The 115,343-nt window shown below is 67.6% G+C and carries 98 protein-coding genes, 3 tRNA genes and 1 pseudogene (1 of these 102 running past the window's edge); 41 read left to right on the top strand and 61 right to left on the bottom strand.

Annotated features, from left to right (window positions below; translation table 11 throughout):
- The 5 genes from PGN37_RS12115 to PGN37_RS12095 all read right to left on the bottom strand — a co-directional run.
- Positions 1-136, bottom strand: partial view of a ribose-5-phosphate isomerase gene (locus PGN37_RS12115; RefSeq protein WP_335331269.1) — the beginning only. Its footprint begins 338 nt before the window's first position; only the first 136 of its 474 coding nucleotides appear in the window; it begins with the start codon at positions 134-136; its stop codon lies beyond the left edge, outside the window.
- Positions 137-255: 119 nt separating this feature from the next.
- The gene (locus tag PGN37_RS12110) at positions 256-1,215 is read right to left on the bottom strand and encodes an isopenicillin N synthase family dioxygenase (protein ID WP_335331268.1); all 960 of its coding nucleotides are present in this window, start codon (positions 1,213-1,215) and stop codon (positions 256-258) included.
- Positions 1,212-1,655, bottom strand: a complete 444-nt coding sequence (locus tag PGN37_RS12105; RefSeq protein ID WP_335331267.1) for a nucleoside deaminase — start codon at positions 1,653-1,655, stop codon at positions 1,212-1,214. The genes PGN37_RS12110 and PGN37_RS12105 overlap by 4 nt, the downstream gene beginning before the upstream one ends.
- Positions 1,652-3,037, bottom strand: coding sequence for a purine-cytosine permease family protein (locus tag PGN37_RS12100; protein ID WP_335331266.1), 1,386 nt, complete (start codon positions 3,035-3,037; stop codon positions 1,652-1,654). The genes PGN37_RS12105 and PGN37_RS12100 overlap by 4 nt, the downstream gene beginning before the upstream one ends.
- Positions 3,038-3,106: 69 nt before the next feature.
- A complete protein-coding gene (locus PGN37_RS12095; protein WP_335331265.1) occupies positions 3,107-3,715 on the bottom strand; it encodes a mycothiol-dependent nitroreductase Rv2466c family protein in 609 nt (202 codons plus the stop codon).
- 92 nt (positions 3,716-3,807) lie between these two features.
- Between PGN37_RS12095 and pepN the strand changes: the two genes are divergently transcribed.
- Entirely contained in the window at positions 3,808-6,393 is a 2,586-nt protein-coding gene (pepN, locus tag PGN37_RS12090) for an aminopeptidase N (RefSeq protein WP_335331264.1), read from the top strand.
- Positions 6,394-6,449: 56 nt separating this feature from the next.
- Positions 6,450-6,839: an HNH endonuclease gene (locus tag PGN37_RS12085; protein ID WP_335331263.1), complete on the top strand. Its 390-nt coding sequence runs from the start codon at positions 6,450-6,452 to the stop codon at positions 6,837-6,839.
- An 18-nt stretch (positions 6,840-6,857) separates the two neighbouring features.
- Here the strand turns inward: PGN37_RS12085 and PGN37_RS12080 are convergent, their stop codons facing one another.
- From PGN37_RS12080 to PGN37_RS12070, 3 genes are read right to left on the bottom strand one after another with little or no spacing between them, the layout of a single operon-like run.
- Positions 6,858-7,334, bottom strand: coding sequence for a DUF5130 domain-containing protein (locus PGN37_RS12080; protein ID WP_335331262.1), 477 nt, complete (start codon positions 7,332-7,334; stop codon positions 6,858-6,860).
- Entirely contained in the window at positions 7,321-7,554 is a 234-nt protein-coding gene (ctaJ, locus tag PGN37_RS12075; protein WP_335331261.1) for an aa3-type cytochrome oxidase subunit CtaJ, read from the bottom strand. Before ctaJ ends, PGN37_RS12080 begins: the two co-directional genes overlap by 14 nt.
- A gap of 25 nt (positions 7,555-7,579) precedes the next feature.
- Positions 7,580-8,122, bottom strand: coding sequence for an HNH endonuclease (locus PGN37_RS12070; RefSeq protein WP_442932912.1), 543 nt, complete (start codon positions 8,120-8,122; stop codon positions 7,580-7,582).
- A 284-nt stretch (positions 8,123-8,406) separates the two neighbouring features.
- Here PGN37_RS12070 and PGN37_RS12065 point away from each other — a divergent pair, with 284 nt between their 5' ends.
- Genes PGN37_RS12065 through PGN37_RS12055 form a run of 3 tightly spaced genes read left to right on the top strand, consistent with a single transcriptional unit; the run spans position 8,407 to position 12,650 of the window.
- Entirely contained in the window at positions 8,407-9,588 is a 1,182-nt protein-coding gene (locus tag PGN37_RS12065) for a catalase family protein (protein WP_335331259.1), read from the top strand.
- A gap of 38 nt (positions 9,589-9,626) precedes the next feature.
- Positions 9,627-12,221 carry a helix-turn-helix transcriptional regulator gene (locus tag PGN37_RS12060; protein ID WP_335331258.1) on the top strand — a complete coding sequence of 865 codons (2,595 nt, stop codon included), beginning with the start codon at positions 9,627-9,629 and terminating at the stop codon, positions 12,219-12,221.
- A gap of 39 nt (positions 12,222-12,260) precedes the next feature.
- On the top strand, positions 12,261-12,650 hold the full coding sequence (locus tag PGN37_RS12055; RefSeq protein ID WP_335331257.1) for a globin: 390 nt from the start codon (positions 12,261-12,263) through the stop codon (positions 12,648-12,650).
- A gap of 19 nt (positions 12,651-12,669) precedes the next feature.
- Here the strand turns inward: PGN37_RS12055 and PGN37_RS12050 are convergent, their stop codons facing one another.
- The 9 genes from PGN37_RS12050 to PGN37_RS12010 form a co-directional block, all read right to left on the bottom strand.
- On the bottom strand, positions 12,670-13,311 hold the full coding sequence (locus PGN37_RS12050) for a hypothetical protein (RefSeq protein ID WP_335331256.1): 642 nt from the start codon (positions 13,309-13,311) through the stop codon (positions 12,670-12,672).
- Positions 13,308-13,724 carry an acyl-CoA thioesterase gene (locus PGN37_RS12045; protein ID WP_335331324.1) on the bottom strand — a complete coding sequence of 139 codons (417 nt, stop codon included), beginning with the start codon at positions 13,722-13,724 and terminating at the stop codon, positions 13,308-13,310. The genes PGN37_RS12050 and PGN37_RS12045 overlap by 4 nt, the downstream gene beginning before the upstream one ends.
- A gap of 8 nt (positions 13,725-13,732) precedes the next feature.
- Positions 13,733-18,595: an NAD-glutamate dehydrogenase gene (locus tag PGN37_RS12040; RefSeq protein ID WP_335331255.1), complete on the bottom strand. Its 4,863-nt coding sequence runs from the start codon at positions 18,593-18,595 to the stop codon at positions 13,733-13,735.
- 91 nt (positions 18,596-18,686) lie between these two features.
- Positions 18,687-20,360, bottom strand: coding sequence for an energy-dependent translational throttle protein EttA (gene ettA / locus PGN37_RS12035; protein ID WP_335331254.1), 1,674 nt, complete (start codon positions 20,358-20,360; stop codon positions 18,687-18,689).
- 98 nt (positions 20,361-20,458) lie between these two features.
- Positions 20,459-20,923, bottom strand: a complete 465-nt coding sequence (locus PGN37_RS12030; RefSeq protein WP_335331253.1) for a single-stranded DNA-binding protein — start codon at positions 20,921-20,923, stop codon at positions 20,459-20,461.
- A gap of 162 nt (positions 20,924-21,085) precedes the next feature.
- Positions 21,086-23,110 (bottom strand): cytochrome c oxidase assembly protein, encoded by a 2,025-nt coding sequence (locus tag PGN37_RS12025; RefSeq protein WP_335331252.1) that lies wholly within the window; start codon positions 23,108-23,110, stop codon positions 21,086-21,088.
- 34 nt (positions 23,111-23,144) lie between these two features.
- Positions 23,145-25,493, bottom strand: a complete 2,349-nt coding sequence (locus PGN37_RS12020; protein ID WP_335331251.1) for a glycerol-3-phosphate 1-O-acyltransferase — start codon at positions 25,491-25,493, stop codon at positions 23,145-23,147.
- Positions 25,490-27,088 carry an HAD-IB family hydrolase/lysophospholipid acyltransferase family protein gene (locus tag PGN37_RS12015; protein WP_335331250.1) on the bottom strand — a complete coding sequence of 533 codons (1,599 nt, stop codon included), beginning with the start codon at positions 27,086-27,088 and terminating at the stop codon, positions 25,490-25,492. Before PGN37_RS12015 ends, PGN37_RS12020 begins: the two co-directional genes overlap by 4 nt.
- 17 nt (positions 27,089-27,105) lie before the next feature.
- A complete protein-coding gene (locus tag PGN37_RS12010; protein WP_335331249.1) occupies positions 27,106-28,596 on the bottom strand; it encodes a wax ester/triacylglycerol synthase family O-acyltransferase in 1,491 nt (496 codons plus the stop codon).
- A 75-nt stretch (positions 28,597-28,671) separates the two neighbouring features.
- On the opposite strand from PGN37_RS12010, the gene PGN37_RS12005 reads away from it, so the two are divergent.
- Positions 28,672-28,744, top strand: a tRNA-Arg gene (locus tag PGN37_RS12005).
- A 17-nt stretch (positions 28,745-28,761) separates the two neighbouring features.
- Here the strand turns inward: PGN37_RS12005 and PGN37_RS12000 are convergent.
- Positions 28,762-31,353 carry an alpha/beta hydrolase family protein gene (locus tag PGN37_RS12000; protein ID WP_335331248.1) on the bottom strand — a complete coding sequence of 864 codons (2,592 nt, stop codon included), beginning with the start codon at positions 31,351-31,353 and terminating at the stop codon, positions 28,762-28,764.
- A gap of 369 nt (positions 31,354-31,722) precedes the next feature.
- Between PGN37_RS12000 and PGN37_RS11995 the strand changes: the two genes are divergently transcribed.
- The 6 genes from PGN37_RS11995 to PGN37_RS11970 all read left to right on the top strand — a co-directional run bounded on the left by PGN37_RS11995 (position 31,723) and on the right by PGN37_RS11970 (position 38,132).
- Positions 31,723-33,003: a PE-PPE domain-containing protein gene (locus tag PGN37_RS11995; RefSeq protein WP_335331247.1), complete on the top strand. Its 1,281-nt coding sequence runs from the start codon at positions 31,723-31,725 to the stop codon at positions 33,001-33,003.
- A 5-nt stretch (positions 33,004-33,008) separates the two neighbouring features.
- Positions 33,009-33,605, top strand: coding sequence for a class I SAM-dependent methyltransferase (locus PGN37_RS11990; protein WP_335331246.1), 597 nt, complete (start codon positions 33,009-33,011; stop codon positions 33,603-33,605).
- Between the two features lie 138 nt (positions 33,606-33,743).
- On the top strand, positions 33,744-35,102 hold the full coding sequence (locus PGN37_RS11985; RefSeq protein ID WP_335331245.1) for an HNH endonuclease signature motif containing protein: 1,359 nt from the start codon (positions 33,744-33,746) through the stop codon (positions 35,100-35,102).
- Positions 35,103-35,113: 11 nt separating this feature from the next.
- On the top strand, positions 35,114-35,866 hold the full coding sequence (locus PGN37_RS11980) for an acyl-[acyl-carrier-protein] thioesterase (protein ID WP_335331244.1): 753 nt from the start codon (positions 35,114-35,116) through the stop codon (positions 35,864-35,866).
- 92 nt (positions 35,867-35,958) lie between these two features.
- A complete protein-coding gene (locus tag PGN37_RS11975) occupies positions 35,959-37,176 on the top strand; it encodes a histidine phosphatase family protein (protein ID WP_335331243.1) in 1,218 nt (405 codons plus the stop codon).
- A gap of 107 nt (positions 37,177-37,283) precedes the next feature.
- The gene (locus PGN37_RS11970) at positions 37,284-38,132 is read left to right on the top strand and encodes an IclR family transcriptional regulator (RefSeq protein ID WP_335331242.1); all 849 of its coding nucleotides are present in this window, start codon (positions 37,284-37,286) and stop codon (positions 38,130-38,132) included.
- A 1-nt stretch (position 38,133) separates the two neighbouring features.
- Here the strand turns inward: PGN37_RS11970 and PGN37_RS11965 are convergent, their stop codons facing one another.
- The gene (locus tag PGN37_RS11965) at positions 38,134-39,261 is read right to left on the bottom strand and encodes an acyl-CoA dehydrogenase family protein (protein WP_335331241.1); all 1,128 of its coding nucleotides are present in this window, start codon (positions 39,259-39,261) and stop codon (positions 38,134-38,136) included.
- A gap of 33 nt (positions 39,262-39,294) precedes the next feature.
- Here PGN37_RS11965 and PGN37_RS11960 point away from each other — a divergent pair, with 33 nt between their 5' ends.
- Together PGN37_RS11960 and PGN37_RS11955 are read left to right on the top strand one after the other, a co-directional pair.
- On the top strand, positions 39,295-40,098 hold the full coding sequence (locus PGN37_RS11960) for a hypothetical protein (RefSeq protein WP_335331240.1): 804 nt from the start codon (positions 39,295-39,297) through the stop codon (positions 40,096-40,098).
- Between the two features lie 4 nt (positions 40,099-40,102).
- The gene (locus PGN37_RS11955; RefSeq protein ID WP_335331239.1) at positions 40,103-40,855 is read left to right on the top strand and encodes an enoyl-CoA hydratase; all 753 of its coding nucleotides are present in this window, start codon (positions 40,103-40,105) and stop codon (positions 40,853-40,855) included.
- On the opposite strand, the gene PGN37_RS11950 is transcribed toward PGN37_RS11955, so the two are convergent.
- The 3 genes from PGN37_RS11950 to pdhA are packed head-to-tail and all read right to left on the bottom strand — an operon-like array spanning position 40,852 to position 44,091.
- Positions 40,852-41,994: a dihydrolipoamide acetyltransferase family protein gene (locus PGN37_RS11950; RefSeq protein ID WP_335331238.1), complete on the bottom strand. Its 1,143-nt coding sequence runs from the start codon at positions 41,992-41,994 to the stop codon at positions 40,852-40,854. The genes PGN37_RS11955 and PGN37_RS11950 overlap by 4 nt on opposite strands.
- Positions 41,991-43,010: an alpha-ketoacid dehydrogenase subunit beta gene (locus PGN37_RS11945; RefSeq protein WP_335331237.1), complete on the bottom strand. Its 1,020-nt coding sequence runs from the start codon at positions 43,008-43,010 to the stop codon at positions 41,991-41,993. The genes PGN37_RS11950 and PGN37_RS11945 overlap by 4 nt, the downstream gene beginning before the upstream one ends.
- A gap of 1 nt (position 43,011) precedes the next feature.
- A complete protein-coding gene (gene pdhA, locus PGN37_RS11940) occupies positions 43,012-44,091 on the bottom strand; it encodes a pyruvate dehydrogenase (acetyl-transferring) E1 component subunit alpha (protein ID WP_335331236.1) in 1,080 nt (359 codons plus the stop codon).
- Between the two features lie 316 nt (positions 44,092-44,407).
- Here pdhA and PGN37_RS11930 point away from each other — a divergent pair, with 316 nt between their 5' ends.
- Positions 44,408-44,797 (top strand): hypothetical protein, encoded by a 390-nt coding sequence (locus PGN37_RS11930; RefSeq protein ID WP_335331235.1) that lies wholly within the window; start codon positions 44,408-44,410, stop codon positions 44,795-44,797.
- Here the strand turns inward: PGN37_RS11930 and PGN37_RS11925 are convergent.
- From PGN37_RS11925 to PGN37_RS11905, 5 genes are read right to left on the bottom strand one after another with little or no spacing between them, the layout of a single operon-like run.
- Complete coding sequence (locus PGN37_RS11925) at positions 44,782-45,630, bottom strand: HpcH/HpaI aldolase/citrate lyase family protein (RefSeq protein WP_335331234.1); 849 nt, start codon at positions 45,628-45,630, stop codon at positions 44,782-44,784. The genes PGN37_RS11930 and PGN37_RS11925 overlap by 16 nt on opposite strands.
- On the bottom strand, positions 45,627-46,109 hold the full coding sequence (locus tag PGN37_RS11920) for a MaoC family dehydratase (RefSeq protein ID WP_335331233.1): 483 nt from the start codon (positions 46,107-46,109) through the stop codon (positions 45,627-45,629). Before PGN37_RS11920 ends, PGN37_RS11925 begins: the two co-directional genes overlap by 4 nt.
- Positions 46,106-47,266, bottom strand: coding sequence for an acyl-CoA dehydrogenase family protein (locus PGN37_RS11915; protein ID WP_335331232.1), 1,161 nt, complete (start codon positions 47,264-47,266; stop codon positions 46,106-46,108). The genes PGN37_RS11920 and PGN37_RS11915 overlap by 4 nt, the downstream gene beginning before the upstream one ends.
- A complete protein-coding gene (locus PGN37_RS11910; RefSeq protein ID WP_442932911.1) occupies positions 47,263-49,245 on the bottom strand; it encodes an ATP-binding protein in 1,983 nt (660 codons plus the stop codon). Before PGN37_RS11910 ends, PGN37_RS11915 begins: the two co-directional genes overlap by 4 nt.
- 2 nt (positions 49,246-49,247) lie before the next feature.
- Complete coding sequence (locus tag PGN37_RS11905) at positions 49,248-50,798, bottom strand: carboxyl transferase domain-containing protein (RefSeq protein WP_335331230.1); 1,551 nt, start codon at positions 50,796-50,798, stop codon at positions 49,248-49,250.
- A gap of 97 nt (positions 50,799-50,895) precedes the next feature.
- On the opposite strand from PGN37_RS11905, the gene PGN37_RS11900 reads away from it, so the two are divergent.
- A complete protein-coding gene (locus PGN37_RS11900; RefSeq protein WP_335331229.1) occupies positions 50,896-51,507 on the top strand; it encodes an SACE_7040 family transcriptional regulator in 612 nt (203 codons plus the stop codon).
- A gap of 12 nt (positions 51,508-51,519) precedes the next feature.
- Here the strand turns inward: PGN37_RS11900 and PGN37_RS11895 are convergent, their stop codons facing one another.
- From PGN37_RS11895 to PGN37_RS11885, 3 genes are all read right to left on the bottom strand, one after another.
- The gene (locus tag PGN37_RS11895; protein ID WP_335331228.1) at positions 51,520-51,675 is read right to left on the bottom strand and encodes a DUF6131 family protein; all 156 of its coding nucleotides are present in this window, start codon (positions 51,673-51,675) and stop codon (positions 51,520-51,522) included.
- A gap of 32 nt (positions 51,676-51,707) precedes the next feature.
- Positions 51,708-51,911, bottom strand: a complete 204-nt coding sequence (locus tag PGN37_RS11890; protein ID WP_335331227.1) for a hypothetical protein — start codon at positions 51,909-51,911, stop codon at positions 51,708-51,710.
- An 88-nt stretch (positions 51,912-51,999) separates the two neighbouring features.
- Positions 52,000-53,826 (bottom strand): alpha/beta hydrolase family protein, encoded by a 1,827-nt coding sequence (locus tag PGN37_RS11885; RefSeq protein ID WP_335331323.1) that lies wholly within the window; start codon positions 53,824-53,826, stop codon positions 52,000-52,002.
- Positions 53,827-53,949: 123 nt separating this feature from the next.
- Between PGN37_RS11885 and PGN37_RS11880 the strand changes: the two genes are divergently transcribed.
- Positions 53,950-54,738: an MmpS family transport accessory protein gene (locus tag PGN37_RS11880; protein ID WP_335331226.1), complete on the top strand. Its 789-nt coding sequence runs from the start codon at positions 53,950-53,952 to the stop codon at positions 54,736-54,738.
- Here PGN37_RS11880 and PGN37_RS11875 read toward each other — a convergent pair.
- Complete coding sequence (locus tag PGN37_RS11875; RefSeq protein ID WP_335331225.1) at positions 54,735-56,054, bottom strand: MFS transporter; 1,320 nt, start codon at positions 56,052-56,054, stop codon at positions 54,735-54,737. The two genes, PGN37_RS11880 and PGN37_RS11875, sit on opposite strands and share 4 nt — an antisense overlap.
- Positions 56,055-56,080: 26 nt before the next feature.
- Between PGN37_RS11875 and cmrA the strand changes: the two genes are divergently transcribed.
- Positions 56,081-56,887: a mycolate reductase gene (gene cmrA / locus PGN37_RS11870; protein ID WP_335331224.1), complete on the top strand. Its 807-nt coding sequence runs from the start codon at positions 56,081-56,083 to the stop codon at positions 56,885-56,887.
- 26 nt (positions 56,888-56,913) lie between these two features.
- Here the strand turns inward: cmrA and PGN37_RS11865 are convergent, their stop codons facing one another.
- The gene (locus PGN37_RS11865) at positions 56,914-58,521 is read right to left on the bottom strand and encodes a helicase HerA-like domain-containing protein (RefSeq protein ID WP_335331223.1); all 1,608 of its coding nucleotides are present in this window, start codon (positions 58,519-58,521) and stop codon (positions 56,914-56,916) included.
- A 42-nt stretch (positions 58,522-58,563) separates the two neighbouring features.
- Here PGN37_RS11865 and orn point away from each other — a divergent pair, with 42 nt between their 5' ends.
- From orn to PGN37_RS11850, 3 genes are all read left to right on the top strand, one after another.
- Positions 58,564-59,199, top strand: coding sequence for an oligoribonuclease (gene orn / locus PGN37_RS11860; RefSeq protein WP_335331222.1), 636 nt, complete (start codon positions 58,564-58,566; stop codon positions 59,197-59,199).
- 28 nt (positions 59,200-59,227) lie between these two features.
- A tRNA-His gene (locus PGN37_RS11855) sits at positions 59,228-59,303 on the top strand.
- Between the two features lie 129 nt (positions 59,304-59,432).
- Positions 59,433-59,705 carry a hypothetical protein gene (locus PGN37_RS11850; RefSeq protein ID WP_335331221.1) on the top strand — a complete coding sequence of 91 codons (273 nt, stop codon included), beginning with the start codon at positions 59,433-59,435 and terminating at the stop codon, positions 59,703-59,705.
- Between the two features lie 59 nt (positions 59,706-59,764).
- On the opposite strand, the gene PGN37_RS11845 is transcribed toward PGN37_RS11850, so the two are convergent.
- On the bottom strand, positions 59,765-60,985 hold the full coding sequence (locus tag PGN37_RS11845; protein ID WP_335331220.1) for a L,D-transpeptidase: 1,221 nt from the start codon (positions 60,983-60,985) through the stop codon (positions 59,765-59,767).
- 191 nt (positions 60,986-61,176) lie between these two features.
- On the opposite strand from PGN37_RS11845, the gene PGN37_RS11840 reads away from it, so the two are divergent.
- Positions 61,177-61,252 (top strand) — tRNA-Lys (locus PGN37_RS11840).
- Positions 61,253-61,306: 54 nt separating this feature from the next.
- Here the strand turns inward: PGN37_RS11840 and speB are convergent.
- From speB to PGN37_RS11825, 3 genes are read right to left on the bottom strand one after another with little or no spacing between them, the layout of a single operon-like run.
- Entirely contained in the window at positions 61,307-62,326 is a 1,020-nt protein-coding gene (gene speB, locus PGN37_RS11835) for an agmatinase (RefSeq protein ID WP_335331219.1), read from the bottom strand.
- Position 62,327: 1 nt separating this feature from the next.
- Entirely contained in the window at positions 62,328-63,107 is a 780-nt protein-coding gene (locus PGN37_RS11830) for an MBL fold metallo-hydrolase (protein WP_335331218.1), read from the bottom strand.
- Positions 63,104-64,567: a purine-cytosine permease family protein gene (locus tag PGN37_RS11825; protein ID WP_335331217.1), complete on the bottom strand. Its 1,464-nt coding sequence runs from the start codon at positions 64,565-64,567 to the stop codon at positions 63,104-63,106. The genes PGN37_RS11830 and PGN37_RS11825 overlap by 4 nt, the downstream gene beginning before the upstream one ends.
- A gap of 67 nt (positions 64,568-64,634) precedes the next feature.
- On the opposite strand from PGN37_RS11825, the gene PGN37_RS11820 reads away from it, so the two are divergent.
- The gene (locus tag PGN37_RS11820; protein ID WP_335331216.1) at positions 64,635-65,273 is read left to right on the top strand and encodes a TetR/AcrR family transcriptional regulator; all 639 of its coding nucleotides are present in this window, start codon (positions 64,635-64,637) and stop codon (positions 65,271-65,273) included.
- Between the two features lie 5 nt (positions 65,274-65,278).
- Here PGN37_RS11820 and PGN37_RS11815 read toward each other — a convergent pair whose 3' ends face one another.
- From PGN37_RS11815 to PGN37_RS11790, 6 genes are all read right to left on the bottom strand, one after another.
- Complete coding sequence (locus PGN37_RS11815; RefSeq protein WP_335331215.1) at positions 65,279-66,676, bottom strand: aspartate ammonia-lyase; 1,398 nt, start codon at positions 66,674-66,676, stop codon at positions 65,279-65,281.
- Entirely contained in the window at positions 66,673-67,842 is a 1,170-nt protein-coding gene (locus PGN37_RS11810; RefSeq protein ID WP_335331214.1) for a M20 family metallopeptidase, read from the bottom strand. The genes PGN37_RS11815 and PGN37_RS11810 overlap by 4 nt, the downstream gene beginning before the upstream one ends.
- Entirely contained in the window at positions 67,839-68,507 is a 669-nt protein-coding gene (locus tag PGN37_RS11805; RefSeq protein ID WP_335331213.1) for a DUF1028 domain-containing protein, read from the bottom strand. Before PGN37_RS11805 ends, PGN37_RS11810 begins: the two co-directional genes overlap by 4 nt.
- Positions 68,504-68,947: a RidA family protein gene (locus tag PGN37_RS11800; RefSeq protein ID WP_335331212.1), complete on the bottom strand. Its 444-nt coding sequence runs from the start codon at positions 68,945-68,947 to the stop codon at positions 68,504-68,506. The genes PGN37_RS11805 and PGN37_RS11800 overlap by 4 nt, the downstream gene beginning before the upstream one ends.
- A gap of 25 nt (positions 68,948-68,972) precedes the next feature.
- A complete protein-coding gene (locus tag PGN37_RS11795) occupies positions 68,973-70,235 on the bottom strand; it encodes a flavin-containing monooxygenase (RefSeq protein WP_335331322.1) in 1,263 nt (420 codons plus the stop codon).
- A 109-nt stretch (positions 70,236-70,344) separates the two neighbouring features.
- Complete coding sequence (locus PGN37_RS11790) at positions 70,345-71,256, bottom strand: LysR family transcriptional regulator (protein WP_335331211.1); 912 nt, start codon at positions 71,254-71,256, stop codon at positions 70,345-70,347.
- 210 nt (positions 71,257-71,466) lie between these two features.
- Between PGN37_RS11790 and PGN37_RS11785 the strand changes: the two genes are divergently transcribed.
- From PGN37_RS11785 to PGN37_RS11770, 4 genes are all read left to right on the top strand, one after another.
- Complete coding sequence (locus PGN37_RS11785; protein WP_335331210.1) at positions 71,467-72,885, top strand: APC family permease; 1,419 nt, start codon at positions 71,467-71,469, stop codon at positions 72,883-72,885.
- Positions 72,886-72,949: 64 nt separating this feature from the next.
- Positions 72,950-75,061: an oxidoreductase gene (locus PGN37_RS11780; RefSeq protein ID WP_335331209.1), complete on the top strand. Its 2,112-nt coding sequence runs from the start codon at positions 72,950-72,952 to the stop codon at positions 75,059-75,061.
- Positions 75,062-75,074: 13 nt separating this feature from the next.
- Positions 75,075-75,455 (top strand): cupin domain-containing protein, encoded by a 381-nt coding sequence (locus tag PGN37_RS11775; RefSeq protein WP_335331208.1) that lies wholly within the window; start codon positions 75,075-75,077, stop codon positions 75,453-75,455.
- Positions 75,456-75,482: 27 nt separating this feature from the next.
- Positions 75,483-76,973, top strand: a complete 1,491-nt coding sequence (locus PGN37_RS11770) for an aldehyde dehydrogenase (RefSeq protein ID WP_442932914.1) — start codon at positions 75,483-75,485, stop codon at positions 76,971-76,973.
- A 90-nt stretch (positions 76,974-77,063) separates the two neighbouring features.
- Here PGN37_RS11770 and htpG read toward each other — a convergent pair whose 3' ends face one another.
- Both htpG and PGN37_RS11760 read right to left on the bottom strand, forming a co-directional pair.
- Complete coding sequence (gene htpG / locus PGN37_RS11765; protein WP_335331206.1) at positions 77,064-79,013, bottom strand: molecular chaperone HtpG; 1,950 nt, start codon at positions 79,011-79,013, stop codon at positions 77,064-77,066.
- Between the two features lie 46 nt (positions 79,014-79,059).
- Positions 79,060-79,443: a hypothetical protein gene (locus PGN37_RS11760; RefSeq protein WP_335331205.1), complete on the bottom strand. Its 384-nt coding sequence runs from the start codon at positions 79,441-79,443 to the stop codon at positions 79,060-79,062.
- Between the two features lie 345 nt (positions 79,444-79,788).
- On the opposite strand from PGN37_RS11760, the gene PGN37_RS11755 reads away from it, so the two are divergent.
- On the top strand, positions 79,789-79,959 hold the full coding sequence (locus PGN37_RS11755) for a hypothetical protein (RefSeq protein WP_335331204.1): 171 nt from the start codon (positions 79,789-79,791) through the stop codon (positions 79,957-79,959).
- Between the two features lie 32 nt (positions 79,960-79,991).
- On the opposite strand, the gene PGN37_RS11750 is transcribed toward PGN37_RS11755, so the two are convergent.
- The gene (locus PGN37_RS11750) at positions 79,992-80,216 is read right to left on the bottom strand and encodes a DUF3618 domain-containing protein (RefSeq protein WP_335331203.1); all 225 of its coding nucleotides are present in this window, start codon (positions 80,214-80,216) and stop codon (positions 79,992-79,994) included.
- Between the two features lie 110 nt (positions 80,217-80,326).
- Here PGN37_RS11750 and bcp point away from each other — a divergent pair, with 110 nt between their 5' ends.
- Positions 80,327-80,800: a thioredoxin-dependent thiol peroxidase gene (bcp, locus tag PGN37_RS11745; protein ID WP_335331202.1), complete on the top strand. Its 474-nt coding sequence runs from the start codon at positions 80,327-80,329 to the stop codon at positions 80,798-80,800.
- Here bcp and PGN37_RS11740 read toward each other — a convergent pair.
- From PGN37_RS11740 to PGN37_RS11725, 4 genes are all read right to left on the bottom strand, one after another.
- Entirely contained in the window at positions 80,777-82,123 is a 1,347-nt protein-coding gene (locus PGN37_RS11740; protein WP_335331201.1) for a dipeptidase, read from the bottom strand. The genes bcp and PGN37_RS11740 overlap by 24 nt on opposite strands.
- Before the next feature lie 90 nt (positions 82,124-82,213).
- A complete protein-coding gene (acpS, locus tag PGN37_RS11735) occupies positions 82,214-82,606 on the bottom strand; it encodes a holo-ACP synthase AcpS (RefSeq protein ID WP_110797910.1) in 393 nt (130 codons plus the stop codon).
- Between the two features lie 22 nt (positions 82,607-82,628).
- Positions 82,629-91,919 (bottom strand): fatty acid synthase subunit beta domain-containing protein, encoded by a 9,291-nt coding sequence (locus PGN37_RS11730; RefSeq protein ID WP_335331321.1) that lies wholly within the window; start codon positions 91,917-91,919, stop codon positions 82,629-82,631.
- A gap of 552 nt (positions 91,920-92,471) precedes the next feature.
- A complete protein-coding gene (locus PGN37_RS11725) occupies positions 92,472-93,203 on the bottom strand; it encodes a MerR family transcriptional regulator (protein WP_335331200.1) in 732 nt (243 codons plus the stop codon).
- A 353-nt stretch (positions 93,204-93,556) separates the two neighbouring features.
- Between PGN37_RS11725 and PGN37_RS11720 the strand changes: the two genes are divergently transcribed.
- Positions 93,557-94,813: an MFS transporter gene (locus PGN37_RS11720; protein ID WP_335331199.1), complete on the top strand. Its 1,257-nt coding sequence runs from the start codon at positions 93,557-93,559 to the stop codon at positions 94,811-94,813.
- Here PGN37_RS11720 and PGN37_RS11715 read toward each other — a convergent pair.
- Positions 94,803-96,020, bottom strand: coding sequence for a low temperature requirement protein A (locus tag PGN37_RS11715; protein ID WP_335331320.1), 1,218 nt, complete (start codon positions 96,018-96,020; stop codon positions 94,803-94,805). The genes PGN37_RS11720 and PGN37_RS11715 overlap by 11 nt on opposite strands.
- Before the next feature lie 104 nt (positions 96,021-96,124).
- Here PGN37_RS11715 and PGN37_RS11710 point away from each other — a divergent pair, with 104 nt between their 5' ends.
- On the top strand, positions 96,125-96,841 hold the full coding sequence (locus PGN37_RS11710) for an IspD/TarI family cytidylyltransferase (protein ID WP_335331198.1): 717 nt from the start codon (positions 96,125-96,127) through the stop codon (positions 96,839-96,841).
- On the opposite strand, the gene PGN37_RS11705 is transcribed toward PGN37_RS11710, so the two are convergent.
- Positions 96,807-97,484, bottom strand: a complete 678-nt coding sequence (locus PGN37_RS11705; RefSeq protein WP_335331197.1) for an IspD/TarI family cytidylyltransferase — start codon at positions 97,482-97,484, stop codon at positions 96,807-96,809. The genes PGN37_RS11710 and PGN37_RS11705 overlap by 35 nt on opposite strands.
- A 108-nt stretch (positions 97,485-97,592) precedes the next feature.
- Here PGN37_RS11705 and PGN37_RS11700 point away from each other — a divergent pair, with 108 nt between their 5' ends.
- A complete protein-coding gene (locus PGN37_RS11700; protein WP_335331196.1) occupies positions 97,593-98,891 on the top strand; it encodes an acyl-CoA dehydrogenase family protein in 1,299 nt (432 codons plus the stop codon).
- 4 nt (positions 98,892-98,895) lie between these two features.
- Here the strand turns inward: PGN37_RS11700 and PGN37_RS11695 are convergent, their stop codons facing one another.
- From PGN37_RS11695 to PGN37_RS11680, 4 genes are all read right to left on the bottom strand, one after another.
- Complete coding sequence (locus PGN37_RS11695; protein WP_335331195.1) at positions 98,896-100,041, bottom strand: thiolase family protein; 1,146 nt, start codon at positions 100,039-100,041, stop codon at positions 98,896-98,898.
- A gap of 95 nt (positions 100,042-100,136) precedes the next feature.
- Positions 100,137-100,544, bottom strand: a complete 408-nt coding sequence (locus tag PGN37_RS11690; protein WP_335331194.1) for a Zn-ribbon domain-containing OB-fold protein — start codon at positions 100,542-100,544, stop codon at positions 100,137-100,139.
- Between the two features lie 5 nt (positions 100,545-100,549).
- Positions 100,550-101,758: a thiolase family protein gene (locus PGN37_RS11685; RefSeq protein ID WP_335331193.1), complete on the bottom strand. Its 1,209-nt coding sequence runs from the start codon at positions 101,756-101,758 to the stop codon at positions 100,550-100,552.
- Positions 101,759-101,773: 15 nt separating this feature from the next.
- On the bottom strand, positions 101,774-104,023 hold the full coding sequence (locus PGN37_RS11680) for an acyl-CoA dehydrogenase (RefSeq protein WP_335331192.1): 2,250 nt from the start codon (positions 104,021-104,023) through the stop codon (positions 101,774-101,776).
- Between the two features lie 120 nt (positions 104,024-104,143).
- Here PGN37_RS11680 and PGN37_RS11675 point away from each other — a divergent pair, with 120 nt between their 5' ends.
- Positions 104,144-104,719: a TetR/AcrR family transcriptional regulator gene (locus PGN37_RS11675; protein ID WP_335331191.1), complete on the top strand. Its 576-nt coding sequence runs from the start codon at positions 104,144-104,146 to the stop codon at positions 104,717-104,719.
- Between the two features lie 34 nt (positions 104,720-104,753).
- Here PGN37_RS11675 and PGN37_RS11670 read toward each other — a convergent pair whose 3' ends face one another.
- A complete protein-coding gene (locus tag PGN37_RS11670) occupies positions 104,754-105,404 on the bottom strand; it encodes a TetR/AcrR family transcriptional regulator (RefSeq protein ID WP_335331190.1) in 651 nt (216 codons plus the stop codon).
- A gap of 121 nt (positions 105,405-105,525) precedes the next feature.
- Here PGN37_RS11670 and PGN37_RS11665 point away from each other — a divergent pair, with 121 nt between their 5' ends.
- Complete coding sequence (locus PGN37_RS11665) at positions 105,526-105,798, top strand: WhiB family transcriptional regulator (protein ID WP_335331189.1); 273 nt, start codon at positions 105,526-105,528, stop codon at positions 105,796-105,798.
- 6 nt (positions 105,799-105,804) lie between these two features.
- Here the strand turns inward: PGN37_RS11665 and PGN37_RS11660 are convergent, their stop codons facing one another.
- Entirely contained in the window at positions 105,805-106,692 is an 888-nt protein-coding gene (locus tag PGN37_RS11660; protein WP_335331188.1) for an alpha/beta fold hydrolase, read from the bottom strand.
- Between the two features lie 167 nt (positions 106,693-106,859).
- On the opposite strand from PGN37_RS11660, the gene PGN37_RS11655 reads away from it, so the two are divergent.
- Complete coding sequence (locus PGN37_RS11655) at positions 106,860-107,102, top strand: hypothetical protein (protein WP_335331187.1); 243 nt, start codon at positions 106,860-106,862, stop codon at positions 107,100-107,102.
- A gap of 3 nt (positions 107,103-107,105) precedes the next feature.
- On the opposite strand, the gene PGN37_RS11650 is transcribed toward PGN37_RS11655, so the two are convergent.
- A complete protein-coding gene (locus PGN37_RS11650) occupies positions 107,106-108,578 on the bottom strand; it encodes a helix-turn-helix domain-containing protein (RefSeq protein WP_335331186.1) in 1,473 nt (490 codons plus the stop codon).
- Between the two features lie 159 nt (positions 108,579-108,737).
- Between PGN37_RS11650 and PGN37_RS11645 the strand changes: the two genes are divergently transcribed.
- The 5 genes and pseudogenes from PGN37_RS11645 (at position 108,738) to PGN37_RS11630 (ending at position 111,939) form a co-directional block, all read left to right on the top strand.
- Positions 108,738-109,775, top strand: coding sequence for an amidohydrolase family protein (locus PGN37_RS11645; RefSeq protein ID WP_335331185.1), 1,038 nt, complete (start codon positions 108,738-108,740; stop codon positions 109,773-109,775).
- Positions 109,772-110,500, top strand: a complete 729-nt coding sequence (locus tag PGN37_RS11640; RefSeq protein ID WP_335331184.1) for a metal-sulfur cluster assembly factor — start codon at positions 109,772-109,774, stop codon at positions 110,498-110,500. The genes PGN37_RS11645 and PGN37_RS11640 overlap by 4 nt, the downstream gene beginning before the upstream one ends.
- Before the next feature lies 1 nt (position 110,501).
- Positions 110,502-110,864: pseudogene (locus tag PGN37_RS27305) on the top strand (alcohol dehydrogenase catalytic domain-containing protein); the annotation flags it as partial.
- Positions 110,865-110,909: 45 nt separating this feature from the next.
- Positions 110,910-111,602, top strand: coding sequence for a zinc-binding dehydrogenase (locus PGN37_RS27300; protein WP_442932913.1), 693 nt, complete (start codon positions 110,910-110,912; stop codon positions 111,600-111,602).
- A 13-nt stretch (positions 111,603-111,615) separates the two neighbouring features.
- On the top strand, positions 111,616-111,939 hold the full coding sequence (locus PGN37_RS11630) for a putative quinol monooxygenase (protein ID WP_335331183.1): 324 nt from the start codon (positions 111,616-111,618) through the stop codon (positions 111,937-111,939).
- A 29-nt stretch (positions 111,940-111,968) separates the two neighbouring features.
- Here PGN37_RS11630 and PGN37_RS11625 read toward each other — a convergent pair whose 3' ends face one another.
- From PGN37_RS11625 to PGN37_RS11615, 3 genes are all read right to left on the bottom strand, one after another.
- Positions 111,969-112,883 carry a TIGR03564 family F420-dependent LLM class oxidoreductase gene (locus tag PGN37_RS11625; RefSeq protein ID WP_335331182.1) on the bottom strand — a complete coding sequence of 305 codons (915 nt, stop codon included), beginning with the start codon at positions 112,881-112,883 and terminating at the stop codon, positions 111,969-111,971.
- Between the two features lie 93 nt (positions 112,884-112,976).
- Positions 112,977-113,447, bottom strand: coding sequence for a GAF and ANTAR domain-containing protein (locus PGN37_RS11620; protein WP_335331318.1), 471 nt, complete (start codon positions 113,445-113,447; stop codon positions 112,977-112,979).
- Positions 113,448-113,472: 25 nt separating this feature from the next.
- Positions 113,473-113,664: a hypothetical protein gene (locus PGN37_RS11615; protein ID WP_335331325.1), complete on the bottom strand. Its 192-nt coding sequence runs from the start codon at positions 113,662-113,664 to the stop codon at positions 113,473-113,475.
- 165 nt (positions 113,665-113,829) lie between these two features.
- Here PGN37_RS11615 and PGN37_RS11610 point away from each other — a divergent pair, with 165 nt between their 5' ends.
- On the top strand, positions 113,830-115,209 hold the full coding sequence (locus PGN37_RS11610) for a mycothione reductase (protein WP_335331181.1): 1,380 nt from the start codon (positions 113,830-113,832) through the stop codon (positions 115,207-115,209).
- Positions 115,210-115,343: the final 134 nt, after the last annotated feature.

Here is a 115,343-nt window from a genome sequence, read left to right as displayed (position 1 = left end):
AGGCCGGGTAGTCGTCCTCGGCGTCGTAGCTGAAGGCGCCGCAGTCGACGGGCTCGTGACCGGCCGCGCTCAGATGCTCGATGACGGCCTGCTTGAGCTCGTATCCGGCATGGTCGGCTCCGAGATAGACACGCATGGCCGATACCCTACTTCCTCCCGACTCGACCCCGCCCAAACGTCGGGTTGGGCGGGAAAAGGGGGTGATTTCGCGCCCAAATGTCGGGTTGGGCGTAGTCGGGTTGGGCGTAGTGGGGGTCAGCCGATGGTGATGGCGTCGAGGCGTTCCTTGATGAAGTCCGACGTCGTCACCGGCGTCAGGCCCGCCTCCCTGCCGACGGGCGGCGTGAGCGGGGTGACGACGGCGTCGTGGTTGGCCTCGTAGAAGTAGATGAGCGACACCAGATCCTCTTCGGGAGCGTGCGGCTGCGGCGGCAGCACCCGGTGTCGGCCCGACGGCCACCGCCGGCCGCTCCAGTACTCGAGCAGATCACCGATGTTGACGGTCAGCGCCGCCGGGTCATAGGGCGCGTCCTCCCAGCCGCCCTCCTCGCTGAACACCTGCAGGCCGCCGGCTCCGGGCTCGCGGTCGAGGATCGTCACGGTGCCGAAATCGGTGTGTGGGCCGATGCGGAACTGTCCCGGCTCGGGATCACCGACGACGCTGACCGGCGGGTAGTGGTTGATGTTCATCGTCCACGTCGGCATACTCGCCATCTCGGCAAAGGGGTTGAGCGGCAATCCGAGTGCGTGCGCGAACAACGCCAGCAGGTCGTCGGCGACGCGGCGCATCTGGGCGGTGTACTCGTCGACCAGCCGCTGCAGCGCAGGCACCTCGGACGGCCACACGTTGGGCGCGAACCAGATTCGATCGACCTCGGGATCGCCGGTGGCGGTCTCGGCGCCCAGGCTGAAACTCTCCTTCAGATCGGGCGGGGTCTCGGTGCCCTCGGCGTAGCCGTTGGCTTCGGCCCCCGGACCGATCCACCCGTGCCCGCCGACGGGCACCGCATAGCCACTCTTGACCGGCGCAGGCAACGCGAAGAATTCCCGGGCAGCGGCCCGCACGTCGGCGGCCAACGCCGGGTCGACCCCGTGTCCGGTCACCAGGATGAAGCCCGCGCGCTGAAGACCGTCGTCCACCTCGGCGGCCACCGCGTCGGCATCCGCTCCGCCCTGCCGCCACCGCGAAAGGTCGATGCTGGCAATCACACTCATTCTCCGATGTCCTCCGCCCACAGTTCTGGATGCGCCGCGATGAAGTCCGTCATCATCGACACACACCGCTCGTCCTCGAGCACGGTCACAGCCACGCCGTGCTCGGCCAGCCAGTCGTGCCCACCGGTGAAGGTCGAGCTCTCCCCGATGACGACGGCGCCGATGTTGAATTGCCGCACCAGCCCGCTGCAGTACCAGCACGGCGACAGCGTGGTCACCATGGTCGTCGATGAGTATCCGCGCTGGCGGCCCGCATTACGGAACGCGTCGGTCTCGGCGTGGATCGACGGGTCGTCACGTTGCACCCGCTGGTTGTGGCCGCTGCCGAGCAGTGTCCCGTCGGCGGCGAACAACGCGGCCCCGATCGGGATCCCGCCTTCTGCCAGACCTTTTCGCGCCTCCTCGACGGCTACCTCGAGCATGTCCTGGACAGATGTCATTGCTTGGTGATCGCTTGTCGACACAGCACCAAGTATGCGGCCCCGGCCAGCACGAAACCGACGAAGAACGTGATGTCGCCGAGCTGGGGCATCGCTGCCGCCACCACACCGATCAACTTCTCCTGATTGGCGAACAGCACCACCGACACCACCAGGCCGATCACGAATGCTGCGAGGCCTCCCCAGTTCGCGTACGAGCGGTCATAGAGCAGATGTGCCACCGGACGCCCGCGACGCAGGTACTGATCGGCGAACACCACGCCGAGCCAGGGCCCCACCCAATACGCGATGATCAGCAGGAACGCCTCATAACTGTGCGCGGCGTCGGGCAACGCCCACCACGCGACGAGGAATCCCGCGACGCCGAAGAACACCGTCACCAGGGCACGGGCGACATGGGCGGGCAGCGTGATGCCGGTCGAGACGAACGCCATCGCCCCGGAGTACACGTTGATCGCATTGGCCGCGATCGCCCCGACGGCGATGGCCAACAGCGTTGCCTTGGCCAACGGTGACGCCAGCTCGGCGGTGAACGACCCGGTCGGGTCGGCCAGGGACGCCTCCCCCGTCGTCACCGATGCGGCGCCCACCACTTCCAGGACCACGCAAGCGGTGAAAAGCCCTGCGGCGGCGAAAAACCCGGTGCGCGGCCCGGACACCGTCGCCGGCAGGTACCGGGTGAAGTCCGCGGCGTACGGCGTCCACCCGGCCGCGTAACCGAACGACGTGCCCACGGTGAGCAGGAAGCCCCCCAGCCCGCCGACCCCGTCGGCGGCCGGTGCGGCGTTGCCGATGTCGGCGTGGACGAAGATCGCCACCGAGGCCGCGAGGAACACGATGGCGAGCACCGGGAACGAGTACCGCTCGAAGGCCTGAACCAGGTTGTGCCCGAAGAACGCGAGCGCGGTCTGGGCCGCCACGATGATCACCAGCCCGAGCAGCGGGCCGATGCCGAACAGTGTGGACAGCGCGAACGCACCGCTGACGCTGTTGGTGGCGAACCAGCCGACACCGGCGGTGACCGACATCAGCACCGACGGCACCGCGTTGCCCTTGAAGCCGAACGCCAACCGGCCCAACACCATCTGGGGGACGCCGTGCATCGGTCCGCGCGCCGACAGGAAGTAGTGCGCGACAGCGCCGAGGCCGGTGCCGATGACGATGCCGGCAACCGCCTGCCAGAACGTCATCCCGAACGCGAGCACCGCGAGCATGCCGACGAAGATCGTCGCGAACTCCAAGTTCGGCGATGTCCACGTCCAGAACAGTTGGCTCGGCTTGCCGTGCCGATCCGCCTCGGCGATGTATTCGGTGCCGCCCGGTTCGACGGCGACCACGCGGTCCCGGTAGGAGCCGTCGGTGGTGGGTTCGGTGACAGTCACCGATCCACCCTGAGGGCGCCCCTGTCACCGCGCAACCGGACGCAACGCGCCCGAAACATTCGGCCCCCGTCAGTCGAACGACGGCGACTCGGTGCGGGAGCGCTTGAGCTCCCAGAAGTGCGGGTAGGACGCGAACGTCACCGAGGCGTCCCACAGCTTTCCGGCCTCGTCGCCGCGCGGGATCTTCGACAGCACCGGCCCGAAGAAGGCCACGCCGTTGACGTGGATGGTCGGCGTGCCGACATCGTCGCCGACCGCGTCCATTCCCTCGTGGTGACTCTTGCGCAGCGCCTCATCGTGGGCATCGGAGTCGGCGGCCTCGGCCAGTTCAGCCGGCAGCCCCACCTCGGCGAGCGACTCGTTGATCACCTGCGCGAAGTCCTTGTTGTCCTGATTGTGAATCCGCGTGCCCATCGCCGTGTACAGCGGCCCCAGCACGTCGGCGCCGTGCGCCTGCTCGGCCGCGATAGCGACGCGCACCGGCCCCCACGCCTTCTTCATCATCTCCTGGTACTCCTCGGGCAGATCCCTGCCCTCGTTGAGCACCGCGAGACTCATCACGTGGAAGTTGACGTCGATGTCGCGGACCTTCTCCACTTCGAGAATCCAGCGCGAGGTGATCCAGCACCACGGGCAGAGCGGGTCGAACCAGAAATCGGCGCGGGACTTCTCGGCCATGGGGTCTCCTCCTCGAGTCGATGACAGACGTCGCTTGCGTCAACCACCGACGCCCGTCCTGTCTTCCCGGCTTGAGACTAGTGTTGACGAGCGTGGCCCTTCCTAATCTGACGCGCGACCAAGCTGCCGAACGCGCCGCCCTGATCACCGTCGACAGCTATCACGTCGCCCTCGATCTGACCGACGGCGAGGGCTCGCCGAGCGAGAAGACGTTCCGCTCGGTGACGACCCTCGAATTCGACGCCACCGCCGGTGCCGACACCTACCTCGATCTCGCCGCGGACTCGATCCGCAGCGCAACGCTCAACGGCACCGACATCGACGTGTCCGGCTACGACGAGTCGACGGGCATCCCTCTCACGGGCCTCGCCGAACACAACGTCGTCGTCGTCGACGCGGACTGCCGCTACTCCAACACCGGCGAGGGACTGCACCGCTTCGTCGACCCGGTCGACAACGAGGTCTACCTGTACTCGCAGTTCGAGACCGCCGATGCCAAGCGGATGTTCGCCTGCTTCGACCAGCCCGACCTGAAGGCCGCCTTCGACATCACCGTCACCGCGCCCGGGCACTGGGAGGTGATCTCGAACGGGGCGACCGTCGACGTGACTTGGGACGGCAAGGCCAAGAACCACACGTTCAAGGCCACCCCCCGGATGAGCACCTACCTGGTGGCGCTGATCGCCGGGCCGTACGCCCGCTGGGACGACGTCTACAGCGATGACCACGGCGACATCCCGCTGGGCATCTTCTGCCGCAAATCGCTGGAAGAGTACATGGACGCGGAGCGTCTGTTCACCGAGACCAAGCAGGGATTCGGCTTCTACCACAACAACTTCGGCGTCCCGTACGCCTTCGGCAAGTACGACCAGCTGTTCGTGCCGGAGTTCAATGCCGGTGCGATGGAGAACGCCGGTGCGGTGACGTTCCTCGAGGACTATGTGTTCCGGTCCAAGGTGACCCGCTACTCCTACGAGCGCCGCGCCGAGACCGTTCTGCACGAGATGGCCCACATGTGGTTCGGCGACCTGGTCACCATGCAGTGGTGGGATGACCTGTGGCTCAACGAGTCGTTCGCGACGTTCGCCTCGGTGCTGTGCCAGGCCGAGGCCACCGAGTACGACCAGGCGTGGACGACGTTCGCGAACGTGGAGAAGTCGTGGGCGTATCGACAGGACCAGCTGCCGTCGACGCATCCGGTGGCCGCGGACATCCCCGACCTGCACGCCGTCGAGGTGAACTTCGACGGCATCACCTACGCCAAGGGCGCCAGTGTGCTCAAGCAGCTGGTGGCCTACGTCGGTCTCGAGTCGTTTCTCGCGGGGCTGCGCGACTATTTCCGCGACCACGCCTACGGCAATGCGACATTCAGCGATCTGCTGGGCGCGCTGGAGAAGTCGTCGGGCCGTGACCTGTCCGGCTGGGGGCGCCAGTGGCTCAAGACGACCGGATTGAACACGCTGCGGCCCGATTTCGACGTCGACGCCGACGGCGCCTTCACCCGGTTCGCGATCGAACAGGGCGGCGCCAAGCCGGGCGCCGATGAGACGCGGGTGCATCGCCTCGCGGTGGGCATCTACGACGACGACACATCGGGCAAGTTGGTGCGGGTGCACCGCGAGGAGCTCGACGTCGACGGGCCGACGACCGAGGTGCCCGGCCTGACCGGGGTGAAGCGCGGCAAGCTGATCCTGGTCAACGACGACGACTTCACCTACTGCTCGCTGCGACTGGACCCCGACTCCTTGCAGACGGTGCTGGGCCGGATCGCCGACATCGCAGAACCGCTCCCCCGCACCCTGGCGTGGTCCGCGGCGTGGGAAATGACCCGCGACGCGGAGTTGCGCGCCCGTGACTTCGTGGCGCTGGTGATGAGCGGTTTGCACGCCGAATCGGAAGTCGGTGTGGCGCAACGGCTTGTACTGCAGGCGCAGACCGCGCTGGGGTCCTATGCGGACCCGCAGTGGGCCGCGGAGAACGGGTGGCCCGCATTCGGCGACACGCTGCTGGACCTGGCCCGCGACTCGGCGCCCGGCTCGGATCACCAGTTGGCGTTCGTCAACGCGCTGTGCACCTCGGTGCTCTCGCCCAACCACGTCGCAGTGCTCGAGACGCTGCTGGACAACGAGCCGGCTGCGGTGAACCTCGAAGGCCTCGTGGTGGACACGGATCTGCGGTGGCGGGTGGTGACGGCGCTGGCACGCGCCGGCGTGCTCGACGCCGACGGCACCGAGTCCCCGCTGATCGACGCCGAGGCGGCGAACGATCCGACCGCGGCGGGCCGGCGTCAGGCCGCGGCCGCAGCGGCGGCGCGCCCGCAGGCGGCGGTCAAGGAGGCGGCGTGGCAGCAGGTCGTGGAGGACGACACGCTGGCCAACATCACCGCGCGCGCGATCATCGGCGGTTTCGCCCAACCCGGGCAGGGTGAGGTGCTGGCGCCGTTCCGGGACCGCTACTTCGACGCGATCTCGGGCGTGTGGGAGCGGCGGTCCAGCGAGGTGGCCCAGACCGTGGTCGTCGGCCTGTACCCGTCGTGGGACATCAGCGCCGATGCGCTCGAGGCGGCCGATGAGTTCCTGTCCGATTCCGAGGTGCCACCAGCGCTGCGCCGGCTCGTGCTCGAAGGCCGCGCCGGGGTGGAGCGGTCGCTGCGCGCCCGCGAGTTCGACGCGGGCTAGCGACACGCCGCTCACGGACGAGAGTTCGCGCACGCTCGCGCGCATACGCTCACGCGGTGGCGGTCAACAGTCGGAGGGCGCGGGCGGCGCGCCGGCGCAAACGCCGCGTCGCGGCCGTCGTCAACGACCTCACCGCCGCGCAGTGGACGGCGATCAAGGCGGCCTGGAGCGGGTGCGCGTACTGCGGGACGACGACCGGAACGATGCAGCGCGACTGCGTGATGGCCATCTCGCGCGGCGGGCGGTACACCGTGGACAACGTGGTTCCGGCCTGCGGGCCGTGCAATGCCAGCAAGTGCAACGACGAGGTCACCGGCTGGCTGCGCCGCAAGCGGCTCGACGAGCGGCTCTTCCTGGAACGCTACGTGCGGATTCGCTCGGAGTTGATGTCCGCGAACGCCAAAAGTGCACTCACGGTAGTCGCTGACGCGGGTCAGCTACCGTGAGCACACTTTCGCCGACGATCAGCGCGGGGACACGCCCGCCGACAGCACGCGGATGCCGCTGATCAACCCGTCGATCAGGTTGCCCTCGCGGAACGACGCGGCTGCCGCGGAGACACCCAGCGGTGCGGCCTCTTCGATGCCCCGGCCCTTGACCTTCGAGCCGTACACCACCTCGATGGCGCGCTGGTTCGGCGAGACGGCGAGCAGCACCGCATTGTCCGGGGTCGGCACCCGGCCCAGGATCGCCCGCGCCGACGCCGCGGTGTCCTCGCCGAGATCGCCGACGTAGACGGCGAAGCGCGCCTTGGCCGCGCGCGACCCGAACTTCAACGCATTGTCGAGAACCACCAGGTCCCGCGTCGGGAACGGGTAGTGCACCGACAGCTCGCCGGGCTCGGTGACGCCGGAGACGCGTCCGCTCGCGGTGACGACCGAGCCGTACGGCAGTTCGGCCAGGTCGAGAGCTCCCGCCCGGGTGATCTCACCAGTTGCCACTTGCGCCGCCTCCGATCGTCACGTGCGCACCATGGCCGCCGTGGCCGTGATCCGCGGGTTCGTCCGCCGCCCACAGGATGGGCTCATGGGTCCACGTCTCCGCGAGGTTGTACGTCGCGGGGTGCGGCCCCTTCTTGCGGTAGATCAACAACGCCAGAATGCCGGCCAGGGCCAGCGGAATCAGCAGGAAGCTCGCGTGCAGAAGAGCTGTGTTGGTCACGGCCAAACCGTAACGCACGTCCCGGTCAGGCCGCGCCCTCACCCAGGTATCTGACCCATGCCGGGTCGAGTTCTTTGACACTGGACAGCAGCCGCCAGTGCTGACCCTTCGGCGGCATCGGCGCGGACCGCAGCGTCCAGCCCAGCTCGCTCAGCAGCCGATCGGCCTTGCGGTGGTTACACGGCGAGCACGCGGCGACGCAGTTCTCCCACGAGTGCCCGCCCCCGCGGCTGCGCGGGATGACGTGGTCGACGGTGTCGGCCTTGGCTCCGCAGTACACGCACCGGAACCGATCGCGGTGCATCAACGCGGCCCGGGTCATCGGCACCCGCGCCCGGTACGGCACCCGCACATAGGTACGGAGGCGGATCACCGACGGCACGACGATCGTGCGGCTCGCCGAATGGATGACCGGCCCGAGTGGATCGTCGTGCACCACGTCGGCCTTGCCGCACATCAGCATGACCACTGCTCGCCGCATCGGCAGCGCCGTCAACGGCTCGAACGTCGAATTGAGGAGGAGCACCCGTCGGCGTCCCCAGATCGAGGGCTCCGGCATCACCGGCATCACGAGCGCGTCGCCACTCGCGGTGAGGCTGTGTAGAGCGCGCGCGGGGGTGCTCGCTGTCGACCCGGTCGAGCTCGTCGCGGTCCGGTGGTGCCGGTGGCCGCGACCATTTCTGCGCTGCACCATACGTCCTCCGCTCGACAGTCCACCACGGATCACTGCGGATCGCACGACAATTCTGGTCGTGTTCGCTGGTCAGTCCGGTGAACTTCTCGTGACCGCTCGCTGATTGCAGGTAGCGCGTTACTCATGCCGGTCGGTCGCCGTGCCTTCAGACTGTGCCCATGACTGACGGGGGACCCCACACCTACCTGCGCTACGAGCCCGCCATGGCCGCGTTCCCGCCCGGCGAGGATGCACTGATCTCCGACCTGGTCGCCGATCTGCACCGCAACAACCAGTTCCAGTACGCGAAGAGCCGCTGGTTCGCGAAGTACCGGCGGCACGGCCGACCGCACGCGGTTCGCGACGCGCACGCCAAGAGTTGTGCCGTGCTGTCCGGGCACCTGACCGTCCACCCCGACCTGGACGCCACCCTGCGACAGGGCATGTTCACCATGCCGGGTGCCACGTTCGACGTGATCGCCCGGATCTCGCAGACCTCAGGCGCCATCCGCTCCGATCAGGTGCGCGGCGTGCGCGGCCTCGGCCTGAAGATCCTCGGGGTGACGGGCACGAGCGGGGAGCGTGCCGATGCCCGATTCCCCGACACGAACCAGGACTTCGTCTTCGTCACCGAGCCGGCGTTCCTGTTCCGTGACGCCGCCGACTACGCGAAGGCAGGCATGCGGACCGCGAGAGCGCTGACCGTATTGCCCGATCCCGGGATGCTGGCGATCAACCGGGTGCTGCGGGCGGCCCGGCGCATCGTGGCGAGCACCGGCCGGGACCTGCCCGCCAAGTTGCGGGTGTTCGCCGAACCCAACCATCACCCACTGCGGCAGGCGTTCTACACCGCCGCACCGGTGCGGTTCGGTGACTTCGTGGCAAAGGTGCGGGTGGCGCCGACGCCGTCCACCGTTGCCGGCGCTGTTCCGGCGACGATCGACGACGGTCAGTACGACGCCGCGTCCCGCGCGGTCGCCTCGTACTTCGCGAGCAAACCGGCCGAATACGAGGTGGCGGTTCAACTGTGCACCGATGAGCTGCGGATGCCCCTCGAAGATGCCACGGTGGAGTGGCCCGAGGCCGTGTCGCCGTACCTCCCCGTCGCGACGATCCGGTTCCCCGAGCAAAGGGGATACGACGAGGCCCTGCGCGATTTCGCCGACGACGCGCTGGCCTTCAACTCGTGGCGCGGTATCGCCGAACACCGCCCGCTGGGGTCGATCAACCGCTTGAAGCTGCGCGTGTACGAGGCGTCGAGCGAATACCGGCATGCGAAGAACGGCGTGCCCCACCTCGAGCCGAGCGACCTGTCGGCGTTCCCCGGCTCTGGTCCCGGCCGGCTAACCGACCGTCATTAGCGAGAACTGGCGGTCTCTGCGCACTACACTCACGAAATATGCCGCGTGGTTGGCAACTGCTCGACCGTCCTGCGGAGTTCGACGCGGTGCGGTCCGCCCTGACGGGCACCGAGTCGTACGGGGCTGTGCTCGTCGGCGATGCCGGCGTCGGGAAGACGACCCTCGCCCGAATGGTGACGGAATCGGTGCGCTCAGAGGTGCACTGGGTGGCCTCGACGAAGTCGTCGCGCAGCATTCCGCTCGGGGTCTTCGCTCATCTGGTCGGCGGGAGTACGTCCCGCGACGCGACGGCGCTTCTCGCCTGCGCGCGCGAATCGCTTGTCGCGCAGGGCAACAGCATCGTGGGCGTCGACGACGCCCATCTGCTCGACGAGCTGTCCGCCACGCTGCTGCATCAGCTCGCCGTCGACCAGTCCGGCCGGATCCTGGCCACCGTGCGCAGTGGAGAACCGGTGCCCGACGCGGTGACCTCGCTGTGGAAGGACGGTTACCTCCGCCGCATCGAGTTGCAGCCGTTCACAAAGACCCAGAGCATCAAGCTGGTCGAATCGGTGATCGGTGGGCGCCTCGAAGGGTTGTCGGCCGACCTGATGTGGCAATCGTCGGGCGGGAATGCCCTGTTCCTGCGCCATTTGGTCGAGGGGTCCATCGACGCCGGGACGCTGCGCAGAGTGGACGACGTATGGCAGCTCCGCGGTCCGACAGCCGTGCCGTCAGGTCTGGTGGCGCTGCTGGAGACGCGGCTGGAGAGTGCCGGCGACGCCGTCATGACTGCGCTGAAGCTGCTCGCGCTGTGCGAACCGCTGGACGCCGATGCGCTCACCGAGCTCGTCGGTGACGACGCGGTCGACGAGGCCGAGATGCGCGGGCTGATCCGGTTCACCGAGGACGGCCCCACCCTGAACGCCCGCTTCAGCCACCCGCTCGTCGGCGACGTCGTACGCACCAAGATCGGCCGGGCCGCCGAGCGTCGCCTCAAGGGCCAGGTGGTGCAGATCCTGCGACGCCGCGAACTCTCCACCGCCGCGAGCCGGATCCGGATGGCGAACCTGTCGATCGACAGCGATCAGACCGTCGACGTCGACCTGCTGACTGCGGCCGCCAAGGACGCGATCTTCCTCTCCAATCTGCCTCTCGGAGAACGGTTGGCGCGCACTGCATTCGAACGAACCGGCAGCCTGTCATCCGGCGCGCTGCTGTCCCGGGCGCTGCTGTGGCAGGGCATGCCCGCGGACGCCGACGCGATACTCGCCCAGTTCACCCCGAACGATCTCGACGAGGTGCAGCTGGTGCAGTGGGGCGTGCCGCGGGTGTCGACGCTGTTCTGGTCGATGGGCGAGGTCGCCAAGGCGCACGAGGTGCTGGCACTGGTGCGCGAGCGGGTGCGGATTCCGCTCCTGGGGCTGATCCTGCGCGCGACTGCGGCCGCGATGGCAGTGCACGAGAACAGGATTTCCGAGGGCATCGACGAGGCGCTTGCTGTGCTCGCCGACCCGCAGGCGCCCGAGCAGGCTGTCGAATTCGCCGCCTTCGCCGCGGGGTTGGCGATGCCCGTCGCGGGACGAGGCGACGAGTTCGAGCCGATCGCGGCGCGCTGCCGCGCCGATCAGAAGCCCACCGACGGCATGATCCGCGTGATGGTCCGCTACTGCGACGTGCTGGCGCTGACTCACATGGGTCAGTTCGAGACGGCCGCCGAACGCGCACTGCGCTATGCGGATTTCTCGTCGGTCGGCCAGTTCCTCGCCTGGGCGATCGCCAAGATCATGGCCGGCGTGGTGGCGACCGCACGCGGAGACTTCCCCGAGGTGGTGTCCTCCATCGAACAGGCCTTGGCCGCGCTGTCCGCCGAGAGTCCCCTGCCGTGGCAGCTGCCCGGCCGGCTGCTGCTGGCCCGTGCCTACGCCGCGCTCGGCCGTGTCGGCGAGGCCGAGCGCGTCCTCACCGACGCCGCCGAGCACTCCGGCCCGTCGATGGCGCTGCACGAACCGCAGCGGCTGATCTCGCGGTCCTGGTACGCCGCGGCAAAGGGCATGGAACGCAATGCCGTCGAATTGGCCAGGGCCGCCGCGGACAACGCGCGGCGATCCGGCCAGTTCGCGCTCGAAGCCGAGGCGCTGCACCACGCCACCCGATTCGGGGACCGCACCACGGCCGAGCGTCTCGCCGAACTCGAGCAACGCGTGCACGGGACCATCGTGCCGTTGTTCGCCCGTCACGCCGCGGCCGTCGCTGCAGGAGATGCCACCGGGTTGGATGCCGTCAGCGCCGAGTTCGAGCGGGCGGGCCTGATGCTCTCGGCGGCCGACGCCGCCGCGCAAGCCGCCCCGTTGCACGACGCGGCCGGGGATCGCCGGCGCACCACCGAGTCGGGCGCCGCCGCGTTGCGTCTGGCCGAGGCGTGCGGCGGCGCGTCGACGCCCGCCATCAAGACCGCGGCCCGTCCCCTGCCGTTGACACCGCGCGAGCGCGAGATCGCCGAGCTGGTGTCGGCGGGGCTGTCCAACCGGGAGGTGGCCGAGGCGCTGACGCTGTCGGTGCGCACCGTCGAGGGACACGTCTACCGCGCGTGCTTCAAGCTCGACGTCGCCGACCGCGACGAACTGGCCCGATTGATCCGGAAGAAGTCCTGACCGTCGGCCGCCCCCGGGCATGGCCCACAATGGGCGGTGATGGATCAACAATCGTTCTACGACGCGGTCGGCGGTCACGACACGTTCCACCGGATAGTGTCACGGTTCTACGAGCAGGTGCGCGACGACGAGATCCTGCGCCCGCTCTACCCCGACGACGAGCTCGAGGCGGCCGAGGAGCGGTTACTGCTGTTCCTCGAGCAGTACTGGGGAGGTCCGCGCACCTATTCCGAGCAGCGCGGCCATCCGCGGCTGCGGATGCGGCATGCCCCGTTCCGGATCGGCTATCTCGAGCGTGATGCCTGGTTGCGCTGCATGCACACCGCTGTCGCCGAGATCGACTCACAGACCCTCGACGACGAGCATCGCGGCGAACTGATCGCCTACCTGGAGATGGCCGCCCAGTCGATGGTGAACTCCCCCTTCTGACCCTTTTCCCGGCGAAACGTCAGTGCAGGACCACAGCGGGGTCGCCGCGCCGGCGGTACACCGTGCCGAAGCGGGCATCGATGCGCAGCCACGTCGCCGTCGTGCGCACCCGCACCACCTCGTCGTCACCCGGGTGGTCGGGGACGAAACCCATCGCGCTCAATGCGAACACGCACCGCATCGGGATGCCGACCCGCTGATCATCGGCAGCGACCTCGACGACGTCCTGGTCCAGTAGCGACGTCGGCGGACCGTGCGCACCGGCGTGCTCGCGGGCCAGCGCCGAGCCGCGCTGGACCAGCGCGAACACTTCGCGCGCGGGTACGTCGTCCAGGTGCACGAACCCCGTGTCCGGCGGCAGGCCACCCCGCCACGCCGAGTCCATCGCGAACCCGGGATCGACATACCCGTCGGGAGTCATCGCCGCGAGCCCGGCCAGTAACGCGTCGGCCGCGGCCGACAGATCGGCGGGCCGCAACCGGCCCCCGACTGTCCGGCTGGCCAGCACGTCGAATCCGGTGGCCACCCAGGCCGACACCAGCCCGCCGGGGCGTTCCCGCAAACGCACCACCGCGGCCTCGTCCACGCCGCGGGCACGTTCGGTGAACGCCGCGAGGTCGTCTCGGTGCGTTGGGTCGAGCCAGAGACCGCGTTCGCTCATCGGGCCCAGTGCTGCAGGTACTCCCGCTGCGCAGCCGAGAGTCGTTGCAGCCGTTGCTCTTCGATGTGCACAGCGGCCAGCTGGGTCTCAGCGATGACGGCGGGTCTGGAATCGGGAGCCGCACCCACCGAGCGCACCTCGTAGCCGACCGTGAAATCGACCGACCGCACCCGGGTGGTCCACATCGTCACCTGCAGCGGCGAGTCGATCAGCCGCAGCTGCGCCTTGTACGCGATCTTCACGTCGGCGATGAGCAGGCCGATGGTGGTGATGTCCGCCTCGAACGGCTCCCGCAGGAACGGGATTCGCGCCTCTTCGAGGATCGTCACCATCGTCGCGTGGTTGATGTGCTGGTACATGTCGATGTCCGACCATCGCACGTGCACCGGCGCCGTGAAGCCCTGCTGTGTCACCTCTCTCGTCACCCCGACGTTCCCGTTCCGCTCGTCCTGGTCATGCTGCGAATCTGGCGGGCCGCCACCGACAACGTCGCGAGATCGTGCTCACCGCTTTCGTACAACTCGGTCAGGGTGCGCCGCGCGCGGGTGACCCGGTTGCTGTTGGTCATCTCCCACTCGGCGATCTTCTCCTCGCCGTTCTCGTCGGGCTCTCCGACCGCGAGGACGTCGAAACTCAGCGCGCGTAACGAGCCGTAGATGTCGTCGCGAATCGCCAACCGCGCCAACGAATGCCAGCGATCGTCGCGGGACAGCCGCGACACCGCGGTGAGCAGCCCGTCGGTGCCGAGGTGATCCATCAGGGCGAAGTAGGTGTCCGCCACCTCCGCCGGATCGCGGTCGACGATGTCGGCGATGTCGATGACGTCGAGCAGGCTGAACTGATACAGCCCGGTGGCCACCTGGAAGCCCAGCTCCTCGGACACTCCCTGCCCGCTGAACTCCCCCGCCTCTTTCATCACGATCGCCCGGTCGTCGCCACGCAGCCACTCCGACATCCGCGGCGTCAACGCCGCCACCTTGTCGGCGAATCGGTTGATCTCGGCACCCACCGCCAGCGGCTGGGGGCGGTAGTTGAGCAGCCAGCGCGCGGCGCGGTCGATCAGCCGGCGAAGGTCCAGCGTCATCCGATCCGTCACGGCCACCGACACGCCGTCCACCCCGGCGGCACGGATGCGTCGCCACACCTCGCCGACACCGAAGATCGCGTCGACGGCCACGAAGCTGCGCACCGCGTCGACCGACGACACCCCGACGTCCTCGGCGACGCGATAGGCGAACGAGATACCCGCGGTGTCGACGACGTCGTTGATCAGCATGGTGGCCACGATCTCGCGGCGCAGCTGATGCGAGCGGATCTCGGTGGCGAACCGATCCCGCAGCGTCGTCGGGAAATACGACGGCAACCGCGAGGCGAACACTTCCTGGTCGGGCAGGTCACCGGCGAGCAGATCGTCTTTGAGCGCAAGTTTGACGTGCGCCATGAGTGTGGCCAATTCCGGTGACGTGAGACCGATTCCGGCTTCGGTGCGCCGCCGGATCTCCTTCTCCGACGGCCAGGCTTCCAGCTCGCGGTTCAAGCCGCGCTCGTCGACGAAGTCCTTGATCATCCGTGCGTGCACCGACAGCATGCTGGCGGCGTTCGCGCGGCTGGTCCCCATCAGATCGTTCTGACTCTCGTTGTCCGCGAGGACGAGTCGGCCCACCTCGTCGGTCATTGACAGCAGCAGGTCTGTGCGGTCCTCCGCGGTGACCATGCCGGCGGTGACCAGCGAATCGATGAGGATCTTGATGTTGACCTCGTGATCAGAGCAATCGACACCCGCCGAGTTGTCCAGCGCGTCGGTGTTGATCCGACCGCCGACGAGGTCGAACTCGATGCGGCCCAGCGACGTCACACCCAAGTTGCCGCCCTCGCCGATCACCTTGGCGCGCACCTGGTTTCCGTTCACCCGGACCGCGTCGTTGGCCCGGTCGCCCACATCGGACTCGCTCTCGGCCTTGACGTAGGTACCGATGCCGCCGTTGAACAGAAGATCGGCCGGCGCCTTGAGGATCGCCCGCATCAGGGCTGGCGGCGTGAGCTCGGTGACGCCGTCGTCGATGCCCAGCGCCGTGCGCGCTTCTGCACTGATGGGGATTGACTTCTGCTCGCGGCTGTAGACACCGCCGCCCGCACTGATCAGCGAGGTGTCATAGTCCTCCCACGACGAGCGCGGCAGCTCGAACAGACGCTTGCGCTCCTGCCACGACCGGGCGGCGTCGGGGTCGGGGTCGATGAAGATGTGCCGGTGATCGAATGCGGCGAGCAGCCGGATGTGCTCGGAGAGCAGCATGCCGTTGCCGAACACGTCACCGCTCATGTCGCCCACCCCGACGACGGTGAAATCCTCACTCTGGGTGTCGATTCCCATTTCGCGGAAGTGACGCTTCACCGACTCCCAGGCACCCTTGGCGGTGATGCCCATCGCCTTGTGGTCGTAGCCGACCGAGCCGCCCGAGGCGAACGCGTCGCCCAACCAGAATCCGTAGGACTTCGCGACATCGTTGGCGATGTCGGAGAACGTCGCGGTGCCCTTGTCGGCGGCGACGACGAGGTAGGCGTCGTCACCGTCGCGGCGAACCACTCCGTCGGGGGTGACGATCGCGCCCGAGGACTTGTCGACGTTGTCGGTCAGGTCGAGCAGACCTGCGATGAACAGCCGGTAGCAGGCCACGCCCTCTTCCCGGGTGGCGTCGCGATCGACCGCGGCATCCCCGGTGGGCGCCGGTGGCCGCTTGACCACGAAACCGCCCTTCGCCCCGACAGGCACGATCACGGCGTTCTTCACCGCCTGCGCCTTGACCAGGCCGAGGATCTCGGTGCGGAAATCCTCCCGGCGATCCGACCAGCGCAACCCGCCGCGGGCGACGAACCCGAATCGCAGGTGTACACCCTCGACCCGCGGTGAGTACACGAAGATCTCGAACTTCGGCCGCGGCAACGGCAATTCGTCGATCAACTCGGGATTCATCTTCAGCGACAACACGTTGCGTTCACGCGCCGAACCCGCGCGGGTGACGAAATAGTTCGTGCGTAGTGTCGCCTGGATCATCGAGGCGAACGCTCGCAGCACCCGGTCGGTGTCGAGGCTGACCAGCGCGTCGATGTCCGCGGCCACCGCAGCGGCCGCGGCCTGGGCGTCACGGCGGACGTCGGTCTGCCCTTCCTCGGCCGGGCAGAAGAGGGCTTCGAACAGCTCGACCAGCGAGCGCGCGGTGCCCGCGTTGTTGTTCAGAGTGTCCTCGATATGGGACTGGCTGTACGAGAAGCCGGCCTGCTTCAGGTATTTCGCGTAGGCCCGCAACACCGTCACCTGCTGCCACGTCAGGCCGGCCCGCAGCACGAGCTCGTTGAACCGGTCGATCTCGCAGTTGCCGTGCCAGATCGCGGTGACGGCATCGGCGAAGCGCTGCGCCGTCGCATCCCGTTCCGGGCCCGGGCCGGACATCGGGATGCCGTGGTGCGGCGACACCTTGAACTGGTAGATCCACACCGGCAGACCGTCGGGCCGCGTGACCGTGAACGGCCGCTCCTCGAGCACCGTCACACCCATCGACTGCAGCATCGGCAGCAAGCGGCTCAACGACGCCGACTGGCCCCCGAGGTACCAGATCAGATTCGAGATGCCGTCGACGGCAGTGTTCTCGGTGTCGTCAAGCACGAGCTTGACCGAGTTGTCCTGCAGTTGCTCGATGATCTCGATATCGGTCAGAGCGTGCAGCGGGTTGACTGCCTGCTTGTAGACCTCCGGGAACGCTGCGGCGTAGTGCTCGGCGATGCCCTGGTCGATCGACGCCGTCCGAACCGCGCCGAGCATCCGGTCGGCCCAGGTGCGCGCGGCCTCGGTGAGCAGATCCTGGATGCGCGACTCGTTCCCGTCGGAGACGTCGACATCCTGGACTCGCGAACCTTCGGGCAGCCGAACCGTGAAATGCACCAGCGCCCAGGGTGATTCGCTCACCCGCGCGGCGTAGTCGATGCTGATGCCGCCCAGTTCGCGGACCAGGATGTCCTGCATCTCCAGGCGCACCGCGGTGGTGTAGCGGTCACGCGGCAGATACACCAGGCACGACACGAAGTGGGCCAGCGGATCGGCCCGCATGAACAGCAGCGTGCGCCGACGCGAGCCGAGGTCGACGACGGCCATCGCCATGTCGAGGAGGTCGCGCGACGACAACGCGAACAGTTCCGAACGCGGGATGGTCTGGATGATGTCGAGCAGCAGCTGCCCTGGGTGGCTGGGGTCGCGGTGGGCCATTGCGAGCGCGTCGTTGACCCGACGCGAGATCAACGGGATCTCGAGCACGTTGGCATTCATCGCGGCGACGGTGAACAGTCCGACGAAACGGTGCTCGATCGCCGCGACGTCGGAGCTGCCGTCCTCAGCCTGCTCACGCACCACGACGATCTGGGGGTAGGCGCCGTACCGGAGAAAGCTCGGGATGGTCGCCTGCGCCAACGCCAGCAGCTCGTCCTTGTTGGTCAGCTGAGGCAAGACGTCTTGGCGTAGCCGCAGCACCCCGAGACGGCTGGCGGCATCGACGGTGGCGTGCCCGTCACGCACGGGGCAGCGCTGATAGCCCAGCAGGACGAAGTGCCCGTCGGCGAGCCAGCGCAGCAGCGCGGCGACGTCCTTGCGGTCGGTGCTGGGGAAGCGCCGACCGGTGTCGCTGTCGAGTTCGGCGGCCAGGCCGCGCAGCGTCGCACCCATGCTCTGCGAATCCAGTGCGACCTGGCGGGCGTCGGCGAGCACGCGGGGCAGAAGTCGTTCGGCTTCGGCGAGCGCGCGCCGGTCGACGGCGCTGGAGAGTTGCACGTGCACCCAGGTCTCATCGACACCGTCACCGAATGTCGCTTCCGAGGCCGGCACGATGTCGAGGAGTTCGCCGCCTGCGCCGCGGCGCACCCGGAAGACCGGGTTCATGATCGCCTTGTAGGCGACCCCGACGCGGTGAAGCAGCACGGTCACCGAATCCATCAGCATCGTCGCGCTGTCGGTGATGACTTGAAGCGCCGGACCGAATCCGCCGGGTTCGTCGGCGCCGTAGACGGCGACCAGCGTGGCTCCGGCGGAGCGCTGGCGGCCTAGCCGGTACTGCGCCTCCACCATCGCCGACATGCCGTCCGACGGGCTTCGCAACGGGCCGGTGACGGCCCCCTCCGAGCCGGGCGCGCCGCCGTGGGGCCCCCGATAGGTCTGCAGGTACGCGGGGATCAGTCGATCGATCGCCTCAGGGGTCAGGTCTTTCTCAGTTGCCCCGATCGCACCGGGATTCAACGACATCCGCCGCTCCTCCAGTCACATGCTGCGGACCGGCCGCCGTTGGCTGCGACCGGCCGCACGAGCGACCGGTCACGTGGTCCGCAGAACGAGACTATCCTCGCGTGAGCTTGCGGTGGGTGACCCTGTGCGGACGCGCTGCATCCGCACCGAGACGCTCCACCTTGTTCTCCTCGTAACCGCCGAAGTTGCCCTCGAACCAGAACCATTTGGCCTCGTTGTCGGTGTCGCCCTCCCACGCCAGGATGTGCGTGCAGGTGCGGTCCAGGAACCAGCGATCGTGGGAGATGACCACGGCGCAGCCCGGGAACTGCTGGAGCGCGTTTTCCAGCGAGCTCAGCGTTTCCACGTCGAGGTCGTTGGTGGGCTCGTCGAGCAGGATCAGGTTGCCGCCCTCTTTGAGGGTCAGCGCCAGATTCAACCGGTTGCGTTCACCACCGGAGAGCACGCCCGCGGGCTTCTGCTGGTCCGGGCCCTTGAAACCGAACGCCGACACATACGCCCGCGACGGGATCTCGTTCTGCCCGACCTCGATGTAGTCCAGGCCGTCGGAAACCACCTCCCAGACGTTCTTCTTCGGGTCGATGCCGGCGCGGCTCTGGTCGACGTAGCTCAGCTTGACGGTCTCACCGACCTTGACGGTCCCGCTGTCGGGCTGCTCGAGCCCGACGATGGTTTTGAACAGCGTCGTCTTACCGACGCCGTTGGGCCCGATCACACCGACGATGCCGTTGCGCGGCAGGGTGAACGACAGATCCTTGATCAGCTGCCTGCCATCGAAGCCTTTGTCGAGATGTTCGACCTCTACGACCACATTGCCCAGGCGAGGACCGGTGGGGATCTGGATCTCCTCGAAGTCGAGCTTGCGGGTCTTCTCGGCCTCGGCGACCATCTCCTCGTATCGGCCCAGACGCGCCTTGCTCTTGGCCTGCCGGGCCTTGGCGCCCGAACGCACCCACTCCAGCTCGTCTTTGAGCCGCTTCTGCAGCTTGGCGTCCTTGCGGCCCTGAACGGCGATGCGCTCGGCCTTCTTCTCCAGGTACGTCGAGTAGTTGCCCTCGTACGGGTACGCACGGCCGCGGTCGAGTTCGAGGATCCACTCGGCGACGTTGTCCAGGAAGTACCGGTCGTGGGTGACGGCGAGGATGGCGCCCTTGTATTCGGCGAGGTGCTGCTCGAGCCACAGCACACTCTCGGCGTCGAGGTGGTTGGTCGGCTCGTCGAGCAGCAGTAGGTCGGGCTTGGACAGCAGCAGCTTGCACAGCGCGACGCGACGCTTCTCACCACCGGAGAGGTGGGTCACCGGCTCGTCGGCGGGCGGGCAACGCAGCGCGTCCATCGCCTGCTCGAGCTGGCTGTCGATGTCCCATGCGTCCGCGGCGTCGAGCTCCTCCTGGAGCCTGCCCATCTCGTCCATGAGCTCGTCGGTGTAGTCGGTCGCCATCAGCTCGGCGACCTCGTTGTACCGGTTGAGCTTGCCCTTGATCGCAACGCCCTCTTCGACGTTCTCGCGCACGGTCTTGGTCTCGTCGAGCTGGGGCTCCTGCATCAGGATGCCGACGGTGGCGCCCGGCGCCAGGAACGCGTCGCCGTTGTTGGGCTGGTCCAAGCCGGCCATGATCCGCAAGACGCTCGACTTACCGGCCCCGTTCGGGCCGACGACGCCGATCTTCGCGCCCGGAAGGAAATTCAGGGTGACGTCGTCAAGGATGACCTTGTCGCCGTGCGCCTTGCGGACCTTCCGCATCGTGTAGATGAATTCGGCCATGCCTCTGATATCGCCTTTCTCGGGTCTTCGCGATCTGCGAGAGTCCGGGACCATCCTAGGCGCGGCCATGATGCCGGGTGACGGTGGCGGCGTCCGCGCTATGCGGTGAGCGCCAATCCGTCACCTCCGTCGACGCTCGCGTCCGTGGACGGCCCGATCTCGGTGTCGGAACTGCTCTCGGAGCCTGCGTCGGCGGGCTGCTCGGAATGGCGACGCTTGTCGATGCGGGCGATGCACCGCGCCAGATCCGGCCCCACCGATGTGGCTCTGATCTCCAGCGACGACCGTCGGTTGCCGTCGCGGTCTTCGTATTCGCTGGTGTACACGTTGCCAACAACGATCACCGCGTCACCCTTCCCGAGCCCTGCGCCGACGCCGGTGACCAGACGCCCCCAGCAGTTGACCGTCGCGTAGAGCGAGTTCCCCGGCTCCCACGTGCCGTCGCCGGTACGCCGACGGGAGTTGCTCGCGACGCGGAATTTGAACAGCTCCTGGTCGCCGACCCAACGACGCTCAGGATTGGTGACGATGGTGCCGACGACGGTGATCGGTGTTTCGAACATGGCGGTTCTCTTTCTCTCAAAGCTGCGGCACGGGCACAGCGCCCGCGCCGTCGATGACACCGCCATTGACCGCCACCGCACCGACACGGCGGCCGTCCGAGCGCCGCGGGCACGACAACTCTGTGGATGAAACGAGCTCTGGGGACAGATCCGGCCCGAGGGTCAGCTGTCGGCGCGGTCGCGGCGAGCCAGCTCGGCCAGCATCGCGTTGTAGGCCGCCAGGTCCGCGTCGTCGTCGCGGTCGGCCGCGCGGTCGAGCCTGCGGGCGGTCCTGTCGTCGCTACGCCGCCACTGCACGAACAGCGCGATCAACACCACCACGAGCGGAACCTCACCGGCCGCCCAGGCGATGGCCCCGCCCAGACGCTGGTCGGCGAGCAGATCGCTGTGCCATGGCAGGGCCAGGGAACGGTAGAAGTCGCCGCCGACCGCGGTGTTGGTCCCCATCAGCACGACGCCGAAGAACGCGTGCAGCGGAAGCGAGGCGAACACCATCGCGAGCTTGGCGATCGGCGGTAGCGGCCGCGGTGTCGGATCGACGCCGATCACGACCCAATAGAACAGATAGCCGCTGAGCAGAAAGTGGATGTTCATCGCCAGATGCGCGGCGTGACTGCCGACCACGGCGTCGAAGATGCCGCCGAAGTACAGCCCGTAGAACCCGACGATGAACAGACCGGTCGCCACGAACGGGTTGGTCAGCAGGCGGGACACCCGCGAATGCAGGGCCGCCAGCAACCACTCCCGAGGTCCCGGCGGCGCGTCCCGTCCCGCGGTCGGCAACGCCCGCAGCGCCATCGTGATCGGGGCGCCGAGCACGAACAGGATCGGCACCAGCATGGACAGCAGCATGTGCGCGATCATGTGCATGCTGAACATCGCCGGCATGTAGCGGCCGAGGCCGGACGATGTCGTGAACAGCAGCAGCAGGCAGCCCAGCAGCCACGCCACCACACGGCCCGCGGGCCACGCGTCGCCGCGTCGGCGCAACCGCCGGTACCCGGCCAGATAGACCGCGGCGAGGATCAGCGCTGCGGTGCCGAAGACCAGATCGAACCGCCAGTCGAACAGCAGCCGGGCCACGGTCGGCGGGCCAGCCAGGTCGTAGCCGATCTCCACCTCCGGGATGGACAAATTCGTGTCGACGGGAGGCGGCGGAGGGGTGCGTCCGAGGGCGACGGCTATTCCGAACGTCAGCCCGAAGACCACCGCTTCGATCAACGCCAGCCGGATCAGTGCGCCGCGCGCCGGGGGGTCCGAGGCCAGCGCGACGATCCCGCGGCGACGCTGCTGCCAACCGAGGACGCCGAGGACGACGAGCGCGGTCAGTTTGGCGAGCAGCAGCCAGCCGTAGCGCGTGTGGATCAGGTCCCCGGGCGTCACCCGCACCAGCGCGTTGATGACGCCGCTGAGCGCCATCGCGACGAAACACCACAGCGCCACCGCCGAGAAGCGCCGCGCCGCCAGATGGTCGTTTCGACCGGATCCGCCGCGCAGCGCGTGCGCCAGGAGCGCCAGCAGCCCGCCGGCCCACACCGCGCCGGCGATCAGGTGCACCAGAAGGCTGTTGGTCGCGATGTCGTGCGACCCGCCGGAGGAGGAGTGTCCGGTCAGCGCCAGCGGCAGCAGGGTGGCCAATGAACCGGCGAACAGCACCGGTGTCCACGACCAGCGCAGCACCGGAATGCTGACCACGGTCACCACGGCGGCCAACAGCGCGGTCCACCGCCATGCGCCGGCGATGTCGATCAGGTCGGCGACCGACCAGATGTCGGCCGGGCTCAGCCGCGTCATCAGCGGCTGACCGCTGATGTCGGACACGGTCAGCGGCACCATCAGGACGGCGCACACCGTCCAGATGCCTGTTGCAGCGGTCCCGACGCGCAGCGCGCGGTAGCCGTCGACGTCGAGGACCCCGGTGGACTGCGGCGGCACCAGGAATGCTGCGAACAGGAACGACCCGATCGCGATGACCGCGGCGATCTCGCCGGCCGCCTTGACGAACGGCAACCCGTAGGTGGTGACGGGACCCGGGTCAGGTAGGCCCGTCGCAGTCAGTGCCTCGGCGAGCGATAGCGCCGACAACGCCGCAGCGGTCAGGCCCGCCAGGATCGCGACGCCGTAGAGCAGCGGCCACACCGAGGCGCGACGCACCCGGACGGGCGCGGCGGAGCCGGTGACAGTCATGCATCCAGCGTATGACCTGCCTGCACGTGACCCGTCACACCGCCCGCTCACGCAGCTGGCGGCGGCTGCGTTCCCTCGCTACGAACTGCTTGCGGGCGAAGCGGTCGACGGTGTTCATGTCGGCCAGGATGCCGCGCAGCTCGTTGCGGAAGGCTCTGCGCCGCTCCTCGAGGTCGGCAGCGGGTTCGAGCAGGTGTTTGTCGGCGGCAACCTGACGCGCGGTGGTGAACAACAGCGCCGACACCGACTCGTTGCTCTGCACCCGACCCTGAGCCAGGTACTGCTCCCCCAGCCCCAACGCCTTGGCGGTGAGGTCCTTCTCGGAGATGTCGGCAGGCGCGTCGAGCAAGGCGTCGGCGACGATCTGGTACGCCTCGAAGAACGGTCGGAGCAACGGACCCGCGATCGTCGGTTTCTTGGCGCGCAGCAGCGCGTCGATACGGTCTCCCCCGGCGGCGACGTCGCTCTCCCAGTCGTCGTGCCACGACATCTCTTCGGCGACGTGCGCGCGGAACGCCGCGGAGTCGGCGAAGTAGAAGTCGAACTTCAACACATCACGCAGGCGCATCACCTGTTCCCAGAACGCCTCGACCCGGTCACCCTCGCTGCGCCCGGCATAAGCCAACGCGAGTTCGACCAGAGACGTCTCGAGGAACGCGTCGATCAACGAGTTGCGGTAGAACGCGGCTTCGAGCTCGTCCTGCGGCGCGATGTGCCAGACCGTCTCCCGGCCGCCGTCCACGCGGGTCACCGGGTGCCCGCCCGAGAGTGCGTCCAGGGCGGCCCGCACGCCGTCGGGAGTGCGTAACCGCAACGCGCTGTTGGTCATCGGGGTCTGCTTGCGTTCGAGATAGTCCAGCGAATCCTGCAGGGTGTGGTGCAACTGGTCGAGGGTGAGCGCGACGCCCCGAGTCGACAGAAGGAGCGCCGAGACCAGCGCGGTCGCGTTGACCGGGGTCACCTGCACGATGCGCCAGGCGACTTCGAAGGCCATCTTCTGCAGGGCAAGGCGTTTGGCTGCCTCGTCGGTGGTCATCGGGCCGTGCGGCTCGCCGAGGTACTCGCGCATGGACACCGCACGCGGGAACCGCACGTAGATCTTCCCGTAGTTCCGTTCACCTTGCGCGCGAATGTAATTGACCAGCCACGACAGACCCTCGGGTGTCTTCTCCCCGCCCCGCGCATACGACGCGTACTCGGCGGTCTCGTGCAGTTGGTCGAAGCTGATCGACACGGGCTGTAGCAGGATGTCGTCGCTGCGGCCGTCGAGGTAGGCATCGGCCACGTAGGCGAGGAGACCGAGCTTGGGCGGCAACATCTTTCCGGTGCGCGACCGGGTGCCCTCGATCGCCCAGGCCAGGTTGAACCGCTTCTCGACGATGTAGCCGACGAACTGACGCAGGACGTACTTGTACAACGGGTCGTCGAGTTTGCGCCGCAGGAAGATCACGCCGGAGCGGCGCATCAGCGGACCCATCGCACCGAACGACAGGTTGATTCCCGCGAACGTGTGCACCGGCGGAAGTCGGTTCTCCTGCATCGCGACGGGCACGATCGCGCCGTCGAGGTAGGACCGGTGCGAGAAGAGCAGGACGGCCGGATGCGCTTCGAGCGCTTGGCGCATCACCTCGACCTCGGTGCGGTCGTAGTCGATGTTCGGGTCGAAGCCGCGACTGAAGATGGCCCGGCCCAGAGACGGGATCAGGTCGACGGAGAACCTGCTCCATCCGGTGCCCAACTCGTCGAGCATCTCGCCGGCCTTTTCGACGGTGGCGCCGGGGATCTCCTCGAGACCCTGCCGGAACCGGGCCGACGACAGCACTTCCGGCTTGATCAGGCGGGGCGACTTGTACTCCGGACCCAGCAGCCGCAGCTCTACCCGCTCGATGGCCAGGGTTGCCCGCCTCAGCACGAACCGAGCGAATTCCCTGGGGTTTTCGGCGGTGGTGTTGTCACTCCAGCTCTGGTGCAGTTCGGAAACCTTGGCCGGTTCGCCGGCGACGACGCGCGCACGCGACGGGTCCCGCTTGAGGATGCTGCGCTGCAACACCTTTGGTGGGCAGTACGTGTCCCGACCCGAGAGCAAGGACACCACTTTCGAGCGCGTCGGCAAGCCGCCGGGTACCCAGAACACCCGCACCGGCACGACTGAACGGTGCTCGTCGGCTTCGAGCATCTCCACCAACCGGGCGAGCACACCGGGCGGCGGATCGTCGTCGGCGGGGAGCTTGAGGACTTCGATCTTGCTCTCGGGGTGCGCACTTCGCTGCTCGTCCAACCAGTCGGCGAGCATCTCCTCCTCTGCGGGCGAGGACACCGATGCGAGGACGAGGGTGTCGTCGACGGCGGTGAATGCGGTGATGTCGTCGGCGCGGACTTTCACGGCCGGCCCTTGGCCGTGGGGGACTTCTTCGCGGGTTGCGCTTTCGCCGGGGCCTTCTTGGCCGCTGCTTTCTTCGCCGGGGCTTTCTTGGCTGCCGCCTTCTTCGCCGGGGCCTTCTTCGCCGGCTTCTGCTGACGCCGGTACAGCTCGGGCTCCGGCAGTTCGTCGTGCGGCCAGTCCTTAAGGGTGTCGAGGTAGAGCTGGCGCACTTCGGCGATGCGGTCCTCTAGATTGTCGTGGGTCCAGCCGTCCACCGAAATAGGCGGGTAGACAACGACATCCACGGTGCCCGGGTTGAAGGTGCTGGAGTCGCGAGCCGCGATCACCTCGGCGTTGCGTATCACGATCGGCACGATCGGGATGCCCACCGACATCGCGATGCGGAACGGCCCCTTCTTGAATTCACCCACCTCGAAGGTGTCCAACCGGGTGCCCTCGGGGGCGATCAGGATGGACACACCCTTGCGGGCGAGTTCCTCGACCTTCTTGAGACCTTCGACGGCCTTCTGCGGATCGTCGCGATCGATGAACGCGGCGTCCATGATCCGGCCCATCGTTCCGACGATCGGGTCGTTCTCGAGCTCCTTCTTGCCCACCGAGGTGAAGTTGTCGCTCACGAGCCGGCCGGCGATCATCGGATCGGCCTGGTTGCGGTGGTTGAAGATGAACACCGCGGGCCGCTCAGCCGTCAGGTTCTCCTCACCGAGCACGTTGAGGTTGATGCCGACCGCCGTCATCAGCGTCCGGCTGAAGACCGAGGTGAAGAAGTTGACGCCGGTGCGCCGGTTGCGGGTCGCCAATCCGACGCCCAGCGCACCCCAGGCCACCGGCACCATCGACGCGATGCCGGCCGCGGTGCGCAGTTGCGCGACGGGGTTGGCGCCGCTTCGGCTGCTGAACCGCAGTATGGGCCAGCCGCGCTTGGCGGCGACCGCGGCCATCTTGCCCGCCGGGTTGGTGGGCCGGGGGTTGCCGACGAGGTACATCAGCGCGACGTCCTCGTCGCCGTCGGCGTAGAAGTAGCTCTTCGACAGGTCGACGCCGTTGGCGGTGGCGAACTCTTGCACGGCACGGGCTTTGCCTGGGCCCCAGATGATCGGTCGCTCGACTTCGCCGGTGATCAACCCGTTCTCGTCGGTCTCGAACTTGTTGCTGAGAATGTTGTCGATGCCGAGGAACCGGGCGACGGGCTCCACCTGGACGGTGAGCGCGGACGAACTGAGCACCACGGTGTGGCCGCGCGCCATGTGGGCGCGCACAAGCTGCCGCATCTCGGGATAGACGCGGCCGACGATCTTCTGGGCGAACAGCCGCTCGGCCAGTTCGTCGATGTCCTCAACCGAATTGCCGCGCAGCATCCGGGCGCCCTTGCCGATCAGGTCCTCGAACTCCGAGCGACCCAGCTGATGGTTGAGACCGGCCTGCACCATGCCGATGAATTCGCCCACCGACATCTGCCGCCGCCGCAATCGGTCCTGGGTCATCACCACGCCGGTGAACCCGGCGACCAGGGTGCCGTCGAGGTCGAAGAACGCGCCGACCTCGGGCCCTTCCGGGGATGCTTCGATCTCGGCGACCGAACCCGGGAGGCGCATCTGGGGATTGTCAGGGCTCACTGTGCGGCACTTCCCTTCGTCGAGGCGGTCTGGGACAAGCGTGACGGAGACTCGGCGGTGAACGTCGCCGGGTGGGCACGTCCGTCGCCGCCGAGTGCGAGAACTTCATCGAAGCCTGCCAGCAGACATCGCGCCAGCAGCGCTGGGTCGGTGACTGCGGCGCGGTCGTAGCGCGCGGTGACCGTGCAGTAGCCGGAGCGAGAGATCAGCACGACCATCATCGCGACGCCGGGAAGCGGGCCGAGTCCGTACTGCCGCAGGACCTGGGCACCGGCGATGAACGTCTCGCCCGCGTAGACCGGCACGTTGCTGGCCTGGACGTCGGAGTTCACGATCGAGCCGGCCATCGACTCCAGCACGCTGTCGGGCAGCAAAGACACGACGGGTGCGATCGCACCGACCATGTCGAGCGCGCGCTCGTCGCGCTTGCGCGTCATCTGCGTCCTGATGTTGCGGATGCGCACCGCAGGATCGGTGAGCCCTATCGGTGCGGCGAGGTTGACCCCGGCGAACCGGTTCCCGCCTGCCGGGTCGGCCTCCGAGCGCAGGTTCACCGGGACGGCCATCGGCAGCGTGTCGACAGGCACACCTTTGGCGTGGTGGTAGAGGCGCAGCGCGCCACAGAGCCCGGCGAGGTACGCATCGTTGATGGAACCGCCGGCGGCCTTGGCGGCGCGGTGGAGGTCGCCGAACTCGATGTCGATCGCGTCGCTTCGGCTGGACAGCGAGCGCCGGCGCAGCAGCGGTGACGGGTCGGCGACCGGGCCGATCACCCGGGCGCCGGACATCGCGTAGTCGATCACGCTGCCCAGCCGTGACACCGGGTCACGCACCACGTGCCCGACCGCCTGCGCTGCCCCGAACAGCGCGTCACGCATCCCGCCGGCAATGGTGCTGGGCAGGCGATTGAGGCCCTGGCGCATGAGGTCGTTCGGCGACAGGTCGGCGGGGATCGGCAGCGGCGGAACCGGTTGCTTCGGCGGGTGACGTTCCAGGTCGTAGAGGTTCGCGAACATCTCGACACCGCCCACCCCGTCGGTGACGGCGTGGCTGAGGTGCACCATCAAGGCGGCCTGGCCGTCGTGGACCCCTTCGACCAGCGTGGCCGTCCACAGCGGGCGAGAGATGTCCAGCGGTGACTGCGCGGCCACCTCGGCCAGATCCATCACCTGCCGGAAGCTGCCCGGCTCGGGTACGCGGACCCTGCGGAGGTGAAAATCGAGGTTGAAGTCCGGGTCCACGACCCAGCGCGGCGCCGCGGTCGGCAGCGTCGGGATCACGACCTTCTGCCGCAGCCGCAGCACTTTGCGGGAGGCGGTGTCGAAGCGGGCGCGAAAGGTGTTCCAGTCGGGAGTGGTGTCGAGCAGTTCGACGGTCAGGATGCCGGAGCGGGTCCGCGGGTTGGCCTCGCCGCGGTGCAGGATCTGGTCGAGGGGGCTGAGCTCTTCCGGGAGTCCAGCCGCGTCCAGGTCCGGCGCGTTAGGCATGGCCACCACGCTAGTCGGCTGCCCTGTGACGCGGAGCGGCTTTAGGTGCTGCTCGCGATACACTCCTCGGGCGTTGCCTCCGTAGCTCAGTGGATAGAGCAACCGCCTTCTAAGCGGTTGGTCGCAGGTTCGATCCCTGCCGGGGGCGCTTTCTCTCGTTCGCCGCTACACCGTGACGACGTTCGGCCCCTGGTTCACGCCGGCCGACGTGGTGGGCAGGGTCACCTCCACGCTGTCGATGTGCACGAAGCCGAACTGTGTGAGGTTCAGGAACGGCGTTGCCGTGGTGAAGATCTGCAGCTCCAGGTCGCTGTCGGACGTCATCGTGTAGGCGATGTCCTCGAGATCGATCTCGGCCACCTGGTCGCGACCGTTGAGCGTGACCGGCACCGGCGAGACGATGTTGCCGACGACGAGCCCCGTGCTCTTGTCGACGACCTGGGCGTAGATGTGGCGACTGCTGCCCAGACCGCTGTAGTTGATCACCACGTGTGGCGCACCGACGACATTCGCCTCCTCCCCCTCCCCGGGATTGGTCAGCGGGATCGTGACCGCGTTCGTCGCGACGGACCCAGCGCCCAACCCGTAGGGCAGAGGGATCTCGGGCTGCGGGCCCGATCCTCCGATGAACGGGATGATCGGCAGCGTCTTGCCGGTGTTCCAGATCGTCGCGGGCACCTTGCTCTCGACGTCGTAGAAGTTGCTCGCCGTGGGCCGCGTCGCCGATGCCCAGCGGTCGCCGTTCTGGTCGGTCCACTCGAACGCGTACGGATCGGCGGGGATGGGCAGGTCCTTGACGTAGCGCTGCATCCACACGGCGGTCTGGGTCAGGAACCACACCTCGTCGGCGTCGCCGTTGCCCTGTCCGGGCAGGCAGGTTCCGTGGCCGCCGCAGTACCAGATCAGCTTCACGTCCGGGTTGTTCGCCATGTAGCCCATGTTGAGGATCGACTGCTGCAGCGGGAACAGCACGTCGACGGTGCCCTGGATGATCAGGGTCGGGATCTTGATGTTGCGCACTGTCTGTCCCGGGCCGCTGTTCTGCAGCAGCTGGATCTGGCTGGGCGTCAGGATGCCCAGTGAGGCGCCGGTGAGGATGCCGCCGTAAATCTGCGGATTGATCCGCGCCCCGGTCTCGATCAGCCCGAGCAGCAGCAGCCCGGCGTACGAGGTGCGGAAGGCGCTGTGAGGGTACAGCGAATCGGGAAGGGTGTTCCACGCCCAGCCGGGCGCGATGGCGTCGACCCGGTCATCGCTTGCGGCAGTGACGAATTGGATGCCACCGCCGTAGGAGACACCGACCATGCCCATGGTGGGATCGCCGGCCTTGTCGAGCTGGACGCCGCTCTGCGTGGCCACCCAGCTGATCAGCTCGGAGACGTCCTGACCCTCGTACTGCGGGCTGTCGAGTTCCAGCAGACCGCCGGAGGCGAATTCGCCGCGGGGGTCCCACGTGACGACGTTGTAGCCCAAGGAGCGGAACGTCGAGACGAAGGGGTCGGCCGGATCGGTCGCGCCCGGCTGCGCCAGCCCTGGTCCGTTGAAGATGGTCTCGTACCCGGGCTTCCCGAGGTCCGGCGAGCCGGCCAGCGCCGGGAAGAAGTTGGTGCTGATCTTGGTGCCGTCCCATGACGTCACGAATGTGGTGAAGGCGATCGGCGCACCCGCCCGCAGCGCGGTGATGTCGACCGAGATGTCCTGCAGCTCAGCGGTACCGAGCAGACCGGAGAAGACCCCAGCCTGCTGCAGCCGCTGGACGACCGGCGTGATGAGACTCGAGCCGATGATGGGCAGACCGGTGATCGCGGTGGTGAACTTCGTGTTCTGGGCGACGAGCACCGAGAAGGTCTCGGTGCCGCTGGGACCGTTGGTGGCGTTCTCGTCGGCGTAGGGCAGGAAGCGGAACGCCCCGGTCGTCGCGTCCAGCGTGAGCTTGCCGCCGTTGCTCGGGCGATCGATGACGGTGTAGGTCGAGCCGTCGGCGGTGGTGCACGTCGCGCCCACGACGCAGCCGCCGATGACGCCTTGGACGACACCGACGGAGTAGGGATCGATGGCCGCGAGCGCGGACTCTCGGCGTGCGCCGGCAAGCAGCACCAGATCCGACAGCGACCCACCGACCGGCACAGATCCGTTGCCCGACGACGCCGGGCTGAATGCTCGGTCGAGCGCGGACAACAGGCCGGATACGACGGTGCGCGCCGGGGCCTGCTCAGTGGGCGGCGTCCACAGCGTGGTCTGCACCCGGGGTTCGTCGGCCTGCTGGCGGCCTGCGACCGCGCGGGGGGTCTGAAGCCAAGACAGGACGCGGGGCTGCTCGGCGGCGGGCTCGGGGTCGGCGGCGGGCGTCGCGACCTCGTCGGCAGACGATGACGAATCCTGCTGCTGCACAACGGTTTCGTTCCGCTTCTGACGCTTGCTCGGGCCGCCCGCGGGGGACTCGTCAGCGTCGTCGGCGCGTTCGGCCCGGGCATCGGCACGCTTCTGACGTTCTTCGGCCACCCGGTCGGCGATGCCTTTGACCGTGTCGGACAGCGACGTGCGCTCGGTGCTCCGATGCTTACCCAGCGGCCGCTTGTCGAGGGTGACGGTGTCGCCGCGAGCGGAGTCCGTCTGGGCGGACTGCGACGACGGTGGTGAGCTCGACGCCTCGGTGTCGTCGGCGTACGCAATCCCTTGCCCGGTGATGATCGCGGTCCCCACTCCGAGGGCGATCGCAAGACCACCGACGCGACCGACGTAGCTAGCAGCACTCATGACCAAACCTCCGCCGCACTTTCGGAAACGGGGCAGACACTACGCCGACAGCCACATGATCAAAGCGAAATCAGCCACCGATTTGTGAAGGCGTCAATTGTCCGAGCCTGACAGTTTTCCGCCTCCGCCACAACGCTATTGACATCGCCCCTGACCGGCGGTGCGCGCGGCGCCGCGTGACCAGCGAACTCCGTTCGGCAGATGACGGCGCCGACACCCGCGAGACCAATGCCCGAACATGTCCCTGACGAGTGTTCTCCGGCAAACACGGGCGATGCGGTGTGGGATACGGTGACCTCTGAACGTTCCGTAGGGGGAATGGGGAGAATGAAGAGATCTCGCACGAGCGGCCGGATCAGAGCCGGTGCCATGACCAGTGCCGCAGTCGGCGTCGTGGCAACAATCGGAGGCGTCGCTGCCGTCGCCCCCCAGGCCCTCCCAGCGCTACCGGTCGACCTGACCGCGCTCATCGTGGTCGGCAGCTCGACCCACCCCGATGGCAGCGGCAACGAGGATTTCTTCGGCGGCCTCTTCAACCAGGCGCCTTACAACCCCGGCGGCCAGCCAGGGCCCGATCTGGTCGGTGTGCCGTTCGGCGGGGGTCCGAAAGCCATCGACGCCGCGCTGGCGGCCCACTCCGGTGAAGAGAACGCGGTGCTGGCATCTGGCTGGGGTGCAGCCAACGCCAGCCTGGTGCTGACCCGGCAGGACCGCAACGACGATCCGACGCTGCCGTCCACCGTCTACGTCCTCGACAACAACGTGTCCCGACCCGACGGAGGTTTCGGTACGCGGTACCCGTGGTTCTCGCTGATCGGGGTGAACCCGTTCCCGTCGCCCACCGACACGGCAGCCAAGGCCGTCGTCGACATCGCCTATCAGTACAACTACAACTCGAATGCCCCGGCGGACCTGTTCAACCTCGTCGCGCACATCAACTCGCTGGTCGCCTACCTCTACGGTTACCGGGAGCAGGACCAGATCGACCTGCCGGTCGACAACGAGGGTCGGCCGACCGTCTCGTGCGGCGGCGCGAACACCTGCGCGGTGCTGGCCAGCGGTGCCGAGGCGGTGCCGTGCGCTGACGCACGGTGCGACACTCCTGACGGCGACCGGGTGGTCGCCTACGTGACGACGCGCGGCAACACGACCTACGTCACCTACACCACCGAAGAGCTGCCGTTGGCGCGGCTGATTCGCGACGTGGTGCCCTTCGGGAACGTGATCGCCGATGTCAGCGAACCGTTGTTGAAGGTCATCGTGGATTCGGCGTACTACGACAACAATCCGATCCCATCCGACCCGAGCCGCTACCGCCCGGCCCGTCTGATGCCGACGGTCGGCGAGTTGGCCGACACCGTGTCCAAGGTGCCGGGAGCCATCCGAGACGGCCTGAAAGCCCTGTCGGACAAGGACTCTGACGAGGCCGAGGTCGATGTCCAGGCCGATGTCGAGGTCGAGACTCCGGACAAGGCGGACAAGACGACCGCTGCGGAGACGCGCCGTGAACGTCGACTGGAGCGGATTCGAACCCGGGCCGCCGCGCGTGAGGACGCCGCCGAACACTCGAAAGCTGATGAGCCGAAGCAGGATTCGAAGACCTCTGCTGACTCGCGGGACGCTTCGGATGGAGACGGCACCGCGGATTGAGGCGGATGACCGAGTACTGGAACCACAACACCGCCTATCACCCGTGGCTACTGGGGTTCGCCCACGGCCGTGACGTCCTCGACGTGGGGTGTGGTGACGGTCTGCTCGCCGAGCGTCTGGCTCCCGTCGCACGATCGGTTGTCGGTATCGATCCCGACCCCGAGGCAATTCGACGGGCGCGCGCGAGGCTGGCGCACATCGACGGGGTGTCGATCGTCCAGGGCTCATTCGCCGACTGTGCATCGGCGGGCGCCCGCTACGACCTGATCACGTTCGTGGCAAGCCTGCATCATCTGGACCTGCGTCCCGCTCTGGCAGCCGCCCGCGACATGCTGCGACCCGGCGGTCAGCTCGCCGTGGTCGGACTGAGCGCGAACACCACCGTGACCGACTGGCTGTGGTCGGCGCTGTACCTGCCGGCCGTGCGTGTGGGGTCGCGGTGGCACCGCGAGACGCGCGACATCGGGGTGACCGTCGCGAGTCCCCGCGAGAATCTGGCCGAGATCCGGCGCATCGCCGCCGAGGTGTTGCCGGGCGTACAGATCCGCCGCGCGCTGTACTACCGCTATCTGATGCAGTGGGAGAAGCCCCGCGACGACTGACCGAACATGACGATGACAGTCACGCTGACGGTACTGATTCGCAGACCGCCGCAACCCCTTTGAACTCATTCGCACCGTGGGTCCGTTCAGCCACAGCGAGGGTCGTTCTTGTCTCACGTTCGAACTAGTGTTCGATATATGGATGTGGTGGCGGACGCGGTCGAGGTGATGCGGGGTCAGTTGGCGATCCTGCGCGACGCCTCCGACTCCCTGTCGCATCGCGAGCTGGTGGCGCTGATGGCCGAGGTCACGGCGTTCGTCCGGTCCGTCCCGGCATTGGAGCATCAGATCCTGAACCGGCTGACCACCGAGACGGAGCCGCGGCGGCTCGGGGAAGCGTCGTGGAAGAAGGTACTGACCACCACCTTGCGGGTCTCGGATAAAGAGGCGAAACGCCGCCTGGCCGATGCTGCGGCGTTGGGTCCGCGGCAAGCCCTGACCGGGGAGCCGTTGGCGCCGGTGTGGGAAGCGACCGCCGCGGCGCAGGCTTCTGGGGCGTTGGATGCCGACCACGTTGCGGTCATCGCGAAATTCCATGATGGGTTGCCGGTGTGGGTCGATGTCGACACCCGCGCCGCCGCCGACCGCCAACTCGCGTCACTGGGCGCGGGACTGACGCCGGAAGATCTGAAGAAAGCCGCGGATCGGTTGGCGGCGATGATCGACCAGGACGGTCCCGAACCCACCGACGCCGACCACGCCCGCCGCCGCGGCATCCAGCTCGGTGAGCAGCAGGCCGACGGGATGAGCCGACTGACCGGGTGGCTCACCCCTGAAGCCCGAGCCAGCTATGAGGCCATCCAAGCCAAGCTGGCGGCACCGGGGATGTGCAATCCCGACGACGAAAAGCCCTGTGTCGAGGGCGAACCCGCCCCCGAGCAAGCGCGATCTGATTCCCGGAGTGTGGCGCAGCGCAACCATGATGCGTGGCTGGCGGTCGGGCGGATGGCGTTGAGCTCGGGTGAGTTGGGCTCTCACAACGGGTTACCTGTGACGGTGATCGTGTCGACGACGCTGCAGGAGTTGGAGACGGGTGCGGGGGTGGCGGTCACCGGCGGCGGCAGCCTGTTGCCGATGGCTGATCTGATCCGGATGGCCGCCCATGCTCACCACTACTTGGCGGTGTTCGACCGCCACACCAATGAGCCGCTGTATCTGGGCCGCAGCAAGCGCCTCGCGAGCCCGGCGCAGCGGATCATGCTGCACTCTGTAGCCCGCGGCTGCACCGGTCCCGGCTGCACGGTGCCCGGCTACTGGACCCAGGTCCACCACATCGACGCCTGGAAGACCGGCGGCGCCACCGACATCACCAACCTCACCCTCGCCTGCGGGCCCGACAATCGGATGGTCGAACAGACCGGCTGGACCACCCGCATCAACAGCAAGGGCCAGGTCGAGTGGCTGCCGCCGCCCGATCTCGATACCGGCCTGCGCCGCACGAACGGCTACCACCACCCCGAACGCCACCTCCTGCCCGAAGACGACCACGGACCGTAGGCTGGCCGGCGATGAGCAACGAAGACGTCGACCGTCGGTTGAGCCCGCTGCCCGACACCGGATACGTCTACCGGACGGAGTGGCGGGTGGCGACGGGCGATGTGGGTGACGACCTCAACCTGCGCCTGGACGGGGTGGCCCGCTACATCCAGGAGGTGGGCGCGGAGAACCTCGTCGACGCCGGCGAAGCGGAAGAGCACCCGCACTGGCTCGTCCAGCGCACCGTCATCGACGTGATCGAGCCGATCGCGTTTCCCAACGAGGTGACCTTCAGCAGGTGGTGTTCGGCGCTGTCGCTGCGGTGGTGCACCATGCGGGTGGATCTCGTCGGCAGCGACGGCGGCCGCATCGAGACCGAGGGTTTCTGGATCGCGATGAACGCCAAGACCCTGACCCCGCAACGCGCCACCGACACCCTGCTCGAGAAGTTCGGCACCACGACCACCGAGCATCGCCTCAAGTGGCGGCCGTGGCTGAAGAACCCGGACACGATCGAGAACACGGCGCCATTTGCCTTGCGCCGCACCGATATCGACCTCTTCGAGCATGTCACCAACACCGCCTACTGGCATGCGATCCACGAGGTGATGGCCCTGGCACCCGAGGTGTGTTCAGCGCCGTACCGGGCGGTCATCGAATACCGGAAACCGATCAAGTACGGCGAAGAGGTCACCATCGGCTGGACTCGCGACGGCGACGACGTCCACATCGCGATGACCGTCGACGACGATGTTCGCGCCGCGGCTCTGTTGCGGAGCCTCTGACGCAGTCTCGGTGAGTGAGACACGACCTTGTCCCGGGTCAACCCGCCGTTCACCGTGGTCCTGACCTTGACCAACGGCGGGAGGAACCCTTCATGACACAGGCGTCTGTCTCGGACGCGTCCCACGGGCAGCGAGGCGCCCTATGGCGCCTGCTCGGAGTCGCACTGGCCGTCACCGGCTTGCTGATCGGCGCGGCCGTGCCGGCCGCCGCAGCCGAATTGATGAGAGTGACCTTCATCCGGCACGGTGAGTCGGCGGGCAACGCGTCCGGCAACATCGACACCTCGACGCCCGGGCCGGTGCTCACCGCCAAAGGGCAGCAGCAAGCCGAGGCCGTCGCGGCTCTGCTCGCCGACAACAACTACGACGGCATCTATGCCTCGACGATGGTGCGGACACAACTCACCGCGGCACCCATGTCGCAGGATCTGCGGCTGCCCATCCAGGTTCTGCCCGGCCTGCAGGAGATCGAGGCGGGTGTGTTCGAAGGAACCCCGGAGAGCCAGGCGTCCAGCGGCTACGGCCTCTACCCGCTGGCGTGGGCCGTCCAGGGCAATCGCAATCTACGCATCCCCGGTTCGATCGACGGCAACGAATTCGACGCTCGGGTCGACCAGGCGCTCGCGACGATCTACGACAACGGCGACCGCAACCCGGTGGTCTTCTCCCACGGCGGCGCCATCATGTTCTGGACGATGATGAACGCCCAGAACCTCACGGCCGCACAGAAGATCGATCTCCTCAGAACCGCACCTCTGGGCAATGCCCAGTACGTGATCGTCGAAGGCAACGCCGACGACGGCTGGACCCTGGTCAACTGGAACGGCAAGCTGTTCGCCCCGGAGCCGACATTCGTCGCTGAGGTACAGCGCCAGAGGCGGACGCTGAACCGGCAACTCGCGAGCAGCACCCAGGAGTTCGTCGACTCGTTCGCCTCCCGCGACCTGGCCACCATCGCGACGGCGTTCAACGAGAGCATCACCGACGCGAAGTTCTCGGTCTCCAAGTACCGCCGCGCAGTCCGGGCCGAGATCATCGACCGCATCGGCGCCAAGAACCAGCCGGCACCGGCCGTGCTGCCCGCCGATGACAGCAGTGGCGCCGCGACAACCCGGGTCGCCAGTACCGAGGTGACCGAAGCGAGCGAGACGTCCGACGACTCGGCCACGCGGGCACCGAAACGCAACCGCGTGAAGAAGTCCGACGTCGCGGAGAAGTTCGACACGAGGAAGCCGTTCGGCAAGCGCCGCGGCGCTGCCGGGAACGGCGACGCCGACAGGGGCTCGGACACCCACGACGCGGCGGCCTGAACCGGCCAAGAGGAGACCCCGATCAGCCCCTCCGCCGACAGGTGGAGGGGCTGATTCGCGTGCCGATTTGATGCCGCGAGCGTGCGCCCGCCGCTACGGTGGCACAGGTGGGGCAGGCAGACGTCGAGGAGGCCGGCGCATCCTCGTCGATGGTGGCCCGGGTTTCCCTGATACTCAACGCCTTCGACCACGCAGGTACTCTGCTGCGGCTCGATCAGATCACGTCCCGGACCGGACTCCCCCGCTCGTCGACACACCGCATCCTGACCCAACTGCTCGCGACCGGACTGGTGCAGCACCGAGCCGATGGTTATCGCCTTGCCGCAGCGGGGTTACCGACCTCCGGCGATCACCAGCAGCTGCGCCGCGTCGCATCGCCCGTCCTGGAACGGCTGCAAAGCGACACCATGCTGGTCGTGCACCTCGGCGTACTCGTCGACGCCGAGGTCTCGTGCCTCGACAAGATCTCGGGCGGCAGCGGGATCGCTGTCCCGATCGGTGTCGGCGGCCGCACTCCCGCGCACGCCAGTGCACTGGGCAAGGCCACGCTGGCGATGATGGCCGCCGAGAACATCGATTCGGTCCTCGGGCCTTCGCTCCGCAAGATCACCCCGGCCACGATCGGTGACCTGCCCACCCTTCATCAGGAATTGGCCCGAATCCGGGCCCGGCACGGGCTCGCCTACGACGACCAGGAACTCGTGGTGGGTCTGGCCAGCATCGCCGCGGCGATTCGCACACCGGCCGGTGAGATCGCCGGCATTTCTCTGACCGGGCCGGCCCCCGCAGAACGACTGAAGAGAATGGCGCCGTTCCTGACCCGCGCGGCTCGCGGGATCTCCGACCGGCTGGGCGACGCGGTCACCCCGAGCGGTGTTCAGGCAGACCTGGCGGCTGTCACCGACGACATGCTGTCACGGGTGTTGCGGACGCTGTCCTCGGACGACTGGGTGTGAATCACCAGATCAGGTCATCGATACTGAGCCCCAACGCGCATCGACCGGCCACGGACAGCACCTGGTCGACGTTGCTCGACACATGCTTGCGCGCGGTCTGCACGTCGCGCCAGAGGCGTTCGATGAGCCGCTCGTCGTGGCCCGCGTCCTGCGAAACGGCCCGCACGGCACGGATCGCCCGTTCACATGCCATCACCTGATCTCGTCGGGTTCGCAATACCAGGGCGGTGTCAGGGTGTCCCCCATCGTCGACGCAGCACACGAGATCGCCCACATTGCGCTCGATCTGGAGCAGCGACAGCTCGATGTCCGTCGCCGACATGGCGATCGAATTCAGTGCTGCACGGCCCTCGGCCCCGCCCACACTCTGCACCGCACGCTGAGCCGCACCCAACAGCGGCATCGTTCCGGCCAGCGTGAACACCGTGGGTTGCGGGAGCCGATCCAACGCCGTCGCCGACACCTCACGGTCGAGGTCCAGCCAGCTGAACGCGCGATGATCCGGCACGAAGGCACCCGCGACAACGACATCGTCCGCACCGATCCCTCTCAGACCCAAGCCTTTCCACGTGGGTTCGACGACGTAGTCGGTGCTCGGCACCAGTACGGCCATGAAGTCCTGGGCAGCACCGTCGGCCCCGACGCGCAGTGCTGCGACGCTCAGCCAGGAGGCGTGTCGGGCGCCGGTGCATCTCGACCACCGACCGGACAGCCAGAACCCACCGTCTCGACGATGCAGCCGCCCCGTCGGGGCGTAGGACGAGCAGAGCAGGGCCCGCGGCTCCGCTCCCCAGATCTCGTCGAGGACGCGCGGGTCGCGTACCGACAGTCCCCAGCTGTTCACTCCGAGCCATCCGGCCAGCCAGCCCGTCGATGTGCACGCGGCCGAAAGCTCCCGCGTCGCTGACAGATACGCCTCGAGATCGGCGTCGACACCGTCGACGGGCTGCGACTGGAGAAGTGCGAAATAGCCCGCGTCGTGCAGCGCATCGATCACGCCCGGGTCCACCGCGCCGTTCCGGTCGACATCGCCTGCAGAAGCCGCGATGTCAGGAAGAAGGGTCCGCACCGAATCGAGGACAGATCGGGCAGACGGACTCGACGTCACCGTTGTCCGTGCCACGATCATGCTTAGCACGTCCCGTCGGCGAGAAAGGTTGGTATGACCGGTCCGGACATGCCGCTTCGCGAATTCGTCTCCCGCACCCACGAACTCGCCATCGCAGACAGCTCGCGCGCGTGGCTGGAAGCGATGTTCGACGCCGGCGCGGTCGAGGCCTCCGCTGCGGCCGGCGAGTGGTCGAACACGACCCTGGTCGCGGGAGCTCACCACGGCGAGGGTGAGCTCTCCGGCGGTCGCCTGACCGGACGGTGGAGCTCGGTCGTCGGAGCCCGCTACGCGGACTGGCTCGTACTGCCAGCCCGACACAGTGCGGGGTGTCGAGTCCTTATCCCCCGCGACAGAGTGACCGTCGACGCCAGGGACGGGGGCGCCGGGCTGGCTGACGCGGCCGCATCCGACGTCGCTGTCGACGCCGGCCACATCCTTGCCACCACACACGACGGGTCGGTCCTCGCCGCCACCGGAGCGGCCGCCGCCGTGGCCGGATCGGCCCGGGGACTCCTGCGCCGGCACGTCGAGCAATTGCGCAGCCACCTCGCGGCCTACCACGGCGGCACGACGGCGGATTCCGAGGCAGCTTCGGTGGCTCGGGCCGCGTCGGACATCGACGCCGCCGAGCTCCAGCTCACCGAGTCAGCTCCCGCACAGGCGGCTCTCGAGCCCACGGTGTGGGTGTGCCGGCAAGTCGTCGCACGAGCGCGGTCGGCTGCCGACCTCTTGCTCGAACACAGCAGACACGCGCTCGACGCGGACGACCCCGTGACGCGGCGGTGGTGCGATGTGGACGCCGGTGCTCGACTGGCCGTTCGCATGTTCGACGATCTGACGGCCTCGCTACGCTGAGCCGATGTCCGATCTGGTACTGACCGAGGTCACCGACCGCGTCGCCCTCATCACGGTCAATGATCCCGACCGCCGCAACGCGGTCACCGCCGAGAGTTCGGCGGCGTTGCGCACCGCGGTGGAGTCCGCCGAGGCCGACCCCGGGGTACACGCGGTGATCGTGACCGGTGCGGGCAAGGCGTTCTGCGCGGGTGCGGATCTGACCGCACTGGGCAAGGCCACCGAAGACGGGCTCCGGGTCATCTACGACGGGTTTCTCGCCGTCGCGGAATGCAGTCTGCCGACCATCGCCGCGGTGAACGGACCCGCCGTCGGGGCCGGCCTCAACCTCGCGCTGGCCGCCGACGTGCGCATCGCCGGCACGTCGGCGATGTTCGATCCTCGGTTCCAGAAACTGGGCATCCACCCCGGTGGCGGAGCGACGTTCATGCTGCAACGCGCGATCGGGCCCCAGGCCGCCAGGGCCGCGCTCCTCTTCGGCATGCGCTTTGACGCCGAGGCGGCCGTGCGGCAGGGGCTGGCACTCGAGGTCTCCGACGATCCCGTCGCCGCCGCACGCGCCCGGGCTGCCGGCCCGGCGTCAGCGCCGCGCGACGTCGTTCTCGCGACCAAGGCGTCGATGCGCGCGACGTTCAACCCTGGCATCACCGATATGCATCAGCACCACATGGCCGTCGACGTCGAGATAGGTCCCCAGGCACGCTCGATCGAGTCCCCCGAATTCGCCGAGCGACTGGCCGCTGCGAAACGCCGCTAGAGATCGAGCAGCGCCGACGCCGGCGACTCGATCAGCGCCCGTAGCTCGCCGAGGAACGCGCCGACCTGAGCCCCGTCGGCAACTCGATGATCGAATGCGCACGTCAATCGCATCGTCGGCCGAGCCACCACCTCGCCGTCGACCACCACTGCGCGCGGCCGCAGCGATCCGACGCCGAGGATCGCGGCTTCGGGATGGCTGATCACCGGCACGCCGTCGTCGAGCCCCAGCGCCCCGAAGTTCGACACGGTGAACGTCGACCCCTGCATCTGCGCCGGCGCGAGCCTGCCCTCACGGGCCGCCGCGACGAGCCGCCCGATCTCATCGCCGAGCTGGCGGGTGGTTCGGGTCTGGGCGTCTTTGACCACCGGAACCAGTAACCCGCGCGGCGCTGCCACCCCGACGCCGAGGTGAACCGCTGAATGGGCGTGGATGCGTGGCCCGTCGACGGTGTCCAGCCAGGTGGCGTTGAGCTCGGGATGGCTGGCGAGCGCCGCCACGGTGAACCGCAGCACCAGCACGAAAGGGGTCACCGATGTCGCGCCGACAGACCGGCAGTGGTCCCGTAGCCGCAGCAGCTCGGTCCCGTCGACATCCACCGAGGCGTGCGCGTCGGGAATCTCGCTGCGCGACTGCGCCATTCGTCGTGCCGTCGCCAGCCGCACACCCGTCACCGGCGTATCGGTCGCCGGGCCGGCCGCGGCGAGCACATCGGCACGCGTGACGATGCCGTCGGGCCCGGAGCCGTCGACGCGACCCAGGTCGACGTCGAGGTCGGCGGCCAGCTTGCGCACCGGCGGCTTGGCGCGGGCCCGGCGGCGGCTACCGTCGAGCGCGTCGTCGGCGCCGTAACCGACCAGCACCGGCGTACGCGCCGGCGCATCTCCGGCGGGCTGGCCCGTGTCGACGCGGACCAGCAGGGAGCCGACCCGCAGCGTCTCTCCTTCGGCGCCACCGAGTTCGGCGATCCGCCCGGCGAACGGACTGGGGATCTCGACTTCGGCCTTGTTGGTCTCGACGGTGCACAGCGTCTGGTTCAGCGTCACCTCTTCGCCGACGGCGACGGCCCAGCCGGTGATCGTGGCGTCCTCCAACCCTTCGCCGAGGTCGGGCACGAGGAAGTCCCGTGTTGCATTCATGGCCGGCTCATCGCGTCGTCGACACAGTCCAGCAGCCGGTCGACGCCTGGCAACCACAATCGCTCCAACCGGGCGGGCGGGTACGGCGTGTCGAATCCGGTGGCGCGCAGCACCGGCGCTTCCAGCTCGTAGAAGCATTCCTCCTGGATGCGGGCCGCCAGTTCGGCACCGAAACCCAGTGTGCGCGAGCCCTCGTGCATCACCACGGCGCGTCCGGTCCTGCGCACTGACGCTGTCACCGTGTCCATGTCCACCGGGTTCACTGTGCGCAGGTCGATGACTTCGAGGCTGGCATCCGATGTCTCGGCTGCCGTCAGTGCCGTCGCGACCAGCGAGCCGTACGTGATTACGGTGACGTCCTCACCGGGTCGCCGGATCGCTGCACGCCCCAACGGTTCGGCCGGGTTGCGGGTGTCGACGGGTTCCCTGGCCCAGTAGCGACGTTTGGGTTCGAGGAAGATCACCGGATCACGCTCGGCGATCGCGTATCTCAACAGCCAGTAGGCATCCGACGGAGTGGACGGGATCGCGACCTTGAGCCCCGCCGTGTGCAGCCAGTAGGTCTCGGTGGACTCCGAATGATGCTCCACCGCACCGATTCCGCCGAACGACGGGATGCGGATGGTCACGGGCATGTCGATATCGCCACGGGTGCGCATGCGGTATTTCGCGAGATGGCTGACGATCTGGTCGAAGGCAGGCGCCGCGAACCCGTCGAACTGGATCTCCGGCACCGGCACGAAGCCGCGGATCGCCATCCCGATCGCGATGCCGACGATCGCGGACTCAGCGAGCGGGGTGTCGAAACACCGTCCGTCACCGAACTTCTGGGCCAACCCGTCGGTCACGCGGAAGACACCACCCAGCGTGGCGACGTCCTCGCCGAAGACCAGCACCCTGTCGTCGGCGACCATCGCATCCGAGAGCGCCCTGTTGATGGCCTGCGCCATCGACAAGGTCTCCACCTCGGGCACGTCGTCGTCGAACCCGAAGGGCCGCTCGATCAGTTGCGTCATGTCAGGCCTCCTCGAGAGTGTCGGCAGCCAGTTCGGCGAGCAACGCATCCCGCTGGCGGGCCAGATCGGGCGTGATGCGGTGGTAGACGGTGTCGAACACTTCCCGGATGTCGGCGTCGGGCTCACCGAGCACGGCCTCCCGCAGCTCAGTGCGCAGCCGGTCCGCACGATGTGTGACTCGATCGTCCAACCGCTGCGACCACAGGCCCTCGCCCTCGAGGTAGGTGCGGTACCGGGCGATGGGATCACGTGCGCGCCAGCGGTCGACCTCGTCGGAGTCGCGGTAGCGAGTCGGATCGTCGGAGGTGGTGTGCGGCCCCATCCGGTAGGTCACCGCCTCGATCAGCGTGGGGCCCTTACCGGCTCGGGCGCGGGCGGCCGCTTCACTCATCACCGCGAAGCAGGCGAGGACGTCGTTCCCGTCGACACGCACGCCGGGCATGCCGTACCCGTCGGCGCGCTGTGCGATCGACGGCGCGGCCATCTGACGGTGCAGCGGCACCGAGATCGCCCACTGGTTGTTCTGCACGAAGAACACACACGGCGCCCGGTACACCGACGCGAGGTTCAGCGCCTCGTGCACATCACCCTCGCTGGTGGCGCCGTCACCGAGGAATGCGACGGTCACACTGTCCTCACCGAGGCGCTGGGCGGCCATCGCGGCACCGACGGCGTGCAGGCCCTGGGTACCGATCGGAATCGAGATGGGTGCGCAGCACTTGTCTGTGAAGCCGAGTCCGCCGTGCCATCTGCCACGCCACAGCGCGCCGACCTGCGGCGCGGAGATCCCCCGCACCAGGAACGCGCCGAGCTCGCGGTACTGCGGGAACAACCAGTCGGTCTTGCGCAGGCACGCGGTCGCGCCGATCTGCGCGGCTTCCTGCCCGCGACAGGACGCGTAGAGGGCCAGCTCACCCTGGCGTTGCAGATTGATGAACTCGGTGTCGAGCTCGCGGGTGACGACCATCGACTCGTAGAGCCAGGACAGGGTCTCGGGAGGCAGCTGTCTTCGGTATCGGGTTTCCGCCGTCGCGGCGCCATCGGGCGCGACGAGCGCAATCGGGTCGACGACACCGGCCATACCGCCTCCTAGGGTCACTGGCGGCGGATCGCGCCGTCAGTCGACTGAGGTGCTCAGCGCAGGGGCGGTCGGTGCCGACCTCTGGTGGGAGGTCTGTCCGTCAGCTGCCGGGGTGGGGCGCCAACGCGACGATGCGCTCCGACCGCCGAAGCACTGGGGCACTCCCCATGATGCCACCGAAGGCGAAGACACCCGGCCGCGTTGGGGCCGTGTCACCGATCAATCGGGTAGTGGACTACTCGCGCCACATCTATGTCGGCCCGCCAGAGTGGCGACTGCGACTCCATCAGCCCACTTCCCGGAAGGCGAATACCGAATGATCCTCACCTCGAACAAGACCACACAGGCGGCGTCCACCGTCGTGCCACTCATCGGGGTCCTCGCCGTGGCCCAGGCGGTGCTGTCGGCACCTGCCGTTGCGGAACCGCTGTCCTACGGGCCCGGTACCCATCACGTGGTCTTCTCCGCATTCGGCAGCGGGGAGGTGTTCAGCATCGTCACCGATCCCGACACCGGCCTGGTGCCCGACCACACGCCGCTGCCGTTCACCCAGACGCTCGACATCGGCCCTGACGTGACCATGCTCCAGGTGGTGGCCACCGGCCGTGACGTGCCGGGGCCGGGATGCTCCATCACGCTGGACGACGACGTCGTGGCGTTTCAGCCGATCGGCGGCAGTGGGCACTGCATCTACACGTTCCCCTGACCGGCGCCAGCCGCGGAACCGCCGGAGCGGGGCGCCAACGCGATGATGCGCTCCGCCCGCCGCAGCACCGGGGCATCCACCATGATGCCGCCGAAGGCGAAAACGCCCCGCTGCGTGCGAGCGGTGTCGAGAACGCTTCGTGCCCAGTCGATCTGCTCCGCGCTCGGCGCGTAGGCCGCCAGGATGACCGCGACCTGCGTCGGGTGGATCGCGACCTTGGCGTCGAACCCGACCGCGACCGCGTCGTCGCTCTCCGCACGCAAGCCGTCGACATCGGAGATGTCGAGGTAGACGGAGTCCAGGGCGAGCCGGCCGTAGGCCTTGGCGGCGAGCAGGCTCTGTGAGCGGACGTGGCGGGCGACGTCGCGGTAGGTGCCGTCGGGCCACCGGTTGGCGGTGCCGCCGGTCACCGCGAACAGGTCCTCCGCACCCCACATCACGGCGTAGGTGTTGTCGACCCGCGCCGTCTCGGTCACCGCCAGCGCACCCAATGGGGTCTCGACGAGCACGACGACGTCACGAGGCGCCAACGACGCCACCTGGTCGGCGGTTTCGGTCTTGGCAAGCATGACGGTGCCGTAGTCGGTCTCGGCGAGCGCTGCGAGATCCTGCGCGTGGTCCGCGGTGCCGACCGGGTTGACGCGGACGACGGTGCGGGCCGGGTCCAGCGGTGTCTCGATCAGTGCGGCGCGAGCGGCGGCGCGATCCTTGGCGGCCACACCGTCTTCGAGGTCCAGGATCACGACATCGGCTGCAGACGCGGCCTTCCCGAAGCGTTCGGGTCGATCGGCCGGGCAGAACAGCCATCCGGGACCGGGAGCGGCGAGCATCATGCCTCCCCGGCAGGACGCTTGCGCACCATGGTCTTTCGCGATGCGGTGGCGACGACGTCGCCGTGCTGGTTGCGGCCGGTGTGGGCGAATGTCACGATCCCCTCCCCCGGGCGGCTCTTGGACTCCCGCTTGTCGGTGACCTCGGTCTCGGCATACAACGTGTCCCCGTGGAACAGCGGTTTGGGGAAGGCGACCTCCCCGAAGCCGAGGTTGCCGACGATCGTGCCCTGCGTCAGCTGGGCCACCGACAGACCCACCAGCGTCGACAACGTGAACATCGAGTTGACCAGCCGCTGATGGAACGGCGGCAGCGCGTCGGAGAACGCGGCGTCCAGGTGCAGCGCCTGCGTGTTCATCGTCAGCGTGGTGAACAGGACGTTGTCGGCCTCGGTGATCGTGCGGCCCGGCCGATGCTGGTAGAGCACGCCGGTCTCGAACTCCTCGAACCACAGACCGCGCTGCACGACGACCCGTGTCACAGGCCGAGCTCCCGGCCGATCAGCATCAGCTGCACTTCCGTTGTGCCCTCACCGATCTCGAGGATCTTGCTGTCGCGGTAGTGACGCGCGACCGGGTACTCGTTCATGAAGCCGTAGCCGCCGAAGATCTGGGTGGCGTCGCGCGCGTTGTCCATCGCGGCTTCACTGGACACCAGCTTGGCGACCGCCGCGGCCTTCTTGAACGGCTTGCCCGACAGCATCAGTGCGGCCGCGTCGTAGTACGCCGCGCGAGCAGTGTGGGCTCGCGCCTCCATCCGGGCGATCTTGAACGCGATCGCCTGGTTGGTGCCGATCGCTCGGCCGAAGGCATGCCGTTCCTTGGAGTACTTCACGCACTCGTCGACACAGCCCTGAGCGGCGCCCACCGACAGAGCGGCGATCGCGATGCGACCCTCGTCGAGGATGCGAAGGAAGTTGGCGTAGCCGCGGCCCTGCTCGCCGAGCAGGTTCTCCTGCGGGACGCGTACGTCGTCGAAGCTGAGCGGGTGAGTGTCCGAGGCGTTCCAGCCGACCTTGTTGTAGGCCGGTTCGGCGGTGAATCCGGGGGTGGGCACCGGCACCAGGATCGAGCTGATCTGTTTCTTGCCGTCGATGTCACCCGTGACTGCCGTGACCGTGACGAGCTTGGTGATGTCGGTGCCCGAGTTGGTGATGAACTGCTTGCTGCCGTTGATCACCCAGTGGCCGTCGTCGAGGCGCGCGGTGGTCTTGGTCGCGCCCGCGTCGCTACCGCCGCCGGCCTCGGTCAACCCGAAGGCGCCCAACGCCTTTCCCGACGCCAATAACGGCAGCCACTCCTGCTTCTGCTCCTCGGTGCCGAACCGGTACACCGGCATCGCGCCGAGGGACACCCCGGCCTCCAGCGTGATCGCCACGCTCTGGTCGACCTTGCCGAGTTCCTCCAGGGCGAGGCACAGCGCGAAGTAGTCACCGCCCATGCCCCCGTACTCCTCGGGAAACGGCAGCCCGAACAAGCCCATGTCGGCCATGCCGTCGACGACCTCATAGGGAAACGAATGCTCCTCGTCGTGCTTGGCCGCGACCGGCGCGACGACGCTCTGCGCGAAATCGCGGACCGTCTTGGCCAGCTGCGCGTAGTCCTCAGGCAGCGTGCCCGTCGAGAGGAAGTCGGTCATTGCGGTTGCTCCTTGGTCGCCGTGATCCGGGCCAACACCTGGCCCACCTTCACCTGTTCGCCCGCGCCGACGAGGAGTTCGACCACTCCGTCGACCGGTGCGGTGAGTGCGTGTTCCATCTTCATCGCCTCGACGGTGACGACCACGGTGCCCGCCGCGACCGTGGCCCCGTCGTCGACGCCGACCGCCACGACCGCGCCCGGCATCGGGCTGGTCAGTTCGGCGTCCCCACTGTGCGCCTCGTCCGGCCGCACGGGTGCTTCACGCACCTCCTCGACCACACTCACCCGCCCCTGGCTGGCGAGCCACATCGTGCCGCCGTCGTCGGCGACAAGGTACTCGCTGCGGAGCCCGTCGACCGTGACCGTGAGTGTCTCGCCCTCGAGACGTGCATCGAGCGAACGCTTTTCACCGTTCTCCACGGTCGCTGTTGCCGCCTGCGGTGCGCCGGTCAGGTACACGTGGTCGGTGCGCTCGCCCGCACGCAATCGGATCGGTATCGGCGCGCGACCGGCGATGCGCCAGCCCGACGGCACCTCCCAGGGGCTCGCGGGCGTGGCCGGCCAGCTCGTCAGCCACCGGTACGCGGCGGCGGCGATCAGATCGTCCTCCCGCACGGGCGTGGGCGCGAAGTCCGGAACGCGGCGGTCGAGCAACCCGGTGTCGAGGCGGCCCGCGACGACGTCGGGGTCGTTCACGAGGAACCGCAGGAAGTCGACGTTGGTGGTCAGCCCCAGCACGACGGTGTCGGCGAGCGCAGCATCCAACGCCCGCAGCGCGCCCGCCCGGTCGTCGGCGTGGGCGACGACCTTGGCGAGCATCGGGTCGTAGTCGCTGCCGACGACGGTGCCCCGGGCCAGTCCCGAGTCCACCCGCACACTCGGTCCCTCGGGCTCGCGCAGCGCGAGCACGGTGCCGCCGGTCGGCAGGAAGCCGTGGGCGGGATCCTCGGCATAGACCCGCGCTTCGATTGCGTGCCCGTGCATCCGGATGTCGTCCTGGGCGACGGGCAGCGTCTCGCCGGCGGCGATACGCACCTGCAGCTCAACGAGATCCAAACCCGTCACCATCTCGGTGACCGGGTGCTCCACCTGCAGCCGTGTGTTCATCTCCATGAAGAAGAACTCGTCAGGCCTGTCGGCGGAGACGATGAACTCCACGGTGCCGGCGCCGGCGTAGTCGACGCTGCGGGCCGTGTCGCACGCTGCCGCGCCGATGCGCGCCCGTGTCGCCGCATCCAGCAGTGGCGAGGGCGCCTCCTCGATGACCTTCTGATGCCGGCGCTGGAGGCTGCATTCCCGTTCACTGAGGTGGACGACGGCACCGTGGGTGTCGGCGAGCACCTGCACCTCGATGTGGCGCGGGTTGAGCACGAACCGCTCGAGGAACAGGGTGTCGTCACCGAATGCGGAGGCCGCCTCGCGGCGCGCGCTGGCCAGGGCACCGGTTAGCTCACCGGCGTCGTGCACCACGCGCATGCCCTTGCCGCCACCGCCCGCCGACGGCTTCACCAGCACCGGGAAGCCGATCTCCGGGGCAGCCGCGATCAGATCGTCATCGGTGAGGCCGGGCCGGGAGATGCCCGGTACGACCGGAACACCCGCCGCAGACACCGTGGCCTTCGCCGAGATCTTGTCGCCCATGGTGCGGATCGCCGCGGTCGGCGGTCCGATGAACGTGATCCCCGCAGCGTCGAGGGCATGAGCGAAAGCGGCGTTCTCCGAGAGGAATCCGTACCCCGGATGCACCGCCTGCGCGCCGGTGCGTTCGGCAGCCGACAGCAGTGCGTCGATCGACAGGTAACTCTGCCGGGCCGGCGCCGGGCCGAGGCGCACCGCGACGTCCGCCTCGGCGACATGGCGGGCACCGGCATCGGCGTCACTGAACACGGCGACCGATCGGATTCCCATGGCGCGCAACGTGCGGATGACACGGACCGCGATCTCCCCGCGGTTGGCCACCATGACCGTATCGAACATCATCACATCCTGAAGACGCCGTAGGAGACCGGGTTCAGCGGCGCCTGTGCGGCGACCGAGAGTGCCAGTCCGACAACAGTTCTGGTGTCGGCAGGATCGATGACACCGTCATCCCACAGCCGCGCGGTGGAGTAATAGGGATTGCCCTGCGCCTCGTACTGGGCGCGGATCGGCGCCTTGAACGCCTCTTCTTCGTCGGCGGACATGTCCCCGCGCACGGTCGCGAGGACCGCCGCGGCCTGCTCGCCCCCCATCACCGAGATGCGGGCGTTGGGCCACATCCACAGGAAGCGAGGCGAATACGCGCGCCCGCACATCGAGTAGTTGCCGGCGCCGTAGGACCCACCGATCACGACAGTCAGCTTGGGCACTCGCGCGCACGCCACCGCGGTGACCATCTTGGCGCCGTGCTTGGCGATACCACCGGCCTCGTAGTCGCGGCCGACCATGAAGCCGGAGATGTTCTGCAGGAACAACAACGGGATGACGCGCTGGTCGCACAGTTCGATGAAGTGCGCCCCCTTGACCGCGGATTCGCCGAAGAGCACCCCGTTGTTGGCGACGATGCCGACGGGATGTCCGTGGATGTGGGCGAATCCGGTCACCAGGGTGGTGCCGTAGTTGGCTTTGAACTCGGCGAACTCGCCGCCGTCGACGATCCGGTTGATCACTTCGTGGACGTCGTACGGGACGCGGGGATCGACCGGAACGACGTCGTAGAGCTCGGTCTGGTCGGCCACCGCGTCCACGACGGGGGCGACGTCCCATGGGGTGTCGACCTTCGGCGCCAGCGTGCCGACGATGCGGCGGACGATGCGCAGCGCGTCGCGGTCGTCATGAGCCAGATGGTCGGCGACCCCGGACACCTTGGCGTGCAGGTCCCCGCCACCGAGTTCCTCCGCGGTGACGACCTCGCCGGTGGCGGCCTTCACCAGCGGTGGTCCGCCGAGGAAGATGGTGCCCTGATTGCGGACGATGACGGACTCGTCGCTCATCGCCGGCACGTACGCCCCGCCCGCGGTGCACGACCCCATGACCGCGGAGATCTGGGCAATTCCGTTGGCGCTCATGGTCGCCTGGTTGTAGAAGATGCGCCCGAAGTGGTCGCGATCGGGGAAGACCTCGTCCTGGCGCGGCAGGAACGCCCCACCGGAGTCGACCAGATACACACACGGCAGCCGGTTCTGCAGCGCGATCTCCTGGGCACGCAGATGCTTCTTCACCGTCACCGGGTAGTAGGTGCCGCCTTTGACCGTCGCATCGTTGGCCACGATCATGCATTCGCGCCCCGACACCCGGCCGATGCCGGCGATCAAGCCGGCCCCGGGGCACTCGTCGTCGTACATCCCGTCGGCCGCCAGCGCGGCGATCTCTAGGAAAGAGCTTCCGGGATCGAGCAATCCGTTCACCCGGTCGCGCGGCAGCAGCTTCCCGCGGTCCTCATGGCGGTCGCGGGCCCGTTGCGAACCGCCGAGCGCCGCGGTGGCCAGCTTCGCGCGCAATTGCTCGACCAGTTCGACATGGTCGTCACGATGTGATGTCCGCGTCGGCATCGTCGCAATCCGCCTCGAGTCGAGTTAATGATGACTAACTGGTGGTATGTTAATCACAATTAACTCGCGGTGTCCATCGGCTGGGAAGGGATGCGCCATGACCGCCACCGACGCCGCATCCCGGCGCAGCCGGGCCAAGTCTGACCGGCGCAGCCAATTGATCGCGGCGGCCGAGCATCTGATCGCTGAACACGGTTATCTCGCAGTCAGGCTGGAAGACATCGGTGCCGCCGTGGGTGTCAGCGGCCCGGCCATCTATCGACACTTCCCCAACAAGGAAGCCCTGTTGACTGAACTGCTGGTCGGGATAAGCACCCGGCTGCTGACTGGCGCGTCGACCGTGGTGGAGAAGACCCAAGACCCCGACGCGGCGCTGGCAGACCTGATCGACTTCCACCTCGATTTCGCCTTCGGCGAGGCCGACCTCATCCGCATCCAGGATCGCGATCTGAACAGCCTGCCGGCGACCGCGAAGCGTCAGGTGCGCCGGGCGCAGCGCCAGTACGTCGAAATCTGGGTCGGCGTGCTGCGGCGCCGCCGCTCGAACCTGTCCGAGAGCTCAGCCCGGGTGATGGCGCACGCGACGTTCGGCTTGCTGAACTCAACCGCCCACAGCATCAAGCCCGGGAGCACGAAAACGGCCGAAGCCACGTCGCGAACCGTCTTGCGGGCGATGACGGTCGCTGCGTTGACCTCGGCCGAATCCTAAATCCGTTGAGCGTCAATACCACGCCCGGCGGCCACCGACCGGACGGCCGATGGACCCGAGCACCCAGAACACCGCGCCGATCACCAGCAAGACCACGCCGATGTACAGCACAGTGGCGATGTTGAAGATCCAGCCCAGGATCAGCAGGACCGCGCCGAGAACGATCATGGCTCCTCCATTCCGCGACGGACTGTCAGGGATTACTGACTCGGTTCGGGCACATTGCAATCCGTGACCTTCGGATTGACACCCGCGTAGTTGAGCGGTCCGGCGACGACCGTCAGCGCGATGCTTCCGGCGGTGGCGCAATTCGCCTCACCGCCGGTGAAGTAGTCGCGTTGATAGGCGGCGAACACCCCGATCAACAACCAGACGAGCACAATGACGCCGAGAATTCCTCGCATGTCCTGCCTCCTCCGTCATCGCGCCCACTGTGGCGCGCAGTCGGGTTTACCCGGCGGACAATTTCGGTAAACGTGCCCGCACGCGACCTCAGCCGGTGAAGGCGGCGGTCAACCAGCTCGTCATGGCTTTCAGGAGTACAGCGCGGTTTTCGCGCTTGTCGATCTCGTGTCCGTCGTCGTCGAAGAGCAACAGCTCGGCATGCTTTCCCTGCGCGACCAGAACCTCGTACATCTGTTGCGACTCGCTGGGCGGCACGTTGGTGTCGTTGAGTCCGTGCACCAGAAGCAGCGGTGCCGTGATCGCGTCCGCCCGCGGCAGTGGCGAGAGCTGCTCCAGCAGAGCCTGATCGCTGACCGGATGCCCGTACTTCGGGTACGCGGCGGCGGCGATCCATTGCTCGGTGGTGCGGTACCAGTTGTTCAGGTCGCTCATCCCACAGATGCTGATACCGGCAGCGAACTCGTCGGGGTGGAAAGCCAACGCAGCCTGAGTCAGATACCCGCCGTAGGACCAGCCGCAGCACGCGACGCATCCCCGTGGTGCGTACTCGCCATCGACCAGAAAACGCACCGCATCGGCGACGTCGTCGATCGCGGCAAAGCGCCGCTCCCGATCATCGGCATGCATGAACGACCGGCCGAAGCCGCCGGACCCGCGCACGTTGGGCAGGAACACGCAGATCCCCGCGTCGAGCAGCCCCGGGAAGAACTCGTTGTAGCCCGGTCTCCCCTGCCCCTCCGGACCACCGTGGAGGAACAACATCGCCCCGATGGTCTCGACACCATCCGGCGGCCGGAACAACCAGCCCGTGAACTCCAGGCCGTCGCGAGCGGTGACCGTCTCCAGCGTCGGATCCGCCGACACCGGACCGCTGCTGGGTTCGCGGTCCACGACCTCCCACTCACGAGTACGCGGATCGACGAGCTCGACCGTGGGCGGCATCGACGGTCCTTCGACCGTCAGCGCCACCATCGACCCGCCGGCACTGATCGACAGCTCGCTGGCCACCATGCCGGGCAACGGAATCGGATCGTAGAGCGTGTAGTCGGCGTATTCGAGGATCTGTAATTCGCTGGCGCCGTGACGATTCCACAGCATCGCGACTGTGGACAGGTCGTCGCTGACGGTGAACTCGTCGAGCTCACAGCCCTGCCGCTCGGCCACCACGTGATAGGCGACGCCGTCGGCGGTGACGGTCACCTCGAGCAGTCGGGCGTGCTCGGCACCGTTCTCGCTGCGGATCAACGCGCGCACAAAACCCTCGGTGCTGTTGACGTCGTAGTCGCGGGCGGGGTGATAGAGCTTCGTCTGCTCACCCTCCGGCCCGTAGCGCAGCCGCCGCGGACTGTGATCGTCCAGGATGATCCCGGTGTCGGTCGTCGAGCCGGGATCGAAGGGCAGCAGGCCGGTCTCGGTGAGCCCCCTGAGCATGATGAGATCGCGATATCCACGCGGCCCCACCCGCACCAGCGACGCACCGCACCACGCGTCCACCAGCCGGCCGGCCGAACGCCGGTCCAGCACGATCGTCATTCCGTCGACCGGATCGATCAGACACGAGCTACCGACGCCGTCCTCGCCGGTGAGGATTGCCGCGACTCGGGTGCCGTCCCAGCTGATCAGCTCGGCAGTGCCCTCCACACCTGAGGGCCAGTGGTCGATGCGTCGAGCCGCGCGGTCATCGGGATCGGTTGTGACGACCCAGATCTGGCTGCGGGTGCCGCCTTCGGGCGCCACCTGACAGGCCAGCCAGTGACCGTCGGCCGAGTGCAGGACCCTGGTGACCGGCCCGTCGACCGGCAGTTCCACGTCGCGCGACGACGACGCCCGCCATCCCCGCAGGAACCGCTGGACCGCGCGCGGATATCCCCCGTCGTCGATCAGATGGGCGAAGGCGGTGGCGTCGGGGGACATCGACGCCCCGTAAACCCGGCGAACCTGCTGTGCCACGGTGCTCGATTCTCACACGCTCGGCCCGGGGCGGCGCTCCGGGCCACCGGGGCGCCGCCACAGGTACCCTGCAGCCATGAGGTGGGTATGACGGATTCACCCGACAGACGTCGTGACGACCCGACGCAGGCTTTCGGCGGCGGTTACCCCACCTATCCCGGTTACTCCGACCCCGCCTACGCCGGTCAGGCCCCGTACGGATCGCCCTACCAGCCGCCACCCGGTCCCCGGCCGACCGAGCAGCTGCCGCCCTACTCGTCCTACGGCTACGACCCCTACGCCACCGGCCAGTACCCGTCCGGCCCCACCGCCTCCTACGGCAGTGAGCCACCACCGCCGGAGGACCCCAAGCCGCCACGGTGGCTCTGGGTGGTCGCCGGGCTCGCCGTCCTCACGATCATCGGCCTCGTCATCGCGCTGGTGATCGTCAACAGCTCCCGCCAGCAGACCGTGATGGCGCCCGCACCGGCTGCGCCGGAACCCAGCTTCACCACGACCCGGCCCACACCGACGACGACGTCGCGACCGCCGCGCACCTCGGTGCTGCCGCTGCCCACGCAGCCGTCATCACCCATCACGACGCCGGAACAGACGACACCCTCCGGCCCCACCGACACCGTCGTCTACACGGTGTCGGGCACCGGGCGCGTCATCAACATCACCTACGTCGACACCGGCGGGCTACTGCAGACCGAGTTCAACGTGATGCTGCCGTGGACCCGCGAGGTCTCGCTGCCCGATCCCGCCGAGCGTTCGGCCAGCGTCAGCATCATCAACGTGGGCCGGGAAGTGACGTGCTCGATCACCGTCAACGGCACCCAGGTGCAGCAGCGCGACGGCGCCGGCCTGACGGTCTGTTCGGCGGGTAGGCGCTAGGCGCTGACGTGCCTGCCCGGCACCCGCACCGGGGCGAACGCGAGCAGGCCCAGCACGAGCACCACCAAAAGGCCGGCCAGCCCCGCGCGATCGCTGTCGAAGATGTCGATGAACGCGGAGAACAGCCATGGCGCGAGGAAGGTGGCGGCGCGTCCGGCGGTCGCGTAGAGCCCGAAGGTGACGCCCTCCTTGCCGTGCAACGCCATCCGCATCATCAGCGTGCGCGCCGAGGCCATCACCGGGCCGATGAACAAGCACAGCGTCAACCCGAGTATCCAGAACGCCACTGCACCGGAGAGGGCCAGCAGCGTCACCCCCACTGCGATCATGGCCACCAGCGACGTGATGATGACCCGCTTGGCACCCAACCGGTCATCGGCGTATCCGCCGATGACGGCGCCGACGGCCGCGACCACGCAGGCCGCGATCCCGAACAGCAACACGTCAGCGGAGGAGACGCCGTAGACCTGCACGCCGAGCACCGCGCCGAAGGTGAACACCCCGGTCAGGCCGTCGCGGAACAGTGCGCTGGCCCCCAGGTAGTAGATGACGTTGCGGTCGCGGCGCCACTCCTCGCGGAGCTCCCGCCAGATGCGGCGATACGCACCGATGAACCCCACCCGGGCCGGCAACACGCCCGCACCCGCAGGTCCACGCAGCAGCAGCGGCAGCGCGAACAGCGCGAACCAGGCGGCCACCAGGAACATCGCCGCGCGCACGTTCTGCCCGTCGGCGCTGGGTAACCCCAGCAGTCCACGGGTGTCGCCGCTGCCGGACACGAAGCCGACGTACACGATGATCAACACCAGCACACTGCCGAGATAGCCTGCGCCCAAACCCATTCCGGATACCCGGCCCGCGGTCTGCGGGGTGGACAGATCACGCAACATGGCGTTGTAGGGCACCGTGGACAGCTCACTGAGCGCCGCGGTGGCGGCGAGCATCACCAGCCCCGGCAGCAGGAAGCCGTGATCGTCGCGGATCAGGCTCATCGACGCGACGAGCACGACCATCAGGCCGGTGAGCAGCGCCAAGGCTCGGCGCCGACGCCCGGGCGCGTCCACCCACACCCCGGTGACCGGCGCGAACACCGCCACCACCAACCCGGCCACCGCCAGCGCGCGGCCCAGCCAACTCGTCGGGCTCGCGTCGCCGGGGAGGTCGTCGCCCACCGCATTGGTCAGGTACACCGAGAACACGAAGGTCACGACGATCGCGTTGACCGGGGTGGCGCCGAAATCCCACAGCACCCATGCCGCGACGCGGGATCGCACCGGACCGGCAGCAGGAGCCTGGACCGGAGGCGACTCGCTCATGGACGCCCACGATATAGTCAGCGCCCATGCCCGTTCCCGGTCCCAGTGCCCAGGCGCGCGCGGTCGTCACCGGCGCGTCCCAGAACATCGGCGAAGCGCTGGCTGTCGAGCTCGCGGCCCGCGGCCATCACCTGATCATCACCGCTCGGCGCGGCGAGGTGCTCGAAGCGCTCGCAGAACGCCTCCGCACGCAGTACGGCGTCACGGTCGAGGTCCGCGCGGTCGACCTGGCCGACCCGGCTGCCCGCGCCGAACTCTGCACCGAGCTGGCCGAGCGGGAGATCTCGATTCTCTGCGCGAACGCCGGGACAGCGACGTTCGGGCCGGTGGTGACGCTGGACCCGGCCGACGAACGCAAGCAGGTTCAGCTCAACGTGCTCGGGGTGCACGACCTGGTGCTCGCAGTGCTGCCCGGCATGGTGGCGCGCCGCGCCGGCGGCATCCTCATCTCCGGTTCGGCGGCGGGCAACTCCCCCATCCCGAACAACGCCACCTACGCCGCGACGAAGGCGTTCGCCAACACGTTCAGTGAGTCGCTGCGCGGCGAGGTGAAATCGGCCGGCGTGCACGTCACCGTGTTGGCGCCCGGGCCGGTGCGCACCGAACTGCCCGACCCGGACGAGCAGTCCCTGGTCGAGCGACTGATCCCCGACTTTCTGTGGATCGACACCGAGTACACCGCGAAGGTGTCGCTGGACGGGCTGGACCGCAACAAGATGCGCGTCGTCCCCGGCATCACGTCCAAGGCGATGTCGGCGGCCAGCGGCTACGCGCCGCGGGCGATCGTCGCGCCGATCGTGGGCGCGGTGTACAAGAAGCTCGGCGGCGACTAGCGCCTGACTAGCGGCGCCGTGTCTGACTAACGACGCCGCCGGCGACCGGTACCGAAGATGCTGCGGGTGATCTCGCGGCCGATCACGGTGCCCGCCGAGCGCATTGCGCTCTTGAACGCTGGACTGTCCATCACGGTGTCGAGGAAGCCCGGTTCTCGCGGCTGCACCGGCTCGGGCATCGGCGGCAGATCGTACGGCGACGGTAGATCGTACGGCGACGGCAGCGGAACCTGTTGCGGCTCAGGCAGTTTCGCCTGCGGCACTTCCGCGGGCGGGGCCAGCTTGGCGGCAAGGCGCTCGTAGGCCGATTCCCGGTCGACGGTCTGCCCGTACTCCGCCTGCAGCGGGCTCGCCGCCGCGGCAGCTCTGATCGCGTCGGGTCCGATCGTGTCCATCAGCGAGCGCGGTGCCCGCACCCGCGTCCAGGCCACCGGTGTCGGCACGCCGTTCTCCGACAGCACCGTCACGATGGCCTCCCCGATGCCCATCGACGTCAGCGCGGACTGCAGGTCGTAGACGTCGGTCTTGGGGTAGGTACGCACCGTCTTGTTCAGCGCCTTCTCGTCGTCCGGGGTGAACGCGCGCAGCGCGTGCTGGATGCGGGCGCCGAGCTGGCTCAGCACATCCTTGGGCACGTCCGTGGGCTGCTGGGTGCAGAAGAAGACGCCGACGCCTTTGGACCGGATGAGCTTGACGGTCTGCTCGACCTGCGCGAGGAACGCCTTGGACGCGTCGGTGAACAGCAGATGGGCCTCGTCGAAGACGAATACCAGCTTGGGTTTGTCGACGTCGCCGACCTCGGGCAGCGTGGTGAACAGGTCGGCCAGCACCCACATCAGGAACGTCGAGAACATCACCGGCCGGGTGGCCTGAGCACCGAGCTCCAGCAGCGAGATCACGCCGCGCCCGGAGGCGTCGACGCGCAACAGGTCGGCCGGCTCGAGCTCGGGTTCGCCGAAGAACGTGTCGGCACCGTCGGCCTCCAGATTGACCAGGGCGCGCAGGATCACTCCCGCGGTGGTCGTGGAGACCGCCCCGAGCGCCTTCAGCTCGGGTTTGCCCTGCTCGCTCGTCAGGAACTGGATCACCGACCGCAGATCCTTGGTGTCCAGCAGCGGCAGCCCCTGCTGATCGGCCCAGTGGAAGATCAGCCCGAGCGTCGACTCCTGAGTTTGATTGAGGCCCAACACCTTCGACAGCAGGATCGGCCCGAAGCTGCTGATGGTCGCACGCACCGGCACACCGGAGCCGGTGGTGCCCAACGAGAGGAACTCCACGGGGAAGGACGCCGGCGTCCACGCATCGCCGGTGTCGGCGGCCCGCTGGGTGATCTTGTCGCCCGCGGTACCCGGCCGTGACAACCCGGACAGGTCGCCTTTCACGTCGGCCATCAGGACCGGCACGCCGGCCGCCGACAACTGCTCGGCGAGCATCTGCAACGTCTTGGTCTTGCCGGTGCCCGTCGCCCCGGCGACCAGCCCGTGCCGGTTGACCGTCGCCAACGGGATGCGCACGAGGGCGGTGGGATCACTGACACCGTCGACGACGACCGACCCGAGTTCGAGTGCGGGACCATCGCCCGCGTAGCCCGCCGCGATCTGCCGCGCCGCATTGCTTGACGACTCCGTCACCATGCGTCGCACCTTAGTGTGGCCGAGGAATTAGTGTGGGTCGCTGTGCGTGACGAACTGGTGTGGATCGACTGCGAGATGACCGGGCTCGACTTGAGGTCCGATCGCCTCATCGAGATCGCGGTCCTGGTGACCGACTCCGAGCTCAACATCCTCGGCGACGGTATCGACGTGGTGATCCACGCCGAAGAGGATGCGCTGACCTCGATGGTCGACGTCGTCACCCAGATGCACACGAAGTCGGGGTTGATCGACGAGGTGCGGGCGTCGACGATCGACCTCGCCACCGCCGAGACAATGGCGCTGGACTACATCCGCGAGCACGTCAAGCAGGCCAAGACGGCGCCGCTGTGCGGCAACTCGATCGGCACCGATCGCGGTTTCCTGGCCCGCGACATGCCCAAGCTCGACGACTACCTGCACTACCGGATGATCGACGTCAGCTCGATCAAGGAGTTGTGCCGACGCTGGTATCCCCGCATCTACTTCGGCCAGCCGGAGAAGGGGCTGGCACACCGCGCGCTGGCCGACATCCACGAGTCGATCCGAGAGCTGAAGTACTACCGGCAGACCGCGTTCGTCCCGCAGCCCGGCCCCGCGACCAGCGAGATCGCGGCGGTTGCCGCTCAACTGGGGCCGACATCGGCAACTGATTCGGCTGACGGGGGTTCCACCGGCTAGTATCGACGACGCCGTGCAAGCGGCAATGGTGGCTGTAGTTCAGTTGGTAGAGCACCAGGTTGTGATCCTGGCTGTCGCGGGTTCGAGTCCCGTCAGCCACCCCACCGGTCAGGGGCCCCTCGTGGGCCCCTGACTTGTTTTTCAGGCCGGTTCTTGGGATCGGTAGCGCTCTCGCCCCTTTTGACTGTGTCTCGACCGCAACCGCGGAACACACCGTCGAGAGGACAGACCCCGTGAAGCTCCCCGCCGCACTCGCGACCCACGTCAACCGCGTCGACCGTCAGCGTGCCCTGATGATCGGCATCAGCACCGGTCTGGTGGCCTTCTGGTCGGCCTACCGCGTCTTCTGGGCCCTCTATCTGACCGTGAGCTACGACTTCCTGTTCGGATCGCTGGTCTTCCAGATCGCATTGTGGGGAGTCATCGGCGTCGCCGCCGGCATCACGTCAGCGGCGTTCATCCTTCGCTACACCAACTACCCGGAGACGAAGCAGCCCCACGAGTAGGCCCGGCCCGACGTCGACCTGACACGGCCCCGCCGGCGCGGCCGGCGGGGCGATCGGCGTCAAATGTTGGCGTTACCGGCCTTCCACTGCGACCACGGGATGTTCCAGTCCCCGAGGCCGTCGGTCCCCGGCAGGGGCGACCCCACGGTGTTGACGATCTCGACGATGTCGCCGCGCTTGGCGTTGTCGTAGAACCACTTGCCGTTGCTCGTGCTCACGTTGATGCAGCCGTGGCTGACATTGCTATAGCCCTGGCTGCCCACCGACCACGGAGCGGCGTGCACGTAGATGCCGCTGTAGGAGATCTGGGTGGCCCAATCCACCTCGGTGCGATAGCCGTTCGGCGACTCGACCGCGACACCGTAGGTCGACGAGTCCATCACCATGTGCGAGCGACGGTCTCCGACGATGTAGGTGCCGTTGTTCGTCGGCGTGCTGTTCTTGCCCATCGACACCGGCATCGACTTGATGACTTCGCCGTTGCGCTTCACCGTCAACGTCTTGGTGTTGTCGTCGACGGTCGTGACGACCTGGTCGCCGATCGTGAAGGAGGTCGAGACGTTCTCCTGACCGAAGAGTCCGTCGCCGAGATCGACACCGTAGGTGTTGACCGCGACGTCGACCTTGGTGCCCGGCTTCCAGTACTCAGCCGGGCGCCAGCGCACCTCGCGATTGCTCAGCCAGTAGAAGGCGCCCTCGACTTCGGGCGTCGTCTTCACCGTGATGGCCTGCTGTGCCGCAAGGCGATTGGGGATGTTCTCGTCGAACCGGACGGCGATGGGCTGCCCCACTCCGACAACTTCGCCCTCGTTGGGCAGCACGTACGGCATCGTCAGGTTCTCGGGCGAATGCGTCTCGAACGACATCTGCCGTTTGGCCACCCCGCCGAGGCCGAGTGACTCCGCAGTGAGCGTGTAGCGCTTGTTGTAGCCCAGCGGTTCGGCGGTCTCCCACGTCAGACCGTCCTCGGACAACTGACCCTGCACGGGCTTGCCGTTCTCGTTGACCATCGACACGGCGCCCAGGACGCCGAACTCCGCACTCACCGTCACCGGCGAATCCACGCTCACGCCGACCGCGCCGTCCTTGACAGAGGACGTCAGCTTGGGCACCAGCAGGTCGCCGAACGGGGTGCCCTTCTCGTTGATGACCGCAGGTGCGGCGGTGTCGGCGCCGCTCCCGCATGCTGTCATCACCAGCGTCATCGCGGGAACCAGCACGAAGGCGGCCAGCCAGGCCCGCCCGCGCCGCGCACGCGTCGCCGTGTTGCCCTGCGCCATACTTGCTCCACCTCTTCTACAGGCTCTTGACAGGAATACTGACAGCGGATTCCCAGAATTGTTGACGCCGATTCTACGGTGCGTTTCGAGTGCGCACGTGAACGCGGCGTTGCGATCGAGAAGCGCCCGTGACGAGCGGATTCTTCGACGATTTCCGTCCGGCGGCGCGGGCCTGTTATTGTCTCCCACGCGCGCCGTTAGCTCAGTTGGTAGAGCAGCTGACTCTTAATCAGCGGGTCCGGGGTTCGAAACCCTGACGGCGCACCACCAAAAAAGCCCCGCCGAGGCGGGGCTTTTTCGTTGTCACGGGACGCGCGGCGACTATTCGCCGCGGCCGGCCAGGAGCGGCAGCGCCGGGTCCCAGACGCTGCCGTCGCGCTGGTCGCGACGCCGTCGCGCCATCCCGGAAAGCACCTCCAGGACAATCCGATTGCCCAGGAACGAGGTGATGTCTGCGACGTCGTAGGGTGGCGCCACCTCGACGACGTCCACGCCCACGACCGGCAGTTCGTAGGCAATGCGCCGGACGGCATCCAACAGTTGCCGAGACGTGAGGCCGCCCGGTTCGGGAGTACCGGTCCCCGGCGCGTGGCCAGGGTCGCACACGTCGACGTCGACGGACAGGAACACGCCCTCGCATTCGTCCGTGGCGATCCCGAAGGCTTCGGTCAGGCACGTCTCGAAACCGCGATGAACGATCTCGGTCATCTCGTAGCACCGCATCTTCTGCTGCGCCATCCATTCCAGCGTGTCAGGCCCCGGCCAGTAGCCGCGTAACCCCATCTGCAGGAAGCGATCTCCGCGCACCGCACCGGACTCGATGAGGCGGCGCATCGGCTGGCCGTGTCCGATGAGTGATCCGAACTCGATGTCGCCGGTATCGGCGTGGGCGTCGAAGTGGATCATCGACACCCGACCCTTGCCGACGTGTTCGGCGACGCCGCCCGCGTCCGGCCAGGCAATGGTGTGGTCGCCGCCGAGGATGACGGGTATCGCGCCGTTGGCGGTGACGGTGTACACGGCCCTCTGCAGATCGGCGACCGACCTCGCCGCGTCACCGGAGAACATCTCGACGTCGCCCGCGTCGTACACGGTCACGTCCTTGAGGGCGTCGACCCTCATCGCCAGCGACGGCCGGGATCCGTCGTGGGGGTTGTAGTCGGTCTGCCGCATGAACTGCGGTCCGAAGCGGGTGCCGGCGCGGTGAGACGTGCCACCGTCGAAGGGCGCGCCGATGATGACGACGTCGGCGTCGGCGTACGTCGCGGGTTCGTCCCACGTGCACCGCGGCACTCCCAGGAAGGTGATGTCGGGTCCGAATTGTGTTCCGTAGCGGGCCATGTCAGATTCTCGTGCTTTCCGGTGTAGGGGTACTCAGGTAGGCGTCGATCAGGACGTGCAGGCGGTCGCCGTCGAAGCTGGGCTCGTGCCCGGCGTGGACTGTCGCCACGTCCAGCTGCGCGAGCCTGCGCATCGACTCGCGGTAGTGGGCGCGGTCGCTACCGACGAGGTCGTCGAGCAGCTCGGCGTCGTAGACGACGTCGCCGGAGAACAACGTGCGGGTGTCGGGGTCGTAGAGGGCGATGCTGCCGGGACTGTGGCCCGGCAGGTGCAGTACCTCCAGCCGGCGGTCCCCGAGGTCGACGACGTCGCCGTCGCGGAGATCAGCGGTGGTCGGCGCGGGCCTCGTCTGATACGTCGACATGTCGTAGTCGTCGCTGGGCACAGCGTTGAGCTGCCACCCGGACATCCCGTCGGTGCCCGGGTCCACACCCAGCGCCGCGCACAGGTCGGGCCCGAAAAGGCTGACGTGGGCGGGACGACCGGGGTTCTCGGCGGGATGGGCCCACCTCTGACGAAACTCGTGAGCCCCGCCCATGTGGTCGGGGTGCGAGTGTGTCAGTACCGCCACAGGCTCACGCCCGCCGAACGTTTCAGCCAGGGCATCCCGTAGCGAACACACCCCGAGGCCGGTGTCGATCACCACGTCGCGACGTCGACCGCGCACGTACCAGGTGTTGGCGCGCAGCATCGGCTCCACCCCGGGTTCCTCGATGAGGGTGACACCCGCACCGCAGTCGGTGACGACGAACCAGCTCGCAGAGACCGGCAGTGGCCTCATGCGGTCACATCGCGGCGCACGATGTGGCCGGGGTAGAGCAGTCGCGTCATCGCGACGTAGACGGCGACGGCGACCAGAGGCCCCACGACGGCGGACAGATCGGCCCCGTCGAGCGCGGCTGAAATCGGGCCCTGGTACGGCGTGGTGTTGACACACAATGCGGCGGCGAATGCTCCGGCGCCGATCGCCGAGAATCCCGCGATGTTCCACCCTCGACTGAACCAGAACGGGCCCGCCGGCGTCACGTCGTTCAATTCCCCTCCGTCGTAACGGTTTCGGCGAAGGAGAACATCGGCGGAGTACACCGCGATAGCCGGTCCGAGCAGGACGACGGTCAGTTCGAGGGTGGTGCTCAACGCGTCGGTGAAGTTCGCAACGAACAGCGCGTACAGCGCCAGTGTCACACCGAGAAGACCGTCGATCAGCACCGTGACCGCGCGGCGCAGCGGAACCCCGATGGCCTGAAGGCACAGCCCCGAGCTGTACATGGTGAGGATGTTGTTGGTCATGCAACCGAGAACCACGAACAGCAGGAAGGCAGCGTAGGCCCACGACGGCAGGATCTGCGCGAGCGCGGTCTGCGGGTCGGTCATGTCGATCACGGTGCCCGCGAGCACACCCACGGCACCCAACAACACCGCCGGCACGAACCCGCCGAGTGCGGTCCAGGCCGCGACCTGCAGTCGGGAGGTGTCCGCGGGCAGATATCGGGCGTAGTCGGCGCTGATGCCCCAGGACAGCGGCGCCGCCGCGATGACGGTCACGCCCGCGGTCATCGTCGCCACTACGGCCCAACCGGCGGGCGCGGACTCGACAGGTGGAACATAGCCCCAGTCCGCGTGGTTCAGCACGCAAGCTCCGAGCATCACCATCACGACCGTCAGCGCGACAGTGAAGAGGCCGCTCATCCGCACGATGGTCGCGTGGCCGTAGACGCTGATCGTCACCGTGACCGCGGCCGTGACGGCGACGATGACGATCTGGACCGGCGGGTTGGCCGAGAATCCCAGTTGATCGGCCAGCGCGAAGCCCGCCAGAGCGCCGAGTGCGAGATTGACCGCCTCGTAGGCGATGAAGATCGGCCAGTTGAGAAGCGCCATGTTCAGCCGATTCCCGACGACGCCGAACATGCTGCGGTTGATGACGCCGCTGGGACTTCCCGACACCGGGCCGGTGATGGCGAGCAACCCGATCGCCGCCCAGAACAGATTGCCGACCACGACGACCGCGAGCGCCTGCCACAACGAGAGGCCGAAGAGGATGAGGAGTCCGCCGAGTACGACGTAGAGGAAGTTGACGTTGGCCGACGCCCACACGAGGAAAAGCCCGCGAGGATGCCCGTGTCGTTCATTCGGCGGGATGTAGTCGATCCCACGAGCCTCGATCCGGCCGAACTCGTCGGCAGCAGCGGTGGAGACCGTCGAGGAGCTCGACTCGATGTCAGGGGTGATCACACGCATCCTCGACTCTCTTATTGGGCACATGCCCAATTTGGCTGTTGGGCAGTAACCCAATACCATCTCTGGCGTGCCGTCAAGTGGAGCCGAGGTCAAACCCCGGCGGACGCGGAAGACTCCCGAGGCCCGCCGCGCCGAGATCGTGGCGCACGCGACGGCACTCGCGTTGTCCGACGGGCTGGAATCGATCACGTTGAGATCCATCGCGGACGCGCTCGGCATCACCGGCGGCCTGATCGGTTACTACTTTCCGTCCGTCGACGAGTTGCTCGCTGAGGTGTTCGTCGGCATCGCAGAAGCCGAACTCGAGGCGACCTTCGGTCCCGTCGACCAGCAGACATCCCCGGTTGCCGCGATCCGAGTGCTCCTCGCGACCCTCGCATCGGAGGAACAAGAGCGCCTCAGCGCGCTGTGGATCGATGCCTGGCACGCCGGACGTCGCCGGCCCGCGGTGCGCGCCGAAGTCGCGCGCCTGATGCAGGCCTGGCTCGATCGCACCTCGGCGATCATCGAAAGCGGCCTGGCTGCAGGGGTTTTCCACACCGACGACGCCAACGCCGCCGCGATGCGCATCCTCGCCGTCTACGACGGCTTGTCGATCGGCTCCGTCATGCGCGGAGCACTGGACTACTCGGCGGTCAAGAGCCTGCTCGTCACCGTCACCGCCGCGGAACTGAGCCTACCGATCCGCGACATCGCACCTGATTGACATCATCACATCGGTCGAGGACCGATCAGATTGTCAGGCCGCAGGATGGTCTCCAACTCAGACGCGGTCAGTAGACCGCGGTCGAGTACGAGCGACGCGATATCGGAGTCGGACGTCAACGCGTCGGCGGCGAGGCGGGTCGCCGCCTCGTAGCCGATGTACGGATTGAGCGCGGTGACCAGACCGATGGAATGGTCAACTGTGGCGCGCATTCTGGCGACGTTGGCAGTGATGCCCGCGACGCAGCGGGTGCGCAGTGTGTCGCAGGCAGCCGTCAGGTGGGAGAGCGACTCGAAGAGACTGTGCGCGATGATCGGCTCAAACGCGTTGAGCTGCAACTGCCCGCCCTCGGCGGCCATGCATATCGCGATGTCGTTGCCGATGACCTCGAACGCGACCTGATTGACGACCTCCGGGATGACCGGGTTGACCTTGCCCGGCATGATGCTCGACCCCGCTTGCACGGCGGGAAGATTGATCTCGCCGAAACCTGCCCGGGGACCCGAGGACAGCAGCCGCAGATCGTTGCAGATCTTCGACAACTTCACCGCAGTACGCTTCAGCACTCCCGACAGCTGAACGAAAGAACCCACGTCCTGGGTGGCCTCGACGAGGTTCGACGCGGTGACGAGTGGCAGTTCCGTGGTCTTGCGCAGTTCCTCGCACACCGCATCGGCGTAGCCACGATGCGCGTTGAGGCCGGTGCCGATCGCTGTGCCGCCGAGGTTGATCTCGGAGATCAGCGTCACGGCCTCCCCGAGTCGATCGCCGTCCTCGCCGACCATCACGGCGTAGCTACCGAACTCTTGGCCAAGCGTCATCGGCACCGCGTCCTGCAACTGCGTGCGGCCCATCTTGAGATGGCCGCTGAACTCAACAGCCCTGTCGGCAAAGGCTTTGACCAGCTCTGCCATGGCGACCTGCAGCCGATGCACGCCGAACTGCAGTGCGATCTTCAGCGCCGTCGGGTAGACGTCGTTGGTGCTCTGGCTGAGGTTGACGTGTTCCAGCGGGTGCAGGTGCAGGTAATCGCCACGCCGATATCCGAGCAGTTCGAGCCCCCGGTTGGCGATCACCTCGTTGGCGTTCATGTTGGTCGACGTCCCAGCGCCCCCCTGGATGACGTCGACCACGAACTCGTCATGCAGTGCGCCGGACCTGATCTCCTGGCACGCCGCGACGATGGCGTCTGCTCGCTCGGCGTCAAGCAATCCCAGACGGCGATTCGCCCGTGCTGCGGCAAGTTTCACGCAGGCGAGCGCGACGATCAGCTCCGGGTAACGGGAGATCGGGGTGCCTGTGATCGGGAAATTCTCCAACGCGCGCACGGTGTGCACGCCGTAATACGCGGCATCCGGCACGTCGTGGTCGCCGAGCAGGTCGCGTTCGACCCGCATGGTCATGCCGGCCCCCGCGAGCCGAGCAGCCGCTGCCGCGTCTCGGAGGTCGAGGCCGCGTCCAGCAGAGTCAGCGCGAGGGCGAGCGCACCCTCGGCCACCGCACGGTCGGCGGCGGCGGAGATCGCCGCAGCAGCGAACTCCGGTTGATGGTTCACAGCCGGCAGGGAGTCGATTCCGATGTAGGGATGAATGGCCGAGATGCGCTGCGACACATTGCCCATATCAGTCGATGCGCGATTCATCAGGGAGTCGGACCCCGCGCTGAACCGCCTGCCGATCTCCTCGGCGCGCCTGACATAAAGATCGAGAAGTGCTTCGTCGGTGCGGAACTCGGCGTACGGCTTGCTCTCGGGTGTGATCGTCAGCTGGCAGCCGGTTGCGTGGGCACCCGCCTCGAAGCATCGGTTGACGCGCTCCTCGAACTCGCCGAGTTGGGCGAGCGTTCCCGCGCGGACGTACCAGCGTCCCTCGGTCCGCTGCGGTATGGCATTGGGCGCCTCTCCCCCGTTCGTCATGACGCCGTGCACCCGGACGCCCTGCGGGAGTTGTTGGCGCATCAGGCCGATGGCCACCTGGGCGATCGTGAAGGCGTCGGCGGCGTTAATCCCTCTTTCGGGATAGGCGGCCGCATGCGAGGACTTACCGTCGTACCGAATGTGGCTGTGCGACACGGCATACGGCTGCGCACGCGCGACGTCGACAGGTCCGGGATGCACCATTGCCGCGGCGTGCACGCCCGCGAAGCCGCCGCGGTCGAGCATCTCGATCTTGCCACCGCCGCCCTCTTCGGCGGGAGTGCCGAACACCGACAGCGTGATGCCGAGGTCGTCGACGTAGGGCGCCAACGCCAACGCCGCCCCGATGGAGATAGCGGCGATGACGTTGTGGCCGCATGCGTGACCCAGTCCGGGGAGAGCGTCGTACTCGGCACACACGGCCAGGTGCAGCGGCCCGGTGCCGCGGCGCGCGAGGAAGGCGGTCTCCAATCCGGTGAACTTCTCTTCGACAGCGAAACCCGCGTCAGCGAGTTCACCGGCGACCCGCGCGCAGGACCAGACCTCCTCCCAGGCGGTCTCGGGATGCGCGTGCAGGTCGTGCGACAACGAAAGGATGCGGTCGGTGGCACGTTCGGTCGCGGACCGAACGGCGTCGTCGAGTGCGGTGGTCACAGATCCCCCGGCACTCCGTAGGACGGCGCGGCAGTGGGATCGATTCCGCGCGTGCGATAGTCGGCCTTCTGCGGTTCCCACACCGACCACAGCCGCTCCAGTTCGGCGATCGGATCGTCGTGCCAGTCCACCCGCAGATCGGTGACGGGCCATGCAACGTCCTCGACCACTTCGAGTCCAGCGGAATGCACAGGCCCCGCCTCGCCGCCTGCGTCGGCAGCAGCAGCAAGTCCGTCGAGTAGCTGACGCTCCAGCCTGCTCGCCGTCGAGGTGAGATACCCATCCAGCAGAGCATCGACGACGCTCGCGTGGGCCAGCATATTGCCCGCCGCGGCAGCGTTCTCGGTCCACGTCTCGTGCCGAGTCCCCAGCGCCTTGGCGCCGGTGTGGATAGCCGTGCCGCCGGCGGCGTCGACGATGATGACCTGCCGGTGTTCGGCGTGCGCCTCGCCGGCGATGGTGGCCCGCAGTGCAGCGTCGGCGTCGGCACCACCGGCAAGGGCATCCAATGCCACCGCACCGAGATTCGGGTTGGTGACGTTCTGGCTCGCGACCGCACCCACACCCGCACGCAGGTGCACGCACCGCGAGGCGACTGCGGGACTCGACGAGCAGACGACCATGCCGAACGCCGAACCGCTACGGACGACGAGGGAGAACGTCACGACAGGTTCCCGCTCAGCACTGCGGTGGCGTCGATCTCGACGAGCCACTCGGGGCGGGCCAGTGCGTCGACGACGAGGCCGGTGGACACCGGGTAGACGCCTTTGAGCCACCGTCCCATGACGCGATAGACCGTCTCGCGGTAGCGCACGTCGACCAGGTAGACAGTCACCTTGACGATGTGGGCGAGACTGCTGCCTGCTTCGTCGAGCAACATCGCGATGTTGGCCATCGCCTTCTCGGCCTGCGCCTCGACGTCGCCGATACCGACCGACTCACGGGTGTCGAGATCCTGTCCGATCTGGCCGCGGAGGTAGACCACGCCACCCGCGACAACGGCCTGACACAAATCGTTGTCGAGATCCTGCTCGGGGTAGGTGTCCTTCGTGTTGAACGGCCGAATCCTGGTGTGAATCACGTCAACTGGTGTCATGTCCGTCATCGACGGGCTCCTCTCCTGTCGGGCGTCAGCGATCAGCCAGCGCGGGTGTTTCGTACGCCAGATAGGCGCGCTGTATCGCGATCTGGTCGGCGAGGTATTTGGCGTCGTGCCACACACCCCAGATGAAGCTCGACCCGCGGCGGGACTGCCATGGCAGTCCGAGGAAGTAGAGGCCGGGTTCGGTCGACACCCCACGCTGATGTCGCGGCTTGCCGTGGTCGTCGAAGGCGTCCACCTGTAACCACCCGTAGTCGTACGCGAACCCGACGGCCCAGATGATCGTCGTGATACCGGCATCGGCGAGATGGATGGATTCGATCGGGTTCGTCACGCACTCCGGATCAGGGCCGAACACGCGAGCCTCCGACTCCTCGGGAAGGTCGAGTCCGTTGCGGGTGACGTAGGCGTCCGCCTCGTCAAGCATCGACAGGTAGTTCGCGTCACCCTTGTCGATGTTGTGACTCAGATCCGGCGCGAACGTCATCATCCCGCTTTCGTAAGGCCCGGCCATGCCGAGCAGCGTGATTCCTGTCGCCGCCAGATCACGGAAGTCGACCGTGTGGCCCCCGCGGGCTCCGCTCACAGCGATGGTCACGTGCTCGGCGCCGCGCGGCGGTGCGGGCATGTCCCACTTGCCGAGAACGCCCAGCCACCAGCAGAAATCGCGGCCGCGGTAACTACGTGGCGGGCGTTCGTGAGGTCCGACCGCAAGGTACACCCGTCGGCCGGACTGTCGGAGTTCACCGGCGATCTGCACGCCCGAGGATCCCGCGCCGATCACCATCACGGCACCCTCTGGCAGCTGCCGCGGATTGCGATAAGCGCTGGAGTGGATCTGATGAACGCCCGCGGACTCGGGCACGACGGACGGGACGATCGGCTTCTGGAAGGCACCGGTGGCCGCGACGACGAAGTTCGCGTCAATGGCTCCGTCAGAGGTCTGGGCTCGAAACCCGTACTGGCCGTGCCGTTTCCGGACTGATTCCACAGTGACGCCGGTGCGAATCGGCGCGCTGATCTTGTCGGCGTACGCGACCAGGTAGTCGGCGACCTCCTCCTTTCCCGCGAAAGCATCGGGAGCGACGTCGAATTGCAGGCCGGGAAAGCGGTCGTGCCACGCGGGGCCGTTGGCCACAAGCGAGTCCCAGCGCCACGACCTCCACCGCTCGGCGATGCGATCACGTTCCAGCACGAGGTGGGTGATGCCCTGCGCGCTGAGATGCTCGCTCATGGCGATGCCGGACTGCCCGGCACCGACGACGAGAACCTCGACCTGTTGGTTGGACAACATGACCTCCACTGTTGGGCGAACTGCTCGCCCTCCAATGGTTCAGCCGCCGACTACATCTGTACAGCTCATAGATTCGATGTATGACATCGGAAAAATCGATTCACGATCATCCGCCCGGCGGACGCGAGAACAGATTTCGGCAGAGCTCAGCAACGACGCTCGCGCGACGAGTGGGCTTCGCCGCCAACGCATTGAGCAGCACCACCGTCAGCGCCGGCGGATTTCCAGCGATCGGCACGGCGGCGACGGCGTGGCCGTCGAGCGCTGTCGGCACCGCCGCGCGCAGATTGAGGACGGTGTAGGCCAAGCCCCGGCCGACGAGCGCCCGACACGTCTCGACGGTCGTCGACCGGAAGCGCACATCGGGGCTGACGCCCGAGGCGTCGAACACGCTCTGGAAGTAGTCCCGGCTGTGCGGCAGATCGAGCAGCACCATCGGTTCATCAGCCAAATCGGCCAGGCGCACTCGTGTGCGCCCAGCCAACCGGTGGTCACCCGGCACCAGTACGTACGGGGGCAGCTGGAACAGGGGCCAACGTGTGAGCCGCGGGTCGTCGACGAGGTCGTAACCGATGCCGAGTTCGAACGTGCCGTCGGCCACGCCCTCCGCGAGGTCCGCGAGATCGACCTCCGTGGTCTGCAGGTGCAGGTTGGGCAGTTTCACCGCCGATGTCGCGAGCAGTTCCGGCAGCAGATACGGCGCCACCACCTGAAAGCAGCCGATCGACAGCGTGCCACTCAACGACGTGCCCAATCCGTGCGCGACGGCCCGCAGATCCGCCGCCGAGGCCAGTAGTTGCCGACTGGCGATCAACAGCTCCTTGCCCGCCGGTGTCAGGCTGATACCCCGCGCGTGGCGCCGGACCAGAACCTGCACAGACAACGCCGCCTCGAGGTCTGCCAGAGCCGCCGACATGGCCGACTGCGACAGGTGAACCGCCGCCGCAGCATGGGTGACGCTGCCCGCCTCCGCAACGGCGACGAAGTACTCCAGTTGCCGGAGCGTGTAATCAGCCAACTGAACCTCCACATCTGGAAAATCGATCTTAGTGTTCGGAAACACCGGCTGTACAGATGAAGCGAGCGGCTGCACTGTGTTCACATCACCCCGCTTGAGCCAGCCAGGAGTTGCCTGATGGGATCACCCTCGTTGCCAGACGACCACCTCGCATCGCGGACTTCGAAGCTCCGCTACACGCGATCGCTCCGACGACTCGACGTGCCGGTCATGATTCTGTCCGCGCTCATCGGCCTCGACATGGTCGGCGAGATCTCGTCGTTCGGGGCCGAGACGTTCACCTGGCTCTTGGTGCTGGGCGCGTTGTGGATGGTTCCGTACGGCCTCGTCACCGCCGAGCTCGGTAGCGCCTTTCCGGCCGAGGGAGGACTCTACGAGTGGGTCAAACGGGCTTTCGGTCGGCTCCCCGGATCACTGGCGACCGTCATGTACTGGTCCATCAACCCACTGTGGATCGGCGGCTCACTGGCTTTCATCAGCGCCGAGGCGTGGAGCACGTACATCACACCACTCAACCCCGGTGGTGTCGGCGATTACCTGTTCAAGATCGCCTTCGTCGTCGCCGCGGCAGGAATCACTTTGATGTCGCTGGAGCGGTGCAGGATCATCTTCAAGGTCGGCACCTACGCCAAGCTGCTTCTCGCCGTGTTCTTTCTCGGGACGACGCTGTTCTACGGAGTTCAGAACGGGTTCAACGGAGTTGGGACGCTGACATGGTCGCCCACACCGGTCGGCTTCCTCGGCCTGGTACCGCTGTTACTGTTCTCGCTCGTCGGATTCGAGGTGCCCAGTCAAGCGGGTGACGAAATGGAGAATCCGCAACGCGACGTGCCCCGCGGCATCGCCATCGGTGGCGTGATCGGACTGCTTGCCTACGCACTTCCCGTGCTCGCCCTGCTGGTGGTTCTGCCCCCGGACAAGATCACCGGCATCGCGGGGTTCATGGCCGCTGTCGAGACCGTCTTCGGTATCTACGGTCCCGCCGCCTCGATCCTGGTTCAGATCGCAGTCGTCGCCTTCATCGTGACGCTCGCGATCACCGGCGCCACCTGGGCCTTGGCGGCCAATCGGGCGTTGGCCGTGGCGTCTGCCGACGGAGCCTTCTTCCCGTACTTCGCGAAATTCGACGAGCGACGGCAGACGCCTGTTCGCGTGGGCGTCTTCACGGGCATCGTGTCGCTCACCTTCATGTTCGCCGGAATCGCCTTCTCCCAGGGGGACAGCGCCGCCACCTTCGGCGTGGTCCTTTCCATCACGATCTCGACATCGCTCATCGCCTACTGCTTCGTGTTCCCCGCCGCATACCGCCTGCGAACGACCCACCCCGACGTGCCGCGTCCCTACGCGGTGCCGGGCGGACGAACCGGCATGGCGGTCGCTGCCGGCCTCACCACGTTCTGGGCTCTGCTCGGCACCTGGGTCGCGGTGTTCCCCGGCACCTTGGAAACGCTGGTCGGACTCGATTACGACTTCCTCGACCACTGGGGCGTCACGCACGTTCGCTTCGAGGTGTTCACCCTCGGCACGCTGGCGGTCTTGTCCGCGATCGCGGTGGCGGGCTTCTGTGCCGGAAATTCCGGGCGCGCAACGACACCGCACGAGGTCACCGTCACGCGTGTGAACCGCTGAGCCCGACAACACTTCCCATACTGGATTCAACGAGCACCCCGGACCTCGGTCACAGGAGAAAACCATGAGAGACCCCCGCTACGACATCCTCTTCGAGCCGGTGCAGATCGGACCAGTCACAGCGCGCAACCGCTTCTACCAGGTTCCGCATTGCAACGGCATGGGCTACCGCGATCCGTCGGGCGAGGCCGTCATGCGCCAGGTGAAGGCCGAGGGCGGCTGGGCCGTCGTGTGCACCGAGCAGGTCGAGATCCATCCGACGTCCGACATCGGACCCTTCATCGAACTGCGCATCTGGGACGAGCAGGACATGCCCGCGCTCGCGCGCATCGCCGACAAGATCCACGAAGGCGGCGCTCTGGCAGGAATCGAGTTGGCGCACAACGGTCTCAACAGTCCCAATTTGATCAGCCGGGAAACGCCGCTGAGCCCACAGCACCTTCCGGTGGCCACATTCTCCTACGATCCGGTGCAGGCCCGCGCGATGACGAAGGCGGACATCGCCGATGTACGCCGCTGGCATCGCCAGGCCGTCCGCCGCTCGATCGACGTCGGCTACGACATCGTCTACGTCTACGCCGGCCACGCGCTGGGCGGTCTGCACCACTTCCTCTCCCGCCGCTACAACAACCGCACCGACGAATACGGCGGCAGCCTCACCAACCGGATTCGCTTTCTCCGCGAGGTGCTCGAGGATTCGAGGGAGGAAGCCGACGGCAAGGCAGCGATCGCGTGCCGTATCACCATCAACGAACTCCTCGGCGAGGACGGCATCACGCGCACCGAGATCGAGGACACCATCGGCGAGATCGGCGAGCACCCCGATCTATGGGATTTCGTCCTCGGGAGCTGGGAGGACGACTCCGTGACTTCACGGTTCGGCCCCGAAGCCGAGCAGGAACCCTACGTTCGCGGCTTGAAGGATCTCACGACCAAACCCGTTGTGGGCGTTGGTCGATTCACCTCGCCCGACACCATGGTGCACCAGATAGAGAGTGGTGTGCTCGACCTCATCGGTGCCGCACGTCCGTCGATCGCAGACCCCTTCCTGCCGCGCAAGATCGAAACGGGGAATCTGGAGGACATCCGGGAGTGCATCGGCTGCAACATCTGTGTGTCCGGTGACTTCACGATGTCGCCGATCCGGTGCACCCAGAACCCGACCATGGGCGAGGAATTCCGGCGCGGCTGGCATCCCGAGCGCATCCGCGTGAAGTCGTCCGACGCACACGTTCTGGTCGTCGGCGCAGGCCCTGCCGGCATGGAGGCGGCCAGGTCGCTCGGCCAGCGCGGGTACCGCGTCAGCCTGGCCGAATCGACCCGCGTTCTCGGCGGTCGCGTCGAACGGGAAGCCAAGCTGCCCGGCCTCTCGGCATGGATCCGAGTGGTCGACTACCGCCAGCAGCAGCTCCACAAACTCGACAACGTCGATGTTTTCATGCAGAGCGAGATGACCGTCGACGACGTCATCGACAATGACTTCAACCACGTCGTGCTGGCCACCGGATCACATTGGCGCAGTGACGGCGTCGGCCGGTGGCACACGCACCCGATCGAAATCGCCGAAGGTGCCGACGTCCTGACCCCCGACGCCATCCTGGCTGGCGTACGGCCCCGTGGTGAGCGCGTCGTGCTGTTCGACGACGATCACTACTACCTCGGAGGCGTGGTGGCCGAGCTGCTGGCCAAGGAGAACTTCGACGTCACACTGATCACCCCCGGTGCGCACGTCTCTGCGTGGACGGTCAACACCATGGAGGTCGCACGGATCCGCAAGCGCATCATCCGTGCAGGCATCCACGTCCTGACCAACACGACACTCAACCGCATCACCGCCGACGGTGTCGACACCGGTTGCGTGTTCACCGGCGACGAGGGCACGCTCGCGACCGACTCGGTAGTGCTCGTGACCAGCCGTCTTCCCGAAAACCGATTGTTCGACGAGCTCAACGCCCGCGAATCCGCATGGGCCGAAGCCGATCTCAGGACGGTGCGTGCGATCGGCGACGCCTGGGCCCCGTCCACCATCGCCGCCGCGGTGTGGGCGGGCCACCGCTACGCCGAGGAACTCGACGAGCCGACACCCGCCGACGTGCCGTTCCTTCGCGAGGTCACCGAACTGAGCGCCCACCCTGGACGACTGCTGCCCTTGGCGGTCGAACCCGCCCACGTCTGACGAAGGAGAACCGATGACCGAAACACGAAGTCCGGCAATGCAGCGTGTACCCACCGGAGACGCGGCACGTGAGGCGATGTCACCCTGCGCATACATCACCGCTGAATCACTGCGCACGGGCGCCCCCGACGAACATGACCTCGTCCACCTGTCGAGTTCCGATGCCAAATTCACGGTCGGGTCGTGGCGAGCCGAACCGTACAGCGAGTACATCGACGCCTACCCCGGCGACGAATATGCATTAGTGCTGGAGGGATCGGTCACGCTCAGCGGCGATGACGGTGTCACGCAAACATTTTCGGCTGGTGACGCCTACGTCATGCGCTCCGGCTGGCGCGGGGAGTTCCGCGTCACCGAGACGCTGACGAAACAGTTCGCGCTCTACATTCCGTAACCCCGTTGGGAAGGACATCACGTGACCATCACCGCTACAAGGGATCCCGCGACGCTGGACGACTGGACGCGGCATGCCGCCGAGCTTGCACCGCGCGACGGCATCTACATCGACGGCGCATTCCGTGGCGCCGAGTCGGGTGAGACCTTCGACTCCGTCAATCCGGCCACCGGCGAGGTGATCGCGGCGGTGGCATCGGCACAGGCGGCCGATGTCGACGCCGCCGTCGGGTCGGCCCGCCGGGCCTTCGATGCGGGACACTGGTCGCGAAGCTCCGTCGGCGACCGAAAGCGTGTCCTGCTGCGGCTCGCCGAGCTGGTCAACGAGAACAACGTCGAACTGGCACTTCTGGACTCGATGGACATGGGCAAGCTCGTGTCCGAGGCGTTCACGGTCGACGTGCCCTCTGCCGCTGGGTTGTGCGCCTACTACGGCGAGGCTCTCGACAAGATCAACGGCGAGATCGCGCCGACCGAGCCGGGAAACCTCGCTCTGGTGACCCGCGAACCGCTGGGCGTCGTCGGCGCCGTCACGCCGTGGAACTTCCCTCTCGACCTGGCCCTGTGGAAGGTCGCACCCGCCCTCGCCGCGGGAAACAGCGTCGTGCTCAAGCCTTCCGAGCGCGCACCGCTGTCGTCGCTGCGGTTGGCGGAACTGGCCACGGAGGCCGGTCTGCCCGCGGGCGTCCTCAACGTCGTTCCGGGTCTGGGCGCGAGCGCCGGCTCCGCACTCGGGCTTCATCCCGACGTCGACGTGTTGGCGTTCACGGGTTCGACCGCCACCGGCAAGCAATTCCTGCGCTACGCCGCCGATTCCAACATGAAGCAGGTATGGCTGGAATGCGGCGGCAAAAGCCCCAATGTGGTCTTCGAGGACGCCGATCTCGACAAAGCCGTCGAGATGGCCCTGTTCGGCGCGTTCTACAACCAGGGTGCGGTGTGTTCGTCCAATTCCCGCCTCTTGGTCCAGGACTCGATTGCCGAACGGTTCGTCGCCGATCTCGTCGAGCGTGCCGCAGCCATGCGGCCCGGCAACCCACTCGATCCGTCGGCCACCCAGGGCGCCATCGTCGATGAGGCCCACACCGAGCAGGTGCTCGGCTTCGTGGATCGAGCGCGCCGGCGCGGCGACGTCCGCGTCGGTGGGCAACGGGTGCACGCCGGCTGCTTCATCGAGCCCACGATCATCACGGGGCTCAGCCCGGCGGACGAACTCATCACCGACGAGGTGTTCGGACCCGTGCTCGCCGTGCAGACCTTCGGGGACGAGGACGACGCGGTCAGGATGGCGAACGACACCGTCTACGGCTTGGCAGCGTCTGTCTGGACAAACGATCTACGCCGCGCCCACGGCGTCGCAGCGAAACTGCGTGCCGGCACCGTCTCCGTCAACACCGTCGATGCTCTCAGCGCACAGACTCCGTTCGGCGGCTTCAAGCAGTCCGGCTTCGGACGGGATCTGTCGCTGCACGCGCTCGACAAGTACACGGGCCTCAAGACGACGTGGATCGCACTGTGACAGGGGCTGTCGACTCGGCAGGGGTGCGCTGAGGCTTCGCGTCGACCGGTCGCCACCCCCGGCGTCGGGCGGTGCTCTCGTCTTGCAGTCCTACAACGTCCGCGCGAGGCGGGCCGCCAGCAGGTCCGCGAAGCGCGCCGGATCGTCGAGCGCACCACCTTCGGCCAGAAGCGCCGTCCCGTAGAGGAGTTCGGCTGTTTCCGCGACCGTCGGATCATCCGGACGATCCTCGCGGGCCTGACGCAGCCCGGTCACGAGCGGATGATCCGGGTTGAGTTCGAGGATGCGCTTGGCGACGGGAACATCCTGTCCCGACGCCTTGTACAGGCGCGCCAGGGCCGGGGTGATGTCGAACGCATCGGTGATCAGGCAGGCCGGCGATTCGGTCAGCCGCGACGACAACCGCACCTCCTTGACGTGCTCGTCGAGCGTCTCCTTCAGCCACGACAACAGATCGGCGAACGTCTTGCCCTGCTCCTCGCGCTCTGATTCGCGTGCCGAGCGCTCCTCGTCGGATTCCAGGTCCACCTCTCCCCTGGCCACCGACTGCAGTGCTTTCCCGTCGAACTCGGTCACGGTCTGCACCCAGACCTCGTCGACCGGGTCCGTCAGCAGCAGCACCTCATAGCCCTTGGCCGTGAATGCCTCCAGGTGCGGAGACTTCAGGATTTGCTCCCGCGTCTCGCCCGTGGCGTAGAAGATCTGCTCCTGGCCGTCCTTCATGCGCTCGACGTAGCCGGCCAACGTGGTCGGCTCGTCCTCGATGTCACTGCGAGTCGACACGAACGACGCGATCCGCAGCAGCGCGTCGCGGTTGTCGGCGTCTGAGAGCAGGCCTTCCTTGACGACGCGGCCGAACTGCGTCCAGAACGTGCGGTAGTCCTCCGGACGGTCGTTCTGCAGCTCGGCGATCGTCGAGATGACCTTCTTGGTCAGCCGCCGCCGGATCGCGGTCACCTGGCGGTCCTGCTGCAGGATCTCGCGAGACACGTTGAGCGACATGTCTTGTGCGTCCACGACACCCTTGACGAAGCGCAAGTACTGCGGCAGCAGCTCGTCGCAGTCGCCCATGATGAACACGCGTTTGACGTAGAGCTGGATGCCCACGTGCGCGTCGCGGTCGAAGAGATCGAACGGCGCTTGCGACGTGATGAACAGCAGCGCCTGGTACTCGAAGGTGCCCTCGGCCTTCATAGCGATGACCTCGAGCGGTTCGTCCCAGGCCCGGGCGATGTGCCGGTAGAACTCGGTGTACTCCTCGGCGGTCACCTCGTCCTTGGAGCGGGACCACAGCGCCTTCATCGAGTTCAGCGTCTCGGTCTCCACCGTCACGGTGTCCTCGTCGCCCTCGTTGCCGTCGACGCTGGCGGCCGGGCTGTGCCGCTCCACCTGCATGCGCACGGGCCAGGAGATGAAGTCGGAGTACTTCTTCACCAGGTTCCGCAGCGTCCACTCCGCGGTGTAGTCGTGCAGCTGGTCCTCGGCATCCTCGGGCTTGAGGTGCAGCGTGACGGAGGTGCCCTGTGGCGCATCGGCGACCGTGGCGATCGTGTAGGTGCCGTCTCCGCTGGACTCCCAGCGGGTGGCCTCACCCTCCCCGGCCTTGCGGGTGAGCAGCTCGACGCGGTCGGCCACCATGAACACCGAGTAGAACCCGACACCGAACTGACCGATCAGCTGCTCTCCGGCGTCCCCTTCTGGGGACTCGCGCAGCTGCTGACGCATGCGGGCGGTGCCGGACTTGGCCAATGTGCCGATGAGTTCGACCACCTCGTCGCGGCTCATCCCGATGCCGTTGTCACGCACCGTCAGTGTGCGGGCCTGCGTGTCGGTGATGAGCTCGATGTGCAGATCCGAGGTGTCGACGTCGAGATCCTTGTTGCGGTACGCCTCGAGCTTCAGTTTGTCCAGAGCATCCGATGCGTTCGAAATGAGTTCGCGCAGAAACGATTCCTTGTGCGAATACACCGAGTGGATCATCAGATCCAACAGCTGCCGGGCCTCGGCCTGGAATTCGAACTGCTCCACATCCGCGCTCATGACGTCCTCCTCTTCTGAAATTCGCGCAGTGGATTCGTGCGTGGGCTCAGCGTCGGGGCGGCGCACCCGGCCCGGGCTGACCCGTCAACGGGTTCGGGGCGGCTCCGGGCTGCCCCGGATGGTGTTGCTGCTGATGAGCCTGCATCGCCTGCACGAGCGGATTCTCCTTCATCAGTGCGCGGCGATCGTCGTCACTCAGCTCGTAGAAAGTCCACATGGCCCACGCGGCGGGCCGCACATACAGCGTGACCTTCTGCCGCTTGCGGTTGTTCTGCGGCAGCATCGCCGGAATCGGCACCACCCGGTCCAGCGTCACAGCGCTGACCAGTTCCTGCGCCAGCTGGTCGACATCGGTCAGATCCTGCAATTCGTACACCGAAGCCTGGTGGCTGGGTTGTGACGGGCCCTGCAGGGCGAGAAACCACGCCATCGCGCGTCTCCTTTGCTCGTGGTGGGTCAGCCGTCAGCGTAGATGACCCGGCACGGGTGCCGACGCCCCTGCCTGTCGGCGGAAACGCGCACCCGTTTTTGACGATCACGCAAAATAATCGCGTTCCGCAGGACGAGCCCGGAACAATGTGCTAGGAGTCACTCTCACGGACAGATATCGACCCAGGCGTCAATGCGCAGAAGTGGCCGGAACATTTCCTCAGTGCGCTGAATGGATAGTGATTGCGCTGGCCATCGGGTACATCGGGTGTTATGGTGCCGTTAGCTGATCACGACGGAACCGGGGCAATCCTCGATCCGTGTCGGGAAACGAGGAACTTAGCTGATGTCAGGGCTGATGGAGCCGTCGGTGACCGCGGCGGCGACGAGTGGCGCAGGCGCGGACGCAGCCGCGCAGCTCCCGGTGCTGGTGCACAGCTGTAGCCGGCTCGGCCGCGTGGCCAACCCGCCCGGGTTTTCCTTCTCGAACTGGTTCCGCTCGGCCCGTCGCCGCTGAACCGTCAGCGGGGAACCGTCAGCGGGGAACCGTCAGCGGCGTGCGCGCCGCACGACCACCACGAGCACCAGCACGCCGACGCCGGCCAGCGAAGCCATCACCGGCGGCTTCGTCACGAAGCGCACCACACCTGCTTTGAGATCGTCGGCCAGCCGCCGCGGGTTGGCCCGCGCAGTCAACGAGTCGACAGTCAGAGCCAACTGATCGCGCGCCTGATCGATCTCGGCCTTGATGGTGTCGGGATCACGATCCGCCACGTATGCCTCCGCCCGTCTGTCGGTCCTGCCGCACTACCCTAGTTCAGCGGGCGCTCCGCGCAGCGCCCGGCCGCGTATCGGTGCCACGGATCGAAGGAGAGCCACCAGCCATGCCGCAGACTCCCCGCCTCGAGGTGGGCGACAAAGCCCCCGCGTTCAGCCTCCCCGACGCCGACGGCAACACCGTCTCGTTGTCGGACTACGCAGGCCGCAAGGTCGTCGTGTACTTCTACCCCGCCGCCTCCACCCCTGGCTGCACGAAACAGGCCTGCGACTTCCGCGACAACCTGGCCGAGTTGGGCGGTGCCGGGCTCGACGTGGTCGGCATCTCCCCCGACAAACCCGAGAAGCTCGCCAAGTTCCGGGACAAAGAAGACCTGAACTTTCCGCTCCTGTCCGATCCCGATCGCACGGTGCTCGAAGCCTGGGGCGCCTACGGCGAGAAGACGATGTACGGCAAGACCGTCAAGGGCGTGATCCGCTCGACGTTCGTCGTCGACGAGAAGGGCACGATCGAGGTGGCGCAGTACAACGTGCGCGCCACCGGCCACGTCGCCAAGCTACGACGGGACCTGTCGGTCTGATCCGAGTTTGGCGAGCAGGAGTGCTTCTGCCGTCGCGGCGCGCTCCAGGACGCCGAGGTGCAGGCTCTCGTTGATGCTGTGCGCCTGCGTATCTGGGTCCTCGACGCCTGTCACCAGGACCGTGGCGTCGGGGAACGCCTCTGCGAACGCCGCGATGAACGGGATCGACCCGCCGACGCCGGCATCCACCGCGTCCTGGCCCCACGCCTCCCGGAACGCCTCGCGCGCCGCGTCGTAGATCGGCCCGGTGGCGTCGATGGCGTATGGCTGGCCGACGTCGCCCGGGGTGACGGTGACGCGAGCGCCCCACGGTGCATGCTGTTGCAGATGCCGGGTCAGCGCGGCAAGGTGCTCGCCGGCGTCGCCGCCTGGAGCCACCCGCATGCTGACCTTGGCCCGCGCCGACGGGATCAACGTGTTCGACGCCTTGGCGATCGGAGTGGTGTCAATGCCGATGACCGTGATCGCCGGTTTGGCCCACAGCCGTTGTGCGACTGCGCCAGAACCGATTTCGCCGACACCGTCGAGCACTCCGGTGTCGGCGCGCACCCGTTCGGGTGTGTAGTCCACGTCTGCTGCCGTCGCTTCGTGCAGACCTTCGACGGCCACGTTGCCGCCGTCGTCGTGCAGGCTGGCCAGCAGCCGCACCAGCACCATGAGCGCGTCAGGCACAACGCCGCCCCACATGCCGGAATGCAGGCCGTGGTCGAGTGTGGAGACCTCGACCACGCAGTCGGCCAGGCCGCGCAACGACACGGTCAGCGACGGGATGTCGGTGCTCCAATTGTCGGAGTCGGCGATCACGATGACGTCGGCGGCCAGCGCGTCCTTGTGCGCCGCCAGCAGGCGCGACAGCGACGGCGAGCCGGACTCCTCCTCACCCTCCACGAACACCGTCACGCCGACGGGCGGGGCGCCGCCGTGGGCTCGAAAAGCGGCCAAATGTGTTGCGATACCTGCTTTGTCGTCAGCCGTACCGCGACCGTAGAGCCGGCCGTCACGCTCCGTCGGCTCGAACGGCGGACTGTGCCAGGCCGCGGGATCACCTTCGGGTTGCACGTCGTGATGCGCGTACAGCAGTACCGTGGGCGCTCCCTCAGGGGCCGGATGACGGGCGATGACCGCCGGCGCACCACCCTCGGCCACGATGCGGACATCGCCGAAACCCGCCTCCGACAACAGCTTCGCCACGGCCTCGGCGCTGCGCGTGACCTCGTCACGGCGCCCGGGATCGGCCCACACGGACTCGATACGCACCAGATCCTCGAGATCGGCCCGCACCGAGGGCAGGACGTCGCGGACCCGCTGAACGAGATCACTCATGTCGACGAGGGTAGTGCGTCACGAACGTGCGCGAACTCGCCGCATTGTGCGGCGTGGCGCCCGCAGACGCGCACTCTCGCGGGGGAACGGTCAGCGCTCTTCGAGGACCGCGACGGCGGCCGCGGTGTCGGCTTCGTGGGTGAGCGACAGGTGGATGGTCACCTCTTTGAGGTGCTCGGCCACCGCGCCCGTCAACCGGACGCGGGGCCTGCCCCACATGTCGGTGATCACCTCGATGTCGCGGTGGATCGCCTCCGGCAGCACCGGGCGCTTGGAGAACCGCGATCCCGACCACGCCTTGATCACGGCCTCCTTGGCCGCCCACCGCGCCGCCAGGTGGCGCGCCGCCGACGAACTCTTGTCGGCGGCGTCGCGCCGCTCCCCTGGTGTGAACGTTTCCGCGAACACCGTGCCCGGCCGGTCAACCTGCTCGGCGAAGTCGGGAATGGAGACGAGGTCGATACCTATCCCGACGATGCCCACGGCCAGCACGCTATCCCACGGATCACCGCTGATACACCCCGTTCTCGCCGAGACGCGATGCCGTGTCGAGCAGCATGGCCGCCTCCTGCGCCTTCTCGGGCTGATCGTGGTCGAAGCGACGCCCCTCGGGCCGCTCGTACATCGGCCGTCCACCCGCGATGGCCGAGGCCAACCGGCGCTGACCGGCGAGCGTGCGCTCCTGAGCCTGGGCGGTGTAGGCCGCCCGCTGCTCGGGAGTCAGCGTCGCCAGGAACGCCTGCGGGTGCACCAGCGCGATCAGACCCGACACGTGCCCGAACCCGAGGCTGGTCACCAGACCGGCCTTGAGCGGGTACTTCTCGCCGAGGCGCAGCGTCTCGCGTGCCCACACGAAGTGCGCCGAGGTGGCCAGCTCGTCGTCGACACAGTCCAGGCTGCGGTTCGGCGGGATGACACCGTCACGCAGGACCTGGCACAGGCCCATCATCTGGAAGACCGCGGCACCGCCCTTGGCGTGGCCGGTGAGGCTCTTCTGGCTGATGACAAACAGCGGCGCACCCTCGGAGCGGCCCAGCGAGGCCGCGAGCCGCTCGTGCAGCTCCGTCTCGTTGGGATCGTTGGCCAGCGTCGAGGTGTCGTGCTTGGAGATCACCGCGATGTCGTCGGCACCCACCCCGAGCTTGTTCAGCGAACGCGCCAGCATCGAGTCACGGCCACCGCGGCCGGCACCCAGCGCACCCAACCCGGGGGCCGGGATCGAGGTGTGCACACCGTCGGCGAAGGACTGTGCGTACCCGACCACCGCGAGCACCGGCAGACCCATCTTGAGCGCCAGATCGCCGCGCGCCAGCAGGATGGTGCCGCCGCCTTCGGCTTCGAGGAAGCCGAGCCGGCGCCGGTCGTTGGCACGCGAGAACTTCGAGTCGCTGATGCCCTTGGCGCGCATCACCTCGGTGTCGGCGGTGGCCGCCATGTCACCGAAGCCGATGATCGCTTCCAGCGTCAGATCGTCGAAGCCGCCTGCGACCACGAGTTCGGCCTTGCCGAGCTTGATCTTGTCGACGCCCTCTTCGACGGAGACCGCGGCGGTCGCGCAGGCACCCACCGGGTGCACCATCGCGCCGTAGCCACCGACATAGGACTGCATGACGTGCGCTGCAACGACATTCGGCAGCACCTCCTGCAGGATGTCGTTCGGCTTGCTGCGGCCCAGCAGGTTGCCGTGGTACATGGTCTGCATCGAGGTCATGCCGCCCATGCCGGTGCCCTGTGTGGAGGCCACCAAGCTCGGGTGCACCCATCGCATCAGCTCTGACGGCGTGAAGCCCGACGACAGGAACGCATCGACGGTCGCGACGATGTTCCACAGCGCTACCCGGTCGATCGATGTCGCCATGTCGGGGCTGACACCCCACACGGTCGGATCGAAGCCGGTCGGGATCTGGGCGCCCACGGTGCGCGAGAGCTTGGTCTTGCGCGGAACGCGGATCTCGGTGCCCGCCTTGCGGATCACCTCCCAGTCGCCACTGTCCGGGATCGGCCGGGCCACGGTGTGCTCGGGATCGAACGCGACGAATGCCCGGGCGTCGGTCTCGCTGGACACCACGAACCGGAAGTCCTTGTCCAGGAACACACTCACCAGCAGCGGCGAGGCGTGATCGGGATCGATCGCACCGTCGTCGACGAACTCGCGGATGCCGCACCGCTCCACGACCGTGTCGTGGTACCGCTCGACGAGCTCGGATTCGTCGACCAGATCACCGGATTGCGCGTCGTACCAACCCGGCTGGGGATCGTCCTCCCACGTGATCAGTCCGGTCGTCCACGCCAGCTCGAGCACACCGGCTGCCGACAGTTCGTTGTCGACCTCCATCTCGAAGCGGGTCCGCGACGAACCGTACGGACCGAGTTCGGCGCCGCCGACGATGACCACCAGGTCGGCAGGGTCGACGTCGAGGTCGGCCCACTCCGGCACCGGCGCACCGGCGACCGCGCGGGGCGGCGACGGCAGAGCCGAAATCGTCTGCGCGGCAACCTCGTCCTCGGTGTCGTCCGCAGCGGGCGCGGCTGTCGCCTCGTCGCGGGCCTTGGCGGCGAGCTCGGCCATGTCGAGATTCGCCTCGGCCAGACCACCGGTGAGGTCGGCCTCGACCGGCTCACGCGCCGCCGCGACCTTGGTCTCGACGTCGCACAGGTCCAGCAGCATGCTCGCCATCTGCTCCGTGGAGTAGGTGGTGACGCCCGCTTCTTCGACCGCGTCGACGATGACGTCGTTGTGACCCATCAGCCCGGTGCCACGGGTCCAGCCGATCAGCGCGTGCGCCAGGCTGACCCGCTGCGCCCACGAGGTCTCGGCCTTCCAGCGCGACACCAGCGCGTCGAGCGACGCCTTGGCCTCACCGTAGGCACCGTCACCGCCGAACATGCCGCGGTTGGGCGAGCCCGGGAGCACCACGTGCAGACGTGCCGCGATGTCGCGGTCCGCCCCGATGTGGGACAGCCCGGCGATCAACCGCTGCACCGCCCACAGCAGGACCTTCATCTCCATCTCGGCGCGCGCACCGACCTCGGAGAGGTCGCCACCGACGCGCGGCGCTGCGAACGGGAACAGCAGCGTCGGCGACAGCGCGTCCTTGACGTGGATCGATTTGGGCCCGAGGCTCTCGGTCTGCTCGTTGCCCACCCACTCCACGAGGGCGTCGATGTCGTTGTAGGAGGCCATGTTCGCGGGCAGCACCCACAGCTTGGCGCCGAAGCCGGCGTTGTCGCGGTACAGGTCGCGGTAGAAGGCGAGTCGCGAATCGTCCAGCTTGGACGTCGTCGCGATCACCGTCGCGCCACCGGCGAGCAGCTGCCCTGCCACCGACGCCGCGATCGAGCCCTTCGACGCGCCGGTCACGACCGCGACCTCGTCGCTGTAGCGGCCCTTGCCCGGATTCTCCGCGCCGGCTGCCGCACGGGCGTACAGCGAGGCGTGCACGGTGCGGCCCGCGGCCAGTGCCTTGCCCTGCCAGTAGGTCGCCTGCGTGCCGACCACGTGACCCGCGCCCTCGAACCGCTCCGAGAGACGCGCCCAGTCGGCGTCGATCTCGTCCTCGTCCATCAGCCAGATCTTGACCAGATCCTCACGCGCACTGGCCCAGCGGTCGTCCAGCAGCACGGCCTTGCGGGCGTCGAACGACGGCGCCACCAGACGCGGCCACTCCGATCCCAATTCGGCGGTGACCAGATCGATGAGCTCTGCGTCGGCCGCGGCCTCCGGGGTCACCAGAGGCGCGCCCAGGCCGAGCTGATCGAGGATCGTGCGGGCCGCAGAGGCCAGCACACCGTCGGGTCCGGTCACCTGCTCGGCGAACTCGCCGAGCGCCGCCGAGTCGACGACACCGCCGCCGGCACCGCCGGCAGAGGGCAACGACACCGGGACGCCGCGGCGTGCCGCGACGGCAGCCACCGCCGCGTCGATCGCCTTGTCGACCGAGGCCGCATCAGCCAGCGCACCGTCGTGCAGACCACCGAGTGCCCCGCCACGAACACTGGAGCCCTCGCGGGTCCCCAGCGCCACCTCGACGGTGGCGTGCTTGGCCCAGCCCTCACCAAGCTCCCACGTCTTGGTGACGCGCTCGGTGATGTAGGCGGGACGCTTGCCCGACGGCCCGAGGACCGTGCGCAGCTGGTCGTTGATCGCGTCGGAGAGCACCGGTCCGAACGGCTTGTAGGTGCGGGCCAGCTTGGTGACCTGACCCTTCAACCCGGCCAGATCGGCTTCTGCGGCACCGTCGATCGCGCCCAGGTTCAGCTCGGAACCAAGGTCGACGAGCATCTGGTTGCGTCGCGAGGACGCACCGTCGGTGATGGACTCGATGGAGTCCAGCGCCTCGATCTGATCGATGCGGATCTTCGCCGACAGCGCGATGAGCGCCATCGTCGCGTCTGCCGCGTCGAACGTGATGTCGTCCGGACGGGGTCCGCCCGACGGTGCTGCCGCGGGAGCGGGAGCAGCCGGAGCCGCCTCGACCGGCGGTGCGACCGCTTCGGCGGAGGCGGGCGGCGGAGGCGTGTCCTCGATCTCGGGCTCGGGATCGGTGTCGGTCGCGAACAGCACCGCGGCGTCACGCTCGGCGTTGAGCACCTCGGTGGTGTTGTGCGAGTACTCCGGCAGCTTTAGCGTGTTGGTGGCCAGCCCGGCGACGGTCGGCGCGTTCTTCACACCGATCTCGACGAAGCGCTCCACCCCGAGTCCGCCTGCGGCCTCTTCGATGAACAGCAGATCCTGGGTCTCGATCCAGCGCACCGGGCTGGCGAACTGCCAGGCCAGTAGCTCGATGACGATCTTGCGCATCAGCTCACGCGGACGCTCGTTGCGCCACGTGTCGTAGTCGGCGAGGATCTCGTCGAGAGGCTCGGCGGGCACCAGATCGCGGATCTCCTGCACGAAGTCGCGGTCCAGCGTGAACGGCCGCGGCACCAGGTTCGGAATGTAGCGACCGATCAACAGATCTGGATCGGCGTCGTCCGGCATGACCCGCTCGAGGGCACGACGGAAGTCGGCGACACCGACCCGCAGCACCGAGGAGTGGAACGGCACGTCGATGCCGGGCACGAGGATGAACGACCGCTTGCCGCCGGAGATCTCGCGGCGCCGCTCGACCTCCTCCTCGAGCGCTTCCAGACCTGCGACCGTGCCCGCGATGGCGTACTGCGCACCACGCAGGTTGAAGTTCACGATTTCCAGGAACTCACCGGTGCGTTCGGAGACCTCGGCGACGAACGCCTTGACATCGTCGTCGTCGAGATCGATCTGCGACGGACGGATGGCCGCCAGCCGGTAGTTCGACCGGCCCTGGGCGTCGCGCGGCACGATGTCGTGCATCTTCGACCCACGGTGGAAGACGACCTCGAGCAGGGCTTCGAGCGGGTACACGCCGGAAACGCATGCCAGCGCAGTGTATTCACCGACGGAGTGCCCGCAGGCGATGGCGCCCTCGACGAACGCGCCCTGCTCACGCATCTCGGCGACCTGGGCCGCCGCGACCGTGGCCATCGCGACCTGGGTGAACTGCGTCAGGTACAGCACGCCTTCGGGGTGGTGGTAGTGCACACCGGAGGCGATCAGGCTGGTCGGGTTGTCGCGCACCACGTGCAGCACCGAGAAGCCCAACGTCTCGCGGGTGAACTTGTCGGCGGTGTCCCACACCTTGCGGGCCGCCTTGGAGCGACCGCGCACGTCCATTCCCATGCCCTTGGACTGGATGCCCTGACCCGGGAAGGCGTACACCGTCTTCGGCGCGGCGAGCTGCGCGGTGGCAGCCATCACGAGCTCACCGGAGACCTTGGCCGACACCTCGATGATCTCTGCGCCGCGGTCGATTCCGACCCGGTCGACGCGGAACTCGATCTCGTCGCCCGGCAATACCATGCCGAGGAAGCGAGACGTCCAGCCGACCAGACGTGCGGGCGGGGTGGCCCGGCCGTCGGTCGCGGTGACGGCGTGCTGTGCGGCTGCGGAGAGCCACATGCCGTGCACGATCGGCGTTTTCAGGCCGGCCAGCAGTGCGGCGGCCCGATCGGTGTGAATCGGGTTGTGGTCACCGGAGACCACCGCGAACGCACTCATGTCGACCGGCGCGGTGACGACCACGTCGCGGCGACGACGGCGCGGGGTGTCGGTGGCGTTGTCGGTGATGGCACCGCCGGCACGCGGCGGATCCGTTAGCTCGGCAGCACCGGTACGGCCGCGGATGGCGAAGCGCTCCTCCAGGGTCGCCAGAACGGTGCCCTCGGAGTCGGCGATCGACACCTCGACCGGCACGACGCGCCCGACCTCGGTATCGGTGGCCGCCAGAGTGGTTGCGGTGACGGTCAATTCGGACGCGTCGGTGGGCATCGGCGCGAGCAGATGCGCGGCATGGTCGAGGTGGACCAGGCTCAGCAGGCCCTCGACGACGGGGAAGCCGTCCTCGGTGAGGGCGGACCCGATGGCCGAGAAGACCGCGGGCCAGCACAGGCCGACCAGGGCGTCGGGCACCAGGGTGAGGCCCGGCGCGAGCGGAGCGCCGAACGTGGCGGTCACGCCGGTGTGGTCGGCGACCTTCTCCGGATCCCATTCCACGGTGACGGTCGAGGTGTTGTCGACCACGGCGGGCAGCGAGTCCGGCCCGTCGACGCCAGCGGCGATCGCGAGCACGGCGCGCATCGCCCGCGACGCATCTTCCACGGTGACGATCGGCATGCCGCCGTCGACGGTGGTCGAGGGCAGCGTGAAGCGGATCTCGATCCAGATGTCGGACAGCGGAACACTAAGCGTCACAACAGGATTCCCCGGTCGCTCCGCTCCTGCCCGCCGATCGGAATCCGACGCCAGCTCCAGGCGCGCACCGGTATTCGGGTGGGTCGCGCTCGGCTTGCCGGGCACGTCGTTGACCTGCCATTCGCCGGGCGCACCGATGCGATGCACCGGGTTGATGGCGGTACGACCGGCCCACAGGACGTCGGGCGAATCGAGGACCACGGCGAGCGGCCCACCGACGTCGGCGCGCGCCTGACGACGCGACACGACTGGCACCGGCTGCGAGCCCTCGGCCAGCACGCGATCGACGATCTCCTTCTCGAACCGGTCGAGCAGATCGCCGACCGGCTCGTCGACGCGGGTGATACCGGCGACTGCCTGGGTGCCCGGGATGATGCACACCTGGTCGGCGGTGTAGCGGGCGTCGTGGGCCTGCCACAGCGAGTCACTGCGCCACCACCGCCGCACATCCTTGTCGACGACCGGCACGAAGTTCACCGGCTTGCCCGGCTTCTTGCACAGCGTCACGAAGAACGGCACATCGGCGGGGTGCAGGCGCACCGCCTCGGCGTCGGGGTAGCGGGTGAGCAGCGCGGCGATCGCCTGCTGCGGATCGTCGAGCAGGGCCTGGCCGTCGGCACCGAAGAGGGTGTCGATCGGACCGAAGTCCTTCTCCGACAAGCGCGCTTCGGCGCGGTTGAGCATGGCCTCGAACCGATCCCGCCAGGTGTCGGCCAGCCAGGGGCTGCCCGGGGCGGCGGTGTCGGCGGTGCTGTCGCCGTCGCCGATGGCCAGCTCGACGTAGCGCTGCAGCCACTGCAGGTAGGTCATGTCACCGATGTCGCCGAAGTACGGCTTGGCCGTGCCGGCCATCGCGGCGATGATCTCGTCGCGGCGCTCGGCGACGGCGTCGGCGTCACCGGCGACCTCGTCGAGGAGGCGGCCGCATCGCGAGGCGGCGTTGTCGATCTCGTGGATGTCGGCGCCCAATTGGCTACGGCCACTAGCCATTCCGTTGATCGCATGGCCGGCGCCCACCCAGGTGTCGGTGCCGGTGGTCTCCACGAGCATCTGCTTGACCGCCGGCGACGTCGTCGCCTCCTTGGTCGCCATCGCGGCGGTGCCGACGAGGATGCCGTCGACGGGCATCGCCGGGAAGCCGTAGGGCTTGGCCCAGTCACCGGACAAGTACTCGGCGGCGCGCTCCGGCGTACCGATACCGCCGCCGACGCAGATCGTGATGTTGCGGTACTTGCGCAGGTCCCCGTAGGTGGACAGCAGGAGGTCGTCGAGGTCCTCCCACGAGTGGTGGCCGCCGGCGCGGCCGCCCTCGATGTGGACGATGACGTCGCGCGTGGGCACCTCGGTCGCGATCTTGATGACGGACTTGATCTGGTCGACCGTGCCGGGCTTGAAGCAGACGTGGGTGATGCCGACGGTGTTGAGTTCCTCGATGAGGTCGACGGCCTCTTCCAGGTCGGGGATGCCCGCGGTGACGACGACGCCATCGATGGGCGCACCCGACTGGCGGGCCTTCTGCACCAGACGCTTGCCGCCGACCTGCAGCTTCCACAGGTAGGGGTCGAGGAACAGCGAGTTGAACTGGATCGCACGCCCGGGCTCGAGCAGCTGGGTCAGCTCCGCGACGCGCGCGTCGAAGATCTCCTCGGTGACCTGGCCACCGCCGGCCAGCTCGGCCCAGTGCCCGGCGTTGGCCGCGGCGGCGACGATCTTGGCGTCGACGGTGGTGGGGGTCATGCCGGCGAGCAGGATCGGCGACCGGCCGGTGAGGCGGGTGAACTTGGTCGACGCCTTGACCGAACCGTCGGGCAGGGTGACGGGCGTGGGTGCGTAACTGGACCACGCCGGCGCGACGTCGGGGGCGGCGCCGACGGTGAAGAGGCTGCGCTGGCCGGCGCGGGTGGCGGCTGCGACGATGCCGATACCCAGGCCGCGGATCACGGGAGCCGTCAACCGGGTGACGGTGTCGCTCGGGCCGAGATCGACGATCCACTTGGCGCCGGCTGCGGCGAGGCCTTCGACCTCGGAGACCCAGTCGACCGGCTTGATGAAGATGTGCTCGGTCAGCATGCGGGTGAGTTCGCGGTCCAGGCCGGTGCGCGCCGCCCATTCCTCGACCAGGTCGACACCGTCGGCCAGCCGCGGGGTGTGGAAGCCGACCTCGACGTTGAGTTGGTTGAACACCGGACGGAAGATCGCGCCGCCGCGGGTCTTGTTCTTACGCTCGGCCTCTTCGCGCTCGGTGATCTTCTCGCAGTAGAGCTCGAAACGGGCCAGCTGCTCGGGCGTTCCGGTGATGACGACGGACCGACGACCGTTGCGGATGGACAGCGCAGGAGCCAGAACCGTGCGGACGTCCTGGGCGAACTCGTCGAGAAGCGCGGCGATGCGGGCCGGGTCGACGTTGGTGACCGACACCATCGGCGACTTGTCACCGCGGCCGACCATGCCGCGGCGGCGGGACACCAGCGAGCCTGCGGCGCCGATCAGCTGACCGATAGCGAGCAGCTCGGCGTCGCGCGCGCCGTGGGCCTTGAGCGACTCGACGGCGGTGATGCCCTGCGAGTGCCCCGCGATGGCCACGGGCGGATGACCCTCGAGGTCCAAGCCCTGGCGCTTGAGCGCCCGCTGCGCGGCCATCTGCGTGAGCAGGATGCCCGGACCGGAGATGGCTGCGGTGGTGAGATCTTTGACCGACGGCAGCGGCTCGTCGGCGGCGAGCGCGCGAATCCACTTCATCGGTTCGAAGCCGATGGGACGGACGACCACCAGCTCGCGGGCCAGCGGCTCGAGCAGCAGCTCGGCCTCCGCCACCAGCTGGCTGATCTCGGACTCGATGCCCGCGGAGTTGACAAGCTCTTCCAGGTTCTCCAGCCAGGGACCGCCCTGGCCACCGAACGCCACGGCGTAGGGCTCACCGGCGTGCAGACGATCGACGAGCGCGTGCGCTCCGGCCAGAGGTTCGAAAGTGTGTCCGCTGTCGGAATCTGCGTGAGTGGTCGCACGGTGCTGGTCGTTGATCGTCACGTCGTGTGTTCTCCTCAGTGGTGCGTTGCGCGGCTCTGTGGGCGCGTACTGCTCGTGATCGGTGGGCTGATAGCTCGTCGTCGACGGCAGGCGAGCCCGCGTCGTGGGCCAGGGCGATTCGGCGTCGAATCCGGCTGGTCTCGACCACTGCACCTCGAAGGCATGAGGCATGGTGGCGGACACTGCAGCCGTACTAAGAGTGTCATAAGAGACGACTCGATTTTGGCGGCTCAAATGGTTACTGGCGAGTTCTACGCACGGGTAACAGAAATGCGCGTAACGCAGCGCCGGAGAGGGCCGGTCGGCATCCGGTACAAACGTCCTGCTGGAGGGTGGTTACGGTTCAGTAAGGTAGAAGCGCAGTTCAAAGCCACATTGTGACGCAATCGTTATCTGAAAATTTCCGTTCTCAGATGTCCGATTGGCGTGGCGGCCTCACACGACAGCCTGAGGCAAAGTGTATGGTCCCGGATTCGCCGACTCGACAGGTGTTTGCTGGAAGACCTTACTGATCAGTAAGTCTCGACAAGTCATCGAGGAACACCCCGACCGCTACCCGGTCTGCCGCTCCCAGACTCCGCTGAGAAGGATGTTGGCGGTGTAGTCGGCCCCGGACGACGACGTGAGCCGACGCGTCGCCACGTCGAACCGCAACGCCATCACCTTCTTGCCCAGCAAGCGGTAGTCCTCGACGATCTGACGAAGCCGGCCCATCTCGTCCGGCTTGGGCAGATAGGACGCGCCCACCTCCGACCGATACAGCTCCACCAAGCTGTTCACGAACGCCTCGGCCAGGTCCTCCACCGACTTGTCGGCCGCCTCGACGAAACGCAGAAGCGTCCGGACATACAACGTGTGGTCGTGCGAACGAGCCAGGATGTCGGCAGCGTCGGTGTCGGTCAGCACCAGCTTGCGGCCCTTGACCTCGGCCATGCCGTGAGCGATCAACAAGCGCGCCTCGTCCGAATCGGGCTCGAGCGGCAGTACGGGATTGTCCTGCTCATCGGCGTCGGGACCGAGCACAGCCCGTTGCAGACCGAGGATGTCCGCCAGGTCCTCCCCCTCGCGCATGCTGGTGAAGAACTCGGCGATGTGGGCTGAGTTGTACCCCTTGCGCAACAGCTGGCTGATCGTGTTCAGCTGCGACAGGTGATAGTCGTCGTACAGCGCCGAGCGACCCACTCGACGCGGCGGATCGAGCAGCCCACGCTCCCGATACGCACGGATGTTGCGCGTACTGACGCCCGACACCCGGGCAAGATCCTCGAGTCGATACTCAGCCACAGTGGCAACCCCCTTGGCGCCCCCGGTACGAAATCCGACGGCAGTTTGCGCAGCGCATGGACCACTTTACCCCGCCTGCCTACCGCGTGAGCGAAGTAATCAGATCCTGTGATAGCAGTGGGCGTTTTCCCTGCCCATGCCGCTTCATCTGCGGCAATACGTCCTGACCACCAAGTAAGATAACGCGCCGTTGCATTTTCAGCCAACTCGTTTGCTCACGCGCGGGGGTCTGAGAGGCAGCTCACCCGGAAAGCGGTTGGCGTCCGAACAGCTTCGTGCGGGACCATGGACCGGTGGTGCGGCCCCGCCGAACCATCCCGTCCCCGTCCTGACTCGCACCGAGAGGTTGCACCGTGCGCCCCTGGATCATCTGGGCGACCGGACTTCTCGCCTACATCGTGGCTGTTCTCGATCGCACCACCCTGGGCGTCTCCGGCCTGCCTGCCGCCGAGCGGTTTGCTGCGGGCCCCGGGCTGCTGTCGGTGTTCGTCGTGCTGCAAGTGGTCGTGTACGCCGGCGCACAGATTCCCGCGGGACTGTTGCTCGACCGGTACGGATCGCGGGCGTTGATTCTCGCCGGAGCGACGCTGATGGCCGTCGGCCAGCTGACCCTCGCGCTGACGGACTCACTTCCACTCGCGATCGCCGCACGCGCTGTGGTGGGGCTCGGCGATGCGATGACGTTCATCTCCGTCCTGCGCCTGGTCCCCCGGTGGTTCCCCGCGCGGCAGGTGCCGTTGGTGACGCAACTGACCGGCATCTGCGGCCAGTTGGGGCAGGTGCTCAGCGCGGTCCCGTTCCTCGCGCTGCTGTCCGCCTCCGGCTGGACGCCCGCCTACACCTCGGCCGCCGCGCTCGGCGCTCTCGTCCTGGTCCTGGTCGCGGCGCTGGTCAGAAACGCGCCCGACGGTGTCGCAGTCGCGGCCGAGACGATGAGCGTGCGGGAGACCCTGGCGAGTGTGAAGACGGTGTGGCTGCGGCCGGGCACCCGACTGGGCTTCTTCACCCACATGGGCACCCAGTTCTCCGTGACCGTCTTCGCGCTGATGTGGGGGGTGCCGTATCTGACCGTCGCCCAGGGGCTGTCTGCCACCGCCGCAGGAACCTTGCTGACGATCTCCGTCGTCGCCGCGATCGCCGCGGGACTGGTCGTCGGCGTCCTCACCGGACGGTTTCCGCACCGCCGCTCGCGGCTCGTACTCGGGATCATCGCCAGCAACGCGGCGATCTGGACCGTCGTGCTGGCGCTCCCCGACAGGGCACCGCTGTGGCTGCTGGTGACGCTCGTGGTCGTCATCTCGGTCGGCGGCCCGGGGTCCATGGTCGGTTTCGACTTCGCGCGGACGTTCAATCCCAGTCACACCCTGGGCACGGCCCAGGGCATGGTGAACATGGGAGGCTTCCTGGCCTCACTGGTGCTCATGCAGCTGATGGGCGTGATCCTGCAAGCCGCCGGCGGGCTGTCCTTCGACTCGTTCCGGTTGGCCTGGACCCTTCAGTACGCGGTCTGGGCCCTGGCGGTCACCGGCATCCTGATCACTCGCCGCAAAGCTCGCCGGCTGCTGGCGCAGCAGGACGACCGCATCCTGCTGGAGGGCATCAACGGTTAGCGGGTCCGACGGCGCGCGCCACCGCGGCATCGGTGTGGCGGTGCCCCCTGAGCTCGTGGGCGACCACCGAGACGACGGGAGCCAGCGTCACGACCAGCAGGCAGTTGGCCATGGAGATCCCGGACGCCGCCAAGAGCACGGCCACCACGAGCACCGTTGCGGTCAGCAGGATCACCACGATGTGGAACAGCGCCAGCGTGCGCGTCAGCACCGCTGCCAGCACGAATGTCATCAGCAGATACACGCCGACCGGCACGACCACGGTCGACACCGTGGCCACCGAGCCGAGCTCCGAATGATGCTCGACGTAGTACGCCGCTGCGTGCAGACCCGCGCCGGTCGCCACGATCGCCCCGAACACGATGATGTGCAGGTAACCGAACCAGAACGAACGTTCGCGGCGCACGTGCAGGATCTCGGCCTGCGGCAGCGCGAAGTAGGTCCACCACATGCCGAACGTCAGCCCGATACCAGCCACCGCGACGAACGCCGCGTCGAACGTCCAGCCCTGGGCCTCCACCACAGCGGTCAGCGAGGCGACCGTGCCGACCACGCCCTCGCCGAGCGCGATGATCGTGAACAGCCCGTACCGCTCAGCGATGTGGTGGGCGTGCCACGGTGTGCCACCGCGAGTCGATTCCGCCACCACCGGGCCCGTCATCTCGACCAGTGTCAAGGCGACCACGATCACCCCGGTGACAGCGAGGGACGTGTGGACGAAGATCGCGACGATCCATCCCACCTGCGCGAGCGTGATCCACAGCGCGTAGGTCAGACATGCCCGGCGGTGGGCCGGGTCCTGGCGGGCTGCCCGCAGCCACTGCGTCACCATCGCCACGCGCATCACGACGTAGCCGGCGACCACGACGGCGTTGTCCACGTGCTCGCCGTGTTCGATCGAGGTGAACATCTGCGGAATCCCCAAGGCGAGGACGATCACGCCCACCATCTGCAGCATGGTGGTCAGTCGGTACACCCAGTCGTCGGTGTCGAATGCGGAAGCGAACCAGCTGAAGTTGATCCACGCCCAGCTCACCGCGAACGTCGCGAAGAAGAATGCCGCGAGGCCGGCCAGGACGTGCCCGGCAGCCAGCAGGTGAGCCAGTTGGGAGGCAGCGATCCCGAATGCGACCACGAAGGTCAGGTCGAAGAGCAGCTCCAGCGGCGTGGCGACGCGATGGGACTCGTGCGGATCGCGGCCGATCATCTTGCGGACACGATGGCTCCCGGAGCTCGGCGCGTGCGGCTGTTCGGTCACCGGCTACCCCCTTCCACGCTGGGAAGGGACCGTACCGGAGATACTGTGCGTCCATGGATTCGGACGCGGTGGCAGTGGTCCTGGCCGCGGGTAGCGGCTCCCGCGTGGGGGCCGACGGCAACAAGGCCTACCTGACGCTGGACGGCCGCAGCATGCTGGTGTGGTCGTTGGACACGCTGAGCCGCGTGCCGGGGGTGGCTCGCACCGTGCTGGTCTTCCGGCAGGGCGAGGCGGAGTTGGCGCGCAGCACCGTCGAACGCGAATTGGCCGGTGCACCTGTCGAGTTCGTCGAGGGCGGACCCACCCGGCACCAGTCCGAGATGAACGTGCTGCGCTACCTGTCCGAGGACATCGAGTCCGGCGCGGTCGACGTGGTGCTGATCCACGATGCCGCCCGTCCCCTTGCCGATACCGGGATGTTCACCACGGCGATCACGCTGGCGCGCGACGTCGGCGGAGCCCTGCCTGCGCTCGCCGTCACCGGTCTGGCGAGGGTGAGCGACGGCGCGGCGCGGCCGTTGGCCGAGGCGGTGGTGAGGGTGCAGACCCCCCAGGCGTTCCGCGCGCGCGATGTGCTCGCGGCCTATCGGTGCGCCGAGCGCGACGGCTTCGAGGGCACCGACACCTCGTCGTGCGTCGAGCGCTACACCGACGTCGACGTGCACACCTTCCCCGGCAGCGCGGCCAATCTCAAGGTGACCTATCCGGGCGACGTCGCGGTGGCTCACCAGCTGCTCACCACGCAGAATCGGGCTGCCGACTCGCCATGACGGCGGCGAGATAGTCGGCGTCGCGCGGCAACTCGACACCGAACGCGTGCGGGTCACCGGCGACGAGTTCCAGTGCGGCGTGGGTCGACAGAACCGCGTCGAGGTCGTCGAGTCGGTGGGCCCCAGCGCCGGCCACCGCGCGCCGCAACACCTCGGCGTCGACACCGCGCGGGTACTGCAGCACCTCCAGCTCGGCGCGGTCCAGCGTCGCGACGATGACACCGTCACCGTCGACGGCCTTGATGCTGTCGGTGACGGGCCGTACGGGCGCCACCCACTGCGCACCGCCCTGCAACGCCGCAGCGAGCCGGTGCACCACCTCGGGGTCGACCAGCGGCCATCCGACGTCGTGGACCAGGACGTGTCCGGTGATCAGATCGTGGGCCAGCGCCGCCTCCAGACAGCGCGCCGCATCCCCGGGCGCCGCCGCCGACACCACTCGGACTCGAGAAAAGCCTTGCGTTGCAAGCAGTTCCCTGACCACCTCGGCGAGCGCAGGCGCTGCGGCGACGATCACGGTGGCGACGTCGGTCAAGGCTCGCACTGCCTGGATGAACGCGGACTCACCCGTCACCGGCGCCAGCACGGCATCGGCCCGGTCGGCCAGGTGAGCCGGCACGGGAAGGAGAGCGATCGGTTCCACGCGGCCGAGGCTATACCGAACGACACGAAACCGAAGAACACGAAAACGCTCCGCCGCAGGCACCACCGCAGACAGGGTGAGGGCAAGGCACCGCGACGAGGAGACCGCATGTGGGATTTCGCTACCGAGCCCGACTATCAGGAGCTGCTGGACTGGGCAGACAGCTTCGTCCGTGACGAGATCGAGCCCCTCGACCTCGTCTGGCCGCACCTGCAATTCACACCCCTGACCCCGCAGCGCCGCGGCATCGTCGACGACCTCAAGCAACGGGTGCGGGCGAAGGGTCTGTGGGCGACGCATCTGAGCCCCGAACTCGGGGGGCAGGGCTACGGCCAGGTGAAGCTGGCGCTACTCAACGAGATTCTCGGACGCTCGGCATGGGCTCCGGTCGTCTTCGGCTGCCAGGCACCCGACACCGGCAACGCCGAGATCCTCGCGCACTACGGCACACCTGACCAGAAGGACCGCTATCTGCGCCCGCTGTTGGACGGAGAGCTGTTCTCGAGCTACTCGATGACCGAACCGCAGGGCGGCGCCGACCCCACACAGTTCACCACCCGCGCGACCCGCGACGGGGATGACTGGGTGATCAACGGGTGGAAGTTCTTCTCCTCCAACGCCAACACCGCGTCGTTCCTGATCGTGATGGTGGTGACGAACCCCGATGTGAGCCCGTACCAGGGCATGTCGATGTTCCTGGTGCCGACCGACACCCCAGGTGTCGAGATCGTCCGCAACGTGGGCCTGCACGGCGAGCCCGAGGGCGAGGGCAGCCACGCCCTCATCCACTATCGCGATGTGCGCGTGCCCGATTCGGCGCTGCTGGGCGGCGAGGGGCAGGCCTTCGTGATCGCCCAGACCCGTCTGGGCGGCGGCCGCATCCACCACGCCATGCGCACGATCGGGCTGGCCCGCAAGGCGATCGACATGATGTGCGAGCGAGCGCTGAGCCGCCGGACCGCCGGCAGTCTGCTGGCCGACAAGCAGACGGTGCAGACCTACATCGCCGACAGTTACGCGCAGCTGCTGCAATTCCGCCTACTGGTGCTGTACACGGCGTGGCAGATCGACAAGTACAACGATTACAAGGTGGTGCGCAAGGACATCGCCACCGTGAAGGTCGTGATGCCGACGGTGCTGCACGACATCGCCTGGCGCGCCATCCAGGTGCACGGCGCACTCGGAGTCAGCAACGAGATGCCGCTGCTGTCGATGGTGACGGGCGCCGCGGTCCTGGGATTGGCCGACGGTCCGACCGAAGTGCACAAGACCACGGTGGCCAAGCAGGTGCTACGGGGCTATTCGGCCAGCGGCGACGTGTGGCCGTCAGAATGGCTGCCGCGCAAGCGGGAAGCCGCGCGAGCACGCTTCGCCGAACATCTGGAGCGCGACATCGGGAATCTGTGAACCGTCACTGCACGAGTTCGACGATCGTGGCGTTGGCGGTGCCGCCTCCCTCGCACATCGTCTGCAACCCGTAACGAATGTCGTTGTCGCGCATGTGGTGGATCATCCGTGTCATCAGCACCGCACCCGACGCGCCGAGTGGGTGACCGAGCGCGATGGCGCCACCGAGCGGGTTGAGCTTCGTCTCGTCGGCACCGGTATCGGCCAACCACGCCAGCGGGACCGGCGCGAACGCCTCGTTGACCTCGAACACCCCGATGGCGCCGAGATCCAGGCCGGCCTTGTGCAGGACCCTCTCCGTCGCCGGGATCGGCGCGGTCAGCATGAGCGTCGGGTCGGCCCCGGTGACCGCGCCGGCGCGATAACGCACCAGCGGCGTGACACCCAGGTGCACCGCGTTCTCCGCTGTCGTCACCAGCAGGGCGGCCGCCCCGTCGGAGATCTGCGAGGAGTTCCCGGCGTGGATCACCCCGTCGTCGCTGAACGCCGGCTTGAGGACCGCCAGCTTCTCCGCGGTGGTTCCGCGCCGGATGCCCTCGTCGGCCGCGACGACGTCACCCTCGGTGAACACGGGCATGATCTGGTCGATGAAGGCGCCGCTGTCCTGGGCTGTGGCGGCCAGGTCGTGCGAGCGCGCCGAGTATTCGTCGAGCCGCCCACGCGAGAGGTTCCAGCGGCGGGCGATCATCTCTGCCGAGATCCCCTGGTTGAACGAGAAGTCGTCATATCTGGCAAGCACTTTGGGCCCGTAGGGCATGCCGGTGGCGCGCGCTGAACCCAGCGGTACCCGACTCATCACCTCGACTCCCCCGGCCACCACCACGTCCTGCTGACCCGACATCACGGCGTGCACGGCGAAATCCAGCGCCTGCTGGCTGGACCCGCATGCCCGGTTCACCGTGGTCCCGGGGATGCGCTCGGGCCAGCCCGCCGCAAGCACGGCGAACCGCCCGATGTTGCTCGACTGATCACCGACCTGCGACACGCAACCCCAGATGACATCGTCGACGAGCTCGACGTCCACACCCGTCCGCTCGAGCAGCTCGTTGAGCACGAGCGCCGACAGGTCTGCAGCGTGCTGTTCGGACAGGCCACCGTTGCGCTTGCCGACGGGTGTGCGCACCGCACCGACGATGACGGTCTCGCGCATGGATCCGCTCCCCTCTGGGCGAGGATGCCGCCCCTGCGAGTTCGGCTCGAAACTACACGTCCGCCGCCTGCTGCAGAGCGTGGTCGAGGGTCAGATCAGGCCGGCTCGTAGCGCAGCATCGTGATGTCGTGCTCGGGATAGTCGAAGAACACCGGCCGCACCCGCATGCCGATCGTGATGTCAGCCGGTGCGACGTTGACCAGTTCGGTCGAAAAGCGCGGCCCCTCGTCCCATTCCACGACCGCGAGCAACGCAGGCACCGAGTCGGCGAAATGCGGACCGACTGGTCGGCGCGCGACCGTGTAGGTGTACAGCGTCCCCATTCCGGAGATCTCACGCCACTGCAGATCATCGGCGAGCGTGCGCGGCGCGAGCACCCGCGGGTAGAACACATAGGACTGCGACGACGGCGAGTACTGGATCATCACGCGATGCTGAGCCAACGCATCCCAGAACGGTGCCGTGGTCGGGGTCTTCACCGGCATCGGCCGCGCAAACGTCATGTCCATCAATCTCCCTCCAGCACAAGGGTGGTCTGCTCGGACAAGATGCCGCCGTTGCCCGACACGAACGCCCGGTGGCAGTCCGCGACCTGCGCGGCCCCCGCGCGGCCCATGATCTGCCGCGTCGCATCGCACACGTGGTGCATGCCCCCGGCGGTACCCGCCTGGCCGAACCCGAGCTGCCCCCCTGCAGTGTTGAGCGGGAAGTCACCGCGGAAGGTCAGGTCGTGGTCGGTGACGAACTGCATCCCGGTTCCCTTGGCGCAGAAGCCGGCGTCTTCGAGGCTCAGCAGGACGGTGATGGTGTAGCAGTCGTAGATCGACACCATGTCCATGTCCGCGCGGCTGCGGCCCGCCATCGTGAACGCCGTCTCGGCGGCGCGGATGATCGGCGTGTGCAAGAGATCCTCGGCGTAGGTGGGCGTCTTGTAGGGCACCTGCTCGCCGAAGCCCGTGATCCAGACCGGCCTGTTCGTCGCACGGGCGGCGACATCGGCATTGGCCACCACCACGGCAGCGCCGCCCAGGCAGGGCATCACGATCTCGAGCATGTGCAGCGGGTCCGCGATCACCGGGCTGGCCAACACGTCCTCGATGGTCAGCGGTGTGTCCTTCCAGATCGCCCCCTCGGTGTGGTTGGCGTTGACGCGCTGGTCGACGACGATCTTCGCCAGCGCGCGTTCGTCGTAGCCGTACACCGACGCGTACCGCTGAGCCACCTGGCCGTAGGGTCCGTTCTGCCCGAGATTGCCATAAGGGATCTCGAATTCGGCCTGCGGCGAACCGAATTGGTTGCTCGACGCGCCGAAGAACACCGCATCGGTCAGCGGCCTCGGTCGCCGCTCCGACATCGGGGTCAGATAGCGCGCAGGGATGGCGCAGACCACGACGTCGCAGATGCCGAGCTCGATCGCCGCCGCGGCGCGCCAGACCATCGCGGCTGCGCTGGCCCCGCCGAGGTCGACCAACTCGGCGAAGTTCGCTCGTACACCCAGATATTCGGCGACCGTCGACGGGACGAAGATCTCCGACTCCGCGAGGTGGGTGGTCACGATGCCGTCGACGTCCGCACCGGACAGACCCGCGTCGGCCAGGGCCGCAGCGGCGAGCTGCGCCCACTGCTCGATCATGAACGGAGCAACCCCGGCACCTTTCATCCGTTCCGGCGGCAGCTCGACATAGCCGACGATGGCAGCCTCACCACGAAGGCCCATGTGCACTCCTGTCGATCAGGGACGGGGTAAGCCGAGAATGAACTGGGCGATGATGTTGAGCTGGATCTCCTTCGTACCCCCGCCGATCAACTCGGCCGGTAGATGGAAGTACTGCTCGATCAGCGAGGTGCCGTCGACATCGCTGTTCTCCAGCATGCCTGCGGGAGCGGCCAATTCGAGGGTGGCGGCAAATATGCGGCGCAGCATCACGTTCATCGCCACTTTGCCCACGCTGGATGCCGGACCGGGCGCCTGCCCGTCGAGCAGCCGCATCACCTCGCGCACCGCCAACACCTTGATCGCGGTCGCATGCGCATCGGCATCGCCGAGAGCCACAAGCACCTGGACGTGGTCGGGCCCACCGCGGTTGGCCAGGGCACGCAGGATGGCGGCGCGGTCGTCGTTGACGTAGGCGCTGATCGCGACCCTCTCCTGCGCCATGGTCGAGATCGCCAGGCGCCAGCCGTCCGTGGGACTGCCGAGCAGCATGTCGTCGGGGACGAACACGTCGGTGAGGAAGACTTCGTTGAAGTGGGCTTGACCGGTGGCCTGCCGTATCGGCTGCACATCGATGCCCTCGGAACGCATGTCGACGACGAAGTAGCCGATGCCGCGGTGCTTGGGCGCATCGGGGTCGGTGCGGGCCAGGAGGGCACCGTAGTCAGCGGTGTGCGCCGAGGACGTCCAGATCTTGTGTCCGGTGACGCGCCAGCCCCCGTCGACCTTGGTGGCGCGCGTCGTGAGCGCGGCCAGATCCGAGCCGGCGCCGGGCTCGGAAAACAGCTGACACCAGCCCAGTTCCCCGCGCATCGTCGGCGGGACCAGCGTCTGCATCACGTGCTCGGGAGCCGCGCTGATCAGTGACGGCAGGATCCACTCCGCGATGCCCAACGAAGGACGCACCATCTGGGGTCGCTTGGCGAACTCCTCGTCGAGGATCAGCTGTTGACGGGTGGTGGCGTCGACGCCCCACGGCCGTGGCCAGTGCGCGGCGATCAGGCCCGCGTCGGCCAGCAGGGCCCGCTGCGGGCCGGTGGCGAGGTTCGGATAGTCGCCCTGCCGCCCGGGCTGATCGTTGCGCAGCGCGGCGGCGTCGTCGAGCACGGTCGCCACGAACGTGCGGAAGTCTGCATCGAGCTCACTGAGATCACCGAGTGTGACGAACACGTCGCGACTCTCGGTTCGTGTCAGATCGCCGAGCTGGTGGGCGTGGCGGCTGATCGGTCCGATCGTTGCCGCGAGACTGGTGGCTTTACGCCAGTACAGATGCAGATCGTGTTCCCACGTGTAGCCGATCGCGCCGAACATCGTCAGCGCGTCGAGAACGAGACCCGGGGCGGGGCCGATCGACATCAACGCCGCAGTGCCACCCGCGATCCTGTTCTGCGCAGGCGACTCCGACGCCGAGCGGGCGGCGTCCCATGCCGCCGCGGTGGCGAGCTCACTGTGCACCAGCAGCATGGCCGCCTGGTGCTGAAGTGCCTGGAACGCCCCGATCGGTTTGCCGAATTGTTCACGGGTGCGCAGATGCTCGGTCACCGTCGCGACGCACCACCGGATGAGGCCGGACGTGGCTGCCGCGGTCAACGCGAGTGTCAGACACTGTGCGCGGATGTCGTCGATTCCGATCAATCGGCTCGATGCCGGACATGAATAGCCTTCGAGGCGAAGCACTCCCACGTCGACGGTCTTGTCGGTGCCGTCGAGCGGTGTGACATCCGCGCCCGCGGCTGCCGGGTCGACGATCAGCCACAGGGTTCGGCCCGCAGACCGTGCGGAGACCAGGATGGCCTGTGCCGAGCACAGCCCCGGCGTCGCCGACGTCGTGCCGCTGAGCGTCCAACCGTGTTCGGTTGCGGTCGCCCGCAGCACGTCGCGGTCGGTGACGACCGCAGCAGGAATTCCCTCCGCGAGTCGGGTGAGAAGCTCTCGCGCGGAAGACCCGTCGTCGGCGAGCACGGCCACGGCTCCGGCGATCATCGTCGGCAGTACCGGACCCGGCAGCATCGCGAAGGCGGCAGCCTCGAGCACGCAGGCGGCGTCGAGAACCGATCCACCCCCGCCGCCGACCCACTCTGGCAGGTGCACGGCCTGAAAGCCGTTGCTGGTGAACAGATCCCACCATTGAGGGAGTTCGCCTGCGGTCAGGGAATCGAAGGCCGTGCGAGTCTTGTCGATCGGTGCGTGACGCGCCGCGAAGTCGGCGACCGCAACAGCGAGTTGCGCATGCTCAGGGGCGAGGCCGATCGACGGCGCGACTGCCACTGGCCTCACCTCTCGGAGTTCGTCGGAACCAGAACGAGACGCAACGTCTCGTCTTGTGGCACACTACGGGTGCGACCCCGATGTGTAAAGCGACGGGGACATCGGACGGGAGGGACAGCCATGGCCACGACCGCCGACGCGCCTCGGCGGCGCAGCGAGAAGTCCCGCCAGGCAATCGTCACCGCCACACGCGAACTCTTGCTGTTGCGGGGCTTCGACAAACTGACCATCGAGGCGGTCGCCGCTCGCGCCGGTGTCGGCAAGCAGACGATCTACCGCTGGTGGCCCAGCCGGCACGCCCTGGCCGCCGACGTGATCCTCGACGATGCCGATCGCATCCTGCGACCGGTTCCCGCGACCGCGGACGTCGTCGCCGATCTGTGCACCTGGTCGGTCGAACTCGCGGCGGCGCTGACCACCGCCCGCGGTAACGCCATGCTGCGGTTTCTCACCATCGCCGGCATCGAACACCCGGAGACCGGTCAGCGGCTGCGGGCGGGCTTTTCCACTCCGCTGCGCGACGCTGTCCGCGCCCGGCTGAGCAGCCACGGCTTCGCGGAGGAAACCGCAGCCGACGCGACCGACGCCATCGTGGGCGGCATCGTGCAGGCCGTGCTGAGTGAAGGTCGAGCGTTCCCCACGGAGCGAGCCTCGTCGATCACGCGAACGGTGCTCGCCGGGCTCACTGCGTGCTGATCGCCCACGCCGGTGGGCGCCAGGGGGCCATCGCCTACTCCGCCGGCGCTGAACCGTCCGGCCGCTGCGGCCGCGGCACGAACAATCCGTCGCGCAGCAGCGTGTCCACCGAACGCTGCCACCGTTCGAGTTGCGCCGGGTCGGTCAGCGGAGCGGGAAGATGCCGATCGACGTGCGATCTGAGGCTGATCGCGCCGAGGGCGAGCACGATGGCGTTGATGGCAGCCCAGGTGACGTCGACGTCCGCGCGCACCTCGCCGCGGTCGATGCGCTGTTGCCACCGCGCCGTACCGACGCCGATCAGGGCGTCGAAGAGCCGAGCCCCCACCGCGCTGCCGTCGACCAGCGCCCGGCTCAGATAAGCGGCGACCTCCGGATGGTCGGAGAATATCCCCGTCACGCGGCCGCCGATCTCGGCCACCGAATCGACGGGCGGTTCCGGCAGCGGGCGCGCCATCGACGACACCACCAACTCGAGAACGTACTCGTCGACCGCGGCGATCAGACCGGCTTTGGTGGCGAAGTGATGCTGCACCAGACCCAGAGACACTCCGGCGGCGGCCGCCACCCCACGCATGGTCGTCGCGCCGGTGCCGTGCTCAGCGAAGCTCCGCAGCGCGGCCTGCCGAATTCGCTCGACGTTGCGGGGTTCGTCAGGTCTCCCGCTGCGAGTGTCAGAGGCCACCGGGTAACCGTAGACAACTCAGCCCGGGCGACGGGCACCATACAAATGTATCGTCATTGCCATACATGCGTATCGTCTTCGGCAACGGGGAATACGTGAAGGCGAGAAAAGGGGTGTGGCCATGAATCCGATATCGATCGACGAAGTTCCGTGGACCGCGCCGTGCACGCGCGATCCCGACCGCTGGACCACCGCCACCGACGAGGGCGCCAAAGAGTTGTGCCGGTCCTGCCCACGCAGGTGGCAGTGCGCCCGTGAGGCGTGCGTGACGCCTGGGGCCGTCGGTCTGTGGGCGGGCATCGTGCTGCCCGAAGGTGGCCGGAACCGGCAGTTCGCGCTCAAGCAGCTGCGTTCGCTGGCAGAACGGAACGGCCACCCCGTTCACAAGCGCTGACGCCGGTCAGCGGGACCGTTCGGTCGGTGCGAGCGGGCTCGGATCGTCGCGCTCTGAGGTGGCACTGATGAAGTCATCGATCAGGTCGATGACAGCATCGGGCTTCTCGACATGCGGGAAGTGCCCGACGCCCGGGAGCACTTCGAGGCGGCAGGCTGGTCGGAGCTCGGCCAGCGCGTGCCCGTGGTCGACGGGGATGATCCGATCGTCATCACCCCAGATCACCAGTGTCGGCATCTCCGAGGTCAGGTACAGCCTGTTCAGCGCGCTGACAGCCTGTCCGCGATAGTCGACCACCGACCGCAGTGTGCGCAGGAATGCCTGTCGGGTCTGCGAATCCGACAGCGACGAATAGGCGCTCCACATCTCGGCGCCCCGGGGTGACTGGATGCTGTGGGCCGAGAACCAGCCCCGAAGCGCGTTGCCCACCCGCACCACGGGCGGCGGCGCGATGACAGGCAGCAGGAGCTCCGCCCCCGGCGCGGACAACAATCGCAGAGTCCACCCGACGTCCTGCCCCAAGCCGCCGCTGCTGATCAGAATCAACCGTCGGCAGTACTCGCGGTGCTGGTAGGCGAACTGCATCGCGACCCCGCCGCCCAGCGACTGGCCGACCACCGTCGCCTGGGAAATGCCCAGTTCGTCGAGAAGATCACGCAGACCCACCGCAAAAGCACCCAGCGAGTAATCGCTGCGGGGTTTTGCCGACTGGCCGTGGCCGAGGAGGTCGGGGGCGATGACGCGATAGCGCCTGGCCAGCCGCGGGATGACCGACCGCCAGGTGTCGGAGCTTCCCGCCATTCCGTGGATCAGAAGCAGGACGTCGTCGCCGCTGCCCTCGTCACGGTAGGCCAGTCGATCGCCGTGCAGGTCGAGGAATTTGACGTCGCTCATGAGTAGAAAGTTCCCCTGCCGACGGGCTTCATGCGACCCATCGTCGCAGAACACACTCTGCGAGCACAGGGGTGATCGCGATCACCCGCAGACAGGTTTTCCGGCGTTGACGAGCGGGTAACTTTCGTCGCGACACGCTGGGTAGCCGGCAGCCGGAGGAGGAAGTCATGGCCACGAGGCCTCACAACGTCAACGCCGACGATCCGTTCAACGAGGCGGTGGCCACCACCGGGCTGTTCCTGATGATCTCTGCGATCATCGCGCTGGCATTCGCACTCGCCAGCTGGGGTCTGTCGGAGACGCTGTTCGCCCTGCTCTCCGGGGCTGTCGCGCTTCTGAGCTTCGTCGCGAGCATGTTCTGCTTCACCTCGCAGGCGCGTGAACCCGCGCCCGTCGAGGTCTCCGCCTGACGCCTACCCGTGTAACCGCGCGGCGTCGACGCCGTACTGTGCGATCTTGCGATAGAGGGTCGCGCGGCTCATCCCCAAATCCCGCGCCGCATCGGCCATGGTCGGCGCACCGTTGCTCAGCACCCGGATGATCTCCCCCCGCTCGAATGCCTCGATCCGCGAGAGGCGACGGGTGTTCCCGGCCAGCACCTCTGACGGCAGGTGACCGACGTCGACGACGTCCGTTCGACTCACCGCACTGCGCACCACGGCAGCCAGCTGGTCGGCGTTGCCCGGCCATCCGTAACTCTGTAGGGCACGTGCGGCCGACGGTGTGAACGCGACGTCACGGCCGCGGGCACGACGGGCCATATGGGCAGCCAACGTCAGCACGTCGCCATCACGGTCGCGCAGCGGCGGCACCTCGACGACCGTGTCGACCAGGCGAGCGATTGCTTGCGGGATATCGGTGAAACGCTCGGCAGTCACCGCGAACGGCACGCCTGACCGACCACCCGCGCGGGTGACCAGATCGCGGAGCCGCTCGGCCGCCCAGACAGGCAACAGGTCCACGTCGCGGACGATCACCGCGGTGTGGGACTTTCCCAGCTCCGGGGTCCACAGGCCGAGCCACGTCGGCACGTCGTCCGGCTCCGGTGCACCCGCGGAGAGGATGCGATCGCGCGGATGAGCGCGGCGCGCCGCCTGGCCGAGCGCGGTGGCGCGGCCGGCCCCCGGCTCACCGATCGCGGCGACGATGTTGCCCGCGGACATCGCATCCGCGGCATGGGTCACCGCGGCTGACCACGCCGGCCCGAGCGAGGTCGACGTCCCCGAACTCGGTTCCAGGCCAGGCACTTCCACGCGGAACACCTCGCCACGCGGCGTCGGCCGGACCCGCCGGCCCGAGTCGCGGGCAAGCATCATCGCCGCGGTGTTGCTGGCCGCCGAACGGGCCAGCGCGAGCAGGAGATCGGCCGACGAATGCGACCAGGTGGTGAGATTGACGCTGCCCTCGAGGCGACCCGACGCCGGGTCGAGCACCGGAACCGCCGCGCATGTGAACCTGTTGAGGCTCAACGCGTAGTGCTGATCGGCGCGCACCAGCGTGGGCACGCGGTCCGCCAACGCGAGACCGAGCCCGTTGGTCCCGACATCGCGCTCGGAATAGGCGAAACCGGGCGCGAGGTGCACATCGTCGAGGGCCTGCTGCAGGCTGCGGTCGCCGGACAGCCGCGACAGCACCACGCCGTCGGCGTCGGTGAGCATCAGGCTGATCGGTTCGTTGGCAAGGGTGCGGTGCAGGTCGCTCAGCACTGCATTGCCGCACTCGAAGAACAGCGAGCCGAGGTCCTCCGTACCGGTGAAGACCGGCTCGACCCCGTCGAGCGAGATGCCGTAGTCCTCGCTGCGCTGCCAGGACGCGAGGAGACGATCCGGCACCTGGCCCCGCTCGGGGGTGAGCGCATCCACCCGCGCTGGCAGTCCGTCCGGCATGTGACCCACGTTACAAAATCTGCCAGCCTCGCGCTGAAGGCGCAGGTGGGACGACGTCTCAGATTGAGACGCTGAGGCTCTGCCCGAGCGCGCGGTCGCGGCCTAGCCTCGCTGACAGCGATGTGACAACCCTCACATCGGTCCGCGTGAAGGAGATCCATGTACACCAAGGACGGCAACAGCTACTTCATCGTCGATGCCCACATCGCGCTGTGGGACGCCCGGCCGGAGAACCAGCGCAACATCCACGGGAAACAGTTCATCGACTGCTTCTACGACTACCACCGCAACCTCTCCCCCGAGTCCGAGCAGTGGAGCTACGAGGACTACCTGTACCAGGGCAGCGACCGGTTGATGCGCGACCTCTTCGAGCTCGGCTACGTAGACCACGCGATCTTCCAGCCCGCCCACCTCGGCGAGTTCTACTACAAGGGCTTCGGGCAGACCGGCGAGGCGTCCGACCTGGCCAAGGCGCACCCGGACAAGCTGACCTACAACCATCACTTCGACCCACGCAACGGCGAGATGGGACTCGAGCAGCTGCGCCTCGACGCCGAAAAGTACGACCTGAAGGGCGTCAAGCTCTACACCGCCGAATGGCACGGTGAGTCCCGCGGCTGGAAGCTCGACGACCCGTGGGCCTACCGGTACTTCGAGGCATGCCGCGAACTCGGCATCCGCAACATCCACGTCCACAAGGGCCCGACGATCCGTCCGCTGGACCGAGACGCCTTCGACGTCGCCGACATCGACCACGTCGCTTCGGACTTCACCGACCTCAACTTCGTCGTCGAACACTGCGGCCTGCCCCGGCTCGAAGACTTCTGCTGGATCGCCACCCAGGAACCCAACGTGTACGCCGGTCTCGCCGTGGCGATGCCGTTCATCCACACCCGCCCGAAGTACTTCGCGCAGATCATGGGTGAGCTCCTGTACTGGGTGGGCGAAGACCGGATCTTCTTCTCCTCCGACTACGCGCTGTGGACGCCCAAGTGGCTCGTGGAAGCATTCGTCGACTTCAACATCCCCGGCGACCTCGGCGAGTACCCGCAGATCTCCGTCGAACAGAAGAAGAAGATCCTCGGTCTCAACGCCGCGAAGCTCTACGACATCCCGGTCCCGGCCGAGCTGGCACTGCCCGACGCCGACGAGCCGGCTGTCGGGCCGCGCGGTGCCGACGAGATGGCCAACGCATGAGCCGCGACACCGAGGTGATGGCCGCGCTGTCCGCCGTCGTCGATCCCGAGCTCGACGAACCGATCACTGATCTGGGGTTCGTCCGCTCGCTGGTGGTGTCCCCGTCGGGCAACGTCAAGGTCAACCTGCGGCTGCCGACGTCGTTCTGCTCGCCGAACTTCGCCTACCTGATGGCGTCGGACGCGAAAGACGTTCTCACCGAACTGGAGTGGACGCGGCACGTGGTGGTCGAACTCGACGACCACCACGATTCGGACATCATCAACGCCGGCCTGGCCAGCGACGCGGGTTATCGCGGCACATTCGGCCACGAGGCCGAGGATTCGCTCGACGATCTGCGGATGACGTTCAAGCGCAAGGCCCACACCGCGGCGATGGAGCGCTGCCTGACCGCGCTGCTGCGGTCCGACCCATCTCGGTCGGAGGAGTCGATGGGATCGGTGCGCATCGGCGACCTGCCGGCCGGCACCGAGACCGAGGCGCTGTCGAACCGACGATCGGCACTCGGACTGTCCACCGCGCCTGAGGAATTGGTCCTCGTCGACGAGTACGGGCGTCCCTACGAGGACGTACCGATGGCGCTGCGCCGAGCACGCTCGACGCGCATCTCGATCGACGGCAACGCCCACTTCTGTCGCGGGCTGCTGCGCACTCGCTACGGCGACGAGCCCGAAACCTTCTTTCCCCTGTCCGCCCTGATGCCCGATCTGCAAGGAGCCCACTGACATGTCCACCATGCGAGCCGTCCAGGTGGTCGGTTACCACCAGAACCTGGAGATGACCGAGCTGCCCGTGCCGACACCGTCGGGCCCGTTCGACGTCGTCGTCAAGATCGGCGGAGCCGGAGTGTGCCGCACCGACCTTCACATCCTCGAGGGGCAGTGGGCGGAGAAGTCACAGGTGCAGTTGCCGTACACGATCGGCCACGAGAACGCGGGCTGGGTCGCAGCCGTCGGATCGGCAGTCACGAATGTCGCCGAGGGCGACAAGGTCATCGTGCACCCGCTGATCACCTGCGGGCTGTGCCGGGCGTGCCGGTCCGGTGACGACGTCCATTGTGAGGCAAACCAATTCCCCGGGATCGACACCAATGGCGGCTACGCCGAATACCTGAAGACCTCGGCGCGCAGCGTCGTGCGTATCGACGACTCGCTGGAACCCGCGGATGTCGCCGCGCTGGCCGATGCAGGCTTGACGGCGTATCACGCGGCCGCGAAAGCAGCCAAGCGCCTCGGTCCGCGGGACCGGGTCGTCGTGATCGGCGCAGGAGGCCTGGGCCACATCGGAATCCAGGTTCTCAAGGCGCTGTCGCCGGCCGAGCTGATCGTCGTGGACCGCAACCCCGAGGCGCTCAAACTCGCCGAGGCGATCGGTGCCGACCACGGGGTGGTGGCCGACGGCTCGGAGGTCACTGGCTCCTCGCGCGAGCGCTCGTCGGCGGTCATTGGCTCCTCGCGCGAGCGCTCGTCGGCGGTCGACCAAGTTCTGAGCCTCACCGGCGGCAACGGTGCCGAAGTCGTGGTCGACTTCGTCGGCGAGGGCGGCGCGACGGCCGAAGGGGTGGCGATGCTGCGCCGCGCCGGTGATTACCACGTCGTCGGCTACGGCGAGAACATCGACGTCCCAACGATCGACATCGTCTCGACGGAGATCAACTTCATCGGCAATCTGGTCGGCTCGTACAACGACCTGTGCGACTTGATGGCGCTGGCCGGCCGCGGGGCGGTGAACCTGCACACGCAGAAGTACGCGCTCGACGACTTCCAGTCCGCCATCACCGATCTCGACAGCGGCAACGTCCGCGGCCGAGCCATCCTCATCCCATAGAAAGGCGATCCGCGTGATTTTCATTGTCGTGAAGTTCCGCCCCAAGCCCGAGCACGTCGAGGAGTTCCCGCACCTGGTCGCCGAATTCACTCAGGCCACCCGCAACGAGCCGGGCAACATGTGGTTCGAGTGGTCGCGCAGCCTCGACGACCCGTCCGAGTACGTCCTGGTCGAGGGGTTCCGTGACGGCGAAGCCGGCAAGGAGCACGTGAGCGGCGAGCACTTCGAGAAGTTCATCGCCGAGGCGCCGGGGTGGCTCGCCTCGACGCCACTGATCATCAGCCGTGAGATCGATGCGACCGGCTGGTCGGAGATGGGCGAGATGAAAGTCGATTAGCTTCGGGCCGTCCTCTCACGAGGATGGCACTACAAACCGGCCGCGACCTGCCAAAGTTGTTCTAGCTCCGCACGATTGCCGCGCAAGGACGTGGGCACGACGTCGGTGGCGCCGGCGTCGAGGTAAGCCTGCAGCCGGCGCGATACCGTTTCGGCGGTGCCGACGGCGGCCAGATCCGCCACGCCGTCGACTCCTTCGCGGGCGATCACCGCTTGATAGGACGGAATGGTCGCGTAGAAGGCCAGCTCCTGTGCTGCGTGCGCATGGGCTGCGTCGCTGTCGTCGTCGATCACCACGGGAACCATGGCGATGATCCGCGGTTGCGGGCGACCGGCGTCGCTGGCCGCCTTCCCGATCGACGGGGCGATGAAGTCGCCGATGGTTCGCGGCCCCGCCAGGTAGGGCAGGGTGCCGTCGGCCAGTTCGCCGGTGACGCGGAGCGCCTGCGGCCCCATCGCGGCGACGTAGATCGGCAGTGGCGCTCCCCCGGGTACGTCGACAGGCCACTCCGGATTGGCAGTGACCTCACTGCCATGGAAATCCACGGTGCCGTCGTCGAAGATCGACCGCAGCACCGTCAGGTATTCGCGCAACCGCCGCACCGGCTTGTCGACGGTGACGCCGAAGGCCTGCGACTCGACCGACGGGGCACCGAGCCCAAGCCCGAGACTGAAATTGCCGTGCGACGCGGCCTGGGCAGTTTGTGCGGCAGCCGCGACGGTCAGCGGGTGACGCGGGTTTATCGGCACCACCGACGTTCCCACCCCGAGCCCTGGCACCGCTGCTCCGATCACTCCCGCAAGTGCAATCGCGTCGTAGTCGACGCGCTGCGCGAGCCAGACCTCTCGGACGCCGGCATCGTAAGCGGCCTGCGCCTGCGCGATCGCGTCATCGACGAGGTTCGGTGCCGTCCGGTCCGGGGTCAGCACAACTCCATGAGGCATAACCCGGCCAACCCATCAAGAGGATGGAGATATTCCGAATAGTGGATCGAACGGCCGACGAGGCGCGCCGCGCCCCTTTCGGGGGGTGGGCTGCTACGCGGCACCAGTGGTGTCGACGACTTGCTGGGCGACGTTGACCAGTTTGACGTTGCGCTCCTGGGAGAGCTGGGTGAGCATTTCGAACGCCCGGACAGCGGTGACGCCGAAACGTTCCATGATGATGCCTTTGGCTTGGCCGATGACGTCGCGGCTGGCGATCGCGCGGTGCAGTTGCTCCTGGGCGTGTGCACCGGCCAGCGCGACGGCGGCGTGTTGGGCCAGGATCTCGCCGTGCAAGACCGCATCGTCGTCGAAGAGGTGCGGGCGCGGGCCGTAGAGGGTCAACACCCCCACGTTCCCTTGAGTGACGAACAGGCGAAAGGCAGCCATGCACTGCACCCCGCGGGTGGTGGCCGCGGCAACGAACCGTGGCCACCGGGTTTCAGCGCTCAGGTCGGGTATGACCACGGTGCGCTGCTCGATGAGGACGTCGAGGGTGGGACCTTCGGAGAGATCGTTTTGCAGCTGGTTGAGATCGCGGGCGACGTCATCAGTGGGTGCGACGGGGGGTGACGGTTTCCCCGCGAGCCAGGGAGACGCCTGCCCACCCGATGCCCGGGATGATCGTGGTGGCGGCCATGACAATGGTGTGTGCCGTCGCTTCGGGGGTTCCCGAGGCGTGCAGCTGCACCGCCAGATCCCCCAAGGCCGTGGCGAGAGGCGTAGGTGACGCGTGGTTCACGACCAAAATGTTACGAGATCGCCCGCGGTCGTCAGAGAGTCGAGGCCAGGGCTGCGGCGACAACGTTTACCGCACGCAGCTGCTTTCGCGGTGCCCACGCGCCACACAGACACAGCCTCACGGCCCGAAGGTTTAGCTACACCCCTTTGCCGGGAAGAAGTGCGCGTGACGCATTTCGATTTGGCGGTGATCGGAGCCGGCTCCGGCAACAGCGTGATCACCGACGAGATGGCCGACTGGAGCATCGCGCTGGTCGAGCAACGACGTGCCGGCGGAACATGTCTGAACTACGGGTGCATCCCGTCGAAGATGCTCGCCTACACCGCCGAGGTCGTCGACGCGGTCGACACTGCCCACCAGTTCGACGTCGATGCCACCCGAGAAAGCTTGAGGTGGAACGATGTTCGCGACCGGGTCTTCTCCCGCACCGATTCCGTATCCGACGACGGACGGCGGGGACGACAGGAATCGGCCAACATCACCTACTTCGACGGCCACGCCGCCTTCACCGGGCCACGCCGATTCACCGTCACCGACACCACAGGCACAGTGCAGGAGATCACCGCCGATCGCGTCGTCGTCGCCGCTGGCGGCCGCCCGACGGTACCTCCGGAAGTGATCGACTCGGGTTTGCCCTACGAGACGTCGGACACCATCATGCGCATCGACGCCGTGCCGCGTCGGCTGGCCGTGCTGGGCGGAGGGTACATCGCCGCCGAGCTGGCCCATGTGTTCGCCGCCGCGGGCAGCCACGTCACCATCGTCGACTCCTCGGACATGCTTCTGAGCGGCCCGCAGGACGACGACATACGGTCGATGTTCACCACGCTGATGGGTGCACGCTATGACCTGCGCCTGGGTGCCGAGCTGAGCACCATGCAGGGATCGGCAGGCGACCTGCAGCTCGTCCTGACCGACGGAAGCACCGTGGACGCCGACGTACTGCTGGTCGCCGTGGGCCGCACACCCAACGGTGACCGTCTGAACCTGGCCTCAGCGGGCATCGACGTCGACACTGGCGGCCGCATCGTGGCCGACCAGTTCTGCCGGACCACCGCCGACGGCGTGTTCGCCGTCGGCGACGTCAGCGAGGGAGTCCCCCTCCGACACGTCGCCAGCCGCGAGGCCGAGGTGGTGTCCCACAACCTCCTACATCCAGACCTGTTGCGCACCAAGGCTGACGCCACGGTTCCGTCGGCAGTCTTCGCGGCGCCGCAGATGGCATCGGTGGGCCTCACCGAAGGACAGTGTCACGACCGCGAGGGCGAATTTCGGGTGGGGCAGGCGGCGTTTTCAGAAGTGGCCTTCGGGTGGGCCATGCAGGATGACCGCGGCTTCGCCAAGGTGCTCGTGGACGCCGCCACCGATCAGATCCTCGGCGCACACATCATCGGGCCTCAGGCCGCCACGCTCATCCAGGTGTTCGTCGTCGCCATCGAATTCGGGATCAGTGCAGCCGATCTCGCGCAGCGGCCCTACTGGATCCACCCAGCGCTCACCGAAGTGATCGAGAACGCCCTACTCGACGCGCGATCAGCCGCCTGACCAACGCGCTCACACGCACGGGGTTCCCTTCTGCGTCGCGCCATCGGCGCGCTCGACGATCACGGACCAGTTGGGTGGGGACATTGCCGAGGGCGAGGTCGCGGTCATCGCCGCCGTTCACTGAGTACCGATGC

It is taken from the genome of Mycobacterium kyogaense, from assembly GCF_036946525.1.
Classification (GTDB): domain Bacteria; phylum Actinomycetota; class Actinomycetes; order Mycobacteriales; family Mycobacteriaceae; genus Mycobacterium; species Mycobacterium kyogaense_A.
Note: the sequence above shows the minus strand (reverse complement) of the source record. Positions and strands in the feature narration are given on the sequence as shown.

What these genes read in the sequence shown, in the direction of transcription:
- PGN37_RS12110 (WP_335331268.1), bottom strand. Translation starts at nt 1,215, where the DNA reads ATGAGTGTGATTGCCAGCATCGACCTTTCGCGGTGGCGGCAGGGCGGA.
- PGN37_RS12105 (WP_335331267.1), bottom strand. Translation starts at nt 1,655, where the DNA reads ATGACATCTGTCCAGGACATGCTCGAGGTAGCCGTCGAGGAGGCGCGA.
- PGN37_RS12095 (WP_335331265.1), bottom strand. Translation starts at nt 3,715, where the DNA reads ATGGCCGAGAAGTCCCGCGCCGATTTCTGGTTCGACCCGCTCTGCCCG.
- PGN37_RS12070 (WP_442932912.1), bottom strand. Translation starts at nt 8,122, where the DNA reads ATGCCGGTGATGCCGGAGCCCTCGATCTGGGGACGCCGACGGGTGCTC.
- PGN37_RS12065 (WP_335331259.1), top strand. Translation starts at nt 8,407, where the DNA reads ATGACTGACGGGGGACCCCACACCTACCTGCGCTACGAGCCCGCCATG.
- PGN37_RS12060 (WP_335331258.1), top strand. Translation starts at nt 9,627, where the DNA reads ATGCCGCGTGGTTGGCAACTGCTCGACCGTCCTGCGGAGTTCGACGCG.
- PGN37_RS12055 (WP_335331257.1), top strand. Translation starts at nt 12,261, where the DNA reads ATGGATCAACAATCGTTCTACGACGCGGTCGGCGGTCACGACACGTTC.
- PGN37_RS12050 (WP_335331256.1), bottom strand. Translation starts at nt 13,311, where the DNA reads ATGAGCGAACGCGGTCTCTGGCTCGACCCAACGCACCGAGACGACCTC.
- PGN37_RS12040 (WP_335331255.1), bottom strand. Translation starts at nt 18,595, where the DNA reads ATGTCGTTGAATCCCGGTGCGATCGGGGCAACTGAGAAAGACCTGACC.
- ettA (WP_335331254.1), bottom strand. Translation starts at nt 20,360, where the DNA reads ATGGCCGAATTCATCTACACGATGCGGAAGGTCCGCAAGGCGCACGGC.
- PGN37_RS12030 (WP_335331253.1), bottom strand. Translation starts at nt 20,923, where the DNA reads ATGTTCGAAACACCGATCACCGTCGTCGGCACCATCGTCACCAATCCT.
- PGN37_RS12025 (WP_335331252.1), bottom strand. Translation starts at nt 23,110, where the DNA reads ATGACTGTCACCGGCTCCGCCGCGCCCGTCCGGGTGCGTCGCGCCTCG.
- PGN37_RS12015 (WP_335331250.1), bottom strand. Translation starts at nt 27,088, where the DNA reads ATGCGCCTCCCGGGTTCGGTCGCCGAGATCGAAGCATCCCCGGAAGGG.
- PGN37_RS12010 (WP_335331249.1), bottom strand. Translation starts at nt 28,596, where the DNA reads ATGCCTAACGCGCCGGACCTGGACGCGGCTGGACTCCCGGAAGAGCTC.
- PGN37_RS12000 (WP_335331248.1), bottom strand. Translation starts at nt 31,353, where the DNA reads ATGAGTGCTGCTAGCTACGTCGGTCGCGTCGGTGGTCTTGCGATCGCC.
- PGN37_RS11995 (WP_335331247.1), top strand. Translation starts at nt 31,723, where the DNA reads ATGACCAGTGCCGCAGTCGGCGTCGTGGCAACAATCGGAGGCGTCGCT.
- PGN37_RS11990 (WP_335331246.1), top strand. Translation starts at nt 33,009, where the DNA reads ATGACCGAGTACTGGAACCACAACACCGCCTATCACCCGTGGCTACTG.
- PGN37_RS11985 (WP_335331245.1), top strand. Translation starts at nt 33,744, where the DNA reads ATGGATGTGGTGGCGGACGCGGTCGAGGTGATGCGGGGTCAGTTGGCG.
- PGN37_RS11980 (WP_335331244.1), top strand. Translation starts at nt 35,114, where the DNA reads ATGAGCAACGAAGACGTCGACCGTCGGTTGAGCCCGCTGCCCGACACC.
- PGN37_RS11975 (WP_335331243.1), top strand. Translation starts at nt 35,959, where the DNA reads ATGACACAGGCGTCTGTCTCGGACGCGTCCCACGGGCAGCGAGGCGCC.
- PGN37_RS11965 (WP_335331241.1), bottom strand. Translation starts at nt 39,261, where the DNA reads ATGATCGTGGCACGGACAACGGTGACGTCGAGTCCGTCTGCCCGATCT.
- PGN37_RS11960 (WP_335331240.1), top strand. Translation starts at nt 39,295, where the DNA reads ATGACCGGTCCGGACATGCCGCTTCGCGAATTCGTCTCCCGCACCCAC.
- PGN37_RS11955 (WP_335331239.1), top strand. Translation starts at nt 40,103, where the DNA reads ATGTCCGATCTGGTACTGACCGAGGTCACCGACCGCGTCGCCCTCATC.
- PGN37_RS11950 (WP_335331238.1), bottom strand. Translation starts at nt 41,994, where the DNA reads ATGAATGCAACACGGGACTTCCTCGTGCCCGACCTCGGCGAAGGGTTG.
- PGN37_RS11945 (WP_335331237.1), bottom strand. Translation starts at nt 43,010, where the DNA reads ATGACGCAACTGATCGAGCGGCCCTTCGGGTTCGACGACGACGTGCCC.
- pdhA (WP_335331236.1), bottom strand. Translation starts at nt 44,091, where the DNA reads ATGGCCGGTGTCGTCGACCCGATTGCGCTCGTCGCGCCCGATGGCGCC.
- PGN37_RS11930 (WP_335331235.1), top strand. Translation starts at nt 44,408, where the DNA reads ATGATCCTCACCTCGAACAAGACCACACAGGCGGCGTCCACCGTCGTG.
- PGN37_RS11925 (WP_335331234.1), bottom strand. Translation starts at nt 45,630, where the DNA reads ATGATGCTCGCCGCTCCCGGTCCCGGATGGCTGTTCTGCCCGGCCGAT.
- PGN37_RS11915 (WP_335331232.1), bottom strand. Translation starts at nt 47,266, where the DNA reads ATGACCGACTTCCTCTCGACGGGCACGCTGCCTGAGGACTACGCGCAG.
- PGN37_RS11910 (WP_442932911.1), bottom strand. Translation starts at nt 49,245, where the DNA reads ATGTTCGATACGGTCATGGTGGCCAACCGCGGGGAGATCGCGGTCCGT.
- PGN37_RS11905 (WP_335331230.1), bottom strand. Translation starts at nt 50,798, where the DNA reads ATGCCGACGCGGACATCACATCGTGACGACCATGTCGAACTGGTCGAG.
- PGN37_RS11900 (WP_335331229.1), top strand. Translation starts at nt 50,896, where the DNA reads ATGACCGCCACCGACGCCGCATCCCGGCGCAGCCGGGCCAAGTCTGAC.
- PGN37_RS11895 (WP_335331228.1), bottom strand. Translation starts at nt 51,675, where the DNA reads ATGATCGTTCTCGGCGCGGTCCTGCTGATCCTGGGCTGGATCTTCAAC.
- PGN37_RS11890 (WP_335331227.1), bottom strand. Translation starts at nt 51,911, where the DNA reads ATGCGAGGAATTCTCGGCGTCATTGTGCTCGTCTGGTTGTTGATCGGG.
- PGN37_RS11885 (WP_335331323.1), bottom strand. Translation starts at nt 53,826, where the DNA reads ATGTCCCCCGACGCCACCGCCTTCGCCCATCTGATCGACGACGGGGGA.
- PGN37_RS11880 (WP_335331226.1), top strand. Translation starts at nt 53,950, where the DNA reads ATGACGGATTCACCCGACAGACGTCGTGACGACCCGACGCAGGCTTTC.
- PGN37_RS11875 (WP_335331225.1), bottom strand. Translation starts at nt 56,054, where the DNA reads ATGAGCGAGTCGCCTCCGGTCCAGGCTCCTGCTGCCGGTCCGGTGCGA.
- cmrA (WP_335331224.1), top strand. Translation starts at nt 56,081, where the DNA reads ATGCCCGTTCCCGGTCCCAGTGCCCAGGCGCGCGCGGTCGTCACCGGC.
- PGN37_RS11865 (WP_335331223.1), bottom strand. Translation starts at nt 58,521, where the DNA reads ATGGTGACGGAGTCGTCAAGCAATGCGGCGCGGCAGATCGCGGCGGGC.
- PGN37_RS11845 (WP_335331220.1), bottom strand. Translation starts at nt 60,985, where the DNA reads ATGGCGCAGGGCAACACGGCGACGCGTGCGCGGCGCGGGCGGGCCTGG.
- speB (WP_335331219.1), bottom strand. Translation starts at nt 62,326, where the DNA reads ATGGCCCGCTACGGAACACAATTCGGACCCGACATCACCTTCCTGGGA.
- PGN37_RS11830 (WP_335331218.1), bottom strand. Translation starts at nt 63,107, where the DNA reads ATGAGGCCACTGCCGGTCTCTGCGAGCTGGTTCGTCGTCACCGACTGC.
- PGN37_RS11825 (WP_335331217.1), bottom strand. Translation starts at nt 64,567, where the DNA reads ATGCGTGTGATCACCCCTGACATCGAGTCGAGCTCCTCGACGGTCTCC.
- PGN37_RS11815 (WP_335331215.1), bottom strand. Translation starts at nt 66,676, where the DNA reads ATGACCATGCGGGTCGAACGCGACCTGCTCGGCGACCACGACGTGCCG.
- PGN37_RS11800 (WP_335331212.1), bottom strand. Translation starts at nt 68,947, where the DNA reads ATGACGGACATGACACCAGTTGACGTGATTCACACCAGGATTCGGCCG.
- PGN37_RS11785 (WP_335331210.1), top strand. Translation starts at nt 71,467, where the DNA reads ATGATTCTGTCCGCGCTCATCGGCCTCGACATGGTCGGCGAGATCTCG.
- PGN37_RS11780 (WP_335331209.1), top strand. Translation starts at nt 72,950, where the DNA reads ATGAGAGACCCCCGCTACGACATCCTCTTCGAGCCGGTGCAGATCGGA.
- PGN37_RS11775 (WP_335331208.1), top strand. Translation starts at nt 75,075, where the DNA reads ATGACCGAAACACGAAGTCCGGCAATGCAGCGTGTACCCACCGGAGAC.
- htpG (WP_335331206.1), bottom strand. Translation starts at nt 79,013, where the DNA reads ATGAGCGCGGATGTGGAGCAGTTCGAATTCCAGGCCGAGGCCCGGCAG.
- PGN37_RS11760 (WP_335331205.1), bottom strand. Translation starts at nt 79,443, where the DNA reads ATGGCGTGGTTTCTCGCCCTGCAGGGCCCGTCACAACCCAGCCACCAG.
- PGN37_RS11755 (WP_335331204.1), top strand. Translation starts at nt 79,789, where the DNA reads ATGTCAGGGCTGATGGAGCCGTCGGTGACCGCGGCGGCGACGAGTGGC.
- bcp (WP_335331202.1), top strand. Translation starts at nt 80,327, where the DNA reads ATGCCGCAGACTCCCCGCCTCGAGGTGGGCGACAAAGCCCCCGCGTTC.
- PGN37_RS11740 (WP_335331201.1), bottom strand. Translation starts at nt 82,123, where the DNA reads ATGAGTGATCTCGTTCAGCGGGTCCGCGACGTCCTGCCCTCGGTGCGG.
- PGN37_RS11715 (WP_335331320.1), bottom strand. Translation starts at nt 96,020, where the DNA reads ATGATCGGCCGCGATCCGCACGAGTCCCATCGCGTCGCCACGCCGCTG.
- PGN37_RS11710 (WP_335331198.1), top strand. Translation starts at nt 96,125, where the DNA reads ATGGATTCGGACGCGGTGGCAGTGGTCCTGGCCGCGGGTAGCGGCTCC.
- PGN37_RS11700 (WP_335331196.1), top strand. Translation starts at nt 97,593, where the DNA reads ATGTGGGATTTCGCTACCGAGCCCGACTATCAGGAGCTGCTGGACTGG.
- PGN37_RS11695 (WP_335331195.1), bottom strand. Translation starts at nt 100,041, where the DNA reads ATGCGCGAGACCGTCATCGTCGGTGCGGTGCGCACACCCGTCGGCAAG.
- PGN37_RS11690 (WP_335331194.1), bottom strand. Translation starts at nt 100,544, where the DNA reads ATGACGTTTGCGCGGCCGATGCCGGTGAAGACCCCGACCACGGCACCG.
- PGN37_RS11685 (WP_335331193.1), bottom strand. Translation starts at nt 101,758, where the DNA reads ATGGGCCTTCGTGGTGAGGCTGCCATCGTCGGCTATGTCGAGCTGCCG.
- PGN37_RS11675 (WP_335331191.1), top strand. Translation starts at nt 104,144, where the DNA reads ATGGCCACGACCGCCGACGCGCCTCGGCGGCGCAGCGAGAAGTCCCGC.
- PGN37_RS11665 (WP_335331189.1), top strand. Translation starts at nt 105,526, where the DNA reads ATGAATCCGATATCGATCGACGAAGTTCCGTGGACCGCGCCGTGCACG.
- PGN37_RS11660 (WP_335331188.1), bottom strand. Translation starts at nt 106,692, where the DNA reads ATGAGCGACGTCAAATTCCTCGACCTGCACGGCGATCGACTGGCCTAC.
- PGN37_RS11655 (WP_335331187.1), top strand. Translation starts at nt 106,860, where the DNA reads ATGGCCACGAGGCCTCACAACGTCAACGCCGACGATCCGTTCAACGAG.
- PGN37_RS11650 (WP_335331186.1), bottom strand. Translation starts at nt 108,578, where the DNA reads ATGCCGGACGGACTGCCAGCGCGGGTGGATGCGCTCACCCCCGAGCGG.
- PGN37_RS11645 (WP_335331185.1), top strand. Translation starts at nt 108,738, where the DNA reads ATGTACACCAAGGACGGCAACAGCTACTTCATCGTCGATGCCCACATC.
- PGN37_RS11640 (WP_335331184.1), top strand. Translation starts at nt 109,772, where the DNA reads ATGAGCCGCGACACCGAGGTGATGGCCGCGCTGTCCGCCGTCGTCGAT.
- PGN37_RS11625 (WP_335331182.1), bottom strand. Translation starts at nt 112,883, where the DNA reads ATGCCTCATGGAGTTGTGCTGACCCCGGACCGGACGGCACCGAACCTC.